Genomic DNA, 81,957 nt, shown 5'->3' on the forward strand with positions numbered 1-81,957 from the left:
CACGCCAAAATCACCGCCACGATCGGCATGCCGATCTACTTCTGCGACCCGCACTCACCGTGGCAGCGCGGCAGCAACGAGAACACGAACGGGCTTCTGCGCCAATACTTCCCGAAAGGAACGGACCTCTCGTTCCACGGCCCGGGAATCCTCGACAACGTCGCATCCGAGCTCAACGGCCGACCGCGAAAGACCCTCAGCTGGAAAACCCCAGCCGAGGCCCTCGAACAACTACTGTCCAATCCAACCGAACCAGTTGCAGCGACCGCTTGAAACCGCCCGGCTTTCCTCCGCTGAGACGAGCGTTTTTGAGCGGCTAGCTCATGGGCAGCTTCCGTTGCTGACATTGCAGGGACCGTTTGCGATGGCGGTCTGACCGCCAGTGGCAAACGCTGCGCTGTCGCCGGACGTGCTGTTGGTCGCGGTTGCTGTACTGCCGGCATCGGAGGCATTGGCCAGCGCGGTACCGCTGCCGCTGTTGGTGGCGATGGCGGTGTTGTCACTACCTCCGGTGCTCGTCGCATTGGCATCAGCCGCATCGCCCGCGGTACCCGTGCCAGTGTTTGTGGCGATGGCGTTGCTGCTCTGTCCGTTGGTTTCTGCCTCAGCGCCGCTGTTGTCGCCGCCGTTGTTGGTCGCCGCCGTAGTGTTGTCGCCACCGATGTTCTGGGCGACGGCCTGGCTGAAGTCGCCGCTGTTGTTGGTGGCGGTGACTGTGTTGTCGTTACCGCCGGTCGACGTCGCCTGAGCCTGGCTGAAGTCGCCGCTGTTGTTGGCAGCGGTGACGGTGTTGTTGTCGCCGTAGACGTTCTGGGCCTGGGCTTGCGTGAAGTCGCCGCCGCTGTTTGTCGCCTTCACGGTGTTGCCGCTGCCGAAGAAGGAACCCGCGCTCGCACTGCTGTAGTCACCGCTGGTGTTGATCGCGGTGACGGAGTTGCCGTTTCCGTTGTGGGTGGAGGCGCTTGCCGAACTGTTGGCTCCGCCGAAGTTGATTGCCTTGGCGCGGTTGTTGTTGCTGTCTGGACCGATGTAACCACCGGCTGCGGCCGTCGTGTTAGGACCGATCGCGATGGCGGAGTTGTTGTTCCCGTGGCCATGCCCGAGGCCGTCGTTGTCCCCGGCGCGGGCAGTGCTGTCCGTTCCGAACGCGAGGGCCCGGTTTCGGGTGCCGTGCGAGGCTTCGGCATTGGCGCCGTCGCCGCTGGCAAAGGCGAAGTTTCCGGGGTCAGCCGAGCATGTCGCGGTACCGCTCGACCTGGCGACGTAGCCGTTGGAGAAGCATGCATTCGGTGTGGCTTGCGCGATGAGAGGAGCCGTGAAAGCGATTGCGGCGCCGGTCAGTGCGCCCATAGCCCAGCGGTGGTTCATGTCATTCCTGTCTATGGGCAGGTGCCGTTGTGCACGATGCATGGACCGTTGGAGTGGGCGTTTCCACCGCCCGTGGCGTCGGCAAAGCCGTCACCGCTCGTGCCGTTGATTGCCGTTGCGCTGCTGCCTCCGCCGGAGGCGTTGGCACCGGTCGTTCCGCCGCCGAGGTTGGTCGCGCGAGCGGCATTGCCGTCGCCGTTGTATACGACGACGTACGCGATCGAGCTGTCGCTCGGGGTGCCACTGCCGTAATTGGTGGCAATTGCCAGGTTGTTGTTGCCACCACTTCCCGACGAAGCCGTAGAGGTGGCGTAGTCGCCGTAGGTCGTGGCGACGGCCCGGTTGCCGTTTCCGACGCCGGCGGTGGCAAAGGCGGCACTCGAATTGCCGTAATTGGTGGCGATCGCCGTGTTGTTGCTTCCCTCGCCCGCTCCGGCGCTGGCGCCGCTCGTCGGGTCTTGACTGAAGTTCCGTGCGGTTGCCTGGTTTCGATCTCCGTTGGTGGCGGTGGCGTTCGCGTTCGTGCCGTACGCCGTTGCCCGATTGCCGGTACCGCCCGCCGCCTCGGCAGTCGCGTTATCCCCGTACGCCCCCGCGTAATTGCCCGGACCAGCCGAGCACGCGGCCGTGCCCTTTGCGTACGTGTAGTACCCGTTGGTCACGCACATATTCGGGGAAGCGTCGGCGACCGCAGGCGCACCCACGGCAAACGCCACTCCAGCAACCGCACCGATCGTCCAGCGAAGCTTCATGCAAGTCTCCTGTCTACGGGCAGTTGGTGTTGACCGCGGTGCAAGCGCCGTTCGAACTCGCAGTGCCGCCGCCAGTCGCGGTCGCGGATCCGTCGCCGGACGTGCTGTTGGCAGCGGTCGCGGAACTACTGCCATCGTTGGCAATCGCTTTCGTGGATCCGGAACCCGCGTTGTTGGCGTTGGCCGAGTTCCCGTCGCCATTGATGGCGTTTGCCGTCGCCATTGCCCGGTCGGCGTCTGATATTCCGGTACCGGAGTTTGTGCCGGTGGCAGTGTTGTCGCTGCCGTACGTGGCGTTCGTGAGGACGCCGCTGTTGTCGCCGCCGTTATTGGTCGCGGTGGCGGTGTTGTTGTCCCCGCCGTAGGTGTTGGCCGCTGCGAAACTGTTGTCGCCGGCGTTGTTCACGGCCACTGCGCTGTTGTCGTCTCCCGTGCCCGCGGATGCGAAGGCGCTGCTCAGGTCGCCGGCGTTGTTGGTAGCGCGGGCGGTGTTGCCTTCCCCGAACGACGCGTCGGTGAGCGCCGAGCTGAACTCACCGCCATTGTTGATGGCGACCGCGCTGCTGTTGTCGCCGCCTTGCACGTTGGCGCTGGCGCCACTGTTCGCGCCGCCGTTGGTGATGGCCGTTGCCCTGCTGTTGTCGCCGTTGTAGGCACCGGCGAACGCGCTGCTGCCGGGTCCACCGTTGTTGATTGCCACCGCGCGGTTGTTGTTTCCGGTCCCGCCGGTCTTCCAGCCGCCGGCGTAGGCGGTCGTGTTCGCTCCGCGGGCGACGGCGGTGTTGTGATTCCCGCTGCCGGAACCGTCACCCGTGATGTCGCCCGCGCGGGCGGTGCTGTCAGTGCCGATCGCGACGGCGCGGTTCCGGGTTCCGTCGGTCGCGCTGGCCGTGGAGCCGTCGCCGTAGGCGCCCGCGAAATTGCCGCGGTCGGCGGAGCAGGTCGCGCTTCCGTGGCTGATCGTGGCGTAGCCGTTGGACAGACACACGTTCGGCGAAGCGTGGGCGGTCGGCGCGGTCAGAAAGAGAGCGAATCCAGTGAAGGTGCCAAGAGTCCACGCGACGTGTGCCATAGATTTCCTGTCTACGCCGAAGCCTGTCTCACATCTTCGAACCACACCGCGTGAGTTGATATTGAATTCGCTAATTTAGGCTCTGCACGCCCACGCCCTGCTCACGGACAACTGGTGTTCGTGGCCAGACAGGCCCCGGTAGCTGACGCGGTACCACCGTTCGTCGCGACGGCCTTTCCGTGGCCGGAGGTGTCGTTGCTCGCCGTAGCCGTGCTGCCGACGTCCTCTGCGCTAGCTTCTGTGGTGCCGTCCCCAGTATTGGTGGCGTCGGCTGCGTTGAAGTCTCCATCGGCGGTTGCAGTAGCGAAAGCAATGTCGCTGCCGCTGTTGGTCGCTGTCGCTGTGTTGTTGTCGCCGTCTGTGGCGGTTGCGGTCGACTGTGCGAAATCGCTGCCGCTGTTGGTGGCAGTTGCGGTGTTGTTGTCGCCGAACTCGGCGGTCGCGGTCGCGGTGGCCCCGTTGCTGCCGCTGTTCGTCGCGCTGGCCGTGTTGTTGTCCCCGCCTAATGCATCTGCGCTGGCGCTACCGTCGCCGGTGTTCGACGCAGTGGCGGTGTTGTTGTTGCCACTACCTGCACCGGCAAAAGCTGCGCCATGGTCTCCGCCATTGGTGGCCTTGGCGGTGTTGTTATCACCCACGCCCGCGTCGGCGTATCCGCTGGCGTCGTTGCCTTCTTGGGTGTAAATCGCAGTGTTGTTGTCTCCGCCGGAGGCATCGGCCGAAGCGCCGCTGTCGTTGCCGCTGTTGGCGGCGGTGGCCTTGTTGCCATCGCCATCGTGAGCGGCTGCCCCGGCGCCGCTGTCATTTCCGCTGTTCGTGGCGTCGGCGGTGTTGTTGTCGCCGTTGTACGCGAACGCCTGTGCATAGCCGGCGGTGCCAGTCTTGGAAGCGGTGGCGGTGTTGTTGTTTCCGTTGTAGGCGTCCGCTTCGACACTGCCGTCCGAGCTGGAGTTGGTGGCGCTGGCGACGTTGTCGTTGCCGGTGCCACCGTTGGCACCACCGGCGAATGCGAACGTGTTAGCGCCGCGAGCCCGTGCGACGTTGTTGTTTCCGCTGCCGCCCATGAAGCTGCCGGCGCCAGCGGTGCTGTGGTTTCCACTGGCGAAGGCGCGGTTTCTGTTTCCCCCGCTGGCGGTGGCAGCCGCGCTGTCACCGCTCGCGATTGCGATGTTGCGCGTGCCATTGGTTGCTGTGGCGCTGCTGTTGTCGCCCCGAGCGGCAGCGAAGTTGCCGGGGTCGGCCGTGCAGGTAGCGGTGCCGTGGCTGATTGTGCGGTAGCCGTTCGAAATGCAACCGTTGCCGGCGGCGTTTGCCGAAGCTGGGCTTACGGCGACGAACGCTGCAGTGGTGGCTGCTGCCGCGACCGCCAGTTTGATCGCACCGGTTCTGCCTGCGTGTCGGTTCATGAACATCTCCTTGGGAAGTGGAGATGTGGCCCAACGTGCGGTCGACAGGTGCTTCACAGGTCCGCTTTGTTGAATCTTCATTCACATGGACTGGTCGCTGGAAACAACTCCCCAAACCAATCCAAAGTTCATTCGAAGGACAGACAGTAGGTCGGCCTGACTGACTTGTTGTCAGCCCAAACTGCGCTTCAGAAACTCAACCTGGAGCCGCAGTAGGTTTTCCGCGACCTCTTCGCCCGATGCCATGTGCGTGACGCCGGTGAGCGGTAGGACCGAGTGTGGACGACCCGCGGCGAGCAATGCGGACGAGAGCCGAAGCGTATGTGCGGCAACGACATTGTCGTCCGCGAGGCCGTGGATGAGGAGTAGTGGCCGTTCCAGATTCGGTGCGTCAGCGATGAGGCTGTTGCGCTCGTAGACGTCCGGCTGCTGACCCGGGTCGCCGAGGTAGCGCTCGGTGTAGTGGGTGTCGTACAGCGCCCAGTCGGTCACGGGTGCGCCCGATACCGCGGCATGGAAGACGTCGGGTCGGCGCAAGACCGCGAGAGCCGCAAGGTAGCCGCCGAACGACCAGCCGCGAATACCGACCCGAGAGAGGTCGAGCGGGAAGTCCTTCGTGAGTGCCTGCAGCGCTGTCACTTGATCGTCGAGGGCAAGGTCCAGGGCGTTGGCCACCGACTTCTCCCATGCCGGACTGTGCCCGGGAGTTCCCCGCCCATCGGCCACGACGACGGCGAAGCCTTGGTTGGCGAACCACTGCGAGTCGAGGTGCGAATTGTGTGCCTTCACGACCCGCTGCCCGTGCGGGCCGCCGTAGGGGTCCATGAGAACGGGTAGCGGAGATCCGTCGTGGCCCTCCGGAAGGATGACCGCGCAGGGAATGCCCTCGACGCGGGTGAAGACGGGGCGAGCCGTGATGAGCGGCTTCTCGGCGTTCCAGCCGATCTCGCCGACCCACTTGCCGTTGCGCAGCACGGTGACTTCGCGCCCGGGTTGATCCGGTGTCGCGGAACTCAGAACCACGAGGTCCCCAGACGCGGCGGCTGTCGTCACCGGGGCCGTGCCAACCCACGTCTTCGCACGAACCCAGTACGACCCGACCTCGCCGACGGCATCGGCGGGGCTGGCCGCCACGAGGACATCGTCGGCGGTCATGGCCTGTACGGCCCGCACGTGGATCTCCGGTCCGGTCACCACCTCATCACCAATGAGCAGTGCGCGATGCCCCGGAGCATCGCTGATGCGGACGAGTTCGCCCCCAGCGGTCCACGCGGGCACACCATCGAATAGTTCGATCCAGATGTCGTCGGTCTCTTCGAGCAACTCCAACGTCCCCCCGGAGGTGACGTCGATCGCGCAGATCCGAAGGCGCTTTTGGTCGCGCGATTGGACCGCGATCAGGGGAGGCCCGCCGGCTGACCAGTGAACCCGCGCGAGATAGGGGAACTCAGCGGCATCCCAACTGATCTGACGCAGTGTGCCGTGGTCGTCGAGGAGCCACAGAGTCACTTCGGCGTTCGCGCTGCCGGCAAACGGGTAGGCGATCTCCGCTGGCTGCGTCGCCGGATTGGCGGGGTCGGCGATCCACCATCGAGCGACGGGTGTCGAGTCGACGCGGGCGATGAGCCACGCAGAAGAGTCCGGAGCCCACCAATAGCCTCGACTTCGGTTCATTTCCTCTTGTGCGATGAACTCGGCCTGGCCCCAGGTCTCGTTCCCGCGCGGTTCGACCAACGACTCGTCGTTGCCATCGAGGTCGCACACCCGCATCGAACCGGCTGGTGTCGCATAAGCGACCGACCGTCCGTCCGGAGACAGACGCGGGTCGAGAATTGGGTGCTGAACCGGAAGCTCGCGTGTGTTGGTGAAATCCGTGACGAACAACCGCCCGGAGAGACTGAACGCGGCGACCGAAACGGCGTCATCCGTCGAGTACCCGACGATGCCCGCAGCGCCTTCGCGGGCGCGTTCCCGGCGTGCCTTCTCTTCCGGGGTCAATGCTTCCGAAGCGCTGCCGAGAAGTACGTCCGGGTCCGCGATCACTCGTTCAGTTCCGGATTCGACGTCGAACAGCCACAACAGGTTTCGACGGTCACCGCGCGACCGAAGGAACAGGACCCGGGAACCGTCCGGAGCGATTGCGTACGACCGCGGTGCGCCCGCCGTGAACCGCAGGGTTCGCGCAGATTGCCGAGGGTAGGTGTCCGGGGCGACGGGGAGCATCTCAGTCACAAGACGCGACGATACTGCGCATTCGTTGTGGTGAGGCGCTCCAACAGCTGCTCGATCGGCATGGGTCGCGCGAAGTAGTAGCCCTGGGCGAGCGGGTAGCCGAGTGAGGCGAGAAGCGCCGCCTGTTCGGCGTCCTCGACGCCCTCGGCGATCATGGCGAGGTTGAGAGCTCGACCGAGCGTCGCGACGGCTTCGAGCAGAGCGGTTCCGTGGGAGGAGATCGCGCTGACGAATGTCCGGTCGAGCTTGAGCTCGTCGACCGGCAGCGACTGAAGGCGGCTCAGCGATGAGTAACCAGTCCCGAAGTCGTCGATTGCGACGCGGATGCCTTCTTCGCGCATCTGCTCGAGCTTCGCCATCGCGTACCGCTTGTCGCCATCGAGGACGGTCTCGGTGACTTCGAGCACCAACTGCTGTGCCGGCCAGCCGGTTTCAGCCAGCACACGACGTACTTCCATGAGGAACATCGGCTTGTTGAGCGTGAGTCCGGACATGTTGACGTGGAGCGTGAGGCCCTGCGCCCCGGATCGGTCCTGCAGCATGACGGCGTCGCGGCAGGCGATGCCGAGCACCGTGATGTCGAGGTCGAAGACGAGGTCGTTGGCTTCGGCGATCTCGATGACCTGTTGCGGGTTGAGGTCCGGCTTGAGCTTCGAGCGCCAGCGAATGAGGGCCTCGATGCCGAAGATCGGGTTGTCCGGTTGATCGAGCCGCACGATCGGCTGGTAGTGGACCTTCGTCATCGCCAAGGTGTCGCGAAGTTCCTTGGCGATCGCGGGAAGGTCGGACGATTCGAGCATCGTGCGGTTGCGGCCGGAGAGCTTTGCGCGGTACAGCGCCACGTCGGCGCGGCTGACGAGCAGCGAACCGGATTCGCCGGCTTGCCACGACGTGGCTCCGGCAGACGAGCGAATTGGTGCGGCCCGACGCAGTGTCTCAGCGAGCGTTATCGCACGGTCTTCGGTCGTGTCGGCGAGCAGCAGGGCGAATTCGTCGCCGCCGTATCGAGCGAGAACTCCTTCGCCGGCGATGATCTTGCCCCACACGTCTGCGACCTCGACGAGGACCGCATCGCCAGCGCGGTGGCCCTGCTCGTCATTGACGTGTTTGAAGTCGTCGATGTCGAAGAGAACGAGTGCCAATCGAGTGCCCGAGCGCGAGGCTTTGGCGATCTCGACCTCGAGAAGTTGGTCCAGGCCGCGCCGGTTGAGCAGCCCGGTGAGCGCATCGATGTCAGCGTTCGATGCCAGCCGGGCGAGTACGGCGGTGACAATGCCGACGCCGGTTGCCATTCCGGCTCCGAGAAGACCCGACCACCACGGCAGGTCGTCACGCAGGGCCAAGGCGAGAACTTCGTTGACCATTGAGAACGCGACGAAGAACATCGCCCGGCGGGCGGGAAAGAAGAACGCCGCGTCGCTCGAGGCCAGCACGTACATCGAGGCGATCGCCATCGCGCCGATGTTGTTCGGCGCCGCGGTGACCGCGATCGTCACGAGGACCGTAGCTGCACCGATGAGGTACTGGTGGTCCACCGGACGCAGTCGCCGCCCCGCGACGACCAGCCACACGCCGACGAAAAATGCCGTCGTCGCGATCGCGTAGATGAGCGGCTTGCTGCCGCTTTCGCCGGGCATGAAGTAGGTGACGAGGTCACCAAGCAGGCCACCCAGCATGTAGAAGCCACCGGTGACGATCGACATCCAGTTCGATTGCGCCAACGCCGTGGCCCCACGCGCGGCGAACGCCAAGTGCCGCGACGCGCGCTCGCTTCGGTCGCGTGCCGCCTCGACGTGGGGTTCGGTCACCGCGTCAGCCTAGCGATGACGGGCTGGCGCCGTGCCGTCCCTTAGGTCCAGATGTCCGAAATGTCGGTTGCCGACCGTGCTGGAGCCGCGGGTTCGCCCGGCGAGGTGCGCGAGAATCGCGGCGCAGGAGCGGGCTGGATGACGCCTTCGATGTCGAGCAGAGAGCCGCGGGAAGCGATGTGCGGATTCGAGGCGGCTTCGGCCCAACTGAGGACCGGGGACACGCAGGCGTCGGTGGGCGTGAAGATCGCATCCCACTCGTCGCGCGTCTTGGTGGCGATGCGCTCGGCGAAGATCTTCTTGAGGTTCGGCCACTCGGCGAAGTTGTACTGGTGCGGAAGTTCGGCGGGGTCGAGTTCGAGGCCGGCGAGGAGTTCGGCGTAGAACTGCGGCTCGATCGATCCGACCGCGATGTACTTGCCGTCCGAGGTCTCGTAGGTGTCGTAGAACGGGGCAGCGGTGTCGAGGAGATTCGCGGCGCGATTGTCGCTCCACATGCCCTCGCCGCGCATCGCCCAGAAGAAGTGCGACAACGCGAGCGCGCCGTCAACCATGGCAGCGTCGACGACCTGTCCCTTGCCCGAGATTCCGCGTTCGACGAGTGCGGCGAGCACGCCGACGACGAGGAACATCGAACCGCCGCCGAAGTCTCCGACGAAGTTGAGCGGCGGAACCGGACGCTCGTCACCCCGGCCGATCGCATGGAGGGCGCCGGTGAGGGAGATGTAGTTGATGTCGTGGCCGGCGCGATCGGCGAGCGGGCCTTCCTGGCCCCAACCCGTCATTCGGCCGTAAACGAGGCGCGGGTTGGTGGCGAGTAGCTCGTCCGGGCCCAGGCCCATGCGCTCGGTTACGCCTGGCCGGAAGCCTTCGATGAGGACGTCGGCGCGAGCGATCAGCGCTTTGACCTTGTCCAGATCGGCGGGGTCCTTGAGGTTGGCCTCGACGATCATGCGGTCGCGCAGCTGGTGGTCGCTGGGCCTTCCTTCGGGGCGGAGCTGACCGGCGCGCTGTACGCGCACGACCTCGGCGCCGAGACTGGCCAGGAGCATCGCGGCGTGCGGGCCGGGCCCGATGCCTGCGAGTTCGACGACGCGAACACCGGAGAGTGGACCGCTTTTGGCCATCTGATTTGTCCTCTTTCTCACACTGACGATGACGTGGGTATGTGTGACCCTGGTGCCATGTCTGCTTGGGGTGAACTCATCGTCGCACTGGTAATCCTGGTCGGTTGTATCGGGGTCGTTATACCTGCACTGCCCGGCGTGTTGCTCATCTTCGGCGCAATCGGGGTGTGGGCGTTCATCGAAGGTACGACCGCCGCGTGGGTCGCGTTCGGAATTGCCACCCTGCTACTGGTCATCTCGGGTGTCATCAAGTACACGTGGCCGGGGAAGAACCTCAAGAATGCCGGTGTCGCAACTCGATCGATCGTGATCGGTACCGTGCTCGGAATCGTCGGCTTCTTCGTCGTTCCGGTTCTCGGATTGCCGCTGGGTTTCCTCCTTGGCTGCTTCCTGTCCGAACTCCAGCGCACCAACGGCAGCGAGGCCTGGCGGGCCACGATCCATGCGCTCAAGGCGGTGGGTCTGTCGATGCTTGTCGAGCTCGTGGGTGCACTGCTCGCTTCGGGCGTGTGGCTGATTGCGGCCGTCACTGGTTAGTCCCGTGGTCCGCAGACGGTTTGTGGGTCAACCACGTAGGAGCTAGGTGATCCGGTAGAGCTCGCGCGCGTTCGTGTCGAACACCATGTCCGCGTCGTCGACGACGGCCTCGCGAATGATGTCGAGGTCGCTGCGCTGGAAGGCACGCGCGGCGCGCGTACTCGGTAGGTCGCTGCCGAACACGAGCGCATGTGGGTTCACGGCGTGAATCTGGCGCAGGGTCTTCACCAGATCGGGGTGTTCGGCGCGGCCGAAACCGCTGGCCTTGACGTGGGCTCCTCGGTTGACGAGGTCGAGCAGGTACGACATTGCGGACTCGTCGAGGCCGAGGTGGTCGATGCTGATGGCGGGCAGGCGGGCCAGGACGGGTTCGAGCGACTCCAGAATCGAGCCGTCGACGTAGATCTCGGCATGCCAGCCGGCGATCTCGTATGCGCGCTTTGCCTGCCTCGTCAGAGTCGCGATGTCACCCGGGAATCGCTTGAGGTTGAGCCGCATCGCGCGGACACCGATCGAGTTCAGCTGGACGATCTCGTCGTCGGTGGCGTCCATGTCGAGCTGGATGACGCCCACCCAGCTCGGGCCGAGTTCGTCGAGTGCCGCCCGCATCCAGTCGTCATGCGTGACTTGAAACGACCCGCTCACGACCGCGCCGCCCTGAACGTCGAGTCCCGCCATGTCGGCGTGATAGTCGGCGACGGTGTACGGCTCCGGCAGGAAACCGCTGTTCGCGACCAGCGGGAACCGCGGGTCGATCACATGCATGTGTGCGTCGAACACGAGGTTCAGGATGCACTAAGTTTCCGGACGCCGTCCCGACTGGCGCCAATCGCGGCAAGTTTCTTCAACCACGGCGCTTGTACATAACTCAGGTTTTGTACAAGCCGCCCTGCACGAGACTCTGGACCCGGCCGCGTCAGACGTCGAGCACCGGGTTGATCAGCCCGTGGCGCACCAAACCGGTGACGAGTTCGAGTGCCGCGTCACGGAACTCCTCGGTGGCCTCCTCGCCGGTGTGACTGAAGGCGAGGAGTTCGACGAGGTCTTCGAGGGCCATTCCGTCGGGCCGCATGCCCGCCAGCAACGCCGCTCCCGAGTCATCGATCTCGTGCTGCCAGCGCGGTCCGTCGCCGCGGTGGACGCGGGTGACCTTACGTTCCCAGCCTTCGTCGCCCGGTAGTGAAACCTGTTCGAGGGCAGTGGCTTCGGGAACCTGATAGCGCGCACTCCACGCGATCGACGGGTCGGCGTTGACCGCCCGCAGCCACGCCGAGCGCTCGAAGTACTTGAGCGCTTCCTCGCCGAGTGGGTCGTCGAAGCCGTGCGTGAGGTCTTCGGCGAGGACCTCGGTCGGGCCGTCGATGCTGCGCAGGTACACGAATCCGAAGCCGATGCCCTCGACGTCGTATTCATCGAGCGCGTCGAGCCAGGCTTCGGCCCGGGCTTGCGCGGCTTCGTCGCGCGGGTCGAGCCCGCCGTCGCGCAGCCAGGTGCCGACGTAATGCGCGGGGTCGGCGACGTCGCGCTGCACGATCCAGGCGTCGATGCCGAAATCGGGGAGCCACCGCGAAACGCGCGATCGCCAGTCTTCGCCCTCGATGTGCACCCACGACGCAAGCATCGCGGCCGTTCCGCCAGGATTGAGGAGGTCCGGAACGCCGGAAATGACGAGTTCGCTGGCGCCGTCGAGCGCGAGCCCGGAGTCGCGGTAGGTGTGTTCGACACGCGCGGGGCCGACGACGAACGGCGGATTGGCCACCACCAGGTCGAAACGTTCGGTCTCGACCGGCTCGAACCAGGAACCCGCGCGATAGTCGATCGTCATGGCGTTGAGGGCCGCGTTGGCTTCGGCGAACCAGAGCGCGCGCGTGCTCACATCGGTGCCGACGACGTTCGAGGCGTAACCGGCCGCGTGCATCGCCTGGACGCCGCAACCGGTTCCGAGGTCGAGGACCGTGCCGACCGACGCGGTCGGCGTGGCCCGCAGCAGCGACAGCGATGCCTGACCGACGCCAAGGACGTGCTCGGGCTTCAGCGTGCGTCGCCGGAGCGAGTCCTCGAGGTCGCTGAGAACCCACACCGGTCCGTTGCCGAGGTCGAGAGCGCGCAGGTCGAGGGCGGCGGTGAGGTTGTCGCCGTCGCGGTCGAGCAGCCCCGCGGCAACGGCCTCGTGGATGTTGACCGGGGCCAGCGCGATGCGCAGTTCGTGCTCAATCACGGGGTCGCCGAGGAGGAACAGGCGGATGAGTGTGCCTAGCTCACCGGCGGTTTTCGACGCCCGCCGAACGGGGACCGGCTCGCCCCGATCGAGGGCCGCGTGTGCGGCAGGCCCGAGCACTTCGCTGATCGATTCAACAGTGAATCCGACACGGTCGAGGGCATCGCGCAGGCTCGGAGCGAGCACCGCAAGCGGCGAGTGGGGACTTCGCGGGCTGGGGGAATTCGGCATAGGAATAATGCACACCATGGGAAGACGAACCCGCAAACGCGCGCGCTTGAATCCGCAGCCGGAGCGCACCGACGTGATCGCCAACGACGACGAGCCGCGCCGTCCGCTGTGGCCCTTTCTCGGTGCTTTCGCGATCTTCGCGCTGGTGCTCGGGTACATCTTCCTCACCGGTGAGCGGGGTGACTCCGGGCCGACGAATGCGCAGAAGATTCGCTCGCTCACGGAGCAGTACGTCGCCGCGCACAATGCCGGGGACACGACGCGACTGAAGCAGCTCAGCTGTGCCGGGCTTGCCGACAAGGACGCACCGCTCAACGGTGAGCCGACGGGGATCTCGATCGCGCGCATGCGTTCCGAGAGTCCTGAGCCAGGCATTGCCAAGGCAGATGTGAAGCTGAGCTATCAGGGCAAGGACAAGGACACCGAGTGGTGGTACAAGCCCGAGGGTGCCGGCTGGCTCGTCTGCCACAAATGATGAGTTGACGTCAGCCCGCACTCATTGGTAAATAACGGTGTAGGTCATGAGTGTCAGCGCCAAGCCCCGGCTCGCTGACCGGCAACCCTCCTCCGCTGGTGGGGTGCTCCGGGTGACGACCTGGCCGCAGTCCAAACAGGTTGCGGCAAGCGCGGATTCCCAAGAAAGGGTGAGTAGCTGTGAGCTACGCAGGTGACATCACGCCGCAGCAGGCGTGGGATCTTCTCGCGGAGGACCCGGATGCGGTTCTCGTCGACGTCCGGACGGATCGGGAGTGGCAGGTCATCGGTGTGCCCGACACCACGTCGATCGATCGCCGGACTCTCTTCATCGAGTGGACCAACTCGTATGGCGAGCGCAACCCGGACTTCATCGACGATCTCAAGGCTGCTGGCCTGACCGGTCCGGTTGTGTTCTTGTGTCGTTCGGGGAACCGCTCGGTGGGTGCCGCCACGGTCGCGACCGCCGCGGGAATTGCTCCGTCCTACAACGTTCTCGAAGGCTTCGAGGGACGCTTCGCACCGGGCTGGAAGTCGATTCTTCCGTGGAAAGAGCAGGAGAAATGACCCGACCCAAGGGTGGCGCTTTCGATCGTTCCCTCCCGGAGAACGTCGGCCCCGCCACACAGGCGGTTCGTGGTGGTCTGAACCGCTCCGGTTTCGAGGAAACCTCGGAGGCGCTCTACCTCACCTCGGGCTTCGTCTACGAGAACGCGGAGACGGCGGAGGCGTCCTTCACCGGCGACATCAGCCACTTCATGTATTCGCGCTTCGGCAACCCAACCGTCGCGATGTTCGAAGAACGACTGCGTCTCATCGAGGGTGCCGAGGCGTGCTTCGCGACGGCGAGCGGAATGTCCGCGGTGTTCACGGCGCTGGGCGCGCTGCTCAGCGCGGGTGATCGTCTGGTTGCGGCCCGCAGCCTGTTCGGGTCGTGCTTCGTGGTGTGCAATGAGATCCTGCCGCGCTGGGGCATCGAGACCGAATTCGTCGACGGCGAAGACCTCGCCCAGTGGGAGGCTGCGCTGAGCAAGCCCACCACCGCGGTCTTCTTCGAGACCCCGTCGAACCCGATGCAGTCGCTCGTCGACGTTCGCAAGGTCACCGAACTGGCACACCAGGCCGGCGCAAAGGTCGTGCTGGACAACGTCTTCGCGACCCCGCTGCTGCAGCGGAGCTTCGACCTCGGCGCGGACGTCGTCGTGTATTCGGGCACCAAGCACATCGACGGCCAGGGGCGCGTCCTCGGCGGTGCCATTCTGGGATCTTTCGAATACATCGATGGCCCGGTCAAGACGCTCATGCGGCATACGGGCCCGTCGCTGAGCCCGTTCAACGCTTGGACGCTGCTCAAGGGTCTCGAGACGATGCCGCTGCGCGTGCGTCAGATGAACCAGTCCGCACAGCGCATCGCCGAGTTCCTCGAGCCGCACCCGCGGATCAAGTGGGTCAAGTACCCGTACCTGCCCTCGCACCCGCAGTACGAGCTCGCGAAGTCGCAGATGTCGGGCGGCGGCACGGTCGTGACGTTCGAACTCGATGCGCCGGCGGAGTCAGCCAAGGACGCCGTGTTCGAGGTGCTCAACAAGCTGCGGATCATCGATATCTCGAACAACCTCGGCGATGCGAAGACGCTCATCACGCACCCCGCGACCACGACCCACCGGGCCATGGGCCCCGAGGGTCGGGCGGCGGTCGGTATCACCGATGGCGTCGTGCGTATCTCGGTGGGTATCGAGGACGTCGAGGATCTCATCTCCGATCTGAAGACCGCCCTCGGCTAGAAGCGTGATCGGTATGTCCATTCATCAGTGGACATACCGATTTCTGTCCTCTAGTGGAAGAATCAGAATTTAGCGGAATTTCGTTCCAGCGGAATGGATCTCAGTCCGCATCTGCGCCCATAGTCGCGCGCTGATTTCACTACTCCAACCACCTGATTGTTGGGGGTGGCCCCTATGGGGAATCTTGCTGTGTGTTGCGACGGAACCTGGCAGAACGGGCTCGTCCAAGCAGTTTCGGACCAAACGAACATCAAATTGATTTGCGATGACATCAACGAGAGTTCGGTCAAGTTCAAGCCCAAGTACGTGCCGGGGGTCGGAGTCCATGGACTCCGGGACCGACTTCGTGGTGGGTTGTTCGGCGAAGGGTTGGACGAAAGCCTTCTCGACGCGTACATGTACCTCGTCGAGCACTATGCCGACGATCCTGAGCCGGACAAGATCTTCCTTTTCGGCTTCAGTCGAGGCGCCTACACAGCGCGGACACTCGCGGGGATGGTCGCCCGCGTTGGTCTACTTCGGCGCAGCGCCGCGGGGCCGGCGTCGGACGAAAAAAGGGCGCACGAGGCCCTGACGCTGTACCGCGAGTGGAAGCCGAATTCTCACGAGGCCGCGGACAAATTCCACAGCGAGCATTGCTATGACGAAGTCAAAATCGAGTTCCTTGGTGTGTTCGACACCGTCGGAGCACTCGGAATCGTCGGGATCACAGATCAGAAGTACGCATTCCATGACATCAAGTTGGGTTCTCACGTTCGAGTTGCGCGCCAAGCGCTTGCGATCGGCGAATCACGAATGGCCTTCGAACCGTGTCTGTGGGAGGACGGCGACTCGGAGGTCGAATGCGCGAGATCAAACGCCACTCCAACGCACATCACTGATCGAGACGTCCAACAGGTGTGGTTCAGAGGTGTGCATTCCGATGTGGGCGGCCGAGGCAATGCCCACCTGTCAGACATCACTCGCGACTGGATGAAGCGCGAAGCACTGGCGACTGGTGCGGGTCTCCAGTTCAACACCTATCCAAGTCCGGCAGGCGCTACCCCGGCACAGATTCGGCGGTTCCTCGGAGGAGTGAAGGAAGTTCTGTTTCGTGGCACATTTGTTGTCCACAATGTGGTTCGCCGGGTCAATTTTTGGTGGGAGGAGCGTCGCGGACGAGAGGTGTCACATCGATTCTTCGGAAATGGCTACCGCAAGATGTGCTTGGAGAAGGACTTGGCGGTCGCGGTCGCTGACATGTTGATTCCGGACAGGGGCTATCGTCCGGCTAACTTCGAGCGCTGGCTCGATCGGCACCAGGAGCCGTACCCAACCCAAAAGATCTGACCGTTTTCAGGACCGTCGGTTTCGAGGAAGATGAGTGCATTGCCGGAAACCGAGGAGCTCCTGATGGCGACGATATTCATTCAGCGCACCATCAAGGCGCCGGTCCAGGACGTCTTCGATGCGTACGTCGATCACGGTTCGTGGATCGAGGTGCCGGGAGTTCTCTCGGCGAAGGTCGTCCAGCCCGGCCGGGTTGAGCACAACGGGATCGGTGCGATCCGGGAGATAGCGGCGCCGGGCGCCTGGTTCCGTGAGGAGATCACGGCGTTCGACCGGCCGCACCGGATGGAATACAAGGTGCTGAAGTCGGTCCCGCCGCTCCGTCATGACCTCGGTCTGGTCGAATTCCGGCAGACCGCCGACGGCACGCTCGTGAGCTGGACGTCCCACTTCCACAGCAAGATTCCGTTCACGGACGGACTGGTGAAGCAGGTCGGAACGCAGATCTTCGGTTTGGTCCTGCGCACGATCGACAAGCGACTGACCGCGAAGGTCTAAGCCTCGGAGATTCCGCCGAACGGGTCTTCGGTGCGTCCCACGAGGTCGGCGACCGATTCCATGACCGCCGTCGGGCGGTAGGGGAACCGTTCCATCGATTCCTTCGTCGAGATTCCGGTCATGACGAGAATCGTGCGGAGGCCGGCTTCGAGACCGGATACGACGTCGGTGTCCATGCGGTCACCGATCATGAGCGTGTGCTCCGAGTGCGCGCCGATCGCCCGCAGCGCAGACCGCATCATGAGCGGGTTCGGCTTGCCGACGTAGTAGGGCTCCTGGCCCGTCGCTTTCGTGATCAACGCGCAGACCGCGCCGGTCGCCGGCAGGGAGCCGTCGCGCGACGGCCCGGTCGGGTCGGGGTTGGTGGCGATGAATCGGGCTCCTCGTTCCACGAGTCGGATGGCCGTGGTGATGGCTTCGAACGAGTAGTTCCGCGTCTCGCCGATCACGACGTAGTCGGGATCGGAGTCGGTGAGGATGTAGCCGATCTCGTGCAGCGCGGTCGTGAGGCCGGACTCGCCGACCGTGTAGGCGGTGCCCTCGGGACGTTGACTGTTGAGGAAGTGCGCGGTCGCGAGCGCGGAGGTCCAGATCGACGACACCGGGATATCGAGTCCGGTGCGCGTCAAACGCGCCTGCAGATCGCGCGGCGTGCGGATCGAGTTATTGGTGAGGACCATGAAGGGCGTTTTGTTGGCCCGCAGCTCGCCGATGAATTCGTCAGCGCCTGGGACGAGGTGTTCTTCGTGGATCAGAACGCCGTCCATGTCCATGAGGTAGGAAAGTCCCATACCTCCACAATGGCACTGATCCGTGAACAACCGAGGAAGGCGGGATGAATCCGTGGCTGGATATTCGGCGACCCCGCAGATTCGAAAATTGGGGATCAAGCCCGAACATATTCTCGTCATTCATTCTCCGGATTCCGAATGGGCTTTGGATGACTCACCGGTGGAACCGATTTCGCATTCTTCGTCGGCGGATGTCGTGCTCGCCTTCGTTCGCGAAGCGGCCTTGATCGACGGCACAGTCGAGAAGTTCCAGCAGGTGATCTTCCCGGCGGGCTCCCTGTGGATCGCCTGGCCGCGAAAGGCCGGTGGCCACGTCAGCGACGTCAACGAGAATCTCATTCGCAATTCCGCACTTGCCCGCGGACTCGTCGACGTCAAGGTCGCCGCCATTGATGACGATTGGTCCGGATTGAAACTCGTGTGGCGCAAAGAAAACCGCTGACGGCTGGCCCAGACTGGGCCGGTGCCCGGAATCAGTCGGAAGAAGCGCTACGACCGCCGGCGGCGAACTCGCGTCGCGTCCCGCGTCAACGATCTGACGGACGTCCAGTGGACCGAACTCGTCTCGGCGTGGGGTTCGTGCGCGTACTGCGACGGCACCGACACCCAGTTCCAGAAGGACTGCGTTCAGCCGATCTCGCGCGGCGGCCGGTACACGTTCCGCAACGTCGTCCCGGCGTGCCGCTCGTGCAACGCGAGCAAGTGCAATTTCGAAGTGACGAGCTGGTTGCGCCGAAAGCGATACGACGAGAAGCGTTTTCTGGAGAGGTTCGTTTCCATCAACATCGGTGGTACGACAGAGGAATGACTGTGAACCTCGCTGGAGCCCGCGTGCTCCTCACCGGTGCAACGGGCGGCCTCGGCCACGCCATGGCACGGGCGCTGCACGCCAAGGGCGCAAACCTCGTGCTGACCGGCCGCCGGACCGACGTTCTGGAGCCGCTCGCCAATGAGCTCGGCGCGCGCGCGATCGCGGCCGACCTGTCGACCGCCGACGGCGTGCAGAAGCTGCTCGAGGAAGCCGGCGACGTCGACGTCCTCATCGCCAACGCGGCACTCCCGGGGATGGGTCAGGTCACCGACCTGTCCGTTGAGGAGATCGACCGGAATCTTGGGGTCAACCTACGGACGCCGATCGTCATGGCGCGTGCGGTCGTCCCCGCGATGGTGGCGCGGGGCGGCGGCCACATCGTCTTCATCGGCTCGGTGTCCGGAATCGTCGCGTCGCCTGGCGCGGCCATGTACAACGCGACGAAGTTCGGTCTCCGCGGGTTCGCCGCGGCACTGCGGCAAGACCTTCATCCCTCGGGAGTGGGGGTTTCTATCGTGGAGCCGGGATTCGTTCGGGACGCCGGCATGGCGGTCGAGGGTGGACTCATCGACAACCTCCCGCGAGGTGCTCGTACGGTGAGCCCGGAGCAGGTCGGGGACGCCGTGGTTCGCGCGATCACGAAGAACAAGGGGGAAATCGTGGTGGCACCCGGTGAGTTCCGCCTCGCGTCGGCGTTCGGCCAGATCGCGCCGGAGATGAACGCGAAGGTTCAGCGGCTCAGCGGTGCGGCCGACATGATGGCAAAGACCGTGGGCCGGAAGAACTGACGATGACTCTTCGCCTTGGATACAAAGCGTCCGCAGAACAATTCGGCCCCCGCGAACTCGTGGAGATCGCCGTCCTCGCCGAGAAGCACGGCATGGACAGCGCGACCGTCAGTGATCACTTCCAGCCGTGGCGGCACAAGGGCGGGCATGCCCCATTCTCGATCGCGTGGATGGCCGCGGTGGGCGAGCGGACCGAGCGGATCATGCTCGGTACCTCGGTCATGACGCCGACGTTCCGCTACAACCCGGCGGTCGTCGCGCAGGCTTTCGCGACGATGGGCTGTCTGTACCCCGGCCGGGTCATGCTCGGGGTCGGAACCGGTGAAGCCCTCAACGAGATCGCGACCGGATTCATCGGTGAGTGGCCGGAGTTCAAAGAGCGCTACGCGCGGTTGCGCGAGTCGATCAAGCTCATGCGCGAGCTCTGGACGGGCGACCGTGTCGATTTCGATGGCGAGTACTACCGCACCAAGGGCGCGAGCATCTACGACGTCCCCGAGGGCGGCATCCCGGTGTACATCGCCGCGGGCGGACCGCTCGTCGCGAAATACGCAGGCCGCGCTGGTGACGGCTTCATCTGCACGTCCGGCAAGGGCATGGACCTCTACACCGAGAAGCTGATTCCGGCGGTCAAGGAAGGTGCCGAAGCTGCGGGTCGAGACGTCGAGGCGATCGATCGGATGATCGAGATCAAGATGTCGTACGAGACCGACCGGGAAACCGCGCTGGAGAACACGCGATTCTGGGCTCCGCTATCCCTCACGCCCGAGCAGAAGCACAGCATCGACGATCCGCTCGAGATGGAAGCGGCCGCCGACGCACTGCCGATCGAGCAGGTGGCGAAGCGGTGGATTGTGGGTACGGATCCCGACCAGGTCGTCGAAGAGATCAAGCAGTACGTCGATGCGGGGCTCAACCACCTCGTGTTTCATGCCCCGGGTCACGATCAGCAAAGGTTTCTGGAACTGTTCGCTCGCGACCTCGCGCCACGTTTGCGCCGCCTGACCTGATGAAGCATGCTGCACGACCAGCACCGCTACTAGGATGTCGTGCAGAGGAGCTGTCGTGCCAGAAAGCGATCTGGAACAAACGCAGGCTCGGATTCGCACCGACCTGTCGGCTGAACTTGCGGCTGAGGGACTCGAAGATCCCCAGTTGGTGGGTCAGGGCGGCTTCGGTGTCATCTACCGGTGCCGTCAGCCCGGCCTGGATCGCACCGTAGCCGTCAAAGTTCTCAACGCGAACTCCGATGAAACCGAACGCGCCCGATTCGTCCGCGAACAACAGGCGATGGGCCGACTGTCCGGACATCCGTACATCATTCAGGTGCACCAGGCTGGGGTGACGCTGGCCGGACGGCCGATCATCGTCATGCCGTACCACCAGCGCGGTTCGCTCGACGCCATGATTCGGGAGCAGGGCGCCATGCCCGTCGGCGACGTGATCAATCTCGGTGTGAAACTGGCCGGTGCGCTCGCGTCCGCGCATCGCGCCGGGGTGCTTCATCGCGACGTCAAGCCGGCGAACGTCCTCATCACCGACTTCGGTGAGCCGCAGCTGTCGGACTTCGGGGTTTCCCGGGTTGCGGGCGGAGACTCGACGATCGAAGACCTCATCGTGGGTTCACCGAGCTACACGGCCCCCGAACTCATGCGCGGCGGAGAACCGACCATCGCGTCCGACATCTACGCCTTGGCCGCGACGCTGTACACCGCGCTCAACGGTTCGCCGGCGTTCGCTCGCAACAGCGGCGAGAACCCGCTGGCCCATCTCAACCGCATCGCCAACCAGCCGACACCGCCGCTGCGTCCGGCAAACGTCCCGGATGCGGTCGCGGCGGTCGTGGAATGGGCGATGGCGCGCAATCCCGGCAATCGCCCACACTCGGCGGAGGAGTTCGGGGAGCAATTGCGGTCCGCGGGCCTTTCGCTAGGGTTGCCGGTCGTGAGTCTCCTTGTGCCGAGCCCCGAGGACGAACTTCGCCACGACGTGGTGGAAGTGCCGACGCCGACATCGCACACCACCCGTGCGCCGATCTCGGCGACGAAGCTCCGCCCGCCCGTGATGAACCGGTCGATGGTCGTCCGGGAACACGCGCTCGACATGCTTCGCGCGAACCGCGGGAAACTGCTTGCGTTCATCCACGGCTCGGCAGGTTTCGGAAAGACGAGCCTGGCGGCGCAATGGGTCACCGAACTCGAGAACAACGGTGTTCCGGTGGCCTGGCTGTCGGTCGACGAGGACGACAACATCGCGCCGTGGTTCCTCGCGCATCTCGTGGAGTCGATCGAGCAGGTGCTGCCGCGGATCGCCGAAGACATGGGCCGGGAACTCGCGGTCGAGCGTTACGCACTCACGACGCTCGTCAACCGCTTGCACGCGACGTCCCAGCCGCTTGCGATCGTCCTCGACGACTGGCATCGCGTCACGAGTCCGGAGACTCGAAACGCCGTCAGCTTCCTCATCGAGCAGGGCTGCCACCACCTGCAACTCATTGTGACCAGCCGAAACCGGCTTGGCCTGCCGCTCGCGACACTGGGAGTTCGCGGCGAACTCGTCGAGATCACGTCGAACGAGCTCAAATTCGACTTCGACGAATCCCGCCAGCTGCTGTGCGATCACTGGGGTCTGGAACTCGGTGAGACCGACGTCGCCAAGCTCGAAGAATCGACCGACGGCTGGGCGGCCGCGCTGCAGCTCGCGTCGATCGCACTGCATGTTCACCCTGACCCGAGCGAGCTCATCGCGCGGATCTCCGGCCACAGCCGGGCGCTCGGTGAATATCTGACCGAGAACGTGTTGAGCGGACTCGATCTCCCGATTCTCGACTTCCTCCTCGCGACGTCGATCCCCGAGAAGATCTGCGCGGGCCTCGCCGGCGCGCTGAGCGGGCATCTCGGCGCCCAGACGATGCTCGAAGAGATCGAGGACCGCGACCTCTTCCTGTTCCGGCTGGACGAAGAGGGTGATTGGTTCCGCTACCACCACCTGTTCAACGACTACCTGCGTCGTCGGCTCGAACGCGACCAACCAGAGCGGTACGTCGAAGTGCATCGTCGTGCCGCGCAATGGTTTTCGATGCGCAAGATGCACTCGCAGGCCGTGCATCACTGGTTGGCTGCGGGCGAGGTCGAAAAAGCCGCGGTGCTCGTCGAGCAGGTGTCGACCGAACTCGTCGAGCAAGGGCAATACCCGACGGTGGTCGGTCTGAGCGAGAAGCTTCCGACTGCCGCGATCGCGAACCGAATCGTGCTGCAGATCAACCTCTCGTGGTCGCATGTTCTGCTGCAGCACGTCGACGAACTCATGGCCTGTATGGGCCGGGTCGAGGCCTTGCTGCGCCAGGCTCCCAACAACCAGGAACGACAGAATCAGCTCGATGAAGTCCAGGTGATCTGGGCGTGCGCCGCGGTGTTCACCGACCACGTCGAGGGTCTGCCGGAAAAAATGGCGGACGTGCTGTCGCGCAAAGAGTATCTGCGTCCGTGGCTCGTCGTGGTGGCGGCGAATATCGCAGGCTTCCTGGCGCTGCAGCGGTTCGAGTTCGCCGAGGCCCGGTCGTGGCGCCGTTGGTCCGAGCCGTTGCATCACCTGTCGACGGGCCAGCACTCCGCGAGCTACGCCAACTTCGTCTCCGGCCAGGCATCGTTCGACGAGTTGGACATCCAGTCCGCGGAAACCGACCTGCGGCGGGCCATTCAGTTGGCCGAGCCGTCACCGGGTGCGGTGAATTATGCGACGCGTTTGTTCGGTGCCCCGTTGGCGGAGGTCCTCTACGAGCAGGGTCACCTCACCGCGGCCAAAGCGATGCTCGACGACAGCGCCGATCTCGGCATCGAAGGCGGGCTCGTCGACTTCATGATCGCGTCGTTCGTCATCGGCGCGCGGGTCAACCACCTCCTCGGCGAAGACCCCATCCCGCGCCTCGAGGCCGGAGTCGAGGTTGCCCGGGCACTCGGCGTGCGCCGCCTCGCGGCGGCGATCGACAAGGAACGCGCACGTCTGGGGCTGAGCCAGCTTCCCGAGACGGTCGGCGAGCCGGGGGAAGGCGGCATCGCGACGAAGATCTCCGAGCTGAATGAGAACGCCGCGATCCGGAGATTGCTCACGACCGGCGAAGCCAACGCAGCGGTCGAGCGAGCTACGGATTTGTACCAGTCGATCGATGCCGAACGTCGTCCGCGGTCCGCGCTTCATGCCCGGCTGCTGCTCGCCGAATGCCTCTTCGCTGGTGGCGCACCGGAGGAAGCGCAGTTACTCGTGCGGTCGGCCGTCGAACTGTGCGCACGATTGGGACTCAAGCGACCGCTGCTGGACACCGGGGCGCGCGTGCGTGAGTACGTCCTGGAAGGCCCATCTGGACTGTCCCACAACGCGACCGATTTTCTCGCGGTCGTCGCCGATTGGGACTGAGCGCTCAAGCAGAACCGAATAAGCTCGCGAGCATGTCCGATCAGCCCCGCATCTCGAGCGTGTATGTCGTTTCACCCGAAGGGGATACCGGCAAGTCCACTATCGCCCTGGGTCTACTGCACTCTCTTGGTGCGACCGCTGCGCGCGTGGGCGTATTTCGTCCGGTGGCCCGTTCGTCGAACGAGCCGGACTACATCGTCGAGCTTCTTCTCGACCACATCAGTGCCGACCTCGACTACGACGACATCCTGGGCGTCACGTACGAGCGGGTGCATGAGGACCCCGAGGCGGCGCTCAGCGAGATCGTCATGCGGTATCACGCGGTCGCCGAGCGCTGCGATGCCGTCGTCATCGTCGGTAGCGACTACACCGATGTCGCCTCGCCCAGTGAACTGAACTTCAACGCGCGCATCGCCGTGAATCTCGGGGCACCGGTTCTGCTCGCGGTGAGCGGCGCCGGCCGCACTGCCGACGACGTGCTGCAAGTCGTTCAGATGTGCCAGTCCGAACTGCTTCTCGTGCATGCGCACCTCGTGGCGGTCATCGCCAACCGATGCCAGCCGGACGAGCTCGAGAAGACCGAGAAGGCGCTGGCCAGTCTCGACGTGCCGGCCTGGTGCCTGCCCGAGGTCGACTTGCTCAAAGCGCCGACCATGGCCGAATTGCAGACCGCGATCAACGGTGAGCTCTACAGCGGCGATCCCGAGCTTCTCCAGCGTGAGGCACTGCGCGTGATGGTCGGCGGCATGACGGCCGAACACATTCTCGAGCGGCTGACCGAGGGCGTCGTCGTGATCTGTCCGGGGGATCGTTCGGACGTTATCCTGAGCCTGGTCAATGCGCATGAGGCAGAAGGATTTCCGTCGCTGTCGGGAATCATCATGAACGGTGCGCAGCTGCCGCACCCGGCCATCGCGCGGCTCGTCGAAGGCATGAAGCCGAAGCTTCCCATCCTGACAACGAGCCTCGGCACGTTCGACACTGCGCATGCCGCGGCTCGGACGCGGGGCCGGATGGCGGCGGGATCGTTGCGCAAAGTCGACACCGCGCTGAGCCTCATGGAGCAGCGCGTCGACGCGAAGACGATTCTCGAACGCATCGGTGTGGCCATTCCGCAGGTCGTCACGCCGCAGATGTTCGAGTACCAGCTCATCAACCGGGCGCGCGCGGTCCGTCGGCACATCGTGCTTCCCGAGGGCGACGACGACCGGATCCTGCGGGCCGCGGGTCGCGTGCTGCAACGTCAGATCGCGGACCTCACGATTCTTGGCGAGGAGCACGTCGTTCGGGCGCGTGCCGCGGAACTCGGCGTTGATCTGACCGGTGCGCGCGTGCTGTGCCCGGGGGAGTCGGAATACACCGAAGAATTCGCCGTCAAGTACGCGGAGCTGCGCAAACACAAGGGCATGACGCTTGACCGGGCGCGCGAGACGATGGCGGACATCTCGTACTTCGGCACGATGATGGTCGCGACCGGCATGGCGGACGGCATGGTGTCCGGTGCCGCACACACCACCGCGCACACGATTCGACCGTCGTTCGAGATCATCCGCACGGAACCTGGTGTCTCCACCGTGTCTTCGGTGTTCCTGATGTGTCTGGCCGACCGGGTTCTGGCCTACGGCGACTGCGCCGTGGTACCTGACCCCACCGCCGAACAGCTCGCCGACATCGCGATCTCGTCGGCCGGCACCGCTGCCCGCTTCGACATCGAACCGCGCGTGGCGATGCTCAGCTACTCGACCGGTGAATCAGGTTCGGGAGCGGACGTCGACAAGGTGCGGGCGGCGACGGCGATCGTGCGCGAGCGCCGGCCAGACCTGCTGGTCGAGGGGCCGATCCAGTACGACGCCGCGATCGATGCCGACGTCGCGCGCACGAAACTGCCGGACTCGCAGGTAGCCGGCCGGGCGACGGTGTTCATTTTCCCGGACCTCAATACCGGCAACAACACGTACAAGGCCGTACAGCGAAGTGCACACGCCATTGCGGTCGGCCCGGTGTTGCAGGGCCTGCGCAAGCCGGTCAACGACCTGTCGCGCGGTGCGCTCGTTCAGGACATCGTCAACACGGTCGCGATCACGGCGATCCAGGCGGGTGAATAGGTGACTCAGGTACTGGTTCTCAACTCGGGTTCGTCGTCGGTCAAGTACCAGCTCGTCGACGCCGAATCCGCCGATGTGCTGGCGAACGGACTCGTCGAGCGGATCGGTGAACCCGGCGGTCTGCCGAACCACAAGGCAGCGCTCGCGCAGGTCCTCAACGACCTCGATCTCAGCGGGGTCGCAGCGGTGGGACATCGCGTTGTCCATGGTGGCGAGGTGTTCTACAAGCCCACCCTCATCGACGAGGCCGTGGAGACCGCGATCGACGAGTTGTCGGCGCTGGCGCCGCTGCACAATCCGCCGAACCTCACCGGTATCCGTGCGGCCATGGAGGAGCTGCCGAACGTCCCGCACGTGGCCGTTTTCGACACTGCCTTCTTCCATGGAATGCCCAAGGCCGCAAGCACTTACGCCATCGACCGGGACATCGCCTCGCAGTGGGGAATCCGGAAGTTCGGCTTCCACGGGACGTCCCACGAGTACGTCTCGGGCGAGGTCGCGAAGTTCCTGGACCGGGATCCCACGCGGCTGAACCAGATCGTCCTGCACCTCGGAAACGGGGCTTCTGCCTCGGCCGTTCGTGCCGGTCAAGCCTGTGACACCACGATGGGACTCACCCCGCTCGAGGGGTTGGTCATGGGCACTCGGTCCGGGGACATCGACCCTGGTGCGCTGCTTCACCTGCAGCGAAACGGCGTCGACGTCGACCAGTTGCTCAACCGCCAGTCGGGGCTGAAGGGCTTGTGCGGAGACAACGACTTCCGCCAGGTCGTCGAGCGGATCGATGCGGGCGACCAAGATGCGAAGCTCGCGTACGACGTCTACATCCACCGACTGCGTCGGTACATCGGCGCATACCTCGTCGACCTCGGCCGCGTCGACGCGATCACCTTCACCGCGGGTGTCGGGGAGAACAGTTCGCCGGTTCGAGCGGATGCGCTCAAGGGTCTCGAAGGCTTCGGCATCGTCGTCGACCCCACCCGCAACGCGGTCCGGTCCCGGGATCCGCGCTACATCTCGCCGGAGGGTGCGCCGGTCGCCGTGCTGGTCGTTCCCACGAACGAGGAACTTGCGATCGCACGGAAGGCGCTGAAGGCGATCGGCGCTTAACCGGGTCGCGCGCCGATTGGGAAGGAATTGGATCGATAAGCGATCCAATGCCTTCCCAATCGAAGTGGGTTTGTCAGTCGCGGCTCGCCAGCAGGCTTTCCGCGCAGGCGACGACGGTTTCGCGCGCCGAACGCGGCTGCCAGCCGATCGACCGGGCCTTCGCGTTGTTGTACGTGTACTGCCGACCGAGCATCGGAAGCAGTTCGCGCAGTTCGGGATTGGCTTTGGCTAGTCCGCGGATGAGGACGTCGGGAATCGTCTTCTTCGGAGCTCTTGAGCCGCGCTCGCCGAGTTCGTCGCGGATCACCGCGGCGACTTCGGACATCCACAACCGCTCCGAGACGGCGATGTACCGCTGGCCGTCGGCTTCGGGAGTCGTCATCGCGCGGAGATGGAGATCGGCGACGTCGCGGACGTCGACGATGTTGAGCCCGATCCGCGGCACGGCCGGCATTCCGGTGAGCATGCGGTCGATGATCTGCACCGATCCCTGGTTTCCCGACGACCGCAACGGTCCGAACACCGCACCCGGGAGGATCGTCGTGAGCGAGAGCGCGAGTTCCTCCGCGAGCCGCCACGCTTCCCGTTCCGCCGCGAGCTTGGACTTTCGGTAGTCATCGATCGTCGTGATCGACGGATCGGTCCAGAGCGTTTCGTCGACTGTGCCCTTCGAGCCATCAGGCGGTGTCGCGGCGGCGCAGCTCGACGTCATCACGACGCGTCCGACACCGGCGTGGGCTGCCGCGCGAAGAACGCGTGCGGTTCCCTCGCGTGCGGGCGTCATCATGTCGGCGCCCTGCATCGGGGATGCGACGTGCAGCACGGCCTCGATGCCGTTCATGGCGTCGGGCCAGCCGTCGTCGCTGAGCAGGTCAGCGCGTGCGAACGTCAGAGCAGGTCCGAAGACGTCGGCGAGTTTCGTCTCGGAAGCCTCGTTCCGGACGGTCGTGCGGACCGTATGGCCTTGTTCGAGCAGGCCGGAAATGCACCATCCCGCGACGAACCCGGTTCCGCCGGTGACGAGAACGCGCACGGATCAGCCGAAGTGGCAGACGTAGTCGAGGGTTTCGGTGACCTCGATGTCGAAGCTCGAGTCGCCAGGCACGGAGAACGATTCGCCGGCCACGTACTCGTTCCAATCCGGCGACCCCGCGAGGCGGATCTTGCAGCGACCGGCGTTGATCTCCATGATCTCGGGCGCACCGGTGGTGAACAGAAGCGTCGACGGGAAGATCACGCCGACCGACTTGCGTGCGCCGTCGGGCAGGATCACCGTGTGGCTCACGCACTTGCCGTCGAAGTACACATTGGCCTGCTTGACGACCGAAACATTATCGAACTGGGTCACAGGCGGACACTCTACGGCCGCTCGCGGGAGTCCGAGTTGGCGCCGGGGCATTTGTCTGGGTGACCATGGGACAACAAGGTCAAATTCGGTGAGAACAAGGTCGTTCGTTACCGCACAATGGGGGCATAGCGCGCGCGGATCGCGGGCCAACTGGAGGACGTCAGGCTCATGGTGGACAACAGCAATTCCGGCTCCGAGAGCAGCAACCCGAACCCAGGCCAGCAGGGCTGGCCGCCGCAGCAGCCGCCCGCCCAACCCGGGTATGGCACTCCGCCGGGCTACGGCCCGCCGCCCGGGTACGGTCCGCCACAGGGATATGGCCCGCCGCAGGGTTACGGACCCCCACCGGGTTACGGACCCCCACCGGGTTACGGACCCCCACCGGGTTACGGACCGCCGCAGGGTTACGGACCGCAGCAAGGCCCAGGACCGCATGCGGATCACGGGCCGACGCAGAGTTACCCAGCGCCGCAGTTCCCGCCGCCGGTACAGGGCGGTTATCCGCCTCCGTATCAGTCTCCCGGGCAGCCGTATTACCGTCCGCCACGTCCGAAGCCGAACTTCTCCGACATCCCGACCCGGGACTATGTGATCGACGGCGTCAGTGGCATGGCACTCGTCTTTGCGCTGTTCATGCGCTGGAACCTCCACGTCGGAGTCACCGGCGTCGGGGAGACGAACGCCTGGCTCACCGCTCTGGTGGTTCTTGTCGGACTCGCGTCGATCGCGACCGTCGCGCTCCCGTACATCGTCCGCATGGGGATGCTCGGCCCGTCGGTGACTGTGTCATCCATCGCCAAGCTGCGCCTTCTCGGCAACATTCCGCTCGCGTTGATGGTCGTCGGCTTCGTCCTGTGGGACGTCATCGCCGGGTTTACGCACTTGGGCGACTCGCCGTCACTGGCGGCTGAGGGGCCGGGGCTGTGGATGGCGGCTGCGGGTCTGGTCCTCGCGGCCCAGCCGCGTGCCGCCGAACTCGCCGCGAAGGGTCCGGCGGGGCCGTCGTGGCCGATGGTCGTGAAGCTTGCGATGGCTGTGACCGCGGGCCTCGTGGTCGTCTCCGGCCTGCTGTCTATCGTGCTCGTTCTGCAGAGTCAGATTGACGCCTCGGCGTCGGCGAAGACGATTGTCGCGCTGCTCGTGGACACCATCTACTACTTGGTCCCGGCGGTCCTCGTCCTCCTGGGACTGCGCAAGAAGTTCGCCGTCTGGCGGCTGACGCTCATCCTGGCCGGAATCGCGTTCCTCACCGGTGCGTTCTTCCTGGCCTTCACGGAACTGTCCGGGCTGGAAGCGTTCGCGGTCGTCTCGTACTTCTGCGTGGTCGGCTGGATCGTCGCGGCAGCAGCCGCGGTGGCGGCCGGCGGCCCGAATCAGACTGGTGCCCATGAGGGCTACATCTGGCTCGATGCCGCCCGGCAGGCGATGCTGCTGATCGCGGTCTTCGCGTTCGGCGGCGCCGTTCAGACCACTGTCGGTGCAGTTGTGCGCGAGTCGCTGCTGGGTGAATTCGTCCAGTCTCGAGGCCTCGGATCATCGATCGCGTTGGCCGTGTTCTCGCTGCTCATCGGTGCCGCCGCGACGGTCGGGTACCGCATTCTCGGGCTGAACTATCGCGGCGGCGATCCGCGTCCCTCGCGTGAGGTGACGATCGGAATCGCGCTCGGCATCGTGGTTCTCGCGATCGGCCGGCTCATCACCAACGCCGTCGTGAGCGATCCCTTCGCCCTCGTGATGTCCGACCTGTTCATCCCGTTCCTGGCGATCGTGGCTGCTGCGACTCTCGTCGCAGTGAAGCCGACGCGCGAGCTTTACCAGGATCAGCACCTCTTCGCGTCGTTCTCGGCGCCGGCGCGGCCGGCGTACCCGCAGGGCTACCCACAGCAGGGCTACCAGCCTGGGCATCCGCAGCAGGGATACCAGCCGGGGGCGCAGCCGAGTGTTCAGCCGGGCGGGTTCGGGCAGGTCCCGCCGTCGGGTCCGCCGTCGGGTGGGTTTGAGCAGGTTGGTACGCCGGCCGGTGGTTTCCAGCAGGTGGTGCCGACATCGAGCGGGTCCGACGACGTAACTCAGGTGCACCCGCGTCTGCAGCCGGAGCCGCAACCCGAGTCCCAGCCGGAACCGCAGCCAGAACCGGAACCCGAGCCTCAGCCGGAACCTGAGCCCGAGCCGGAACCGGAACCGGAACGGGAACCCGAGCCACAGCCCGCGCCCGAGGCCGACGTCACGCAGATCCAAGCGACGAAGCAGTTCGACGCGGACGCGGTGGCGGCCGTCGACCCGGCCACATCGCTGCATGAGATCGCGCGGTTGGCGCAGGATCGCCCCGATCTTCGCCCGTTGCTCGCCGGTAATCCGAGCACGTACCCGGCGCTGCTCGATTGGCTTGCAGCCCTCGGAGATCCGGACATCAATGCCGCGCTCCAGAAGCGCGGGCGGTAAGCGGCCGATCAGCCCAGCAGGTCGACCACCGGTGTCGTCCGGTCGAGGTCGATGCCCTGTTCCTTGGCCGTTGTCTCGAGCAGCGCCAGCAGCGACGCGGTCAGCAGGCTCACGATCTGCTCGGCTGGTGCGCTCGGGCTGGTGCGCCAGCTGCTGACCACGCCGTCTACGAAGCCGATCGTTCCGTAGGCCATCGGTCGCGCCGGGGCGATGTCTGCTCCGGTGCGCGACAGCGCGCTCACGAACAACGTGGTGAGCGCTGAGCTGATCTGTCCGCGTGCGCCGCTGACGGCCGGTTTGTCGACGCCGATGCCGAGGAAGTGGTGCAGCCGCGGATACTTCTCGGTCCACAGGACGTACGTCGTGACGGCGTGGGCGACGGCCTCGCCGACGGTGCCTGCCGGGTGCAGTGACGGCAGGAGGTCGGCCATGAGGATCTTCAGGATGCGCTGGCGGATCTGCTCGTCGAGGTCGGCGCGATCTTTGAAATGCCGGTAGACGACGGGGCGGGGCAGTCCGGTTTGGGCCGCGATGGCCTGCACCGAGAAGTCGACGCCGGACTCTTCGATGACCGCAATCGCGGAATCCAGGATCCGCGCTCGACGCTGTTCCTTGTGTTCGTCCCAGCGTTGGGATCGGCCGTCAGAGGTCGTTGACTGTGACACGGTGTAACACTAACATTTGGTGTGACGCCAGTCACGCTCAATGTCGTGCGAGAGAGGTCCTGAGATGACCGAACAGTCCGTCCTTCCCGTTGAGTCCTTCGCCGCCCGCTTGCTGTCAGGCTCGGTCAAGAAGTCGTACGACCCGGTCGTTGACATCGACTGGGACGCGCCGCTCGACCCGGATCGGATGTTCTTGCCGCCCGAGGTCATCAGCCTGTACGGCACCTCGATGTGGGCGCAGATGAGCGAGGTTCAACGGCGGGAACTATCTCGGCAGGAGCTCGCGAACGCGTTGACCGTCGGGCTCTGGTTCGAGAATGTGCTCAATCGAATTCTGTTGCGGGAGTTGCTGACCGTCGACCCGACGTCGAATCATGCGCATTACACGCTCACCGAGATGGGTGATGAATGTCGGCACATGGTGATGTTCGGACGGCTCATCAGTCAGATCGAGGCGCGGCCCTACCGAATGAAGGCGCCCATGCGCGTGGTCGCGCGGGCTCTGCCGAGCGTCCTTCGTGGGCCGATGGTGTGGGTCGGTGCGCTGCTCGGTGAGGAGATCTTCGATGCGATCCAGCGCAGGACCCTTGACGATCCCGATCTGCAGCCGGTCGTCTCACGCGTCATGCGCGTCCACGTTTCCGAGGAAGCCCGGCACATCAGCTTCGCGCGGGATTCGCTGTCCCGACAGGTCGGTGAGCTGTCGCTGGCGCAGCGCGCTTATGTGCAGAGTCTGGTCGCCGTCGCGGCGCCGATCTTCCTGTGGTTGCTGACGAATCCGGCGATCTACCGCCGCGTCGGGCTCGACGCGAAGAAGGCGAAAGCCGAGGCTCTCGCGAATCCACATTTCCGGCAGACCCGGCAGTACGGGTTCGCCAGCCTTGCCGAGTTCCTCGATCGCAACGGACTTCTCGGTCGTGCCGGCCGACGGTCGTGGCGGGCCTGCGGATTCATGGCATGAACGATCCCGACTACCGCGGACCGGCAGTGTTGTCGGTCGATGGCGCCGACTTCGCGGTGACGGCGGTGCTCGCCGGCCATCTCGACCCGATCGACGGGAAGTTTCATTGGTTCGGGCGCATCAGAGGCTCGAACCTGCCGAATCCGGGGCGCTCATCGGCGCACGTCACGATCGGCCCGGAGTCCCGCCCGGCTCGCCTCGAGGAGCGCGATCCGTGGGGAAATCTTCGTGTCAGCGGAGTTGGTAGCCCGCCGTATGGGATGGGAGAACTGACGTCGTGATGAAGTGCATTTACAGTCGTTGACATGCAGGGTGACGGCAACGGTTGGTCGCTGAGTGCGGACGGAAGTCGCCGTTGGGGAAAACATGGCGCGGCAGGTCTGTTGTTGCGTGCTCCGCTGAGCAACGGCGAGCCGGTGGTCTTGCTGCAACATCGAGCGCCGTGGAGTCATCAAGGCGGCACCTGGGCGCTTCCGGGTGGAGCGCGGGACAGCCATGAGTCCGAGGCGGACGCGGCACTGCGCGAGGCCCACGAAGAGACCGGGATCGAGACCGCAGCGGTCCGCGTGCGCGCCGAAATGGTGACGGCGAATCTCGATGGCATCTGGACGTACACGACCGTCATCGCCGACACGTCCCACCCGCTCGACGTCGTGCCGAATGCCGAGAGCGAAGAACTGCGGTGGGTTCCCGAGGACGACGTGCTGTCCCTGCCCCTGCACCCGGGATTTGCACAGGCTTGGCCTGCGTTGCGGCTCGCCGAAACTGTTTTGGCCACCGACGGTGACCTGCCCCGAGTCGAGAAACGCGACGACATCTTCGTGTGGGTCACGGCGCGCTGAACTGCGACTCACCGGCGAAATCGCACAACTTTCGCCTCCCGCGGAACCCTCCCCGCGGGCGCGCGTCAGTGAAGGTATGAAAAACACTTCGCTCGCGCAGACCCTGACCAACCAAGACGGCGTCATCTCGCTCCAGCAGGCATTTTCGTGCGGTCTCAGCGACGCGGCGGTGCGCTGGAAACTCACCTCAGGCGCGTGGCGCAGGATCGCCTCGGGGATCTTCCACTCGACTGACTTCCGCTTCTCGCCGTCGGCACGCCTTCATGGAGCAGTCCTTGCGGCGGGCGAAGGCGCCGTCGTCTTCGGGCCCAGCGCGGCCTGGTGGTTGGGACTGCTGCCGTCCGCGCCGCTCATTCCGTGGATCACGATCCCGTCGGCGCGTCTGGTCCGCCGAAGCGAGTCGTTGATCGTGCGCCGTCGCAACCTCGACCGACGCGATGTCACGCGGGTCCGCGGCGTCGACGTCACGACTCCGGAGCTGACGGTTCTCGAAACCGCCGTCGAGATTCCGGAAGGGTCTGCCTTCCTCGATCAGATGCTGCTCAAACGCGTCTCGCTGGGCGATCTGCTCGATGTCCATGAGCGCAATGTCGGTCGCCGGGGTTCGACGTGCTCGAAGAAACTTCTCATCACGGCCACGTCGGGCGGCATCGAGGATGCGCGTCGTCGGCTCATCAAGACGATTGCGCAGGCCGAACTACCGGGTTGGGAGGAACGAGTCGTCGTCGGGGGCTACTCGTTCGATGCCGGCTTCCCGGCCGAACGAATCGGCATCGAGGTTGATGGCTGGGCGTCTCATCCGCAATCCCGGGACGCGCGCATCGACTCGCGGCGCCACAACATGCTCATCGCCGCGGGCTGGTCGATTCTGCGGTTCGACTGGCACCGACTCGATGGGGATCCGGCCGGCGTGCTCGCCGAAATTCGGTCCGTGCTGACGACGCGCCAGCGCCGGGTCGGGGCGCGCTAGATGAGCGCCGTTTTCAGCTCGCGGGCGGCTGCTTCTGGATCGCTTGCCTCGGTGATCGCACGAACCATGACGATCCGGCTGGCCCCCGCCGCGACGACGTGTTCGATGTTCGTCGTGTCGATACCGCCGATCGCGAACCACGGGTGCACCGGATTCCGGGCCGCGGTGGATTCGACGAGAGCCAGTCCGCTGGGGGTGCGGCCGGGCTTGGTCGGGGTCGCCCATACCGGACCGACGCAGAAGTAGCCGGTCTCCGGGTCGGAGTCGACGAGGTGAGCCTGGTCGTCGTTGTTCGTCGAACGTCCGATGATGACGTCGGGTCCGAGGATCTCGCGCGCGTACGCAACCGGGAGATCCTTCTGCCCGAGATGAAGAACGTCGGCCTGGGCTGCGAGGGCGAGGTCGGCACGATCGTTCACTGCGAACAGTGCATCGTGTCGACGCGCCGCCGAACCGATGATCGCGAGCGCGCCGAGCGCTTCGGTGATTTCGAGGGGTCCGAACTGCTTCTCGCCCGTGGAACCCTTGTCGCGCAACTGGATGATGTCGACGCCGCCGGCGAACGCTGCATCGCAGAAGTCGGCGAGATCGCCCTGCTCTCGACGGGCATCGGTGCAGAGATAGAGCCGTGCGTCCGCCAGCCGCTCGAGGCGAGCGCTCCGCAAATCCGCCGCTGAATGCACATGATCAAGGTTAGTGACTAGCCTCGGGGTTGTGAATTCCCACGCGAAGCTTTCCGTGGTCGGCGGCGGGGTCATCGGCTTGTCGGTGGCGTGGCGCGCGGCTCGTCTCGGTTGGCAGGTGACCGTGCACGATCCGGCCCCGGGTCGCGGTGCGTCGTGGGTCGCGGGCGGAATGCTCACGCCGTTGTCCGAAGGCTGGCCGGGCGAGGACAGACTCCTCGACCTCGGGCTCGCTTCGCTGAAGCTGTGGCCCGCATTCGCCCAGATGCTCGATCCGTCGATCGTCTCGGCCCGCGGGGCCCTTACGGTGGCGCTCGACGCCGCCGACGTCGCTGACCTGCTCCGAATCGCGCAGTGGTTGCAGTCCCGGGGCCAGCACATCGATGTGTTGGACCGAGCGGGCGTTCGCACGGTCGAGCCGGTCGTCAGCCGCGCGGTTCGACTCGGCCTGTACTCGCCGGACGAGCTGTCGGTCGATAATCGGGCTCTCGTTGCCGCATTGCAGAGCGCAGCGCTCGCCGCCGGGGTCGAGTTTCGATCCGAAACCGTCACCGACCTCGACGCACTCGATGCCGACCAGGTTGTTCTCGCGGCCGGCGTGAACTCGCATCAACTGTGTCCCCAGCTGCCCGTTCGCGCGGTCAAGGGGGAGATCCTGCGCCTGCGTTCGCGCGCCGGTTCGCTGCCCGGGCCGGCTACGACGATTCGAGCACGCGTTCACGGCCGACCGGTCTATCTCGTACCGCGCGGTGATGGCCTGGTCGTGGGGGCCACGCAGTACGAGTCGGCGGATACCCAAGTCACCGTGGCGGGGGTTCGCGACCTCATCTCCGATGCAGAGGCCGTGTTCCCCGCGATCGGCGACTTCGAGCTGTACGAGACGAGCGCCGGTCTGCGACCAATGACCCCCGACAACATGCCGCTGATCGGCCGGGTCGATGACCGCGTTATCGCCGCGACTGGGCATGGCCGCGGCGGTATCTTGCTGACACCTATTACCGTCGAAGGTGTACTTGCGGCTCTCACCGATCGGGAGCCAGAGTCCAGCGCGGCGGCGGCGTTGCAGACCGCCGACCCAAGCAGATGTGCAGGAGTGACGACATGAGCTCGATTCCGGTCGGAGTGACCGTCAACGGCGAAGACCGCATGTTCGATTCGCCGTTGACGATGCGTGACCTCCTCGGTCGACTCGACCTTCCGGAAAAGGGCATCGCGATCGCGGTCGATGGTGCGGTGTTCCCGCGCGGTCGGTGGGATGAACAGGTCCAACGCGGCTCGACGATCGAAATTCTGACGGCGGTGCAGGGTGGCTGATTCGCTGGTAATTGCGGATCGGAAGTTCGATTCGCGGCTCATCATGGGCACCGGCGGGGCGGAAAGCCTGGCTGTGCTTGAAGAAGCGCTGGTCGCGTCCGGTACCGAACTGACGACGGTCGCGATGCGGCGCGTCGATGCAGTCGGGCGTACTGGCGTTCTCGATCTGCTCAACCGGCTTGGCATCGCCACCCTGCCGAACACCGCCGGGTGCCGGACCGCCGCCGAGGCCGTGCTCACCGCTCGGCTGGCACGCGAAGCGCTCGACACCGACTGGGTCAAGCTCGAAGTCATCGCCGACGAACGCACGCTGCTTCCCGATGGTGTCGAATTGCTCAGTGCAGCAGAACAACTCGTCGATGATGGGTTCAAGGTTCTGCCGTACACGACGGACGATCCGGTGCTCGCGCTTCGACTCGAAGAAGCCGGATGCGTCGCGGTCATGCCGCTCGGTTCGCCCATCGGAACCGGGCTGGGAATTTCGAACCCGCACAACATCGCGATGATCGTCGAGCGCGCGTCGGTGCCCGTTGTCCTTGATGCGGGCATCGGCACCGCGAGCGACGCGGCACTGGCGATGGAACTCGGCTGTTCGGCCGTTCTCCTGGCCACAGCGGTGACTCGTGCCGAGGATCCGGCGCTCATGGCGACGGCTATGCGTAACGCAGTCGTTGCGGGCCGGCAGGCAAAATTAGCCGGAAGGATACCGAAACGGTTCTGGGCGCAAGCGTCATCTCCCCAGCCTTCTGGGACACTGTTCCCGTGATTGAGGTTCGTGGACTCACCAAGCACTTCGGGGCGAACCCCGCGGTCGAAGGCCTGTCCTTCGCCGTAAGCCCAGGTCAGGTGACGGGATTCCTCGGACCGAACGGCGCTGGCAAGTCGACGACGATGCGGATGATCCTCGGCCTGGACACGCCGACGTCGGGTCGTGCGCTCATCAACGGCAAGCGATACATCGACCTCGAGAACCCGCTGCGGGTCGTCGGCGCGCTGCTCGATGCCAAGTGGGTGCATCCCAACCGGTCTGCGCATGCGCACTTGAGTTGGCTCGCGGCGTCGAACGGGATTGCCAAGTCGCGCGTCGACGAAGTTCTCGGTCTCGTCGGCCTGCAGGATGTGGCCGACAAGAAGGCCGGGAAGTTCTCGCTTGGTATGTCCCAGCGCCTCGGCCTTGCTGCGGCGATGCTTGGGGACCCGCAGATTCTCATGTTCGACGAACCCGTCAACGGCCTCGACCCGGACGGCATCCTCTGGATTCGGCACTTCATGCGCCGTCTCGCTTCGGAAGGCCGGACGGTCTTCGTCTCGAGCCATCTACTCACCGAGATGTCCCAGACTGCCGACCACCTCATCGTCATCGGCAAGGGCAAGCTGATCTCGGATTCTCCGGTGTCGGACTTCGTCGAGGGCGACGTCCCCGGTGGTTCGGCTGTCCGAGTGCGCAGCCCGCAGTACGACGAACTTCGCATCATCTTGCGGGCCAACGGCTGCGTCGTCGAGGAAGACAAGGTGACGCACGTCCTCGTGGTTCGCGGTATGACTTCTGAACAGATCGGCAAGATCGCCTCCCGCAACTCGATCACCATCTTCGAGCTGTCGGCCCATCAGGGCTCGCTCGAGGAAGCCTTTATGCGACAGACCGGCGCCTCGATCGAGTACCACGGTTCGGGCATCGAAGCGATGGGTGGGGCGCTGTGATCACCCCGAGCGGAGCGAGGGAGATGTCACTGTGATTAATGTGCTTAATGCCGAGCGAATCAAGCTGACCAGCGTGAAGTCGCCGAAATGGTGTGCCGCGATCATCGTGTTTCTGAGCATCAGCATCGCCGCGCTGGTCGGCTGGGTTGCCTCGCGTTCGGTTGCGGCAGGGGCTGGCGGCAAGGGTCAGTCGGAGGTCCTCCCGAACGTCGCCGCCGCGACGAACGGCGTGAGCGGACTCGGCGTCTACGTGCTGATGATCCTGGCCGCGCTGACCGTGACGAGTGAGTACCGTTTCGGCGTTATTCGGTCGACGTTCCAGGCGACCCCGAATCGATCCCGGGTGCTGGTCGCCAAAGCGATCCTCATGGGTTCGGTCGGTGCCGTCCTCACCCTGATCCTTGCGCTTCTCGCACTGGGCGTCTCCAAGGTGTTCGCCGGTGAAGCGGGCGGTAAGAACCTGGTTCTGAGCACTGGGGCCGACTGGCGTGCCGTGCTCGGTATCCCGCTCTTCGCAGCTCTGTGCGCGATCCTCGGTATCGGCGTCGGGGCGCTCGTGCGGCAGACCGCCGCTGCGGTGGCGATCCTCATTCTGTTCCCGCTGCTCATCGAGAGTCTGTTCCTGATGTTCGGCTCGTTCGGCGAGAAGGTGCTGCCGTTCCTGCCCTTCCGCAACGCGACGTACTTCCTTGCGGTCGGCGACGACTCCAGCTTCCACTGGGGGCATTGGGGCGCGTTCTTCTACTTCGCGGCAATGGTGTTCGTCGTCTTCGGTGCGGCCATTCTCGTTGTGCAGAGGCGCGACGCTTAAGGGCTTACCGCCAGGAACACGAAGCTGCCGAAGATCAGCAGGTGCACCACGCCTTGCAAGAGAGTGGCGCGCCCCGGCACGACGGTGAGCACGCCGACCGCGACGGTCAGGGCAAGCAGCACCATGTGAAGCGGTCCGAGCCCGAGTTCGAGCGGACCACTCAGCCAGATCGACGCGACCGCGATCGCCGGAATCGTCAATCCGATGCTCGCCATCGCAGAGCCGAACGCCAGGTTGAGACCGACCTGAATCTGGTTCCGGCGGGCCGCCCGCGCGGCGGCGATCGTTTCGGGCAACAGGATCAAGAGCGCGATCACGACACCGACCGCGGAATTGTGCAAGCCCGCTGCTGCGACCCCGGACTCGATCGCCGGGGAGACCAGCTTCGCCATTCCCACGACGCCGACGAGCGCGGCGAGCAGCAGCCCCAAGCTCAGCAGCGTCTCGCGGTCCGAGGGCGCTTCGGCATGCTCCGGGGCCGAACCCTCGGGCGGCAGGAAGTAGTCGCGGTGGCGGATGGTCTGCGTGAACACGAAGCACCCGTACAGCGTCAGCGACGCGACGCCGGCGAACGCGAGCTGGACCGAGCTGAACTGTGGGCCGGGCTCGCTCGTCGTGAACGTCGGGATGACGAGGCAGAGCGTCGCCAGCGTAGTGACGGTGGCGAGTTCGGAACCGGTGCCTTCGGCGTGGAACTCGGCGAACTTGCGTCGGATCGCGCCCAATAGAAGAACCAGACCGGCGATGCCGTTGCACGTGATCATGACCGCGGCGAACACGGTGTCCCGGGCGAGGGTGGCCGAGCCTTCCTTGCCGGAGCTCATCATCGAAATGATCAGCGCGACTTCGATGACCGTGACCGCCACGGCGAGAACCAGCGACCCGAACGGCTCGCCCACGCGGTGCGCGACGACCTCCGCGTGATGCACCGCGACGAGAACCGTTGCGGCGAGCAGAAGTCCGATGAGGACCACGCCGACCATCGGAAGGCTGCGGCCCCAGGTTCCGGCGAGTGCCACGAGTCCGACGAGCGGTACGACGATGGGTGAGTACCGCGTAGCCAGGCCCGTCATGATCTCCATTGTCCAGATTCGGACGGAGTGCGGGTTCAGTTCGCTAGCCGCCACAGCGGAGACACCGGGCCATGGCCGGCCCCGAGGTCGTACGACGCCTCGATGCAGCGCGTCACCCACTGCTTGCCGAACGCCACCGCTTCGGGCACCGGATACCCGTGCGCGAGTGCGCACGCGATCGATGCGGCGAGGGTGTCTCCTCCGCCGTGGTCGTTGCGAGTGGGGAACCGTTTGGCCGTGAACTCATGGAATTCGCTGCCGTCGAACAGCAAGTCGACGGATTCGCCACTCGACCGGAGATGCCCGCCCTTCACCAGTGCCCACCTCGGCCCAAGCGCGTGCAGGGCGCGCGCCGCGTCCCGTGCGGTCCGGTCGTCGATGACGTCGATTCCGGTGATGAGCTTGACCTCGTCGAGGTTTGGCGTCACCAGGGTGGCGCACGGGATCAGCTCGTATTTCACCGAATCCAGCGCATCTTCGCGTAGCAGCGGATCGCCGTGCATGGAGGCGCACACGGGGTCGACGACGAGCGGGATGCGGCGGCCGATACCTAATTCCCGGCACACGGACACGACTTCGGAGACGATCTCGCGCGACGACAGCATGCCCGTCTTCACTGCTTGAACACCGATATCCGAGACGACCGCACGCACCTGAGCCGACACGATCGACGGCGGAATCTCGTGAACTCCCGTGACGCCCACCGAGTTCTGCACCGTGACGGCGGCCACCGCCACGCACGCATGCAGGCCGCACATCGCGATGGTTCGGGAGTCGGCTTGGATTCCCGCGCCCCCTCCCGAATCGGTCCCGGCGATGGTCAGGACACGCAGCGGGGTCGTCCCCGGCGGGAAGAGTGGCAGCACACTCGCACCCTAGTCGGGGTGCCAGCCAGATTTCGGGGTGAAGGACTCTCGCCAGCCGACTTGTACAAAACCTGAGTTTTGTACGGGGCGAGATTTTCAAGCAGTGTCCCTCCGCGATCGGCGCGTAGGACAGCCCGACGCGACGAGCGACAACATCAGCAACAATGGTCACGATGTCAGGTCCACGCCTTCGACTGCTCGGCGAGCTCACCTGGGACGGCGTTCCCGTCCCGGGTGAGCGCACGCATACCCTTCTGACGGCCTTGGCGGCGGCGAATGGACGCGCGGTCCGGGACGACCGTTTGACCGCGGAGATCTGGGGCGACGAGCCGCCCGCCAACCCGACCAAGGCACTGCAGGTCGTCGTTTCGCGTGCGCGATCGGCGACTTCCGCGCAGGTCGTGGCACGGACCGACCACGGCTATCGGCTTGCGCTCAATACCGACGACGTGGACATCTGGGTGCGAGACCAGGCGCTGATCCGCGCGAGAACAGCGATCAACGACGGCGACTGGGCGACCGCTGAGTCGTGTCTGCCGGTCCTCCGAGAGACCGCGCCACTCCTGGCCGGGCGCGTGCTCTCCGCCCTCGGGCGGCATGACGAGGCGCTCCCGTTGCTCGCCGACCATGGTGACGATGACGCCGCGCTGGTTGCCCGGCTCCACAGTGAAGCTGCCGTCCATGGCGTACCCGCGGCGCTCGCGCAGTACGAGACCTACCGAGAAGATCTGGCGGACCGCCTGGGCGTGGACCCAAGTGCGCAACTCCGCGAAGTTCATCGCGAACTTCTGGCTCGCGATCGGCCGGTGCGTTCGGGTGTCCGTGCCGACGCATCGGGCCTCATTGGCCGCGATCACGACGTCGCGATTCTCACCGCGATGTTGAGCAGTGCCAAAGTCGTCTCGATCGTCGGTCCCGGCGGGCTCGGAAAGACGCGGCTCGCACACCTCCTCGGCAGCCGCTCGGGCCTCCCGGTGGTGCAGTTCGTCGAACTGGTCGGTGTCACGTCGCCGGACGATCTCGTCGGCGAGGTGGGTTCGATTCTGGGCGTGCGGGATTCGCTCTCCGGCACTCGTTCCTTGACACCGGCGCAGCGCGCCGACGTGCGGTCCCGGGTGGCGCAGCAACTCGAGGTGGCGCCGACACTCCTGATCCTCGACAACTGCGAGCACATCGTCGAAGCGGTTGCCGATCTCGTCGCTTTTCTCGCCGCGGTCGTCCCTGGGCTGCACGTTCTCACCACGACTCGTGCGCCGCTGGCGATCTCCGCGGAACGGGTCTACTTACTGGGCCAACTCGAAGGCACGGACGCCATCGAGTTGTTCGTCCGCCGGGCTACCGCGGCCCGGCCGAACGCGACCCTGCCGCTGGAAACCGTCGATGAGATCGTCACTCGCCTCGATGGATTGCCGCTCGCGATCGAACTCGCCGCGGTGAAGATCCGTGCGATGTCCGCGGCCGACATCGCAAATCGCCTCAGCAATCGGTTCGCGCTGTTGCGCGGCGGCGACCGTAGTGCACCGGACCGTCACCAGACATTGCTCGCCGTCATCGACTGGTCGTGGAACCTGCTCACCGAACGTGAGCGCCGCGCCCTGCGTCGTCTCGCGGTGTTTCATGACGGGTTCACTCTCGACGCCGCGGAAGCGGTCATCGGCGACGAAGCGTTCGAATCGGTCGCCGAACTAGTCGATCAGTCGCTGCTCACGGTCGTCGAGCGTGCCGATGGCGTCCGGTACCGAATGCTGGAAACGGTGCGGGAGTTCGGCCGGATGCAGCTCGTCGATGCCGGAGACGATCTGGATTCGATTGCAGCACAACGTCAGTGGGCCGTTGATCTGGCCGGTCGCGAGGCCCGGAGGTTGATCTCACCCGACCAGGTCGCTGCTGTGTCCGCCCTGCGACGCGAGGAATTGAACCTTTCCGACATCCTCCGACAGGCCCTTGCCGAGAACGACCGCCAATCGGCGGTCACGCTCGTCGCGGCGCTCGGCGGTATCTGGGCGATCAGCGGTGACATGCCGCGCGTCGTCGTTCTGGTGGGTTCTCTCACCGACGCGTTCTCGGGGTGGACGCCACCACCGGAACTCGCGGACCGCACTCGGTTCGTCCTCGGTCTGACTCTGTTCGGCGCCGGTCTGGTTTCCTCGCCGGAGGAAACCGCGCGACTTCGCGAGACCTTGGCCGAGCTCGGTACTGACACCCCGCACCCGCGTTTGCGTGCACTGTTGCAGGCGCTGATCGGGCTGGCTGACGTGACCAGAGCGGCGGAGATCATCGACGACCTCACGAACGACCCCAACCCGCTCGTCCGGGCCGTCGGTCTGCAGTTCCGCTGCCACGAGCGGGAGAACGCGGGTGAGCCCCTCGCCGCCGTGGAGGCCGGCTCCCAGGCGTTGGCGTTGCTCGAGCCCTATGCCGCCGCCGACGGACCGTGGAACACCGCAATGCTCCGTACTCAACTCGCGGGTCTGTATGCGCAGTTCGGAGACGTTGACGCCGCGGCCCGGTTGGCCGAGGTGGCGATTCCACCCCTGGAGTTGCTCGGGAACTTCGACGAGGTGCAGCTCTTACGCAGCATGCTCGCGGTGGCTGCGATCGACGCGGGTGACTTCGCCGCGGCCGAGCGGATGGTGGAAGAGGCCACCACCGTTCGACACAGCGGCACGCTCGGCAGCCATGTCGCTGCGCTCTCCAGTCGAGCGCACTTAGCGATCGCGAGGGGCGATATCGCCGGCGGTCTCGCGTATTTCCGCCGGGCCGTCGATGCCGCGCGCGAGGTGAAGTTCCCCGGTGGGGGCATGGGGGACCAAGCGCCGTGGGTCGTGGTCTCCGAGGCGACCGCCCTCGCCGCCTTCGCGCGACTCGGCTCGGGTGACGAGGGTCGTGACCTGTACGACGTGCAGTGCGAGCGCGCACGCATCGTCCTCGATGGCGAACGTCCGTTCCTCGACTTCCCGGTCGCCGGGATGATGGTGTTCGGAATCGGCGCCTGGGCTCTACTTCGGGGCACCATGCCGGTGCGGACCGCACTCACCCTCATCGCGATCGCGGATCGCTTTGCCTACCACCGACTGGCGCCCGCACTGCGCTGGGAGCGGATAGTCGAAGACGCCGAGCGCATTGCGCCCGGCGTCCTGACCGAGGTCGAGTCGGAACTCGGCGATCGTCGAGGGCGATCGCTTCTCGCCACCGCCCTCGACCTGATCGAGTCGAACTACATCTTTCGCGAGTAGGAGCGGACCGCCAGCGGCGCGAAGACCGCGACGATGATCGAGCAGCCGAGCATTGCCCAGCCGACCTCGGCGGTCAGCGATCCATCGTTGATGAGGTCGCGGCACGCGGTGACGACGTGCGACACCGGGTTGACCTTGACGAACGTCGCCAGCCAACCGGGAAGCGTGCTGGTCGGAACGAACGCGTTGGACAGGAACGTCAGCGGGAACATGATCATCATTCCGATGCCCTGCACCGCCTGAGCGGACCGGGCGACCGTGCCAAGCCACGCGAAGATCCACGACAACGACCAGCCCGCGAACACGGTCAGCGCCCAGCCGGCGACCACGCCGACCACGCCGCCGCCGGGGCGGAAGCCCATCGCGATGCCGACGGCGATGGTGATCGTCGCGGCGATGCCGTACCTCAGGAGGTCAGCGAGCATGGGACCAGCGAGGGGTGCGATCCGGGCAATGGGCATCGCCTTGAACCGGTCGAACACGCCTTTGTCCATGTCTTCGCGCATCTGGGTGCCGGTTGCCATGGACGCGGTGAGCGCAGTTTGAGCCAGGATGCCCGGGATGATGAGCGGCAGGTACTCCGCCACCGATCCGGAGATCGCGCCACCGAAGATGTAGGCGAACATCGCGGTGAACAGGATCGGCTGGAAGGTGACGTCGAAGAACTGCTCCGGGTTGCGGCGCATCTTCTTGAGCGCGCGCCACGCCATCGCCAAGGTCTGGCTGACGGTGTCGGCGAGGCTGGGACGGGTTGCCAGTGGGCGGGTGACTGCCGGGGTTGCCGGCAGGAGGGTCTGGGTGGTCATCAGGCGACCTCCTCGGTCTCTTCGTTGGAGCTGTGGTGGCCAGTGAGAGCCAGGAAGACCTCGTCGAGGGTCGGCTGCTGCACGGCCGCGGTGGCGATCGACAGGCCGGCTTCGCGCAAGGCGATGAGTACGTCGGCGGCGCGGTTGGCGTCCGGCAACGCGATGTTGAGGCCGCCGGACTCGGGGGTCAGGACCGGACGTTCGTGAAGAACACGCTCGACCACCTGGGCGGCCCGCACAGTCTGGTCGCGGTCTTCGAGGCGCAGGTGCAGCGTCGAGTTTCCGACACTGGTCTTGAGCTGGTCCGGAGTACCTTCGGCTACCTTGCGACCGCGGTCGATGACGGCGATCCGGTCCGCCAGTTGATCGGCCTCGTCGAGGTACTGGGTGGTGAGCAGGATCGTCGAACCGCTTGCGACGAGCTCGCGAATCGTGTCCCACATCTGGCCGCGGGTGCGGGGGTCGAGACCCGTGGTCGGCTCGTCGAGGAAGATGAGCGGCGGTTGGGAGATGAGCGATGCGGCCAGGTCGAGGCGGCGGCGCATACCTCCGGAGAAGTACCGGATCTGTCGCGTTGCGGCCTCTTCGAGGGCGAAACGAGTGAGCAGGTCCTCGGTGACGCTGCGAGCGCGTGCCTTGGTCAATCCGAGCAGGCGGCCGAACAGGTAGAGGTTCTCCGACGCCGTGAGGTTCTCGTCGACCGATGCGTATTGGCCCGTCACGCCGACCAATTGGCGGACCTGGTGGGCGTTGGAGGCGACGTCGATGCCGAAGATGCTGGCCTGGCCGGCATCGATAGGCAGCAACGTTGCGAGCATGGACAGTGTGGTCGTCTTGCCGGCGCCGTTCGGGCCGAGCACGCCGAAGACCTCTCCACGGCGCACCTCGAGGTCGATGCCGTCGACGGCACGGAAGTCGCCGAAGGACTTCACCAGGCCGTTGGCCTGGACTGCGAATTCAGGTGATTCGTTCATGCCACTACTGTGCGGCACTCCGGTTTCACGGCGCTTTCACGGCGGATTCAGGGAGTTGCATGCGCAAACCGGTCACTCACAGCCGGGCAAAGGAAATAGTTCCTTCGCGAGGCTGTACGTGACCGGTTTGTGCGAGCGCGATGGGCCTCAGGCCATGTGCGCGTTCAGCCCGTGCCACGGTTTCCGACCGTTCCGAACGTTATCGACGACCGCCTTGACCTCATCGAGCTGCACGAACGTCCAGACCCAGATGACGAAGCCGATCGGGACGACGATGTACCAGTGCTGGACCAGCTGGAACATGATCGTGAAGAAGGCGATCAGGCCGATGATGATGGCGCCGGCGATGACTGACCACATGACGAACTCCTCAGATTCTCCGATGGTACGTTCATGTACCACTCACTGAAATCAATGGTGGTACGTTGATGTACCGTACTTCAAGCGAAAGTGATGACCGTCTCGTATTCGCAGGTCACATAGGGTGGTGGAGTGGACGAAACCGGAAGCGGCGCACGTGAGCGGCTCATCGAAGCGATGGCTGAGGTCATCGTCGAGAAGGGTTACGTCGCCACGACTGTTGCGGACATCGTCGCGCGGGCGCGCGTGTCTCGGCGCACCTTCTATGAGCACTTCAACGACAAGCAGGGGTGCATGCTGGCGTCCTACTACGCCATGGGTGCTCGTCTGTTGGCGACGGTCCCGGCCATCGACGCAGACACCTGTGGAAATGCGCACGCCTTGCTCCGAACTGGCATCGACAATTTCCTCGGCGTCCTCGCGGCGCATCCGCACTTGACCTACACCCAGTTCGTGGGAATTCACACGGCCGGGTTGACCACGTCGCCAGAGCGGCTTGCGATGCAGGACACGTTTGCGAAGCAGATGCGGTATCTCGCCAAGCAGGCCGCGCAATTCGACCCGACCGTGCGGGTCCCGTCCGAGTTGATGGCCGAAGCGCTGGTGGGCAGCATCGCCGAGATGATTGTTCGCTACGCGGCGAGAGGTCGACTCGACAAGCTCGGGGAACTAGCGCCGACGATTCTCGAACTCGTCAGTGCGGTGACTCTCCGCGGGCAGCCGAACCCGGACGATTAGCCTGCGGCGAGTGCGGGCCAATCGTCCGGATTCGGCAGAAAACTAGGCCGGCGTGATCGGCAGGTAGACCGAGCTGCCCGAGGCCGCGAACTCGTCGGACTTCTCCGCCATGCCGGCTTCGATCGCCTCGATGTCGGTCAGTCCGTTGGCTTCGGCGTAATCGCGAACGTCCTGGCTGATCCGCATCGAGCAGAACTTCGGGCCGCACATCGAGCAGAAGTGGGCCGTCTTCGCCGGCTCGGCGGGCAGGGTCTCGTCGTGGAACTCACGAGCGGTGTCCGGGTCGAGCGAGAGGTTGAACTGGTCGTTCCACCGGAACTCGAAGCGAGCCTTGGACAGTGCGTCGTCGCGTTCCTGCGCGCGCGGGTGCTGCTTGGCCAGGTCGGCGGCGTGCGCGGCGATCTTGTACGTGATGACACCGGTCTTGACGTCGTCGCGGTTCGGCAGACCCAGGTGCTCCTTGGGCGTGACGTAACACAGCATCGCGGTACCGGCCTGGGCGATGATCGCCGCGCCGATTGCCGAGGTGATGTGGTCGTACGCCGGCGCGATGTCGGTCGCGAGAGGTCCGAGTGTGTAGAACGGTGCCTCTTCGCACAGCTCTTCTTCGAGGCGGACGTTCTCCACGATCTTGTGCATCGGGACGTGGCCCGGGCCCTCGATCATGACCTGGACGCCGTAGCTCTTCGCGATCTTCGTGAGTTCGCCGAGGGTGCGCAGCTCGGCGAACTGTGCCGCGTCGTTTGCGTCGGCGATCGAGCCCGGGCGCAGTCCGTCACCGAGCGAGAACGTGACGTCGTAGTACGCGAGGATCTTGCAGATCTCCTCGAAGCGCGTGTACAGGAACGACTCCTGGTGGTGCGCGAGGCACCACGCCGCCATGATCGAGCCGCCGCGCGAGACGATGCCCGTGACGCGCTTGGCGGTCAGCGGGATGTAGCGCAGCAGCACGCCGGCGTGGACGGTCATGTAGTCGACGCCCTGCTCGCACTGCTCGATGATCGTGTCGCGGTAGATCTCCCACGTCAGCGCCGTCGGGTCGCCCTTGACCTTCTCGAGCGCCTGGTAGATCGGGACGGTGCCGATCGGAACCGGCGAATTGCGCAGAATCCACTCGCGGGTTTCGTGGATGTTCTTGCCGGTCGACAGGTCCATGATCGTGTCGGCGCCCCAGCGGCTGGCCCACACCATCTTCTCGACTTCTTCGGCGATCGAGCTGGTCACGGCACTGTTGCCGATGTTCGCGTTGATCTTCACCATGAACTTCTTGCCGATGATCATCGGCTCGATCTCCGGGTGATTGTGGTTCGCGCAGATGACTGCGCGCCCGGCGGCGACCTCTTCGCGCACGACCTCGGGCTCGAAGCCTTCACGCGCGGCGATGAACTTCATCTCCGGCGTGATGATGCCCGCGCGAGCCCAGGCGAGCTGGGTGCGTGCGGTCGTGCCGCGCTCGGTCACGACCGGCTCCGGCTTGGTCCACGCGTCGCGGGTCTTCGGCAGTCCGTCGAGGTTGATGGCGGCGGTGGCGTCGGTGTACGGACCCGAGGTGTCGTACAGGTCGAGGTGCTCGCCGTTCGTCAGGTTGACGCGGCGGAATGGCACCTTCATGCCATCGACGTCGGAATATTGCTTGGTCGACCCTTGGATCGGGCCGGTGGTCACGGACGTGACCGGTGCTTCTTGAGCAGGCATTTCGCAGACTCCCTACGTCGGCATTATCCGGACAGGTGTGACGGTTGACGGCCCACTAGCCGTCCTCTCAGCCCGCTGGTGCGAGCCCCCGTGACGACGTGACCAATTCGTGGCCGAATGGAAACGTCGCCGCCACGATACCGCGCAACAGTGAGTGTTAGCGGACCTTCGAAAGTGTGCCGGACGTAACACTCGAGACGCCGCGAGCGAGGTAGTAGCGAAAGAGATGCGTTTCACACTCGCATTACGTAGAGTGACTGGCGTCACATTTGGGTTAGATGGAGGAAGCCGTGCTATTTGACGGACCGAGCATCGAGGTCGTCGACAATGCCGGCCAGAATCGCTTCGAACTTTGGCTGAACGGGGATCTTGTCGGGATCCTGGGTTACTTCGACTACGCCGAGCCGGGGCAGATTCGCCGGCCTGGTCGTCGAGTTGTATCGCTCATGCACACCGTGATCACCGAGGACTTCGGTCACCGGGGACTCGCCGGTGAGCTTGCCAAGGGCGCGCTGGATTACGCGCGCCGTTACGGCTGGCAGGTTCGGCCAGTGTGCACCTACGTGCAGCGATTCCTGGCTGAGCACCCGGACTACCGCGAAGCCCTCATGGGTGCGGAAATTCCGCGCGCGGTATAAACCGAGCTCAACAAAAAGGCCGCCAGCGTGGGCGGCCTTTTTCATGTCCTATCAGGGATTCTCGCGCCGAACCCAGGCGATGATCGGGCAGAAGAACTCGCCTTCGCCGCACTCCGAACCATCGGTCCCGTTGAACCGGTTCTGGAAGTTCGTCAACTTCTGCTGGGTCGTGGTCACGGTGCCCCGGACGTCGTCGACCGGCGTCGCGCTCGCGGTGGCCGGAACGATCGTCGCCACGAAAATGGCGATCAGTAAGCCAGAGCTGGCGGAGCGGAATCGGGACATGTTCAACCTCAGTTTCCGAATGGGTCTTCGACGGTGCCGGGCACCCAGCTGATGCCGGGGACGCCCCAGCCGTTGCGCTTGATCGCCTTCTTGGCGGCGCGGGCGTTGCGGCCGACGAGGACGTCGACGTAGAGAAATCCATCGAGGTGTCCGACTTCGTGCTGCAACATCCGCGCGAACAGCGCTTTGCCCTCGATGTCGACGGGTTCACCGTTCTCGTCGGTACCGGTCACGCGCGCCCAGTCGGCGCGGCCGGTGGGGAAGCGTTCGCCGGGTACCGACAAACAGCCCTCGTCGTCGTCTTCGGGGTCCGGCATGGTCTCCGGGATGTCCGAGGTCTCGAGCACCGGATTGATCACGCAGCCGCGGCGGCGGATTGGCTTTCCGTTTTCCCCGAAGTCGGGGCAGTCGTAGACGAACATCCGCTTGCTCACGCCAATTTGGTTGGCGGCGAGTCCCACGCCATTCGCGACGTCCATCGTCTCGTACATGTCGGCAACGAGCTGAGCGAGCTCGGCCGGGGTCTCGGTCACGGGGGCTGTGGGGTTGTGCAGAACGGGGTCGCCCACCACCACAATCGGAAGCACTGCCATGACGAACAACCTTAACGGTCCGGCGACGGCCGGGCGGCGCGCGCAGTCAGATACCGAGTCTGGACTGGTGACGATGGTTCAATGAGCCGGTAACGACATCCGTGTAACTCGCTGGTTATCCGTGGGTGACTCTGATGTCGCGACTGACCGCGGTCTTCACCGAGCCGCGGGAGTCAAAGCTAGGCAAGGAGTGCAATGGACGGCGCAGCTGCGTTCGAAGCCAATCAGCCGGTGCAAACGTCCGAATCCGATCTTGTTCCCGGTCCTGACGGTCTGAGCCGTCGCGACCACAGCATCCTCACTTTCGAGCGCAACTGGTGGAAGTACGCCGGGGCCAAGGAAGAGGCGATCAAGGCACAGTTCGGCTTGTCCGCCACGAGGTACTACCAGGTTCTCAACGCCTTGGTTGATCGGCGCGAGGCGCTGGCCGCCGACCCGATGCTGGTCAAGCGCCTGCGGCGGTTGCGCGCGAGTCGAGCGCGGGTACGTGTCGCGCGCCGACTCGGTATTGAGCTCTAGGCTCGGTGCCAACAAGATCTTTCCGAATGCGATGAGGTGAACCGATGACGATCGACGAGCTGGCCCCGCCACACTCCGAGGCAGAGCCGACACCAGCCGTCGAACGCGCACCCCAACCGCAGCAGCCGCCTGCGGTGAAGCTCGAGAGCCCCGGACCGCCGCTGCGTGCGCTGGCGATGGTGCTCATCGCGCTGGGAATTGTGTTCGCGGGACTGGGGCTCAAAGACTTCAGCGTCAAGCCGTCGGGGGACGGGTCCGCACTACAGACGACCAGCGTGGCACCTGCGGGCGATCAGCCGAAGAAGGCCGAGGCGCCTGCGACCGCCGCCCAGGTCAAGGCCGTCGGCATCCGCGTCTTCAACAACAGCGAGGTCGTCGGCGTCGCGTCGAAGACCGCGAAGAAGCTGACCGACGAGGGCTGGAAGGTTGTCGAGACCGGCAACTCCACGCTGTCGCTCAAGCGCACCACGGTGTACTACGGCACCAGTGCCGCGGAGAAGCAGGCGGCGCTCGAAATCGCCGACCAGCTCGGCATTGCCGCAGAAAAGAAGACATCTGAGGTGTCCGGATTGGGCAACGGCGTCCTCGTTGTCCTCGTCAACTGACACAATCTCGCTAAGAGGGTCCGAGGCGCGTACTCGTGATCTTCGCGCTGGCTATGATCAGATCCACTGATCAGATCAGCTGACACCTCCAGCCCTAGGAGAATTTCGATGGCTCTGCGCTCGACGGCTCTGTGTTCGACGACTTCGCTGCCTTTCCGCCGATCCCGTGCTGTCGTGCTCTCTGTCGCGGCGCTCGGCACGGTCGGTTTGGCTGCTTGTGCTCCTCCCGGACAGGTGACCAGCACGGACAAGGGCACGCTGCCCTCGGTGTTCACGAGTTCGCCGCCGCCGGCCGGTTACGCACCGGGTGGTGAGAACGAGGCGCAGGCTCCGGTGCAGGAGGGCTCCAAGCTGACCGCGGACATCAAGGGCAGTGACGGCAAGACCATCGGCACCGCGACCTTCACCGACATCAAAGGCGCGATCGAGGTGACCATCGAGGCCAAGGGCCTGACGCCGGGCAACCACGGCTGGCACGTCCACGAGAAGAACGTGTGCGACGGCGACTTCACCTCGGCTGGGGCGCACCTCATGAAGGACAACGTCGACGTCGGCGGCCAGTTCCCGACGCTCTACGTCATGAAGGACGGCACCGGCACCCTGACCACCACGACCGACCTGTTCTCGTGGGAAGACCTGACCAACGGCGGCAACGGCCGCGCGGTGGTCATCCACGACGTGACTGACACCACCAAGCGCGTTGCTTGTGGTGTGGTCAAGGAATAGCGGTCCGGTCGTTCCTTAGCCCAGACCATGGCGATCGAGCATGGGCTCAAGCCCTCTCCGGGGTTCAGTTGGGCTCGTCGCGGCGGAAGTATTCCGTTCGCAGACTCGAAACCGCACACGATAGGCGTCGAATGGGAAGTCGCGCTCGTCGATAAGACGACGCGCGACCTTTCCAATTCGGCGGCCGACGTGCTCACTGAGCTGGACCTCCCCGCGCGGGATGGAATTCCCCAGGTCACCAAGGAGTTCCTCCGGAACACCGTCGAGATCGTTTCCGGCGTGCACAACACGGTCGGCGAAGCGGTCGGCGACCTTTCCGAGACACTGGGGAAGGTTCGCGCGGCCACCGATCGGCTCGGCGTCGACATCATGTGCGCGGGCACGCATCCGTTCGCACAATGGTCGCAACAGCTCGTCACGCCCGATGCGCACTATCAGGAGATGATCGAGCGCACGCAGTGGTGGGGCCGGCAGATGCTCATCTGGGGTGTCCACGTGCATGTCGGGCTTTCGCATTCGTCGAAAGTCTTTCCGATCCTGAATTCGCTGCTGCTGCAGTACCCGCATTTGCTCGCGTTGTCGGCGAGTTCGCCGATGTGGGCGGGTGAGGACACTCACTACGCCAGCAACCGTGCGCTGATGTTCCAGCAGCTGCCGACGGCGGGCCTTCCGTTCCAGTTCGATGACTGGCACCAGTTCGAATCGTTCGTCCACGACATGATGAAGACGGGCGTCTTCGATCAGCTCGGCGGTATGCACTGGGACATCCGCCCGGCGCCGAAGTGGGGAACCATCGAGGTTCGAATCTGTGACGGTACGTCGACCAAGGCAGAGCTCGCTGCGCTCGTGGCATTGATTCAAACGCTCGTTGTCGACCTGGATCGCCGACTCGAAGCGGGCGAGGAACTGCCCAGCATGCCGCCGTGGCATGTACAGGAGAACAAGTGGCGCGCGGCCCGCTATGGACTCGACGCGATCATCATTCAGGACGCCGATGCAAATGAACGTTTGGTGACCGAGGACCTCGATGATCTGCTCGATCGCCTGATGCCGGTGGCCAAGTCGATCGGGTGCGCCGACGAGTTGGCCGCGGTTGCCGACATCCCGCGTCGCGGTGCCTCGTACCAGCGACAACGTCGCGTCGCGGAGGAAAACAACGGTGACCTGAAAGCGGTCGTCGATTCGCTGGTGGATGAACTGAAAGAGTGATCTACTTCACCGTGAGTTAACCGGAGATTTCCTTCCGGTTAGCTCAGATGTAGCATTGAAAAATGCTTATCGACGACCCACGCTTCCGCAGGGTTGTCGAAGCAGGTATCGCGCCGCTTCAGGCTGCCACTTTGGTGCGTCCGCGCCTGCGTCCGATGGCCATCGCGCTCGTCCTCTTCGGTGCCGCGTTCACCATCGGAATGCAGGTCCTCGCCGGTACGTACCACGTACGCGGCCCGTTCGTCGCCGTCGCGCAGGACCTGTTCTCGACTCCGCGATCGTCCGAGGTCTACTTCGCCGGCTTGGCGATTGCGCTCGTCGGAATGACCAATCGCGTGCGAGTTTTCGCCGTCGCCGCAGCGGTGCTGCTGCAGGTCGCCTTCGTAGCTGAGCGCTTGCTGCGGAATGCCCCTTTTGCCCTGGGTGACGGACCGCTGTATGTCCTGTTCGGGTTGGCTGGTCTCGCCGTCTTCTGGTGGAAGGGCGAGCAGCGTCAACGTGCGCTGAAGGCGTTGTCGATCGGGCTTGTCATTCCGCTGGCCACCAAGCTTGGGGACACCTGGCTGCTCGTTTCCGCCGCTGCGCTACCCCGCGTTGACGATCAATATCTGCGCGTCGCAGACCACGCGCTCGGCAACCCGTCGTGGGTCGTCGGACAGGTTCTCGAGTTCCTCGGACCGGTGGCGTCGGGCATCGTGCACGTCGTCTACATCGAGCTTCCGGTGGCCGCGATGGCTGTCGCGGTGTACCAGTTGCTGCCGTATGCGAAGGGGATCGGTGCCTGGCCGCGTCATTACATCGTGCGCACGTTCGTGGTGATCGCGTTCATCGGCCCGCTGTTCTACATGATGTTCCCGGTCGTCGGTCCGGCTTACGCGTTCGGCCCCTTGGGCCACGGCTTCGCCTTGAACAACTCGTGGCCGTCGCAGGTGACGCCACCGTCGTTTGACGTGTTCTCGTTCGAGTTCGACAATTTCACCCCGCGTAACTGCATGCCGAGCCTGCATACCGCGTGGGCTCTCGCGATCTTCATCCACACGCGCCGCGGTCCGACGTGGTTGCGCTACGGCGGCACGTTCTGGCTCGTGGCAACCCTCACCGCCACGCTTGGCTTCGGTTACCACTACGGCGTCGACCTCATCGCCGGTGCAGTTCTCACGCTCACCATCGAAACCGCACTTCGCGATCCGCAGCGGGGCTGGGATGCGGCTCGCATTCAGCTCGTCGCGCTCGGATCAGGACTGTTCGCGATCCTGCTGGTGAGCTACCGGTATCTGCCGCTGTACTTTGCCGAGCACCCGTTCGTGTTCGGTCCGCTGCTGGTGGCGTCGGTCGCGGGCATGGGAACGATGTTCTACGGCCAGTTCTTCGCCGAAAGCGGCACGAAGGTGGCCGCTTTCGCCGGCCAACCGGTGCGGGGCTAGAAACCGGCTCCGCGATGTGACCGGCGCAAACCGGCACGTCACAGCGGAGCAAAGTCATAGTTTCCTTTGCGGCGCTGCACGGGACCGAAGTGTGCCGGCTAGCCGAAAAACCTAGGCCTGCCTCTCCCGCGCGTACGCCTCGAGAATGGCGATCTGTCCCGGGTCGAGTGACGGTCGAACGGTGTTCCTCGCGGCTGCCATATCCGCGGCGCTCACTTCGGCCGCATCGACACTGCGACGCATCGCCGCCAAGGCTGCCTCCCGCAGCAGAGCAGAGCAGTCCGCCGCTGAGTACCCCTCGAGGTCTCGGGCGATCGCTTGGAGGTCGACGTCCTTCGCGAGCGGTACGGACCGTGCGGCCGTCGACAGGATCGCCACCCGCGCGTCGGCGTCCGGCGGTGGCACGTAGACGAGTCGTTCGAGCCGCCCGGGACGCAGCAGCGCTGGGTCGATGATGTCCGGGCGGTTGGTCGCACCCACGACCACGACATCGCGCAGCGGTTCGACGCCGTCGAGTTCGGTGAGCAGAGCAGCGACGACGCGGTCTCCAACACCGGAGTCGACGCTGCCGCCGCGTCGCGGGGCGAGTGCGTCGACCTCATCGAGGAACACGAGAGAGGGCGCGGAATCCCGAGCGCGAGCGAACAGTTCACGGACCGCACGCTCGGAGGAACCGACCCATTTGTCCATGAGTTCGGCGCCCTTGACGACGTGCACGCTCAGTTGTCCGGTGCTCGCGAGGGCCCGGACGAGGAACGTCTTGCCGCAGCCGGGCGGTCCGTATAACAGGACGCCCCGCGGCGGATCGATGCCGAGGCGCGCGAACGAATCCGGATGCCGCAACGGCCAGAGGACCGCCTCGGTGAGCGCCTGCTTCGTCTCGACCATGTCGCCGACGTCGTCGAGGGCGACGGTACCGATCGCGAGTTCCTCGGTTCCGGAGCGGGACAACGGGCGGATGACACCGAGCGCGCCGATGAGATCGGACTGGATGACCGCCGGGTCCTCGCGCGAGACGCGGGCTCGGGCGGCGGCCCGCAGTGACGCCTCGCGGCACAGCGCGGCAAGATCGGCGACGACGAATCCGGGTGTGCGCACGGCAATCTGATCGAGGGCGAGGTCTCGCGAGGGAACCTTGCGAAGGAGCAGCTCGAGCAGCGCTTTGCGGGTCTTCGCATCGGGCAGCGTGAGCGCGAGTTCGCGGTCGCAGAAATCCGGGTTGCGGAGACGGTTGTCGACGAGCTCGGGATGCGCGGTCGTGGCGATGAAGGCGACGCCTGGGGTTTCGATCGCGCGTTTGATCTCGCCCAGGATGATCGTCCCGACGGGCTCGGCCGTCGCCGGGAGGAGCGTGTCGATCTCGGTGATGAGCAGGACGCCCCCGGGGATGACATCGTCGACCGCGCGAGTGACGGCGCGAAGCCGTCCCTCCGCTTCGAGGGCGCCGATCGATGGACCGTCGAGGCTCGAGACGACTCGATTCGCGAGCACCGCCCGCGCCATCGTCGACTTGCCGCCACCGGCGGGCCCGGAGATGAGCACGCCAAGCCGCGGCGAGGCACCGAGAACCTTGAGAAGACCCGGTTCGTCGAGAGCGAGGCTGAGCCACTCGGTGAGCTTCGCAGCCTGCGGGTGCGAGCCGGGCAGCTCATCGGCGGAGACCGCCGGAAGTGCCTCATCGGGCTTCTGCCGCTTGACCATCCGCACGCTGCGCAGCGGGGTGACCTTGCCCGTGGCGGACCAGGACACGGCGGTGTTCGGCTGGATGCTCACCGGTCCGTCGCCCGGATCGACCGAGGTGACCGTCAATAGTTCGGAGGTCCAGGCGATGCCGAACGTCTGGGACAGTGTGCGGGTCGTCGTACTTGTGCTGGTGCCCGGACCGAGGTCCCGCGGCAGCAGCGACACCGCATCTCCGACGCTCACGACCTTGCCGAGCAAGGCTTGACGGAGCGTTGCCGTGTTGATCGAGGTGGTGGCCAGCGACGAACCGGATACGCACACCTGGCGGCCACCGAAGACGGTCACCGGTGCCACGACGACGGTTCCCGAGTCACTGATCCCGGCATTGGACAGCGTGACGTCGTCCATGAGGATCGTGCCCGTCGGCGTGCCGAGCGGGGCGATTCCGGCGACGGCCGCAGTCACCCGCGAGCCGGTGAGGGCGATCCCATCCCATTCGCGCAGACCGAGGGCCGTGAGGGCCTCGGGATGGAGCCGCACCACTCCGCGACGCGTGTCTGCAGCTGAGGTGTTGAGGCGCGCAGTCAGGGTGAGTTCGGGCATCCAGTGACTCGTCTACCGCCGACGTGCTGAGTGGTTCGCCTTGGACGGACCACTTGGGCGTCGCAGGCCCAGGCGGCTGGCGCCCCGCGACGGCGACGAGCGACGGATCGCCCGGCGTTCGGCGGGCTTGCGGTCCCAGATCTCCGGCCGCGCCGCGACCCAGCGCTGCGAGCGGATCGCGAACGGGATGTGCAGAAGGTAGATCCCCACCAGGATCAGCAGCAGGATGCGCGGGTAGGTTACGAGCGCGCCCGCGGCGATGACCACCAGCACGAGAAGAATCACGGCCAGACGCGGCGGCACGTTGATCGACTTCATCGCCAAGGTCGGAATCCGGCTGACGATCAAGGCCGCCGAGAACAACGTCCAGATGGCGACCAGCGGGAAGTTCGTCCACCAGCCCTCGCCCCACTGGGCGAACGCGACAACGGGAACCAACGTCATCAGAGCACCGGCCGGCGCGGGTACGCCGACGAAGTAGTCCTTCGTGTAGCTCGGTTGGTTCGCGTCGTCCATCAGCGTGTTGAAGCGCGCGAGGCGCAGCACGATGCTCACGGTGTAGATGAGCGCGATGATCCAGCCGAATCGGTTTCCGTTGAGGAGTAACGAGTACAGGATCAACCCGGGTGCGACGCCGAACGAGATCGCGTCGGACAGCGAGTCGAGCTCGGCGCCCATCTTGCTCGTCGCGTCGAGCAGGCGCGCGACCCGGCCGTCGAGTGCGTCGAAGATCGCGGCCGCACCGATCAGAAGCAGCGCGATGTCGGTCTCGCGATCGAGCGCGAACTTGATTGCCGAGAGCCCGGAGGACAAGGCGAGGATGGTGATGACGCTGGGCAACAAACGGACCGGCCGCGAGTGCTTCCGTGCCCGGTGGCCGACTGTGCTTCCCGATGCCGCGTTCATCAGCGCGCGCTTTCCGGCAGCTCGGCGAGGATCGTCTCCGCGCCGACTGCCCGCTGCCCGACCTCGACGAGGAGCTTGGAGCCCTGCGGCAAGAAGGTGTCGACCCGCGAGCCGAAGCGAATGAGGCCGTAGGTCTGACCGCGCTGCAGTTGGTCACCCACTCCGGCGTGGCACACGATCCGGCGCGCGATGAGGCCGGCGATCTGAACCACGATGACCCGCTGGTCGCCGTAGGTCGCGAGAACCATCGTGTTCCGCTCGTTGTGGTCGCTGGCCTCCGCGAGATCGGCCGACATGAATTTGCCCGGCTGGTGGATCACCGCGTGCACGGTGCCCTCGACGGGAGCGCGCTGGACGTGGACATCGAGCACCGACAGGAAGATGCTCACGCGGGGCAACGGAGCGTCGCCGAGTCCGAGTTCGGCTGGCGGTGCGGCTTCGTCGACGAGCGTGATGGTGCCGTCCGCGGGTGCTACGGCAACGCCCGGACGCGTCGGCGGGACGCGATTGGGGTGCCGGAAGAAGGCGGCGCACGCGAGGGCGGTGAGCTGTCCGGTGCGGCGAATAATGGTGTGCCTGCGGCCGAGTGCGGCGATCGCGAGCGGACCGAGAACGAACGGTGCGCCGTCTGGGTGAATCGGCGGAACCGACGTCTTGACCAGTTCGACCATGTGGCCGATCGGGGACTTCTCGGGAGTTCCCTCCGGGTAGGGGCGGCGTGCCACAGATTCCTCTTTGGTTCTTAGTCGTTGCTCAGCGATCGCTCACTGAGCAGTCGAAACACGTTTCGCGCAGGGGCGCGTTCGAGTAACAAGGTTAACGTTAACCGTCAGGCGCTTCGACTGTTCGGTAATCCCTGCGGCGGTAGCGCATTTGGGCGGCGGGAGTGTCTCCCTTGACGAGGAAATAGGGTCCCGTAACCTGAGCTTGACTCAATTTTACGAACCGTGACGTGGTTCGATTCCCTCGGGTGGGTATCGACAGTTTCTCCGCGTCACGTCGCACCTTTGGAGATGACACCATGCCCGCAAGCATTGGGAGCCCGTCGGGGATCTCGCACGTCGCAATGATGGGTATCGGCGCATACCGTCCGGTCCGGGTCGTCCCGAACGCCGAGATCATCGAGGCAATCGACTCCAGCGACGAGTGGATTCAGACCCGTTCCGGTATTCGTTCTCGCCGCTTTGCGGGCGAGGGCGAGACGGTCATCACCATGGCCACCGCAGCTTCCGAGCAGGCCATCCGCTCAGCGGGAATCGACGCCGCGCAGATCGATTGTGTGATCAACGCGACGTCCACGAATTTCCAGCAGACCCCGCCCGCGGCGCCGCAGATCGCCTCGGCGCTTGGCATCACCGGGACGGCCGCGTTTGATCTCGGCGCCGGATGTTCGGGCTTCTGTTACGCGCTCCAGGTCGCCGCCGACATGATCCGCGGCGGCAGTGCCCGTCACGTGCTGGTGATCGGTGCGGAGAAGCTGAGCCCGACCGTGAATCCGCGCGACCGCGGCACTGCCTTCATCTTCGGTGACGGCGCCGGAGCGGTGATCGTCGGTCCGTCGGACGAAGAGGGCATCGGTCCCGTCACCTGGGGTTCGGACGGCGAACTCGGCCGCGCGATCGGCCAGACCAAGAACACGCTCGACTACATCAACGAGGTCGAGGCCAACGAGTTGACCGGTGCGAAGACCGAGCGTCCCTACCTCGCGATGGAAGGCACGATGGTCTTCCGTTGGGCCGCTTCGACTCTCGAGAAGGCACTGCGCGACGCCGTCGACAAGGCGGGCCTGTCCATGCAGGACATCGAGGCGCTCATCCCGCACCAGGCCAATGGCCGAATCACCGACGTGATGGCCAAGCACCTCAAGCTGTCGGAGAACTGCGCGATCGCGCGTGACATCGAGGAGACCGGCAACACGTCGGCCGCTTCGATTCCGCTGGCCATGGAACAACTGCTGTCCAGTGGTGCCGCGAAGCCGGGTGCGACCGCGCTGCTGCTCGCCTTCGGTGCGGGTCTCACGTGGGCCGGCCAGGTTGTGAAACTCCCGAAGATCGTCGCCTGAGGGGTCTGCGCGCCTTCACCTGTTCGTAACTCTAGAGGTGGACGATAGGTAGAGGGTCGCCACCGACGGGCAGTCATGGGAGGTTCGGCGTGGATCTGAACGGATTTTTGCGTCGTCATTTGAGTGAGGCAGTGCCATTGTCGAAGCTGCAATGGGTCGATGAGACTCCGGACAGCTGGTCGAGTGAGCAGCTCGAACGACTTGTGACACCGCGCGAAATCGAACTGGTTCGCCTCGGCCGTAGTTAGGTCGGGGCGTTCCGCCTTTTCCGGGACCCACTATCGCTTAGCGGCCGTCCTAAGACACTGGACGTACTCGCAGAATCTGATCGTCACCGCCGTTGTCGGTGGTGACGAGGAGCGAGCCGTCGGGCTGACTTTGCACGGTTCGGATGCGGCCGTAGGTGCCGTTGAGTTCGGGCAACTGAGTGACTGCCGTGACGGACTTCCCGTCCGTGGACAGTTTCAACAGGCGGATTTGCTGGCCCTTCAAGGCAGCGACGGCGATCGCGCCGGACCAGTTTCCCCACTCCGTGCCGAGAAAGGTCAGTGCGCATATGGCGATCGTCGAGGCGCCCGAACTCCACACCGCGGGAATTGCTCCGGGGACGCGGTCGGGGTCGGTCATCGGCACTGATTCGTCGTACCAATCGCCGCTGCGGTCGGGTTTCCAGCCGTAATTGCCGCCCGGGACGATGCGGTTGACCTCGTCGTCGACGTCCGGCCCGTGCTCGGCGGTGTAGATCGTTCCCGTCTTGGGTTGGACGGCGAGGCCTTGAATGTTGCGGTGACCGAGTGTGAACACCAGGCTATTCGGGAGGGGATTGCCCTCCGCGGGCGCACCGGTTCGGGAATCGACCCGGAGGACTTTTCCGCCCAGGGAGTTCGGGTCCTGCGAAACCTTCGGTTGCGCGGAGTCACCGGTCCCGATGAGCAGGGTGTCCGAGTCTTCAAGTATTAGCCGACAGCCGCCGTGACGTCCCGTTCGCGAGGGGAGCCCGGAAATGAGTACCCCGGTCCGTTCGAGACGCTGCCAGTCGGTGCTGACTCGCCAGGTGACGACCCGGACGTCCTGCTGGACGCCGTGCGTGTAGCCCTGGCAGCTGAACAGTTCTCGCGATGTGTCGAAGTCGGCCGCGAAAGCCAGGCCCATCAGCCCGGTTTCGCCCCGCGCGAACAAATCCGAGAGGTCGGCATCGATCGGTTGCGGTTCGGTGACACCAGGGCGCAATGCCACGAACCGGCCGCTACGCTCGCCAGTCAGGATGGTTCCGTCGGGCGCGACCGCGACGTCCCACGGGTGGTCGAGACCATCTGCCAGCGTCGTGATGTCGAGCTTGGGAAGGTCTGCCGCGGGTTCCGGGCCGGCGGACCCGCAAGCGGCGAGCACGAGCATTGCGGCGGTCGCCGCAACGTGAGCCCTCATTGGTCCGAGAGTAGACGCGAGACGGTTCGCACGGTTGGAATCAACCTTGCACTCGACCGACCCGAGTGCCAAGATGGCTTTGGCACTCGCTACACTCGAGTGCTAGGTCGGGACGGTGAGGCTGCCTATCAGTCGTCCGTCGCGGGCACCGAGCCTGGCCATCGCACACAGTCAATGCCTCATGGAGGAATAACTCGCAATGGCCAAGATTATTGCGTTCGACGAAGAGGCTCGCCGCGGCCTCGAGCGGGGCCTGAACGCCCTCGCCGACGCTGTCAAGGTGACCCTCGGCCCCAAGGGCCGCAACGTCGTTCTGGAGAAGAAGTGGGGCGCCCCCACGATCACCAACGACGGTGTTTCGATCGCCAAGGAGATCGAGCTCGAGGACCCGTACGAGAAGATCGGTGCGGAGCTCGTCAAGGAAGTTGCCAAGAAGACGGACGACGTCGCTGGTGACGGAACCACCACCGCAACCGTTCTGGCTCAGGCGCTCGTTCGCGAGGGTCTGCGCAACGTTGCCGCCGGCGCTAACCCGCTCGGCCTGAAGCGCGGTATCGAGAAGGCTGTCGCGGCAGTCACCGAGAGCCTGCTCTCCACCGCCATCGCCATCGAGACCAAGGAGCAGATCGCTGCTACCGCTGGTATCTCCGCTGGTGACGCTTCGATCGGTGAGCTCATTGCCGAGGCGATGGACAAGGTCGGCAAGGAAGGTGTCATCACCGTCGAGGAGAGCAACACCTTCGGCCTTCAGCTCGAGCTGACCGAGGGTATGCGCTTCGACAAGGGCTACATCTCGGGCTACTTCGCAACCGACGCCGAGCGTCAGGAAGCGGTTCTCGAGGACGCTCTCATCCTGCTCGTCGCGAGCAAGATCTCGACCGTCAAGGACCTGCTCCCGCTGCTCGAGAAGGTCATCCAGTCGGGCAAGCCGCTGATGATCATCGCCGAGGACGTTGAGGGTGAGGCTCTTTCGACCCTCGTCGTCAACAAGATCCGCGGCACCTTCAAGTCGGTTGCCGTCAAGGCTCCGGGCTTCGGTGACCGTCGCAAGGCTCAGCTCGCCGACATCGCCATCCTCACCGGTGGAGAGGTCATCAGCGAGGAGGTCGGCCTCTCGCTGGAGACCGCAGGCCTCGAGCTGCTCGGTCGCGCCAAGAAGATCATCGTCACCAAGGACGAGACCACCATCGTCGGCGGTGCCGGCGAGCAGGGTGCGATCGACGGCCGCGTGAACCAGATCCGCTCGGAGATCGAGAAGAGCGACTCGGACTACGACCGCGAGAAGCTGCAGGAGCGCCTGGCGAAGCTCGCCGGCGGTGTTGCGGTCATCAAGGCCGGAGCTGCTACCGAGGTCGAGCTCAAGGAGCGCAAGCACCGCATCGAGGACGCTGTCCGTAACGCGAAGGCTGCCGTCGAAGAGGGCATCGTCGCTGGTGGTGGCGTTGCGCTGCTGCAGTCGGCGCCGGCTCTCGACGCGCTCAACCTTACGGGCGACGAGGCAACCGGTGCGAACATCGTTCGCGTCGCGCTGTCGGCTCCGCTGAAGCAGATCGCGTTCAACGCCGGCCTCGAGCCGGGCGTCGTCGCGGACAAGGTCAGCAACCTGCCGACCGGCCACGGCCTGAACGCAGACACCGGCGAGTACGGCGACCTGCTTGCCCAGGGTGTCGCTGACCCGGTCAAGGTGACCCGTTCGGCGCTGCAGAACGCGGCTTCGATCGCTGCTCTGTTCCTCACCACCGAGGCTGTCGTCGCCGACAAGCCGGAGAAGGCTGCCGCACCGGCAGCTCCGGGTGGCATGGACGGAATGGACTTCTAAGTCCACCTCACCAACAAAGCCGGGCGGTTCGCTAATGCGAGCCGCCCGGTTTTTGGTTGTTCATCGGGTTTGCTCGGAGACCGCTACGCTTGCCGGGTCCGTCCGTTTTGTGAATTTCAGGAGTGCAATGTCAAAGCGCGTTGTTGTGAAATCTGTTGTGGCAGCGGTCGCGGCCGCAGCCGCGGTGACAATGGCAGCGCCACCGGCAAGCGCACAGCTAACCTCGTACAGCCTTTATTTCGGCCCCACCCAAGACGCTGCGCATCTGCAGATCTCTTACACCGTCACCACCAACAAGCCGCCGGTGACGTGCAAGTGGTCCGCAAAGGACCTGGATCAGTTCGGGAACGTCAAAGCGGGCGCTCGGGTCTACAACTCGACGGCCCCCGCTTCGTTCAGCATCACCCTAGGACCGTATGAATTCGGGCACCGCGTGCAGGTCAACATGGCCTGTCGTGACGGCAGCGGAGATTCTGCCGTGAACGATGGGCTATTCACGTCGGGTGCACCCATCTAGGCCGCCACAGCAAGAAGAGGCCGGTCCCTGTTCCAACAGGGCCGGCCTCTTGCTGTTCGTCCATTGTGGATCTAGTTCTGCCCCCACAGAATCTGGAATCCACCGTTGTTCAGGCTGAGCCCGCCGCCACTGTCACCGTTGCCGAGTTTGAGTGAGGCGCCGCCCACGGTAACTGTGGTGGTGCGGTCACCGGGCCGATCAATTGTTATGTCAGCACTTGCGGTGGCCGACCCGAGGGCACCTAGCGTGATGGCTCCAATGACAATGGAGCCTGCCGCCAACCGCAACCCAAATCGCTTTGTCATTGTCGAACTCCAACCTCGAAAGTGGTTGTCCTTTCAACCACGAACAGAAGTCTTCCACCGGTCAATATCAACTGGAATGCCTGAAGGTTGAATTGGCAACAATTTGCAGGCGGTTTGCAATATTCGCAAAACGGACGCACAACACGCTTGGCGGCACCCTCTGAGTTAGTGGGTTGTGCTCGCGGTAGTCTCAACCACGATGACACGCGCAGCGCTAGGACGAACTTACGCTGGTCAGGCCATTGCCGACCGCCAGAAGGAACGTCGCGCGCGCTTCTTGGAATCAGCGTTGACGATTTTCGCGCAGGATGGCTATTCGAATAGTTCTGTTGGTGCGATATGTCGCGCCGCCGGATTGTCTTCCCGTCAGTTCTATGAAGAGTTCTCCGGTCGTGAGGACGTGCTCGTCGAACTGTTCCAGAACATCGAGGCGGAGTCGATGGCAGCGGTCGCCGACGCCGTTGCCCAGGCGGGTGGCCGCGGAATAGAGGCCGTCATTCAGGCCGCGACGCGCGCCTATATCCAATCGGTTGCGAGCGATCCACGTCGCGCCCGCGTCGGACTCGTGGAGGTGGTCGGTGCGAGCCCGCGGGTCGAGGAAGTCCGCCTCGATCAGCGCAAGGTGTGGGCCCAGATGGTCCTCGGTATTGCGCAGCACGCTGCCGAGTCGGGGGAGATTCCGAGCGGCGACTACGCGATCCGGGTCAGTGCCGTCATCGGTGCGATCAACTATGTCGTCTACGACTGGAGCGTCGCGGACCCGAAGCCGGACATCGAGACCGTGATCAGCGTGCTGTCGCGGTCGCTCATCGGCGCGATGGCCTCTTAGGGCATGTCTGACAAATCCCATCTGGCGCCCCTGGTGCCAGTCCACCGGCCAGCTGCGTTGGCGTTGTCGCCGATACAACCCCGGTATCGGCTCCGCCGCCGCCTTGCTGGACCGGCGGCCTGACCCCCAGCGGCATCCAGCCGGATTTGTCAGACACGCCCTAGCTCTCTTTCTCGTCCGGGGTCAGCGACCCGTCCGGGGAGAGGTGTCGCATCATCTCCTTGACGACGCGCACCAAGTGCGGGCTGTCGACGCGATAGAGCTTGTGCCGCCCCTTCTTCCGGGACTTCACGATTCCCGCGGCGCGCAGTTTCGCCAGTTGTTGGCTCGCCGCTGGAACGTTCGCGCCCGTCAGTTCGGCGAGCGTCGTCACGTCGTATTCGTCGGACGCCAGGAGCCACACGAGGTGTAGTCGGCCAGGCACGGACAGCAGATCGAACGCCGTGGCAGCGGCGTCGAGCTGTTCGGTGGTGACGTGCGGGAGTGGCTTGGGCATTCTGCTCGCGAACTGTTCGTCGGGTCACTTGCGCAACAAATTGAATCATGTCACCTGGCTCACGCCCTACGTAAGGAAGGCGTAAAGATCGCCGAGGCTCGCGTCAGGAGTCCATATGCAGCCGTTCAGTCGGCCTTCAGCAGAGCGATTCTTCCGGTGTCCTCATCGATCGAATTGTGGAAGGAACGCTGATGGCCGACGTGGCCTATGCGGTGCTCTTGGTTGCCGTTTTCGCGTTGTTGGTAATCGCCGTCAAGGGGTTGGAGAAGCTGTGAATGCGACAGGTCTGGTGGCCAATGTGCTCGCGGGAACACTTGTTGTGCTCCTCATTGTGTATCTGTTCGTGGCGCTGATCCGGCCGGACAAACTCTGATGGCCGCGTGGATTCAGCTCGCCGCGCTGATCGCGGCGCTCGCCATCGTCTATGTTCCGCTCGGCGACTACTTGGCGCGAGTTTTCACGACGACCGAGCACTCGAAAGTCGAACGCGCGATTTATCGAGTGGCTCGGATCGATCCGGAGTCCGAGCAGCGCTGGCCGGTCTATGCGTTGAGTGTTCTCGGCTTCTCATTCGTGAGCGTGGTGGTGCTCTATCTACTGCAGCGGCTACAACCGTTGCTCCCCTTTTCTTTCCACCGCGGATCGATTCCACCGGGAATGGCGTTCAATACCGCGATCAGCTTCGTCACCAACACGAACTGGCAGTCCTACGTCCCCGAGACGGTCATGGGCCACACGGTTCAGATGGTCGGCCTGACCGTGCAGAACTTCGTGTCGGCGGCCGTCGGTCTGGCGGTGGCCATGGTGTTGATTCGCGGATTCGTGCGGCAGCGCACCAACCGGTTGGGCAATGCGTGGGTTGACATCGTGCGCGGAACGCTGCGCATCCTGCTGCCACTGTCGTTCATCTTCGCCCTCGTTCTCGTTGCCGGCGGTGTGGTGATGAGCCTTCATTCCGGCGTCTCAGTCGACGGGCAGACCGTCGCCATTGCGCCCGCCGCGAGCCAGGAGGCGATCAAGGAACTCGGCACCAACGGCGGCGGAATCCTCAACGCGAACTCCGCGCATCCCTTCGAGAACCCGAGTGCCTGGACGAACCTTGCCGAGATCTTTCTGCTGCTCGTCATCCCGGTCTCGCTGACGCGCACCTTCGGCACGATGGTCGGCAACCGGAAGCAGGGCTACGTCCTGCTGAGCGTCATGGGCACCATCTGGGCCGGGATGTTGGCTGTCATGTGGTGGTCGGAGGCGCACGGTCTGCGGCCGATGGAAGGCAAGGAAGTCCGCTTCGGCATCCCTGGTTCAGTGCTGTTTGCCGACTCGACCACAGGCACATCGACGGGCGCAGTGAATGCCATGCACGACAGCTTCACTGGATTCGGTGGTGGCGCGGCGCTGCTCAACATGCTTCTCGGGGAGGTCACGCCGGGTGGCGTGGGTACGGGACTGTACGGAATTCTCGTGATGGCGGTGATCGCCATGTTCCTCGCCGGGCTCATGGTGGGACGCACGCCCGAGTACCTCGGCAAGAAGCTGGGGCGGCGCGAGGTCACGGCCGCCGCGGTTTCGATCCTCGCGATGCCCACGGTCATGCTGGTCGCGGCGGGGATCGCGGCAGTCCTGCCGGGCACCGGCAGTGCCTTGAACAACCCAGGCGCGCATGGACTCTCGGAGATCCTCTACGCCTATGCGTCCGCGTCGAACAACAACGGCAGTGCCTTCGCGGGAATCACCGTGACCAGCGACTGGTTCCAGGCCTCGCTCGGTGTGTGTATGGCACTCGGACGGTTCATCCCGATCGTCGCGACACTCGCGCTCGCAGGATTCCTGTCGGAGCAGAAGAAGGTCCCCGTCACAGCCGGCACGTTGCCGACCACCGGGCCGCTGTTCGCCGCCTTGCTCGGCGGCGCGATCGTGCTGGTCGCGGCTCTCACTTTCATTCCGGCCCTTGCTCTCGGGCCCATCGCGGAGGGTCTCCTGTGACCACGACAATCCCCAACCGAACTCCCGAACAGATTCGGGAACGCCATGCCGAGAAGTTTACGTCGCGCCGCAGGCCATGTTCTGGCGACCTCGGCCATCACGTTGCTGCCGGCGTCTTCAATCCGCAGCAACTCGTGAAGTCGCTTCCGGATGCACTTCGCAAACTGCACCCGATGCACCAGGTGCGAAACCCGGTCATGTTCGTCGTGTGGGTGAGTTCCGCCCTCGTCACCGTGTTCGCGGTGACCGATCCCAGCGTCTTCGCGATCCTCGTCGCGATGTGGCTGTGGTTCACCACGTTGTTCGCGAACCTGGCCGAAGCGGTGGCCGAAGGCCGAGGCAAAGCTCAGGCGGAGGCTCTGCGCAAGACGAAGAAGGACGCGGTCGCACGTCGGCTCGTCGACGGCGGCGGCGAAGAAAGTGTGCCAGGAACAGATCTGAAGATCGGCGACCTTGTCGTCGTCGAAGCGGGTGAGTCGATTCCGGGTGACGGCGACGTCATCGAAGGGATTGCGACGGTTGACGAGTCCGCGATCACCGGCGAAAGTGCACCGGTCATTCGCGAGTCCGGCGGTGACCGGTCTGCGGTCACCGGAGGCACCACAGTCCTGAGCGACCGCATTGTCGTCCGCATCAGCACCAAGCCCGGAGAGACGTTCGTCGACCGCATGATCGCGCTCGTGGAAGGCGCGGAGCGACAGAAGACACCGAACGAGATCGCGCTGACGATCCTGCTGTCGACCCTCACGATCATCCTGTTACTGGCGGTCGTGGCCCTGCAGCCGTTCGCGGTCTATTCGGGTGCCACCCAGTCGGTCGTCGTGCTGTCGGCGCTGCTGGTGTGCCTCATCCCGACGACGATCGGTGCACTGCTTTCGGCAATCGGTATCGCCGGCATGGACCGCCTCGTGCAGCGGAACGTGCTCGCAAAGTCGGGAAAGGCGGTGGAGGCTGCGGGCGACATCGACACCCTGCTGCTCGACAAAACCGGCACGATCACCTGGGGTAACCGTCGTGCGACCGAGCTGATCCCGGCCGCCGGCGTTTCCCTCGACGAACTCGTCGACGCTGCTCGCTTGTCGAGCCTCGCGGACGGAACTCCGGAAGGCCGAAGCATCGTCGACCTCTGCGCCGCCGAACATGGCCGTGCAAGTGAACCCACGGACCACGAGAAGACCGGAGAGTTCGTCCCGTTCACGGCACAGACCCGCATGAGCGGGATCGACCTCGACGGGCGGTGCGTGCGTAAGGGCGCGGCCAGCGGCTTCGAGTCGTCTGCGGAACTCCAGGCGGTCGTGGACAGCATCAGCGCCGACGGCGGCACTCCGCTCGTCGTGGCCGAAGACGGCCGCGTTCTCGGGGTCATCCGTCTGTCCGATGTCGTGAAACCCGGCATGAAGGCGCGGTTCGCCGAGCTGCGCGCGATGGGCATCCGGACTGTCATGGTCACTGGAGACAACCCGCTCACGGCCGCGGCGATTGCCAAGGAAGCCGGAGTCGACGACTTCCTCGCCGAAGCAAAGCCCGAAGACAAGATGGCGCTCATCAAGGCCGAGCAGGAGGGCGGTCGCCTCGTCGCGATGACCGGTGACGGCACGAACGATGCGCCCGCTCTCGCGCAGTCTGATGTCGGTGTCGCGATGAACACCGGTACATCGGCGGCCAAAGAGGCCGGCAACATGGTCGACCTCGACTCTGACCCGACCAAGCTCATCGAGATCGTCGAGATCGGCAAACAGTTGCTCATCACGAGGGGTGCGCTGACGACGTTCAGCCTCGCCAACGACATCGCGAAGTACTTCGCGATCCTGCCCGCGATGTTCGTGGTCCTGTATCCGCAGCTCGACCGGCTGAATGTCATGCACTTGGCGACGCCGAAGTCGGCGATCTTGAGTGCGGTGATCTTCAATGCGCTGATCATCGTGGCGCTGATCCCGTTGGCTTTGCGCGGTGTCCGGTACACGCCGTCCAGCGCCTCGGCGCTCCTTCGCCGCAACCTGCTCATCTACGGCCTCGGCGGTGTGGTCACTCCGTTCCTCGGCATCTGGGTGATCGACCTCCTCGTATGCCTCATCCCGGGAATTGGGTGACATCAATGAATGCACTGGTGAAGCAGTCGATGGCAGGCCTGCGGGTGCTGCTCATCCTGACCGTGATCACGGGAATCCTGTACCCGGCGTCGGTGTGGGCGGTCAGTCGAATTCCGGGTCTGCATGACCGCGCCGAAGCCGTGAACACCACGTTGGTGGGGGTCGATCGGGACGGCGATCAGTGGTTCCACACCCGGCCGTCCGCGGCGACCCTGCCGGCATCGGGTGCATCGAATAAGGGCGAACACAATGCCGACTACGACCAGGTGATCCTGCAGCGCCGCACGGAGATCGCGGCGCGCGAGGGCGTTCGGATCGACCAGGTTCCCGAGGACGCGGTGACCGCGAGTGCATCGGGCCTCGACCCGGACATCAGCATCGCCTATGCGGATCTCCAGGTGAAGCGCGTCGCCAAGGCGCGTGGACTGAGCGTCGAAGCCGTGCGGCAACTGGTCGAAAAGGCAACGCACGGGAGGATTCTCGGATTTCTGGGGGAGCCGCATGTCAACGTCACCGAGCTGAATCGGCTCCTCAGTGCACACTGATGATGTGCAACCCAAACCGCGGCGCGGCGAACTGAGGATCTACCTCGGCGCCGCGCCCGGCGTTGGCAAGACGTACGCGATGCTCGGCGAGGCGCACCGCCGCCGCGAGCGGGGAACCGATGTCGTCATCGGGCTCGTCGAAACGCACGGCCGATCCAAGACCGCCGAAATGGTGCAGGGTTTGGAGGTTGTTCCGCGGCACACGGTTCGGTACCGCGGGATCGAACTCGACGACATGGACATCGATGCGATTCTCGCGCGCAAGCCCGAGGTCGCGGTCGTCGATGAGCTCGCGCACACCAACGCACCCGGCTCCCGCAACAAAAAGCGGTGGCAGGACATCGAGGAGCTGCTCGATGCGGGGATCGACGTGCTTTCGACGGTCAACATTCAGCACCTGGAATCGCTCAACGATGTCGTGGAGCGGATCACCGGCGTCGAACAGCACGAGACAGTTCCGGACGAAGTCGTCCGGCGGGCCGAGCAGATCGAGATCGTCGACATCACGCCGGAGGCCCTGCGCCGCCGATTAGCGCACGGAAATGTGTACGCCGCGCACAAGATCGACGCCGCCTTGAGCAACTACTTCCGGCTCGGGAATCTCGGTGCTCTCCGGGAGATCGCGCTGTTGTGGGTTGCCGACCAGGTCGACACCGCGTTGCAGAAGTACCGCGGCGAGCAGGACATCACCGAGACCTGGGAAGCCCGCGAGCGGGTCGTCGTGGCGATCACGGGTGGACCGGAGAGCGAGACGCTGATTCGGCGCGCGCGTCGAATCGCGCAGCGGTCGAGCGGCGATCTGCTCGTTGTGCACGTGATGCGCGGAGACGGACTACAGGCCGCCTCGCCGGAATCGGTGACCAAGTGCCGCCAGATCGCCGACGATCTTGGCGCGTCCTTCCACAGCATCGTCGGTGACGACGTTCCACGGGCCCTGCTCGACTTCGCCCAGGGTGTCAATGCGACACAGGTTGTGCTCGGCACGTCTCGGCGGTCCCGGTTGGCGCGGCTGTTCGACGAAGGCATCGGGACGGCCGTCATCCAGCGATCGGGTGCCATCGACATCCATATGGTGACCCACGAGGAGTCTCGTCGCGGGATTCGCTGGGATCGGTCGCCCGGCGTCATGACACGGGCCCGGCGGTTGTCGGCCTGGTTTCTCGCGCTCGTGGCGCCCGGCCTGGTCACGGTGTTGGGCGTGGCTTTCCCTGGCTTGCTGAACTATGCCAGTGACATCGTGGCGATGTTCCTCGCGATCGTGCTCGTGGCACTTCTCGGTGGAGTGGGCCCAGCGGTGTCCGCCGCACTCATCGGCGCGGTTCTGCTGAACTACTACTTCACTCCGCCCATTCACACCTTCACGGTGTCCGAGCCCGAGAACCTGTTGACCCTGGTCGTGATGCTGATTGTCGCGGTGCTGGTCGCGCTCGTCGTCGACCGCGCGGCACGGTTGGCGGTGGCGAGCGCTCAGGCCAGGAACGAGGCCGCCCTCCTCGGTTCCTATGCGCGAACCGTGCTCGCTGATCCGGACCCGCTGCCAAATCTGCTCGAAAAGGTCCGCGAGAACTTCGGCCAGTCGTGCGTTGCGCTTTACACGCAGGAGTCGGGCGACTGGACAGTGATCGCCAGTGCCGGATCGTCGCCACCCGCTGACCCAGGCGAAGCCGATATCGATATCGCGGTTTCCGACGACGTGCATCTCGCGCTGGTGGGAAAGGCTCTCCCGGCCGTTGATCATCGGCTGGTCGAGGCCGCCGCCGGGCAGGCTCTGCTGGCGTTGCGACAGCAACGGCTGGCCGCTGATTCCGCCACCGCGCAACGTCAGGTGGAAACGAATCAACTGCGCACGGCACTGCTCTCGGCAGTCGGGCACGACCTTCGAACGCCACTGACGTCGATCAAGGCCGCGATCGGCAGTCTCCGCGATCCATCGTTGAGGTTGTCTCCGGGCGACGTATCCGAGCTGCAGGCGACCGTCGAAGAATCGGCCGATCGGTTGGCGGCCTTGGTCGCCAACCTGCTGGACTCGTCGCGGCTTGCGACGGGCGCGGTCGTCCCGCAAATGCGACCGATTACGTATGACGAAGCGGTGGGGCGGGCGCTGCGCGGAATCGACGTTCGGCAGTCGGTTCGAGTCGAGGTCGATGAGACGCTGCCGGCGGTCAACGCCGACCCCGGTCTGCTGGAGCGAGTGATCGCGAACCTCATCGACAACGCACTGCGTCATGGACAACGCGCAGACCGTCCGACTGAGGTCGCCGTGCGGGCGAGCGAGTACGGCGATACCGTCGAACTTCGCGTCGTCGACCGGGGACTCGGACTGCCGAAGAATGCCGCCGAGCAATTGTTCGCACCGTTTCAGCGGTTGGGTGATCGGGACAGCGTGCCCGGACTCGGGCTTGGACTCAGCGTCGCGAAGGGATTCGTCGAGGCGATGGGCGGCACGATCAGTGCGGAGGACACTCCGGGAGGGGGCTTGACGATGGTCGTCTCGCTGCCGGTGGCGTCGTGACCCCGCGCATGGAGGACGACCGGAGCATCGCAGCGAGTACCGGAGCGAAGCGAGGAACGCAGCGAGGAGCGCAGGCGAGGACGGTGCGCGCATGACCCCGCGCATGGAGGACGACCGGAGAATCGCAGCGAGTACCGGAGCGAAGCGAGGAACGCAGCGAGGAGCGCAGGCGAGGACGGTGCGCGCATGACCACGGTGTTGATCGTCGATGACGAGCCACAGATCCTTCGGGCACTCCGGATCAATCTGTCGGCACGGGGCTATGACGTGCTGACCGCAGACTCCGGGAAGCGCGCGTTGGCCCAGGTCGCCGACCGCAAGCCGGACGTCGTGATCCTCGATCTGGGGCTGCCGGACATCGACGGCGTCGAGGTCATCGCGGGAATCCGAGGGTGGAGCGAAGTGCCGATCATCGTGCTCTCGGCACGGTCGGAATCAATCCGGAAGGTGGATGCCCTCGACGCGGGCGCCGACGATTACGTCACGAAGCCATTCGGAATGGACGAGTTGTTGGCCCGGCTCCGCGCGGCCGTGCGGCGAACGCAGGTGAAGCAGGGCGACGAGCCGGTGGTGGTGACCGACTCGTTCACTGTCGATCTCGCCGCGAAGAAGGTCATTCGCGACGGCACCGAAATCCACCTGACCCCGACGGAGTGGGAAGTGCTGGAGATCCTGGTTCGCAACCCGGGAAAGCTCGTCGCGCAGAAGCAACTGCTCACCGAAGTGTGGGGGCCGACGTACCACAGCGAGACCCACTATCTGCGGATCTATCTGGCGCAGCTGCGACGCAAGCTCGAGGTCGATCCGAGCCACCCACGTCACCTCATCACGGAGGCCGGGATGGGATACCGCTTCGAGCCCTGAGAGAGGGAGGATTGGGGCATGGAATCCGTCGCGACGCAGATGCCGGATGGAACAGTGCTTCCGGTTCGCTTGCTGGCTGCCAAGAAGGCGCGCGCGGAGCGCTCTTCGCCGGATGTCATCGAGCCCGTCGTCGTGATCATGCCGGGCATGGGTGTCGGTGGTCGCTACTACACGGTCGTCGCCGGCGCCTTGGCTGAACGCGGTTTCGATGTGGCGGTCGGCGAACTACGTGGCCAGGGCGACTGCGCGCCGAGACCGCACTCCAACAGTGTCTTCGGGTATCACGACATCGCCGCGGTGGACATCCCGGCGATCATTCAGACGGCTTTGGAGCGATTTCCAGGCCGGACGCCGTTCCTCCTCGGCCACAGCATGGGTGGGCAGTTGAGCGTTCTGTACGCGGCGCGCGCCCGGCATCTCGGCGGCCTCATACTCGTCGGTGCCGGGACGCCGTACTACAAAGGCCGCAGCGGAGTCATGTCCCCGGGAATCGTCGCGGGCAGTGCGGTGATGTCACTGGCCTCGCGGGTCGCGGGCTACTGGCCGGATCTCGTGGGCGGGTTTGGTCGCCAGTCGAAGGTGCTCATCGCGGACTGGGCTCGCCTCGCCCGAACCGGACGATTCGTGCCCACGGGCGCCGATATCGACTACGAGACGCGAATCGGCCAGATCACGGCCCCGGTCCTGTCGATCACGCTCGGCGACGACGACTTCTCACCGCCGGCCTCGGTCGAACATTTGGCCGGGAAGTTGATCGGCTCGGACGTGACGCGGTGGAACCTGCCATCACCGACGGGGCACAACGGCTGGATCCGAGACCCCGGGCTCCTCGCGGACCGGGTCGAAAAATGGATTCGAGACCGCTAGGCCGAAACGAGCCTTTTGTCTTCCAGGGACACGAATTCCCAGCCCTGGGCCTTCAGATTCCGGACGCCCGCGATGAGGCCGCCGCCGGACGGGGAATTGGGCTGGTTCATGTGCGCGAGGATGATCGCCCCGGGGACGGCCGCAGTCAGCTGAGACTGGACACTCGCGGCGCTCAGGGTGGCGCCACAATCACCATTGATCGAGAACCCGAGCGGTTGTTCACCAATCTCCGAGACGATCTGGACCGCAACGTCGTCATAGTGCGCGGTGCCCGGGCGGAAGAAGCGAGGCGCGTGGCCGCAGATGTTGGTCAGCAGTTCGTGGCATTGCCAGATCTCGTCGACCGCCTCAGCTGAGTTTGCGGTGCCGACGATGTTGTACGCGGCGCGGCCGGTGACCGAGAGAGGCACATGGCGGCTGCCGTGGTTGGCGATCGTGAACAGCGGATCGTGCGCCAAGGCGATGGTCAGGTCGCGGTTGGCCTCGATCCAGCGGGCGTTGAGGAACAGGGTCGCCGGAATGCGGTCCGCGCGCAGTGCATCGATGATCCGCTGGTCGAACCCCGATCCCCGCGGTCCGCCACACGCATCGAGCGTCAATGCGATCTGCTGTCGATCCGTCTCGAATCGGGACATGATGCCCGCCATCGCGGTGCCCCAGACAAAGGGTTGGGCAGAAGCGTGCTTCGCAGCGACCTGGGCGGGGTCGACGTGGGGATTGGCCGCCACCGCGCGGTTCTGCTCAAGCCTTTTGCGAGCAGTGGCATCGAGTTCGGCTGCCGAGGCTGCGGCGCCTCTGCGCACTGCTCCGGCGCCGGTGAACCCGGCGACTCCGATTGCGCCGGTCAGCACGGTGGCAGACACGAAGGCGCGGCGAGACAGCGGTCGCTGCATCGCGGATCGGAAGGCATTGTCGTGTTTCATTTCGAATGAAAACAATATCGGCAAGCCAAATGAATTCGCGTTTCATGTGGTCGAATTCACGTTTACTGATCGAGATTATGAAATTGGGCACATTGCGCGAATTGAATTCTCAAGTTGAACGAATTGTGAACGCGCGGCTAATTCCTACAAACCCAACTTCTGCTCGAAGAACTCGAAAGCAAGGGCCGAGGAGTATGCCGCCTGCTCGTTGTTGGCGGCACCGCCGTGACCGCCCTCGATGTTCTCGTAGTACCAGATCTCGTGACCGGTCTCCTCGAGTCGCGCGACCATCTTCCGTGCGTGGCCGGGGTGCACGCGGTCGTCTCGGGTCGACGTGGTCATGAGCACGGGCGGGTAGGCGCGACCTGCGTCAACATGCTGGTACGGCGAATATTCGCTGAGGAACTTCCAGTCATCGGGGTTATCTGGGTCGCCGTACTCGCCGATCCACGACGCTCCCGCAAGGAGCTTGTGGTACCTGCGCATGTCCAGGAGTGGGACCCGGCAGACGAGGGCGCCGAACAGTTCGGGGTAGCGGGTCAACATCACGCCGATGAGCAACCCGCCGTTGCTGCCGCCGGACGCACCGAGCTGCTCGTGGGTGGTGATGCCGCGCGCGACAAGATCTTTCGCAACCGCGGCGAAGTCTTCGAAGGCGAAATGGCGACCTTCGCGCCGGGCCTGATTGTGCCAATTCGGGCCGTACTCGCCGCCGCCGCGAATGTTCGCGCTGACGCTGATACCGCCCTTCGAGAGCCAGGCGACGCCGCTGATTCCGGTGTAGGCCGGTACCAAGGAATTCTCGAAACCGCCGTAGCCGCCCATGATCGTAGGTCCGGAAATTCCGGCCTTTCGGGTGACGAAGTAAGGCACCTCGGTGCCGTCGTCCGAGACCGCGAAGAACTGCTCGGTCACCATCCCGGTCGCATCGAAGAACTCGGGGGACTGCTTGAGCAGTTTCGGCTCGGTTCCGACGGCGGCTTCGAACAAGGCCGGCGGCAACGTGAACCCGGTGGATTGCAACAGGAACTCGTCACCGCCGTCGAGGGGATCGAGACCGGCGATCGAGGTGGTCGTCATGCGTTCGCCGGTGGGCATCGCCTCGATCGTCCACCCGTTGTCGCCGGGAGTGCAGACATGCAGCTGGGTGTGGACGTCATGCAGCGTGGTGAGCAGCAGATGGTTCGCCGTCCAGCCGGAACCGGCGTACGAGGTATGCGCGTCCGGTGCGAACAGAACCTCGAACTCACGCTTGCCGGCGAGGAATTCGCTGAGCCGGGTCACGACGAGGCTGCCTTCGTCGAAGGTGCGCCCGCCGGTGGTCCAGGCGGTCTTCGGCCGGACGGTCATCCAGTCTTTGTGCCAGTCGACGCTCGCGTCCGTCGGAACGTCGAGCTTGGTCAGCCCGGCATCGGTGAGGAGATAGATGTCCGCGTTGAAGAAGTCGCTCGACCGGACGACATAGTGCGATTCGTAGCCGGGCGTGCGGTCGTAACCGGCGCTGCAGGAGACGTCTGAAGGCTCGGCTTCGAAGACGGTTTCGGCGTCCGTGAGCGGGGTCCCCCGGTGCCACTTCTTTGCGAAGCGGGGATAGCCCGAGTCGGTGAGCGATCCCTCGCCGAAGTCGGAGCCGATGTAGACGGTGTCCTCGTCGATCCAGCTGATCCGGGTCTTGGCTTCCGGAACGGTGAACCCGTCGTCGACGAATGACCTTGTCGCCATGTCAAATTCGCGGATGACGATGGCGTCGCCGCCACCGCGTGACAGGTGGATCAGTGCGCGCGATTGCGATGGACGCAGCACTGCGGCCCCGGCCCACACCCAGTTCTCGTCGTCGGCCGCAGCGAGGGCGTCGACGTCGAGGATGACGTCCCATTCGGGGTCGGGCTTGCGGTACTCCTCAAACGTGGTGCGGCGCCAGATCCCGCGCTCGTGGTCGGCGTCGCGCCAGAAGTTGTACAGCCACTCGCCCCTGCGGGTCGGGTACGGGATGCGGGTGTCGGTGTTGAGCAGGTCGAGGATCTGGTCCCGGAGTGCTGGATTGCCGAATTTCGCGTCGACCACCGCGTTTCGTTCGCGTGCGAACTCGAGGGCCGCGTCTGCGGTGATGTCTTCGAGCCAGAGGTAGGGATCGACCGTCATCTGGTCATTCTTGCAGGAGGTCCCGAGACTGTTCGAAACCGTATCGTTCGAACACGTGTTCGATTAGAATCGATCTTGTTGGATTGATGTGAGGAGGTATCCCTGAGCAACAAGGTGCTCCAGGCTGGCGGGTTTTCCGTCGGTGGAGCTTCGTGGACAGTGCTGATAGTGGTGGCGCTCGTTGTGATCGTGACGATCACGGCGTTGCTGCGGGCGCGGCGGGAGGACGTGCCGCGCGTTTTCGATTCGTTTGTACGAATCTTTGGGTCGCTCGGTTGGTTGGCGAACGTTCGCCGGTCTTCCAAAGAGTGATCGTCGACCGCGGAATACCAACGCGGCGAGTCCTGTTCGGCCAAGGTAGACGTACAAGTCCTCGAGGAGTTTGGTCATGACGAAGATCGGTATCTGGGGCGGCACCGGCTATGCCGGCGCGCACATTGCGAGCGAAGCTGTAAAGCGCGGTTTCGAGGTCACTGCGGTGGCCCGCAAGACGCCCGAGGAACCGATCGACGGCGTCACCTACGTAGAGGGTGCCATTGACGACGTCACCTTTGTCGACAAGCTCGCCGCCGACAACGACGTCGTTGTCGTCGCGATCGCCCCCTCTAAGCAAGTGCCATCCGCGCTACCTGCCCTGGTGGCGACGGCCCGCGCGCACGGCACCAGGCTGGGCTTCATGGGCGGTGCCGGTAGCTCGCTCGTCTCGCCCGACGGGCCGCGCCTGATCGATACGCCGGACTTCCACGAGGCGTGGAAAGCGGAGGCGCAGGCCTTGGTTGACGTGCTGGCGGCACTGCGGGCAGACACCAGTTCTCTCGACTGGTTCGTAGTGAGTCCGCCGGCGCTATTCGGCCGGTTCGCGCCGGGTGAAACCACGGGTAAGTACCGCATCGGCGGAGACGTCCTTGTCGTGAAAGACGACGGGATGTCGGAGATCTCCGGCACCGACTTCGCGCTGGCGTTTGTCGACGAGATCGCCGAGCCAACGCATCGTCGCGAACGATTTACGGTCGGTCACTGACCCCGTTTGCGCGCAGGACCGTCGCCAGGTGGGTGCGCGCATCATCGAATGCGCGCGTCGACTTCGTGGCTCGGCTCTGGACGATCACGCCTTCGATCACCGAGAGCAGCAGGCTGGCGATCGATTCGGCTGAATCTGGGCCCACACCCGCGTTGATGAGTCCCGCTGCCAGGCGGGAAATCCAGTCCTTGAAGGCTTCGCCGGCGACGGCCTGAACCGCCGGGTCGAGTTCGTCGAGAGCGGCCGCCATCATGAACGAACCTTCGCGGTAGCCGCTGGTTTCCAGCGGCTTTCGCCAGAAGCTGAACAACTCGTCGAGCCAGGACTCGACGGATTCGGCGGTCGTCAAGCTGTCCGCGGACTTGGCGACGTGTGACTCGACCAGCCGCGCGACAATTCGCGACGTGGTCTCGACAAGTTCGCTCTTGCCTGCCGGAAAGTGCTGGTAGAGAGAGTTTTTGGACGCGTTGCTCCGCTTGAGCAACTCGCTGAGGGCGGCGGCGTGAACGCCGTGCTCCTGCACGGTCGCGATGGTGCTGGCGATGAGTCGCCCCCGCGGACCAGCCGTCATCTGTTTACCCTCCGTGCCCTTGTTGAACCGATCGGTACATGTTATACCTGAGGTATGTGAACCGATCGGTTCACATTGAGAGGACGTCATGACCATCGACATCGCGACCGCGGTTCCTGTCCGGCACGCCGCCATCCTCGGCCTCGGCTCCTACCGTCCCCGCCGAGTGGTCCCGAACGCGGCGATCGTCGACCGCATCGACTCCAGCGATGAATGGATCAAGACCAGGTCCGGCATCGAAGCCCGGCATTGGGCCGAGGCCGACGAGACGATCGTCGCGATGAGCACCGCGGCGGCTCGAGGCGCTTTGAAGGCTGCGGAACTCGCGCCCGACCAGATCGATCTCGTCATCCTCGCGACGTCGTCGCAAATGGTGCTCGGGCCGTCGGCCGGTGCGATCATCGCGACTGAACTCGGCATGCAAGACACCGCAGCTTTCGACGTCTCGGCTGGTTGTGCGGGCTTCTGCTACGCACTCGCGAACGCGGCCAATCAGGTTCGTGCTGGTCAGGCGCGTCATGTGCTGGTCATCGGCACGGAGCGGCTGTCGGATCTCCTCGATCAGTCGGACCGAACATGCGCGTTCATCTTCGCCGACGGCTCGGGTGCGGTCGTGGTCGGACCGTCGGACGTCGAGGGCATCGGACCGGTTTCGTGGGGTTCGGACGGAAGTCAGACGAGCGCGATCAAGCAGGACAAAGACTTCGCTCAGTACTTCGCGGAGGTCGAGGAGCTCGGGTCTGATTCGGTGCGCCCGTACATCCGCATGAACGGAAGCGCGGTGTTCCGCTGGGCCGTCACGAACCTCGAAAAGGGCTGCCGCAACGCACTCGATCTCGCGGGCGTGACCGTCGACGATCTCGATGCGTTCGTGCCGCACCAGGCGAACAGCCGCATCACCGATGCGCTCGCAAGGGTGCTCGGATTGCCGGACCGAGTGGCCGTTGCCCGGGACATCACGACGACGGGCAACACGAGTGCTGCGTCGATTCCGCTCGCGATGGAACAGTTGCTGCGATCGGGGCAATCCAAGCCTGGCGATGTTGCCTTGGTTCTCGGGTTCGGCGCTGGCCTGGCGTACGCCGGGCAGGTCGTCCGACTGCCGAAGACTGCTTAAGGGGCGCCGAGAACCTCGTCGATGACGATGCCGAGGTCCATCTCGAAGCCCTTTTCGAGGTAGCGGTCCGCGCCCGCGGCGAGCGCCTTCTCGGCCATCGAACGTGAGTCGAAGCCGGACAGCACAATCACTCGGACACCGGGCGAGGCGGCGCGGATCAGTGGGAGTGCCTGCAGTCCGTCCATCATCGGCATTGCGAGATCGAGCAGCACGACGTCGGGCTTGAGTGCGATCGTTCGCGCGATCGCTTCCTCCCCATCGGCGGCCTCGCCGACGACCTCGTACTTATGGAGGCTCTCGATTTCGAGCCGCATCAGGTTCCGCACCACGCCGTTGTCGTCAACGATCAGGATTCGCGGGCACGGTGAGGGAATCCTCGTCGGCGCGGCCTGCTCGACCACCAGAGTCGAGGGAGATCGGCGAATCAGGTCGCCGGGGCGGAGGTCTTCGCCGCTGAGCGGTTCCAGCCAGTCGTCCATCAAGCGACGGGCGGCAGCCAGGGTGGTTTCCATGTAGGACTTAGCCATTCCGGGGTTGTGGTTCATGGCCAGGACGGCCGCGACCAGTCCTTGCACGATGTTGTCGTTGACTTCGAGTGCCTGGCGCCGGCGAACCTGAACTTCGCGAAGTTGTGCGGCGAGCTGCTCCCGCTCGATGCGGGATGTCGCGTCCCGTAGGAACATCGCCCGCCGGCAGCCCTCGCCGACATCGCTCAGGTTTGCCGTGGTGACGTCGAGCCGCAGTGGGTCGCCGGTGACCGTGAAAGTGGCGACGCCTTCACCTGCAACGAGACGCAGTTCAGCAACAGTGCGCCCGATGAGCGGTTCGCCGAGCAAGGTCGACGCGTGCCCATTCACCTCCAGGATCGATCCCGCGTGGTCGACGACGAGGATCGCGTCCGGGCTGGACTCGACGAGACTGCGGAAGGTTTCCTCGGCCCGAACCCGGTCGGTGATGTCGATGCAGGTTCCGCGCATCCGCTCGGGCGTTCCCGTGGCGTCGTGCAGCACCTGGCCGTTCGACGCGAGATAGCGCACTCTGCCGTCTTCGCGAACGATGCGCTCCACCATCTCGTAGGGCTCGCCGGTCGCGTAAGCCTGTTGGTGAATTGCCTGAATCCGCTCGCGGTCGTCGGGGTGGATGAACGACAAGAAGCGGTCGTAGGACGCATTGAACGACTGCGGCTCCTGACCGTAGATCCGGTACAGCTGGTCGGACCAACGATTCGTGTTCGACGCGATGTGCCAGTCGTAGTCGCCCATGTTGGCCAGACTCTGGGCGTTGTTCATGCGCTCTTCGACGTCGGCAAGAGTGGCCTGGGCCTGCGCACGGGCGATCGCGTTGTCGAGGATCGCCAGCCCCGGAGTCAGCTGTGCGGTCTCGTCGGCCGACAGAACGAGCGTTCCGGCGTTTCCCGGCAGGGTGTGACCCGGATCAGGGTCCGAAGTCCAGCGGATCGCTCCGCCACCAGTGAGTCTCTGCAGCAACGGGAGGGCTGCGGAGAGGATCTCACTGACCGTCGTTTTCTGGGCACACTCCAGCGCCAGCTGAGACAGTGCATCATCCATTAGCGGACTCCTGGCGTTCGGTGCTCCCAAGGCAACGCAGGTATTGTGCACGCCATTCCTCACATGCGGAATTTTGCCACCGTCGCGTTTCGATACCGAGGCGCTTGAGAGTTCATCAAGCCGCATGTACTCAGAACGGTGGAACGTCGTCGTCGCGGCCCCACTGTGCTTCGCGGTCGGCCTTGTTCAGTTTCCGTTCTGCCTCCTTGCGTTGGGCTCGCCCTTTCAGTCGGGTCTGTCGTTTGGGTGCGGGCGGATCTGGCTCGCCGAGGACCGCGAGGGGCCCGGTTGCGGGGATCGGGTATTCGAAGCCGAGGGGGCTGATCAGAGTCAACGTTTGTTCGAGTCGCCAGCCGCCGAAGGTTTTGGCGCGGTGGTGCTTGCGGCAGAACGGTCCGAGGTTGAACACACTCGTGTTCTTGCTGGTGGCGTGGGGGTTGCGGTGGTCAAGATCCGATTCCCATGCGGGTCGGTCGCAGCCGGGGAACTGGCACGTGCCGTGCAGGGCACGCACCCAGTCGGCCAACGCTCGTGAGGGCCGGTAGCCGTCCTCGTTGTTGGTCGGTGTCTTGAGGTCGCGGATGATCGCGTCGCGGGCGAGTTCGCGTAGGTGGTCGGCGTCGATGACGCCGAAGCCGTCGATCCAGCCGGGTTCGTTGCTGGTGCCGTTGAGGGTTGCGGTGGTGCCGAACGCGTGCACGAGGGGGCGGCGCGGGGTGCCGGCGATCCCGGCTTTGAAGGCACAGTCCGGGTTCTGGCATTGGCAGTCCA

At 64.9% G+C, this 81,957-nt stretch carries 77 protein-coding genes, 1 pseudogene and 1 riboswitch; of the genes and pseudogenes, 45 read left to right on the plus strand and 33 right to left on the minus strand.

Annotated elements, in window-relative coordinates:
- A partial coding sequence (locus F600_RS26275; RefSeq protein WP_018158626.1) for an IS30 family transposase occupies positions 1 to 273 on the plus strand: 273 nt, incomplete at its 5' end.
- A 48-nt stretch (positions 274 to 321) separates the two neighbouring features.
- Here F600_RS26275 and F600_RS31425 read toward each other — a convergent pair.
- The 7 genes from F600_RS31425 to F600_RS0100605 form a co-directional block, all read right to left on the minus strand.
- On the minus strand, positions 322 to 1,368 hold the full coding sequence (locus tag F600_RS31425; RefSeq protein ID WP_018158627.1) for a hypothetical protein: 1,047 nt from the start codon (positions 1,366 to 1,368) through the stop codon (positions 322 to 324).
- An 11-nt stretch (positions 1,369 to 1,379) separates the two neighbouring features.
- Positions 1,380 to 2,120 carry a hypothetical protein gene (locus F600_RS26280; RefSeq protein WP_018158628.1) on the minus strand — a complete coding sequence of 247 codons (741 nt, stop codon included), beginning with the start codon at positions 2,118 to 2,120 and terminating at the stop codon, positions 1,380 to 1,382.
- Positions 2,121 to 2,133: 13 nt separating this feature from the next.
- Positions 2,134 to 3,192: a beta strand repeat-containing protein gene (locus F600_RS0100585; RefSeq protein ID WP_018158629.1), complete on the minus strand. Its 1,059-nt coding sequence runs from the start codon at positions 3,190 to 3,192 to the stop codon at positions 2,134 to 2,136.
- Between the two features lie 101 nt (positions 3,193 to 3,293).
- Complete coding sequence (locus tag F600_RS0100590) at positions 3,294 to 4,598, minus strand: hypothetical protein (RefSeq protein WP_156024334.1); 1,305 nt, start codon at positions 4,596 to 4,598, stop codon at positions 3,294 to 3,296.
- 171 nt (positions 4,599 to 4,769) lie between these two features.
- Entirely contained in the window at positions 4,770 to 6,821 is a 2,052-nt protein-coding gene (locus F600_RS0100595) for a prolyl oligopeptidase family serine peptidase (RefSeq protein WP_018158631.1), read from the minus strand.
- Positions 6,822 to 6,826: 5 nt separating this feature from the next.
- A complete protein-coding gene (locus F600_RS26285) occupies positions 6,827 to 8,638 on the minus strand; it encodes a putative bifunctional diguanylate cyclase/phosphodiesterase (RefSeq protein ID WP_018158632.1) in 1,812 nt (603 codons plus the stop codon).
- A gap of 41 nt (positions 8,639 to 8,679) precedes the next feature.
- Entirely contained in the window at positions 8,680 to 9,765 is a 1,086-nt protein-coding gene (locus F600_RS0100605; RefSeq protein ID WP_018158633.1) for a CaiB/BaiF CoA transferase family protein, read from the minus strand.
- A 57-nt stretch (positions 9,766 to 9,822) separates the two neighbouring features.
- Between F600_RS0100605 and F600_RS0100610 the strand changes: the two genes are divergently transcribed.
- Positions 9,823 to 10,302, plus strand: coding sequence for a DUF456 domain-containing protein (locus tag F600_RS0100610; protein WP_018158634.1), 480 nt, complete (start codon positions 9,823 to 9,825; stop codon positions 10,300 to 10,302).
- A gap of 42 nt (positions 10,303 to 10,344) precedes the next feature.
- On the opposite strand, the gene F600_RS0100615 is transcribed toward F600_RS0100610, so the two are convergent.
- Both F600_RS0100615 and F600_RS0100620 read right to left on the minus strand, forming a co-directional pair.
- Positions 10,345 to 11,082: an amidohydrolase family protein gene (locus F600_RS0100615; RefSeq protein ID WP_026306015.1), complete on the minus strand. Its 738-nt coding sequence runs from the start codon at positions 11,080 to 11,082 to the stop codon at positions 10,345 to 10,347.
- 136 nt (positions 11,083 to 11,218) lie between these two features.
- Positions 11,219 to 12,751, minus strand: coding sequence for a DUF7782 domain-containing protein (locus F600_RS0100620; protein WP_051090693.1), 1,533 nt, complete (start codon positions 12,749 to 12,751; stop codon positions 11,219 to 11,221).
- A 16-nt stretch (positions 12,752 to 12,767) separates the two neighbouring features.
- Here F600_RS0100620 and F600_RS0100625 point away from each other — a divergent pair, with 16 nt between their 5' ends.
- The 5 genes from F600_RS0100625 to F600_RS26295 all read left to right on the plus strand — a co-directional run bounded on the left by F600_RS0100625 (position 12,768) and on the right by F600_RS26295 (position 16,836).
- Positions 12,768 to 13,226: a hypothetical protein gene (locus F600_RS0100625; protein WP_018158637.1), complete on the plus strand. Its 459-nt coding sequence runs from the start codon at positions 12,768 to 12,770 to the stop codon at positions 13,224 to 13,226.
- A 42-nt stretch (positions 13,227 to 13,268) separates the two neighbouring features.
- Positions 13,269 to 13,384, plus strand: a riboswitch (SAM riboswitch).
- Positions 13,385 to 13,405: 21 nt separating this feature from the next.
- Entirely contained in the window at positions 13,406 to 13,792 is a 387-nt protein-coding gene (locus F600_RS0100630) for a rhodanese-like domain-containing protein (protein WP_018158638.1), read from the plus strand.
- Positions 13,789 to 15,009, plus strand: coding sequence for an O-succinylhomoserine sulfhydrylase (locus F600_RS0100635; protein WP_018158639.1), 1,221 nt, complete (start codon positions 13,789 to 13,791; stop codon positions 15,007 to 15,009). The genes F600_RS0100630 and F600_RS0100635 overlap by 4 nt, the downstream gene beginning before the upstream one ends.
- A 174-nt stretch (positions 15,010 to 15,183) precedes the next feature.
- Positions 15,184 to 16,338: a DUF2235 domain-containing protein gene (locus tag F600_RS26290; protein ID WP_018158640.1), complete on the plus strand. Its 1,155-nt coding sequence runs from the start codon at positions 15,184 to 15,186 to the stop codon at positions 16,336 to 16,338.
- Between the two features lie 63 nt (positions 16,339 to 16,401).
- Positions 16,402 to 16,836, plus strand: coding sequence for an SRPBCC family protein (locus F600_RS26295; protein WP_162141375.1), 435 nt, complete (start codon positions 16,402 to 16,404; stop codon positions 16,834 to 16,836).
- Here the strand turns inward: F600_RS26295 and F600_RS0100650 are convergent.
- Complete coding sequence (locus tag F600_RS0100650) at positions 16,833 to 17,627, minus strand: HAD-IIA family hydrolase (protein ID WP_018158642.1); 795 nt, start codon at positions 17,625 to 17,627, stop codon at positions 16,833 to 16,835. The two genes, F600_RS26295 and F600_RS0100650, sit on opposite strands and share 4 nt — an antisense overlap.
- Positions 17,628 to 17,679: 52 nt before the next feature.
- Between F600_RS0100650 and F600_RS0100655 the strand changes: the two genes are divergently transcribed.
- From F600_RS0100655 to F600_RS0100685, 7 genes are read left to right on the plus strand one after another with little or no spacing between them, the layout of a single operon-like run.
- Positions 17,680 to 18,069: a DUF3052 family protein gene (locus tag F600_RS0100655; RefSeq protein WP_026306016.1), complete on the plus strand. Its 390-nt coding sequence runs from the start codon at positions 17,680 to 17,682 to the stop codon at positions 18,067 to 18,069.
- 21 nt (positions 18,070 to 18,090) lie between these two features.
- Entirely contained in the window at positions 18,091 to 18,435 is a 345-nt protein-coding gene (locus F600_RS0100660; RefSeq protein ID WP_018158644.1) for an HNH endonuclease, read from the plus strand.
- Complete coding sequence (locus tag F600_RS0100665) at positions 18,432 to 19,226, plus strand: SDR family NAD(P)-dependent oxidoreductase (protein ID WP_018158645.1); 795 nt, start codon at positions 18,432 to 18,434, stop codon at positions 19,224 to 19,226. Before F600_RS0100660 ends, F600_RS0100665 begins: the two co-directional genes overlap by 4 nt.
- A 2-nt stretch (positions 19,227 to 19,228) precedes the next feature.
- Positions 19,229 to 20,236 carry a glucose-6-phosphate dehydrogenase (coenzyme-F420) gene (gene fgd, locus F600_RS0100670; RefSeq protein WP_018158646.1) on the plus strand — a complete coding sequence of 336 codons (1,008 nt, stop codon included), beginning with the start codon at positions 19,229 to 19,231 and terminating at the stop codon, positions 20,234 to 20,236.
- Positions 20,237 to 20,291: 55 nt separating this feature from the next.
- Complete coding sequence (locus F600_RS26300) at positions 20,292 to 23,639, plus strand: serine/threonine-protein kinase (protein WP_018158647.1); 3,348 nt, start codon at positions 20,292 to 20,294, stop codon at positions 23,637 to 23,639.
- Between the two features lie 32 nt (positions 23,640 to 23,671).
- Positions 23,672 to 25,744, plus strand: coding sequence for a phosphate acetyltransferase (gene pta, locus F600_RS0100680; protein ID WP_026306018.1), 2,073 nt, complete (start codon positions 23,672 to 23,674; stop codon positions 25,742 to 25,744).
- Entirely contained in the window at positions 25,745 to 26,854 is a 1,110-nt protein-coding gene (locus F600_RS0100685) for an acetate kinase (RefSeq protein WP_018158649.1), read from the plus strand.
- 73 nt (positions 26,855 to 26,927) lie between these two features.
- On the opposite strand, the gene F600_RS0100690 is transcribed toward F600_RS0100685, so the two are convergent.
- On the minus strand, positions 26,928 to 27,887 hold the full coding sequence (locus tag F600_RS0100690) for an NAD-dependent epimerase/dehydratase family protein (protein ID WP_018158650.1): 960 nt from the start codon (positions 27,885 to 27,887) through the stop codon (positions 26,928 to 26,930).
- 3 nt (positions 27,888 to 27,890) lie between these two features.
- Positions 27,891 to 28,202 carry a pyrimidine/purine nucleoside phosphorylase gene (ppnP, locus tag F600_RS0100695; protein ID WP_018158651.1) on the minus strand — a complete coding sequence of 104 codons (312 nt, stop codon included), beginning with the start codon at positions 28,200 to 28,202 and terminating at the stop codon, positions 27,891 to 27,893.
- Positions 28,203 to 28,370: 168 nt separating this feature from the next.
- On the opposite strand from ppnP, the gene F600_RS32065 reads away from it, so the two are divergent.
- Positions 28,371 to 30,644, plus strand: coding sequence for a DUF7937 domain-containing protein (locus F600_RS32065; protein ID WP_081628652.1), 2,274 nt, complete (start codon positions 28,371 to 28,373; stop codon positions 30,642 to 30,644).
- A gap of 8 nt (positions 30,645 to 30,652) precedes the next feature.
- Here F600_RS32065 and F600_RS0100705 read toward each other — a convergent pair whose 3' ends face one another.
- Entirely contained in the window at positions 30,653 to 31,309 is a 657-nt protein-coding gene (locus F600_RS0100705) for a TetR/AcrR family transcriptional regulator (RefSeq protein ID WP_018158653.1), read from the minus strand.
- A gap of 64 nt (positions 31,310 to 31,373) precedes the next feature.
- Between F600_RS0100705 and F600_RS0100710 the strand changes: the two genes are divergently transcribed.
- The 4 genes and pseudogenes from F600_RS0100710 to F600_RS0100725 all read left to right on the plus strand — a co-directional run bounded on the left by F600_RS0100710 (position 31,374) and on the right by F600_RS0100725 (position 34,082).
- On the plus strand, positions 31,374 to 32,270 hold the full coding sequence (locus F600_RS0100710) for an AurF N-oxygenase family protein (protein WP_018158654.1): 897 nt from the start codon (positions 31,374 to 31,376) through the stop codon (positions 32,268 to 32,270).
- Positions 32,267 to 32,551 (plus strand): DUF4873 domain-containing protein, encoded by a 285-nt coding sequence (locus tag F600_RS0100715; RefSeq protein ID WP_156024337.1) that lies wholly within the window; start codon positions 32,267 to 32,269, stop codon positions 32,549 to 32,551. The genes F600_RS0100710 and F600_RS0100715 overlap by 4 nt, the downstream gene beginning before the upstream one ends.
- Before the next feature lie 24 nt (positions 32,552 to 32,575).
- Positions 32,576 to 33,052 (plus strand): annotated as a pseudogene (locus F600_RS26310) (NUDIX hydrolase); the annotation flags it as partial.
- 136 nt (positions 33,053 to 33,188) lie between these two features.
- Positions 33,189 to 34,082, plus strand: a complete 894-nt coding sequence (locus F600_RS0100725; protein ID WP_018158657.1) for a DUF559 domain-containing protein — start codon at positions 33,189 to 33,191, stop codon at positions 34,080 to 34,082.
- On the opposite strand, the gene thiE is transcribed toward F600_RS0100725, so the two are convergent.
- Entirely contained in the window at positions 34,079 to 34,765 is a 687-nt protein-coding gene (gene thiE / locus F600_RS0100730; protein ID WP_018158658.1) for a thiamine phosphate synthase, read from the minus strand. The genes F600_RS0100725 and thiE overlap by 4 nt on opposite strands.
- A gap of 13 nt (positions 34,766 to 34,778) precedes the next feature.
- On the opposite strand from thiE, the gene thiO reads away from it, so the two are divergent.
- The 5 genes from thiO to F600_RS0100755 are packed head-to-tail and all read left to right on the plus strand — an operon-like array spanning position 34,779 to position 38,591.
- Positions 34,779 to 35,870, plus strand: coding sequence for a glycine oxidase ThiO (thiO, locus tag F600_RS0100735; RefSeq protein ID WP_156024338.1), 1,092 nt, complete (start codon positions 34,779 to 34,781; stop codon positions 35,868 to 35,870).
- Complete coding sequence (thiS, locus tag F600_RS0100740; protein ID WP_018158660.1) at positions 35,867 to 36,079, plus strand: sulfur carrier protein ThiS; 213 nt, start codon at positions 35,867 to 35,869, stop codon at positions 36,077 to 36,079. Before thiO ends, thiS begins: the two co-directional genes overlap by 4 nt.
- Positions 36,072 to 36,845 (plus strand): thiazole synthase, encoded by a 774-nt coding sequence (gene thiG / locus F600_RS0100745; protein ID WP_018158661.1) that lies wholly within the window; start codon positions 36,072 to 36,074, stop codon positions 36,843 to 36,845. Before thiS ends, thiG begins: the two co-directional genes overlap by 8 nt.
- Entirely contained in the window at positions 36,842 to 37,780 is a 939-nt protein-coding gene (locus F600_RS0100750) for an ABC transporter ATP-binding protein (protein WP_018158662.1), read from the plus strand. The genes thiG and F600_RS0100750 overlap by 4 nt, the downstream gene beginning before the upstream one ends.
- A 34-nt stretch (positions 37,781 to 37,814) precedes the next feature.
- Positions 37,815 to 38,591: an ABC transporter permease gene (locus tag F600_RS0100755; RefSeq protein WP_026306020.1), complete on the plus strand. Its 777-nt coding sequence runs from the start codon at positions 37,815 to 37,817 to the stop codon at positions 38,589 to 38,591.
- Here the strand turns inward: F600_RS0100755 and F600_RS0100760 are convergent.
- Entirely contained in the window at positions 38,588 to 39,673 is a 1,086-nt protein-coding gene (locus F600_RS0100760; RefSeq protein WP_018158664.1) for a calcium:cation antiporter, read from the minus strand. The genes F600_RS0100755 and F600_RS0100760 overlap by 4 nt on opposite strands.
- Positions 39,674 to 39,699: 26 nt before the next feature.
- The gene (thiD, locus tag F600_RS0100765; protein ID WP_018158665.1) at positions 39,700 to 40,530 is read right to left on the minus strand and encodes a bifunctional hydroxymethylpyrimidine kinase/phosphomethylpyrimidine kinase; all 831 of its coding nucleotides are present in this window, start codon (positions 40,528 to 40,530) and stop codon (positions 39,700 to 39,702) included.
- Positions 40,531 to 40,703: 173 nt separating this feature from the next.
- Between thiD and F600_RS0100770 the strand changes: the two genes are divergently transcribed.
- The gene (locus F600_RS0100770) at positions 40,704 to 43,766 is read left to right on the plus strand and encodes an ATP-binding protein (protein WP_051090696.1); all 3,063 of its coding nucleotides are present in this window, start codon (positions 40,704 to 40,706) and stop codon (positions 43,764 to 43,766) included.
- Here F600_RS0100770 and F600_RS0100775 read toward each other — a convergent pair.
- The 3 genes from F600_RS0100775 to F600_RS0100785 form a co-directional block, all read right to left on the minus strand.
- Positions 43,748 to 44,572: an ABC transporter permease gene (locus tag F600_RS0100775; protein ID WP_018158667.1), complete on the minus strand. Its 825-nt coding sequence runs from the start codon at positions 44,570 to 44,572 to the stop codon at positions 43,748 to 43,750. The genes F600_RS0100770 and F600_RS0100775 overlap by 19 nt on opposite strands.
- The gene (locus tag F600_RS0100780) at positions 44,572 to 45,546 is read right to left on the minus strand and encodes a daunorubicin resistance protein DrrA family ABC transporter ATP-binding protein (protein ID WP_018158668.1); all 975 of its coding nucleotides are present in this window, start codon (positions 45,544 to 45,546) and stop codon (positions 44,572 to 44,574) included. The genes F600_RS0100775 and F600_RS0100780 overlap by 1 nt, the downstream gene beginning before the upstream one ends.
- 147 nt (positions 45,547 to 45,693) lie before the next feature.
- The gene (locus F600_RS0100785; RefSeq protein WP_156024339.1) at positions 45,694 to 45,906 is read right to left on the minus strand and encodes a hypothetical protein; all 213 of its coding nucleotides are present in this window, start codon (positions 45,904 to 45,906) and stop codon (positions 45,694 to 45,696) included.
- A 132-nt stretch (positions 45,907 to 46,038) separates the two neighbouring features.
- Between F600_RS0100785 and F600_RS29950 the strand changes: the two genes are divergently transcribed.
- A complete protein-coding gene (locus F600_RS29950) occupies positions 46,039 to 46,644 on the plus strand; it encodes a TetR/AcrR family transcriptional regulator (RefSeq protein ID WP_018158670.1) in 606 nt (201 codons plus the stop codon).
- A 42-nt stretch (positions 46,645 to 46,686) separates the two neighbouring features.
- On the opposite strand, the gene thiC is transcribed toward F600_RS29950, so the two are convergent.
- A complete protein-coding gene (gene thiC, locus F600_RS0100795) occupies positions 46,687 to 48,339 on the minus strand; it encodes a phosphomethylpyrimidine synthase ThiC (protein WP_018158671.1) in 1,653 nt (550 codons plus the stop codon).
- 290 nt (positions 48,340 to 48,629) lie between these two features.
- Between thiC and F600_RS0100800 the strand changes: the two genes are divergently transcribed.
- On the plus strand, positions 48,630 to 48,977 hold the full coding sequence (locus tag F600_RS0100800; RefSeq protein WP_026306022.1) for a GNAT family N-acetyltransferase: 348 nt from the start codon (positions 48,630 to 48,632) through the stop codon (positions 48,975 to 48,977).
- A 51-nt stretch (positions 48,978 to 49,028) separates the two neighbouring features.
- Here F600_RS0100800 and F600_RS0100805 read toward each other — a convergent pair whose 3' ends face one another.
- Together F600_RS0100805 and F600_RS0100810 are read right to left on the minus strand one after the other, a co-directional pair.
- Complete coding sequence (locus F600_RS0100805; RefSeq protein ID WP_018158673.1) at positions 49,029 to 49,262, minus strand: hypothetical protein; 234 nt, start codon at positions 49,260 to 49,262, stop codon at positions 49,029 to 49,031.
- 8 nt (positions 49,263 to 49,270) lie between these two features.
- Positions 49,271 to 49,855 carry a peptide deformylase gene (locus F600_RS0100810; RefSeq protein ID WP_018158674.1) on the minus strand — a complete coding sequence of 195 codons (585 nt, stop codon included), beginning with the start codon at positions 49,853 to 49,855 and terminating at the stop codon, positions 49,271 to 49,273.
- Positions 49,856 to 50,050: 195 nt separating this feature from the next.
- Here F600_RS0100810 and napA point away from each other — a divergent pair, with 195 nt between their 5' ends.
- The 5 genes from napA to F600_RS0100835 all read left to right on the plus strand — a co-directional run bounded on the left by napA (position 50,051) and on the right by F600_RS0100835 (position 54,338).
- Positions 50,051 to 50,374: a nucleoid-associated protein NapA gene (napA, locus tag F600_RS0100815; RefSeq protein WP_018158675.1), complete on the plus strand. Its 324-nt coding sequence runs from the start codon at positions 50,051 to 50,053 to the stop codon at positions 50,372 to 50,374.
- Positions 50,375 to 50,418: 44 nt separating this feature from the next.
- A complete protein-coding gene (locus F600_RS0100820) occupies positions 50,419 to 50,979 on the plus strand; it encodes a LytR C-terminal domain-containing protein (RefSeq protein ID WP_018158676.1) in 561 nt (186 codons plus the stop codon).
- A 108-nt stretch (positions 50,980 to 51,087) separates the two neighbouring features.
- On the plus strand, positions 51,088 to 51,705 hold the full coding sequence (locus F600_RS26320; RefSeq protein ID WP_081628654.1) for a superoxide dismutase family protein: 618 nt from the start codon (positions 51,088 to 51,090) through the stop codon (positions 51,703 to 51,705).
- A gap of 27 nt (positions 51,706 to 51,732) precedes the next feature.
- Complete coding sequence (locus F600_RS0100830) at positions 51,733 to 52,914, plus strand: glutamate--cysteine ligase (protein ID WP_018158678.1); 1,182 nt, start codon at positions 51,733 to 51,735, stop codon at positions 52,912 to 52,914.
- 62 nt (positions 52,915 to 52,976) lie between these two features.
- The gene (locus F600_RS0100835; RefSeq protein WP_018158679.1) at positions 52,977 to 54,338 is read left to right on the plus strand and encodes a phosphatase PAP2 family protein; all 1,362 of its coding nucleotides are present in this window, start codon (positions 52,977 to 52,979) and stop codon (positions 54,336 to 54,338) included.
- 111 nt (positions 54,339 to 54,449) lie between these two features.
- Here F600_RS0100835 and F600_RS0100840 read toward each other — a convergent pair whose 3' ends face one another.
- Genes F600_RS0100840 through F600_RS0100850 form a run of 3 tightly spaced genes read right to left on the minus strand, consistent with a single transcriptional unit; the run spans position 54,450 to position 58,255 of the window.
- Positions 54,450 to 56,624 carry an AAA family ATPase gene (locus F600_RS0100840; RefSeq protein ID WP_018158680.1) on the minus strand — a complete coding sequence of 725 codons (2,175 nt, stop codon included), beginning with the start codon at positions 56,622 to 56,624 and terminating at the stop codon, positions 54,450 to 54,452.
- Between the two features lie 12 nt (positions 56,625 to 56,636).
- Positions 56,637 to 57,530, minus strand: coding sequence for a CDP-diacylglycerol--serine O-phosphatidyltransferase (gene pssA / locus F600_RS0100845; protein WP_018158681.1), 894 nt, complete (start codon positions 57,528 to 57,530; stop codon positions 56,637 to 56,639).
- Entirely contained in the window at positions 57,530 to 58,255 is a 726-nt protein-coding gene (locus F600_RS0100850) for a phosphatidylserine decarboxylase (protein ID WP_018158682.1), read from the minus strand. The genes pssA and F600_RS0100850 overlap by 1 nt, the downstream gene beginning before the upstream one ends.
- 296 nt (positions 58,256 to 58,551) lie before the next feature.
- On the opposite strand from F600_RS0100850, the gene F600_RS0100855 reads away from it, so the two are divergent.
- The gene (locus tag F600_RS0100855) at positions 58,552 to 59,592 is read left to right on the plus strand and encodes a beta-ketoacyl-ACP synthase III (RefSeq protein WP_026306025.1); all 1,041 of its coding nucleotides are present in this window, start codon (positions 58,552 to 58,554) and stop codon (positions 59,590 to 59,592) included.
- Positions 59,593 to 59,889: 297 nt separating this feature from the next.
- Here the strand turns inward: F600_RS0100855 and F600_RS0100865 are convergent, their stop codons facing one another.
- On the minus strand, positions 59,890 to 61,017 hold the full coding sequence (locus F600_RS0100865; RefSeq protein ID WP_026306026.1) for a PQQ-dependent sugar dehydrogenase: 1,128 nt from the start codon (positions 61,015 to 61,017) through the stop codon (positions 59,890 to 59,892).
- A 199-nt stretch (positions 61,018 to 61,216) separates the two neighbouring features.
- On the opposite strand from F600_RS0100865, the gene groL reads away from it, so the two are divergent.
- A complete protein-coding gene (gene groL / locus F600_RS0100870) occupies positions 61,217 to 62,836 on the plus strand; it encodes a chaperonin GroEL (protein WP_018158686.1) in 1,620 nt (539 codons plus the stop codon).
- Positions 62,837 to 62,963: 127 nt separating this feature from the next.
- A complete protein-coding gene (locus F600_RS0100875; protein ID WP_156024340.1) occupies positions 62,964 to 63,353 on the plus strand; it encodes a hypothetical protein in 390 nt (129 codons plus the stop codon).
- Positions 63,354 to 63,424: 71 nt separating this feature from the next.
- Here F600_RS0100875 and F600_RS31430 read toward each other — a convergent pair whose 3' ends face one another.
- The gene (locus F600_RS31430; RefSeq protein WP_156024341.1) at positions 63,425 to 63,658 is read right to left on the minus strand and encodes a hypothetical protein; all 234 of its coding nucleotides are present in this window, start codon (positions 63,656 to 63,658) and stop codon (positions 63,425 to 63,427) included.
- A 199-nt stretch (positions 63,659 to 63,857) separates the two neighbouring features.
- On the opposite strand from F600_RS31430, the gene F600_RS0100885 reads away from it, so the two are divergent.
- Positions 63,858 to 64,487, plus strand: coding sequence for a TetR/AcrR family transcriptional regulator (locus F600_RS0100885; protein WP_026306027.1), 630 nt, complete (start codon positions 63,858 to 63,860; stop codon positions 64,485 to 64,487).
- Positions 64,488 to 64,647: 160 nt separating this feature from the next.
- On the opposite strand, the gene F600_RS0100890 is transcribed toward F600_RS0100885, so the two are convergent.
- Positions 64,648 to 64,983, minus strand: coding sequence for an ArsR/SmtB family transcription factor (locus F600_RS0100890; protein ID WP_018158690.1), 336 nt, complete (start codon positions 64,981 to 64,983; stop codon positions 64,648 to 64,650).
- A 271-nt stretch (positions 64,984 to 65,254) separates the two neighbouring features.
- Here F600_RS0100890 and kdpF point away from each other — a divergent pair, with 271 nt between their 5' ends.
- From kdpF to F600_RS0100930, 7 genes are all read left to right on the plus strand, one after another.
- Positions 65,255 to 65,356 (plus strand): K(+)-transporting ATPase subunit F, encoded by a 102-nt coding sequence (gene kdpF, locus F600_RS31435; RefSeq protein ID WP_018158691.1) that lies wholly within the window; start codon positions 65,255 to 65,257, stop codon positions 65,354 to 65,356.
- Positions 65,356 to 66,966 carry a potassium-transporting ATPase subunit KdpA gene (kdpA, locus tag F600_RS0100905; protein WP_018158692.1) on the plus strand — a complete coding sequence of 537 codons (1,611 nt, stop codon included), beginning with the start codon at positions 65,356 to 65,358 and terminating at the stop codon, positions 66,964 to 66,966. The genes kdpF and kdpA overlap by 1 nt, the downstream gene beginning before the upstream one ends.
- Positions 66,963 to 69,056, plus strand: a complete 2,094-nt coding sequence (gene kdpB / locus F600_RS0100910; protein ID WP_018158693.1) for a potassium-transporting ATPase subunit KdpB — start codon at positions 66,963 to 66,965, stop codon at positions 69,054 to 69,056. Before kdpA ends, kdpB begins: the two co-directional genes overlap by 4 nt.
- 5 nt (positions 69,057 to 69,061) lie before the next feature.
- Complete coding sequence (locus tag F600_RS0100915; protein WP_026306028.1) at positions 69,062 to 69,601, plus strand: potassium-transporting ATPase subunit C; 540 nt, start codon at positions 69,062 to 69,064, stop codon at positions 69,599 to 69,601.
- A gap of 4 nt (positions 69,602 to 69,605) precedes the next feature.
- The gene (locus F600_RS0100920; protein WP_018158695.1) at positions 69,606 to 72,113 is read left to right on the plus strand and encodes a sensor histidine kinase; all 2,508 of its coding nucleotides are present in this window, start codon (positions 69,606 to 69,608) and stop codon (positions 72,111 to 72,113) included.
- 186 nt (positions 72,114 to 72,299) lie between these two features.
- Positions 72,300 to 72,977 carry a response regulator gene (locus tag F600_RS0100925; RefSeq protein WP_018158696.1) on the plus strand — a complete coding sequence of 226 codons (678 nt, stop codon included), beginning with the start codon at positions 72,300 to 72,302 and terminating at the stop codon, positions 72,975 to 72,977.
- A gap of 18 nt (positions 72,978 to 72,995) precedes the next feature.
- Positions 72,996 to 73,844, plus strand: coding sequence for an alpha/beta hydrolase family protein (locus F600_RS0100930; protein WP_018158697.1), 849 nt, complete (start codon positions 72,996 to 72,998; stop codon positions 73,842 to 73,844).
- Here the strand turns inward: F600_RS0100930 and F600_RS26325 are convergent.
- Together F600_RS26325 and F600_RS0100940 are read right to left on the minus strand one after the other, a co-directional pair.
- Positions 73,841 to 74,767 (minus strand): polysaccharide deacetylase family protein, encoded by a 927-nt coding sequence (locus tag F600_RS26325; RefSeq protein WP_018158698.1) that lies wholly within the window; start codon positions 74,765 to 74,767, stop codon positions 73,841 to 73,843. The genes F600_RS0100930 and F600_RS26325 overlap by 4 nt on opposite strands.
- A gap of 144 nt (positions 74,768 to 74,911) precedes the next feature.
- A complete protein-coding gene (locus F600_RS0100940) occupies positions 74,912 to 76,909 on the minus strand; it encodes a prolyl oligopeptidase family serine peptidase (protein ID WP_018158699.1) in 1,998 nt (665 codons plus the stop codon).
- 388 nt (positions 76,910 to 77,297) lie between these two features.
- On the opposite strand from F600_RS0100940, the gene F600_RS0100950 reads away from it, so the two are divergent.
- Positions 77,298 to 77,930 carry an NAD(P)-dependent oxidoreductase gene (locus tag F600_RS0100950; RefSeq protein ID WP_018158701.1) on the plus strand — a complete coding sequence of 211 codons (633 nt, stop codon included), beginning with the start codon at positions 77,298 to 77,300 and terminating at the stop codon, positions 77,928 to 77,930.
- Here the strand turns inward: F600_RS0100950 and F600_RS0100955 are convergent.
- Entirely contained in the window at positions 77,914 to 78,501 is a 588-nt protein-coding gene (locus F600_RS0100955; protein ID WP_018158702.1) for a TetR/AcrR family transcriptional regulator, read from the minus strand. The genes F600_RS0100950 and F600_RS0100955 overlap by 17 nt on opposite strands.
- A gap of 88 nt (positions 78,502 to 78,589) precedes the next feature.
- Here F600_RS0100955 and F600_RS0100960 point away from each other — a divergent pair, with 88 nt between their 5' ends.
- The gene (locus F600_RS0100960; protein ID WP_018158703.1) at positions 78,590 to 79,618 is read left to right on the plus strand and encodes a beta-ketoacyl-ACP synthase III; all 1,029 of its coding nucleotides are present in this window, start codon (positions 78,590 to 78,592) and stop codon (positions 79,616 to 79,618) included.
- Here F600_RS0100960 and F600_RS0100965 read toward each other — a convergent pair.
- Together F600_RS0100965 and F600_RS31830 are read right to left on the minus strand one after the other, a co-directional pair.
- A complete protein-coding gene (locus tag F600_RS0100965) occupies positions 79,615 to 81,186 on the minus strand; it encodes a response regulator (protein WP_018158704.1) in 1,572 nt (523 codons plus the stop codon). The genes F600_RS0100960 and F600_RS0100965 overlap by 4 nt on opposite strands.
- 130 nt (positions 81,187 to 81,316) lie before the next feature.
- Positions 81,317 to 81,957 (minus strand): HNH endonuclease signature motif containing protein (locus F600_RS31830; protein ID WP_018158705.1); only part of this gene is annotated, 641 nt, incomplete at its 5' end.

It is taken from the genome of Smaragdicoccus niigatensis DSM 44881 = NBRC 103563 (assembly GCF_000380645.1).
Classification (GTDB): domain Bacteria; phylum Actinomycetota; class Actinomycetes; order Mycobacteriales; family Mycobacteriaceae; genus Smaragdicoccus; species Smaragdicoccus niigatensis.

Bases quoted from the DNA above. Each gene is read 5' to 3' on its own strand.
- F600_RS31425 (WP_018158627.1), bottom strand. From the start codon at position 1,368: ATGAACCACCGCTGGGCTATGGGCGCACTGACCGGCGCCGCAATCGCT.
- F600_RS26280 (WP_018158628.1), bottom strand. From the start codon at position 2,120: ATGAAGCTTCGCTGGACGATCGGTGCGGTTGCTGGAGTGGCGTTTGCC.
- F600_RS0100585 (WP_018158629.1), bottom strand. From the start codon at position 3,192: ATGGCACACGTCGCGTGGACTCTTGGCACCTTCACTGGATTCGCTCTC.
- F600_RS0100590 (WP_156024334.1), bottom strand. From the start codon at position 4,598: ATGAACCGACACGCAGGCAGAACCGGTGCGATCAAACTGGCGGTCGCG.
- F600_RS0100595 (WP_018158631.1), bottom strand. From the start codon at position 6,821: ATGCTCCCCGTCGCCCCGGACACCTACCCTCGGCAATCTGCGCGAACC.
- F600_RS0100605 (WP_018158633.1), bottom strand. From the start codon at position 9,765: ATGGCCAAAAGCGGTCCACTCTCCGGTGTTCGCGTCGTCGAACTCGCA.
- F600_RS0100610 (WP_018158634.1), top strand. From the start codon at position 9,823: ATGTCTGCTTGGGGTGAACTCATCGTCGCACTGGTAATCCTGGTCGGT.
- F600_RS0100620 (WP_051090693.1), bottom strand. From the start codon at position 12,751: ATGCCGAATTCCCCCAGCCCGCGAAGTCCCCACTCGCCGCTTGCGGTG.
- F600_RS0100625 (WP_018158637.1), top strand. From the start codon at position 12,768: ATGGGAAGACGAACCCGCAAACGCGCGCGCTTGAATCCGCAGCCGGAG.
- F600_RS0100635 (WP_018158639.1), top strand. From the start codon at position 13,789: ATGACCCGACCCAAGGGTGGCGCTTTCGATCGTTCCCTCCCGGAGAAC.
- F600_RS26290 (WP_018158640.1), top strand. From the start codon at position 15,184: ATGGGGAATCTTGCTGTGTGTTGCGACGGAACCTGGCAGAACGGGCTC.
- F600_RS26295 (WP_162141375.1), top strand. From the start codon at position 16,402: ATGGCGACGATATTCATTCAGCGCACCATCAAGGCGCCGGTCCAGGAC.
- F600_RS0100650 (WP_018158642.1), bottom strand. From the start codon at position 17,627: ATGGGACTTTCCTACCTCATGGACATGGACGGCGTTCTGATCCACGAA.
- F600_RS0100665 (WP_018158645.1), top strand. From the start codon at position 18,432: ATGACTGTGAACCTCGCTGGAGCCCGCGTGCTCCTCACCGGTGCAACG.
- fgd (WP_018158646.1), top strand. From the start codon at position 19,229: ATGACTCTTCGCCTTGGATACAAAGCGTCCGCAGAACAATTCGGCCCC.
- pta (WP_026306018.1), top strand. From the start codon at position 23,672: ATGTCCGATCAGCCCCGCATCTCGAGCGTGTATGTCGTTTCACCCGAA.
- F600_RS32065 (WP_081628652.1), top strand. From the start codon at position 28,371: ATGGTGGACAACAGCAATTCCGGCTCCGAGAGCAGCAACCCGAACCCA.
- F600_RS0100710 (WP_018158654.1), top strand. From the start codon at position 31,374: ATGACCGAACAGTCCGTCCTTCCCGTTGAGTCCTTCGCCGCCCGCTTG.
- F600_RS0100715 (WP_156024337.1), top strand. From the start codon at position 32,267: ATGAACGATCCCGACTACCGCGGACCGGCAGTGTTGTCGGTCGATGGC.
- F600_RS0100725 (WP_018158657.1), top strand. From the start codon at position 33,189: ATGAAAAACACTTCGCTCGCGCAGACCCTGACCAACCAAGACGGCGTC.
- thiS (WP_018158660.1), top strand. From the start codon at position 35,867: ATGAGCTCGATTCCGGTCGGAGTGACCGTCAACGGCGAAGACCGCATG.
- F600_RS0100760 (WP_018158664.1), bottom strand. From the start codon at position 39,673: ATGGAGATCATGACGGGCCTGGCTACGCGGTACTCACCCATCGTCGTA.
- F600_RS0100770 (WP_051090696.1), top strand. From the start codon at position 40,704: ATGTCAGGTCCACGCCTTCGACTGCTCGGCGAGCTCACCTGGGACGGC.
- F600_RS0100775 (WP_018158667.1), bottom strand. From the start codon at position 44,572: ATGACCACCCAGACCCTCCTGCCGGCAACCCCGGCAGTCACCCGCCCA.
- F600_RS0100780 (WP_018158668.1), bottom strand. From the start codon at position 45,546: ATGAACGAATCACCTGAATTCGCAGTCCAGGCCAACGGCCTGGTGAAG.
- F600_RS0100785 (WP_156024339.1), bottom strand. From the start codon at position 45,906: ATGTGGTCAGTCATCGCCGGCGCCATCATCATCGGCCTGATCGCCTTC.
- thiC (WP_018158671.1), bottom strand. From the start codon at position 48,339: ATGCCTGCTCAAGAAGCACCGGTCACGTCCGTGACCACCGGCCCGATC.
- F600_RS0100805 (WP_018158673.1), bottom strand. From the start codon at position 49,262: ATGTCCCGATTCCGCTCCGCCAGCTCTGGCTTACTGATCGCCATTTTC.
- F600_RS0100810 (WP_018158674.1), bottom strand. From the start codon at position 49,855: ATGGCAGTGCTTCCGATTGTGGTGGTGGGCGACCCCGTTCTGCACAAC.
- napA (WP_018158675.1), top strand. From the start codon at position 50,051: ATGGACGGCGCAGCTGCGTTCGAAGCCAATCAGCCGGTGCAAACGTCC.
- F600_RS0100820 (WP_018158676.1), top strand. From the start codon at position 50,419: ATGACGATCGACGAGCTGGCCCCGCCACACTCCGAGGCAGAGCCGACA.
- F600_RS26320 (WP_081628654.1), top strand. From the start codon at position 51,088: ATGGCTCTGCGCTCGACGGCTCTGTGTTCGACGACTTCGCTGCCTTTC.
- F600_RS0100830 (WP_018158678.1), top strand. From the start codon at position 51,733: ATGGCGATCGAGCATGGGCTCAAGCCCTCTCCGGGGTTCAGTTGGGCT.
- F600_RS0100835 (WP_018158679.1), top strand. From the start codon at position 52,977: ATGCTTATCGACGACCCACGCTTCCGCAGGGTTGTCGAAGCAGGTATC.
- F600_RS0100840 (WP_018158680.1), bottom strand. From the start codon at position 56,624: ATGCCCGAACTCACCCTGACTGCGCGCCTCAACACCTCAGCTGCAGAC.
- pssA (WP_018158681.1), bottom strand. From the start codon at position 57,530: ATGAACGCGGCATCGGGAAGCACAGTCGGCCACCGGGCACGGAAGCAC.
- F600_RS0100855 (WP_026306025.1), top strand. From the start codon at position 58,552: ATGCCCGCAAGCATTGGGAGCCCGTCGGGGATCTCGCACGTCGCAATG.
- F600_RS0100865 (WP_026306026.1), bottom strand. From the start codon at position 61,017: ATGAGGGCTCACGTTGCGGCGACCGCCGCAATGCTCGTGCTCGCCGCT.
- groL (WP_018158686.1), top strand. From the start codon at position 61,217: ATGGCCAAGATTATTGCGTTCGACGAAGAGGCTCGCCGCGGCCTCGAG.
- F600_RS0100875 (WP_156024340.1), top strand. From the start codon at position 62,964: ATGTCAAAGCGCGTTGTTGTGAAATCTGTTGTGGCAGCGGTCGCGGCC.
- F600_RS31430 (WP_156024341.1), bottom strand. From the start codon at position 63,658: ATGACAAAGCGATTTGGGTTGCGGTTGGCGGCAGGCTCCATTGTCATT.
- F600_RS0100885 (WP_026306027.1), top strand. From the start codon at position 63,858: ATGACACGCGCAGCGCTAGGACGAACTTACGCTGGTCAGGCCATTGCC.
- F600_RS0100890 (WP_018158690.1), bottom strand. From the start codon at position 64,983: ATGCCCAAGCCACTCCCGCACGTCACCACCGAACAGCTCGACGCCGCT.
- kdpA (WP_018158692.1), top strand. From the start codon at position 65,356: ATGGCCGCGTGGATTCAGCTCGCCGCGCTGATCGCGGCGCTCGCCATC.
- F600_RS0100915 (WP_026306028.1), top strand. From the start codon at position 69,062: ATGAATGCACTGGTGAAGCAGTCGATGGCAGGCCTGCGGGTGCTGCTC.
- F600_RS0100925 (WP_018158696.1), top strand. From the start codon at position 72,300: ATGACCACGGTGTTGATCGTCGATGACGAGCCACAGATCCTTCGGGCA.
- F600_RS0100930 (WP_018158697.1), top strand. From the start codon at position 72,996: ATGGAATCCGTCGCGACGCAGATGCCGGATGGAACAGTGCTTCCGGTT.
- F600_RS26325 (WP_018158698.1), bottom strand. From the start codon at position 74,767: ATGAAACACGACAATGCCTTCCGATCCGCGATGCAGCGACCGCTGTCT.
- F600_RS0100940 (WP_018158699.1), bottom strand. From the start codon at position 76,909: ATGACGGTCGATCCCTACCTCTGGCTCGAAGACATCACCGCAGACGCG.
- F600_RS0100950 (WP_018158701.1), top strand. From the start codon at position 77,298: ATGACGAAGATCGGTATCTGGGGCGGCACCGGCTATGCCGGCGCGCAC.
- F600_RS0100955 (WP_018158702.1), bottom strand. From the start codon at position 78,501: ATGACGGCTGGTCCGCGGGGGCGACTCATCGCCAGCACCATCGCGACC.
- F600_RS0100960 (WP_018158703.1), top strand. From the start codon at position 78,590: ATGACCATCGACATCGCGACCGCGGTTCCTGTCCGGCACGCCGCCATC.
- F600_RS0100965 (WP_018158704.1), bottom strand. From the start codon at position 81,186: ATGGATGATGCACTGTCTCAGCTGGCGCTGGAGTGTGCCCAGAAAACG.